The following is a 97,799-nucleotide window of genomic DNA, read 5'->3' as shown; positions in this document are numbered from 1 at the left end:
TAAGTGTGGAATTGCTCATACAGGCCACCAAGCGACAACGCTACACCGATTTTGTTTATATGGCAATCCCGAAGCCCAAATACAAATTGTTTTCGAAAAAATGGCAAGATATATGCTACTTGGTTAGACGTCTCGAGCTCGGTCTCATACTTGTGTCCTTTCCAAAAAGAGGGCCCGCAGTCATGGAAGTGAATATTTCACCTGGACCGTTTGATCGGGTAAAAAGCAAGCAATTCAATCAAAAAAAGCGAAGCCGCATCATTGAAGAGATGCGGGGAAGATACGGCGATTACAATGTTGGCGGCAGTTATCAAACCAAGCTCATGACGGCCTACAAGCAGAACTGCATTCAAATTGCAACGTTACTTCAGCAATATGGGCCGTTATCGCCGAAATTACTCAAGAGTAAAGGGGCAGGGGAGAAAACCTCGTCGATTCTTATCCAAAATCATTATGGGTGGTTTACCCGTGTGCAACGAGGGCTGTATGCGATCACGTCGACAGGAGAAAGAGAAATCGCGGAATACCCTGAGCTCATTACTTACTATCGGGAACAAGCAGAGAAACGAGATGGTACGTTTCCTGTAGATTCAAAAAAACAAAGGCAGCCTGCCGTGAAGGAATAACAGGCTGCCTTTTCCCTATTAAATGAATGAATTAGTGCGCAATCCATTCTGCAGTCATTTGCCCTACCAGTGCTCGCCCGGCCACAATGTCTGGATGAAACTGAATCGTTGCGTTTTGGCGGACGATTTTCACCTGTTGAATGGCATCCGATAATGGTTGTTCATTCTTCAGCTTTCCCCGAGCTTTTGCGATAGAAAGTCCCGCGACTGTACCTTGAGCCATTGCCACTTTGGCACTTTCAATTCCCGTGATATTGCCAGCAACATAGAGTCCGGGGACTGCTGTTTGCATGCTTTCATTGTGTAAGGGGACATGCCCACCCAAGGAGGGAACATAGGCAAAAGGGCACCCGGCAATCGCCGCTAATTCAGCGAGTGGACTTAATCCGCCTGCGATACAGGCGAAATCAGCCGGAATGAATTGTTCGGTTCCAGCTATTGGTGAACCATCGGCATCAACTCGGGCGATACGGACACCCTCAACTTGAAAGGTTCCGACGATTTCCAGTGCTGCTGCTCGCAGTTGAATCGGGATGTCCCACATAGAAAAACCGTTGGAGGGGTAGAGGGACACTGCCAGCTTTTGCATCCATGAATTTCCCATCAGTTTGCTCCCCAGCCGAATCATCAGAGAAGGGGCAAGATGGGCGACACGCAATAAAGATTGCATCACTGCTTGCGGTTGCCCCGCAGTGCCACTGACAGTCGTACGAGGTGGGAGAATCATTCGATCCACCGTAATTCCAGCCAACTGCAATTCGCGGGATATCGCCACCGATAAGATATTGATACCAATGACGACTCCGCGTTGTCCTACTCGCACGCGCTGCACGTTCGTCATGACTTGAGCAGCTCCGATGGACATCACGCCAGGTAACGTCCACCCTGGCACGGGTACAGCTGCTTCAGAAGCCCCCGTAGCGATCAGGAGCAACGGGGCTATCATTTCCCCCACTGTGGTAGAAACAATCCAGCCATTTTGAGATTGGGTCAAATGGAAGACGGAAACGCCGCAACGGATCTCTACGCCAAGCCCAATCGCTTCTTCCGTGAGCCGGGCTGCCTCATCCAGCCCATTCCACCACACGCCGTTTGGTTCTTCGTGAAGCTGTCCAAGCAAGCGGCCCCCAGGACGATAAAACTCATCAACTACACGAACAGCCAATCCCTGCTTGGCACTTGCAATTGCTGCGGATAAGCCCGCGGGTCCAGCCCCGATGATGAGAAGATCGATCATGCACCATGCCCTCCTTTTTTCAAGGGAGTAGGAAGGACAGAACCCGCATTCACTCGCATGCCTTCCTGCACAAGCGTCATACAAGCACGCACGGTAGGGACACCGTCTACATGGACGCGACATTCATAGCAATGACCGATATTGCAGTAAATTCCTCGCGGTGTTCCTTTTTCCTCATGCACCCGAAGCGTACGGACACCTGCGGCCAATAGGGCTCCCGCAATCGTCTCGCCTTCGTAAGCCGTATAGACAGAGCCGTTATAATAAAAACGAAGCTGCTTTCTATCCCCGAGTGAACCGAGAACCGGATGGTGATCAATTCGTTGACTCATGTCCGTTGTCCCCCAAGCGTTTGAAATGAGACAGGACGGATAGGCGGTTGGTACCCAAGAGGTACAGTATGAGAAGGCGCTTGGCCAGTTACTTGCTGAATGACCTGATCGATCAATGTACGGCAGGTTCTCCCACCGCAGCAGCCCATGCCGGCTCTGGTCCGTAGCTTGAGCTCGCGTGCGGTACATTGGTAGGTTTGGGCGGTCTCTTCCAATTCAGCGAGAGTTACTTCTTCACAACGGCAGATAATCAATAGATGCGATTCCATGATGAAGCCTCCTTTCATTCTTGCTTGATGAAAATGCAAGTGTCGTGCCATGGGAAAGCGAGTCAAATCGTCCAGGCTGGCACAATACTTGCTGAATATTCTCAAAGAACTAGCCCAATCATGACAAACAAAAGAGGGATGACAGAGATGGAAAAAGTAACAAGACTGCGTGAGCAATTCGATTCACTTGGGATTGACGGGATGTTGATCACCAATGGACAAAATCGCCGATACCTCACAAACTTTACAGGTACATACGGAGTTGTCCTCATTTCAAGGGACCAGGCCAAGCTCTTCACAGATTTCCGTTACACAGCCCAAGCGCAAGCACAAGCAACAGGCTTTGAGATCGTTTATTTGCCGACAAAAGAATCCATTTACAGCGAAGTAGCGCGCCAGGCGGAAGCGATGGGGATCAACTATCTCGGCTTTGAGGAGGAGAATGTCTCGTTTGCCTTGCATCGTAAATACAGTGAGGCGGTCCAAACAGCATTCATTCCGACGTCAGGTGTCATTGAAGGATTGCGGATGATAAAGACAAAGGAAGAACTGGCGATCATTCGAACGGCTGCGCAAATCGCCGATGCGGCATTCTCCCATATTACTTCTTTTCTGCGTCCTGGTATCACAGAGCTCGCGGTGTCTAACGAATTGGAAATGTTCATGCGAAAGGAAGGGGCGTCGGGCTCTGCTTTTGACATCATTATTGCTTCTGGCTATCGTTCCGCACTTCCCCATGGCGTAGCGAGTGAAAAAACGATTGAAGCGGGCGATATGGTCACGATGGATTTTGGTGCATTGTATCAAGGGTATCGCTCTGATATTACCCGTACGGTTGCTGTTGGAACTCCTGATGAACAGCTCAAAGCCATCTACGAGATCGTTTTGGAAGCACGCAATCGGGCTGTTGCAGGCATTCGTCCTGGCATTACCGGGAAAGAGGCTGACGCCTTCGCACGGGACTACATCACGGAGCACGGCTATGGCGAGCGATTTGGACATGGGATGGGGCATGGAGTGGGTCTCGATATTCATGAGGAGCCATTTATGTCCACACGTTGCACGACTGTCCTCCGAGAAGGCATGATTTTGACCGTAGAGCCGGGGATTTATATCCCAGAGCTTGGTGGGGTCCGTATCGAAGACGATCTGATTGTCACAGAGAGTGGCAATGAGGTGCTGACACATTCACCGCGCGAATTGATCATTTTGTAAATCGAGAGACAAAAGTCTTGGCCAAGTAAATGGGCTGAGGCTTTTTTTGTCTAACAGCGGTGTCTAAGATTTGAAACACGACAAGGTATACAGTGTACAAAAAAGTTTACAACAACCAAGGCTAGAACGAAGGTACAGCCGCCTTCATTTTTTGGCACACCTTTTGCATTCTGATAATTCTGAAAACAAACGCATAACGACTCAACAATGGGGGTTGATCGAATGAAAAAAAGCATGTTTGCAGTAATGAGTAGTCTAGCAGTCATGGGAGTAGCGTTGGCAGGATGTGGAGGCGGACAGCCTGCAGCGAAGCCAGCCGAGCAAGCGGCACAGAGTGGTCAGTCGAACACGCAGCCAGCACCTGCCACCACGGCGAAAGAATCAGCAAAAGCACAAGTCCTCCGCTGGAATCTTCACTCCGAACCTCCTACAGGTGATCCTGGACTTGCGGAAGACACGACTTCTGCAGCTATCGTCAAAGCAGTTTTTGATGGGCTGACACGCATCGGGCCTTCGGGCAAGCCAGAGGAAGCAGTAGCCGAGAAAATTGAAGTATCGAGTGACATGAAAACATACACCTTCAAGCTGAGAGACTCCAAATGGAGCAACGGAGAATCGGTAACAGCCCACGATTTCGAATACGCGTGGAAGCGAGCTCTCGATCCGAAGACAGCGTCCAATTACGCCTATCAACTCTATTACATCAAGAATGCGGAGAAGGCGAACAAAGGGACCGGCAGCTTGGATGATGTCGGCGTAAAAGCATTGGATGACAAGACCCTTCAAGTAGAGTTGACGAATCCAACCCCCTTTTTTCTGGAGCTAACCGCCTTCCAAACTTATTTCCCGGTAAATAAAAAAGTAGTCGAGGCCAATGAAAAATGGGCTGGAGAAGCCAAAACACACGTAGGGAATGGTCCATTTAAGATGGAGTCTTGGGAACACAAAAGCAAAATGATACTCGTGAAAAACGACAACTACTGGGACAAAGAGAGTGTCAAGCTGGACAAGATTGAGTTCTCGATGGTGGAGGATGAAAATACAGAGCTGTCCATGTTCGAAAACGGCGAGATTGACTGGGCAGGCAGTCCGTTAAGCTCGCTGCCAACAGATGCGATGCCAGCGCTTAAAGATAGCGGAAAGCTGCAAGTGAAGCCTGTCGGTGCTACCTACTGGTACAAGTTCAATACAGAGAAACCTCCGTTCAATAACGTGAAGATTCGTAAAGCTTTTGCCTACGCCATTAACCGTCAAATCTTGATTGACAACGTACTCCAAGCGAATCAGCAGCCAGCGATGGCAGCAGTTCCTCCGACAATGGGACTCAATACGGGCGGTTATTTCAAAGACAATGATCAAGATACGGCCAAAAAGCTGTTAGAAGAAGGAATGAAAGAGCTGGGCATCTCTAAACTGCCGCCGATCAAGCTTAGCTACAACACATCGGAAGGACATAAAAAGATCGCAGAAGCGATTCAGGACCAATGGCGACAAAACCTTGGTGCAGATGTGAAGCTGGAAAATCAGGAATGGAAGGTGTACCTCGAGACCATGCACGAGGGTAACTATCAGGTCGGGCGTCTCGGCTGGTCGGGTGACTTCAACGATCCGATCAACTTCCTGGAGCTGTTCAAGGAAAAGGACGGAGGAAACAATGATACGCGTTGGGAAAATCCGAGATTCAAAGAGCTGCTGAATCAGTCCGCAACCGAGAGTGATCCAGAAAAACGCAAGGCGATTTTGCGTGAAGCCGAGCAAATCATGATGGACGAAATGCCGATTATGCCGATCTACTTCTACACGCATACATGGGTGAAGAATGACAAGGTAAAAGGAATCTTCCAGGATGGTCTAGGCGCAATCGACTGGAAATGGGCATCAATCGAATAATATTCGAATGGGGGATGGGCTATGAAAAAATGGGGAAGTGTGATGGTCGCGGCGATGTTGACTCTTTCACTTGCTGTAGCGGGATGTGCCAATCAAGGAGCTTCTACTGGAGGCGCAGATGCTAGCGAAATACTCGTTGGTGTAGTTTTACCAGTAACTGGTAACAATGCAACGGATGGAAAAGACATGCAAAACGCCATTGAAATGGCTGTTAAAAAAATAAACGACAGCGGTGGAGTTCTTGGAAAAAAATTGAAGATCGAAGTAGCTGATGATGGCTGCGATCCACAAATGGCGGCGACGGCAGCCAATAAGCTGGTCTCCCAAAACGTAGTGGCTGTCATCGGTGGTTACTGCTCAGGTGCGACACTACCTTCATCGGGTGTATTCAAAAATGCCAACATTCCCATGATCGTTCCCGCAGCCAACTCAGCCAAATTGCCCGCGCAAGGCTATGATACCCTCTTTTTGATTAATGGCCTAACCCCAGATCAAGCACAAACCGCAGCAGATTACATGGCAGCGAACCAAGCGAAAAAAGTCGTACTCATCCATGATAATTCTGCCTACGCCAAAGATTTGGCCGATTTTGCCAAAGCATCCGTTGAAAAATCCGGCGGCACAGTCATCGCGTACGAAGCGATCAACCCCGAAGAAAAAGATTTCAGCGCGCTGGTCACAAAAATCAAAGGCCTCCAGCCGGACGCGACGTATTTTACTGGCTATTATGCGGCTGGTGGACTGATGGTTAAGCAATTTAAACAAAAAGGTGTATCGGGTCTGTTCCTCGCAGGCGATGGCTCATTCAGTGAGGATGTCATCAAGATTGCAGGCGCAGACAATGCGGAAGGCCTTTTGATTACTGCGACCCCTACAGCGGAATTCATCGAGGGGGCAGAGGAGTTCACTTCTGCCTACAAGCAGGCGTATAACAACTTGGCACCTGGTCCTTTCTCAGCGTTGAGCTACAATGCGGTCAATCTGCTGGCAGATGCGATCGGACGGGCGAAATCGACTGACCGTGACGCCATCAAAAAGGCAATCAAAGAAACAAAAGATTTCAAGGCACTCGGACAAACGATCTCGTTCAATGCGCAAAATACGCTGGATACCTCCAACTTCGCCGTTTTGAAAGTGACGGGTGGCAAGTTCACGTTAGCGAAGTAGGGTATATGTCAATCATTACCTCAAGTAAGGATGGTGGAGGAATGGATATTCTCGTCCAAACACTGGCGGACGGACTGGTTATTGGTGCCTTTTACAGTTTGATCGCTTTGGGCTATACGATGGTTTTTGGCATTATCAAGCTGCTCAACTTCGCGCATGGCGATCTCTACATGCTCGGTGCATTTGTTGGCTATACCTTGCTCAGCGTGCTTGGCGGAGATTCATCTGGAGCAGGTTTGATGGGAATATTGTTTGTCTTATTGCTGACGATGGTGATTGTCGGCGTCATCGGGATGGGGATCGAGAGGGTGGCATATCGGCCGCTCTTGTTGGCTCCACGACTCTCTATCCTGATTACGGCAATTGGTGTTTCTCTCTTTTTGGAAAATGGCTCGATGATTGTTTGGGGTGCGCAGTATCAAGTGTATCCTTTGCAGCTTTCTCACGACGGCATTAGTCTACTAGGGGCCAAAATCACGTATGTCCAAATCGGACTGGTCATCATCTCGGCACTTTTGATGCTGGGCTTGCATTTATTCATCAATCGCTCGCTGTACGGCAAGGCTATGCGGGCGATTGCGCTCGATCAGACGGCTTGTCAACTAATGGGTATCCATGTGAATAAAGTCATTGGCTTGACCTTTTTCATCGGTGCTTCGTTGGCAGCAGGGGCGGGCACGATGGCAGGTGCTTATTACGGAACCGTCAATTTCATGATGGGCTTTATCATTGGGCTCAAGGCGTTTACCGCAGCGGTTTTGGGCGGGATTGGCAGCATTCCGGGAGCGATGCTGGGCGGGCTGTTGCTTGGGATGATGGAGACAGCCGGAACATTTATGTTCGGCGGTTCATGGAAGGATGTCGTGGCCTTTTCCCTGTTGATTTTGATTCTCGTATTGAAGCCAACGGGCATCATGGGTGAGAAAGTGACAGAGAGGATGTAGCGGATGAATCCATCTCGAAAAAAAATCGCTGTTGTCCTGTTCCTCGCCGTCGCGTGCGTACTCCCGTTTCTGTCCAATAACTACTGGCTGGATGTTGCGACGCTTGCTTTGTTCTACGTTGTCTTGGCCCAGGGGCTAAATGTGGTAGTCGGTTTTGCTGGATTACTCGACTTGGGCTACGCCGCCTTTTTTGCCGTAGGTGCTTATACGACAGGCATTCTGATGACGGTATATCAATGGTCGTTTTGGCTGACCTTGCCTGTGTCCATGGCATTTGCGGCTATTGTGGGTGTGATCATCGGAGCGCCGACACTTCGGTTGCGCAGTGACTACCTGGCAATCGTCACCCTCGGTTTTGGGGAAATTATTCGTATTTTAGCGATCAATCTTACTATTACCGGATCAGCTTCAGGTATTTACGGAATCCCGCGTCCTTCTATTGGGAGTTATGTGCTTGGCGGCCAGACCGATTTTTACTATTTGATCTTGATCATTGCTGTTTTGGTGGTGGTGGCTGTCAAACGGTTGGGCACATCCCGCATCGGCAGGGCGTGGATGTATATTCGTGAGGACGAGGATGCTGCGGAGGCGATGGGCATTAACCGGATTAATATGAAGCTGTTGGCGTATTCGATCGGAGCTGTCATCGGGAGTCTGGCTGGTTCTGTTTTTGCTGTCAAAATGAGTGCGATTGCGCCGCTCAGCTTTAGCTTTACCCAGTCCATCATGATTCTTTTGGCAGTGGTACTGGGGGGCTTGGGCAGCATTCCCGGTGTCGTCTTGGGCGCCGTGCTGGTCATTGCCTTGCCGGAGCTGCTGCGTTCCGTGGAAGATTGGCGGTATTTGATCTTCGGTGCAGCGCTGGTCGCCATGATGCTGTTTCGCCCACAAGGACTGTGGCCAGCACGCTATGAGATGAAACAAGGAGCTAGACGTGGCGAGACCGAGGAGGCTACGGAAGGGGGCAGCAGTAATGACGTCAAGCTTGACAGTGAAAAATGTAACGCTTAAATTCGGCGGTCTGACTGCGGTAAACGATCTGTCTTTTGCTATCAGCCCAGGCTCGATCAGCAGTCTCATTGGCCCGAATGGAGCGGGGAAAACATCCGTCTTCAACATGATCACCGGATTTTACCGTCCGACAGCGGGGCAGATCATTCTTGAAGGCAACCAGCTCGTGGGAAAAAAGCCAAGCCAAATCACACGGCTCGGTATGGCGCGAACGTTTCAAAACTTGCGGCTGTTTCCGAATTTGACGGTCTTGGATAATGTCAAATCAGGCATGCACAGCCGCACGAGCCAAACCGTCTGGGGAGCACTATGGCAGACTAGGGAACAGCACCGAGAGGAACAGTTGATCGAGGATACGGCAAGGGACTGCCTTCGTTTCGTGGGGATGGAAGACAGTTGCTGGCGCATTGCGAAAAACTTGCCGTACGGCGCCCAGCGTTATTTGGAGATCGCGCGGGCCTTAGCTACCAAGCCGCGGGTGTTGCTGCTTGATGAGCCTGCTGCGGGGCTGAATTATGAGGAGAAGGAAGACCTGATTGCTTTGATCAAGCGAATCCGCACCCATTACGAGTTGACAGTGCTGATCATCGAGCACGATATGGGGTTGATCAAAAAAATCTCGGAAAAAGTAATCGTCCTCGACTACGGACAGAAGATCGCAGAGGGAACTCCCGAGGATGTGCTCAGCAATCCGCGTGTCGTAGAAGCCTACCTGGGCAAGGAGGACGAGGCGATATGACACCACTTTTGACAATCAGCGGAATTCATTCGTTTTACGGTAAAATTGAAGCGCTTAAAGGCATCGACCTGCACGTGCATGAAGGAGAGATTGTCGCACTGCTAGGCAGCAATGGTGCGGGCAAGAGCACAACACTCAAAACGATTTCCGGAATCGTTCGACCAAGCCGTGGAGACGTCTTGCTTCATGGACAGAGTCTCGTGGGCTGGGCCCCTCACCAAATTGTCGAGGCAGGCATCATCCATGTACCAGAAGGCAGGCGGATTTTTTCTGGTTTGACCGTGCGTGAAAATTTGGAGCTAGGCGGTTTTACACAGAGAAAAGAGAAGGCAGTTATGGCAGAGGGGATTGAGCAGGCTTTCACGCTGTTCCCCCGATTGAAGGAGCGGAGTGAACAAATGGGAGGAACGCTGAGCGGAGGCGAGCAGCAAATGCTCGCAATCTGTCGCGGTCTTATGGCACGTCCAAAGCTCTTGATGCTAGATGAGCCGTCGATGGGACTCGCCCCGATTATTGTGGTTGAGATCATGAATATCATCAGGGAAATAAACAGGCAAGGCACGACGATCCTTTTGATCGAACAAAATGCCAAGGCAGCGTTGAAGCTTGCTCATCGCGGCTATGTAATGGAGACAGGGCGAATCGTCATGGAAAATAAGGCAGACGTTCTCAGGGCAGACGATTCGATCGTCAAGGCGTATTTGGGTGCGTAGGCCTCGTGCACTGCTTACATACCCGACGACAAAGGAGGTATCAAGCATGGAATTGATCCGTATTTTGTCTGAGGTGTTGCCGCCTAAAGAGGGGCGAAGGTTTCCAGATTTTTGTTTGCGTTGGCGTGTGTTTTTGTGTAAAAAGCGGCTGTAGTGGAGGGAAGAAGCGTATTTCCAGTCTACGCTTCGGCCTACGCCCTGCAAAGGGGATTGACTGTCCGCTCCGGAATGAATGGCGGGAGCGCTTCAAACGTAGAAGTTTCGAAGAAGTATTCCATAAGTGAAGCTTAAATTCCCCGCCATTCATTCCTACGCTGGGATGGGCTCCAGAGGCGCTTGGACTGGAAATCCGCTTCTTCCTACGCGGCTTTTGTAAAACATGATTGCAAGTCGATCCAAGAAGGAAGTTATAATGACAAAGATAAGAAATAAAGAAAAGGGAGGAAATGTCTTGATAAATAAGTAGATTTTCCACTATCATCTGTGTAATCTGATGGTGGTGTTTTTTTGGTCATAGTATCACTTATGATTACACGTGATTCCAATGTATAATCAAGAAAAAAATCCTTATAAATAAATACAATTAAAAAAATTTAAATGTGTAACTTTGTAGTGAATGTAGTCTACCACCAGAATCGTTAGATTTTTTTATGCATTTTTAGGCGTATGTCTCCAAACAATTTATAGAAAACCGAGGGATAGCGTTGCGTGGCTATTTGGTGACGAAAAGGAGCATTCTTGCAAGGGAAAACGTGGGTATGGGAAAGCATCCTGCTCCTTTTGAACATAACGAACAAAAGCAGCACCAAGCGTACCGCATCTTGCGGGAGCTGCTAGAGCCTAGCGATCCGAAATAAAAGCAAAGGCGAACAAAACCAAACGCCGCGTTCCCTAGTAATTGGGTACGCGGCGCTCTGTATTTACTGTTGAAAAAATTTAACCGGAAATGGGATATTTTCGAATTACCGATCGTGTTGTATGTAGGAGGCGAAAACATGGAAAGCAATTCTTTAGCGCGTACGGATAAAGAATTGGCTGAACTCTATCAACGGCATGCAGATCTAGTGTATAGGTTGTGCTATATCTATTTGAAAAACCCTGTTGATGCAGAAGACGCTGTTCAATCTGTATTTATAAAACTCATCCAATCTCAAATGGTTTTTAATGATTATAAGCATGAAAAGGCGTGGTTGACGGTAACTACCCGAAATTACTGCAAGGACATTTTAAAAAGTTGGTGGAAAACCCGCCGTGTGGCTTTAGACACTTTGCCGGAAGTTCCTTCTTGGAACGGTTATGAATCATCAGGGAAGGTGCTTGCAAGATTGCTTTCACTTCCCGAAAAATACAAAACCGTGTTATATCTTTACTATTTCGAGGGGTACTCGGTAAGAGAAATATCAGAGATGTTAGGACACAAGGAAAGCACGATCCAAACGAAGCTATCCAGAGGCCGAAAACTCCTTAAACTTGACCTGGGAGGGAATTATCTTGAGTGACAAGCATATTAATCGGCTATTTGAAGCAATTACGCCAAACACGGAGCAAAAAGAAAAAATGTTTCAGAGCATTTTAGTAAAGAGCCGGAATGAAAATAAAAGACGGAGAGAGCTTACTACCGTGAAACGTTGGAGACCTGCCATTCTGTGTGCCATACTGATTGGCTGCTTAACCTCAACTGCTTTGGCAGCGGCATATATGGGATTGGATGAAGCATTTTTAAAATTTTTGAAGCCGGTAAATCAGGAGCAGGCACAATATTTGTCAAATGGCGCTTATGTAATTAACAAGCAAGTGGAAAACGAAAATGGAACGCTTACCATTAAGCAAGCGATCGGCGACAGTAATACGACCTATATCCTAATGGACTTTACTGCTCCGAAAGGCACGGTGTTAAATGCGGAAGGATACCGTTTTGAGTTTCCCGATCTTACCTATGATGGGGCGGGACGTGATAAATTCCAGAGGAGTTACGAGTTCCAAGTGCTAGACGATGGCAATCCTAATGACAATAAAATTAGCTTGGTTATGAGTATCGGGACCGACAATTCCATAACAGGCAAAGGCAAAACCTTTGATTTCTCAGTCGAAAATTTACAAGCAGTCAATCCGCTTACGAAAATCTTTGAAACAGTTATACCGGGTTCTTGGGGAACAGCGCTTAAGCTGGATTTCAAGGATACTTCTCGTCTTTATCAGATTGATCAAGACATCACCCTGTATGGGTATAAGGCCGTTTTCAAAACGATCTCGATTTCGCCCATTTCAATAACTTTAAAGATTGACAGCAATTACTTGAAAGAAATCTACAATTTCACTCTCGGCTTGAGGCAAGAAGATGGTAGAGGTGCCGAATTGGATCATTTCCCAATCACGATAAACTATAAAGACGGTACCTCAGAAACGACAAACTTTTTTAGCGGATCAACTAGAATGGATTTAATGACTGGCCAAATGATCACGACCAAATCTTTTCAAAATCTTATCAATGATAAGGAAATCGCATCTGTCGTATTTTTTGATAAAGAATTTCCGATTAAAGACTGAATCTCCATTACACTAAAGTAAGTGTCAAATGCTCTCATGCGTACCTAGCTTGGCTATGCGCGCTGGGGGCTATTTGACGCTGGGCCCTATGAACTACTGACCGAGTAAAAAATAGCTGCCCCAATCGCTCTACCCTCCGTTCCCCAGCCGCACTTCCTCGACGATCGCCCGGACCCCTTCGTCGATCTGTTCCCGCTGCGCCCGCGAAACGCTGATGCGGATAAACTTCTGCAGCTAGACCCGATCCGACGGTTGTATACCTCGGCCGCAAGGTGATACACGTCCGATTGACGGATGATCTGGCTGCTATTGAAGAAAAGATTGAAATTGACCACCAACAAACAAGGACGGTTATTAGCGAGAAGTTGGGACGGCATATGAGGGATATTATAAACGAGCTGCAGCGGCGATAAACCCAAATCCCCGAGAGACTAAGCAAGCGGGGTAAGTTTTTTTAGAAAGTTATCGAAGCCGAACTTCTTTAAAGCAACACTTCTTGTGCCCGCCAATTGTCGCAACCAAGAGTTAGTAGCATACCCAACTGACACGTAGCAGATAGTACTGTGCCCCAATTATAAATTACACACAATATTGGGTGTAATTTTATTACAAGCTTATTTTTTATGGATGAAATCCAAATTATACAGTTGACAATCCACATAAAGATCGAGGGGCAACTCATGATCATTGAGTCTTCAAAATGAACTACAAATGCTTCATGATCGTAATTCGATCACTCAAGATGATCAGCTAGTACAAGAAATCTACCTTGATCAACCCAAAAACGATTTAAAAAGCTCGATGAACATTAACAACTCGAAAAGCCCTGTCACATGTTTGGACGGAGACCGCCCGAACGAAGAGAGGATACAGGCGACTGGAAAACATGTGGCAGGGCTTCCCCATGCACAACCGTTGAAGGACTTTATCTTTTTTACTTCCCCAATTTGTTGTAAAGCGTTGCCCGCGATATGCCAAGTCTTTTCGCAGCGGCTTGCTTGTTGCCGTTTTCCAGCTCGATGGCGCGCAATATGACACGGCGCTCGTGTGCCTCGATTTCCTCTTGCAAGGAAAAGAGATCAGGCGGGAGCTCAATCGGTACCTGTTTCGTCTGACCTTGCAAGGAATACGGCAAATCTTCTTCTTTGATAATGCCGTCTGTCGCAAATACTACCAATCGTTCAATGGCATTTCGCAGCTCGCGAATGTTGCCTGGCCAGTCGTATTGAAGCAAGTTTTGCATCACATTTTGCGAGATGGCATGAATGGGTCGGTTGTAACGTAAAGAGAATTCATAGAGAAAAAAGTGGGCGAGCTCAATCGTATCTTCAATGCGTTCTCGAAGTGGAGGAATTTTTAGCGTCACGACATTGAGCCGATAGAACAAGTCTTGGCGAAACTTCCCTTCCTTCACTACCTCCTCCAAATTTTTATTCGTGGCGGCAACCACGCGGAAATCCGCCTCAATCTGCTTGGTCCCTCCGACCGAATAATACTTTTTCTCTTGAAGCACGCGAAGCAGCTTCACTTGCATATCGAGCGGCATTTCTCCTACCTCGTCGAGAAACAGCGTTCCTCCACGTGCCAGCTCAATCATTCCCTTTTTTCCTTTTTGATCCGCACCAGAAAAGGCACCTTTCTCGTATCCGAACAGCTCGCTTTCAAACAAAGTAGGCGAAATTGCGCCGCAGTTGATGGCGATAAAGGGCGCATTGGAGCCTTCCCGCACATCATGCACGGCTTTGGCGAAAAGCTCCTTGCCGACGCCGCTTTCCCCTGTGATCAGGACGGTTGCTTGTGTAGCACTGAGCTTTTGGATCATGGACTTGATATGGCGAATGGGGAGGCTCGTTCCCTTGATCTGTGCAAATGGATCGGGCGTCGGACTGAGCTTCGCCATTTCTTGTTGCAAGTGATTCACTTTTTTATTGGCGTTCAACAGCTCCTGGTTCAGTCGGACTTGGCTCGTGATGTCGGTTTCCGCCGCAACAGCACCGATGATTTTGTCATGCAAATAGATCGGATTGGTATTGATGAGCACGACGAGATCCTCACGTGGCTGATGCTGATGACGGTAGAGAGACTGTCCGCTTTGCAGAGATTTGAGTGTTTCGAGCATTTCGAGCGGGAAAAATTCGGTGATCGGGCGACCAATCGTTTCTTTTGCTTTCAAGGAAAAGATTCGTTCAGCGCCTTCTGTCCAAACCATCACACGCGCTTTTTCATCGATGACCGATATGGAGGCATCCATGGTTTTGATCATCGTCTCGAAATACGCTTCCAAGATCTCGTACGAGGAAAAAATGGCTTGCATGACTGCACCTCGATGAAGGTAGCCGACAGGGACTCCAGGCTGTTTTTCGATCAGGAGGTAGTTGTGAGTAGCTAGCAGACGGATGGCATCGGCTAATGTTGAATCCAGTATCGTCACAGCAGTTGGTTCCCAAGGGGCTTGTGTGCAATCGATCGTCAAATGGGCGGTGAAATGAGAGGAATCGGCGACATACCAGTTGGTTTGACGCTGGGCAAATACAGGAATGGTTTCGTCCAACTGAGGAGGGAGAAGCTCTTGATCGTTGAAAATCCGCATGTTTGTCTGTATCAACTCGGTTAAGGCAGGAAGTTTGTGATTCAACGTGATCATCCCTTTTAAAAGAGGTCGTTCAAGTGTATAAAATTTTGAACATTTTCTCATTTATTATACATTCGCTCTTTTCGTTGTCAAAGAATTTAGACGAAATATTTTGAGAATCTCGCTTGGAACGATTGGCATGGCTTTTGCAAAAACAAAAAAGAAGTAAGAGAGTAGCAGAATACGCATTTGAGGAGAATCAGCATGACAGTACAAACCCATGCGCAGATTGCGGTAATCGGCGGTGGCATCATCGGCGCGGCGATTGCGTATTACGCTGCGAAGGCTGGATTGGATGTCGTTGTCCTGGAAAAAGGCGAGCTGGCATCGGGGACGTCCTCGCGCTGTGACGGGAATATTTTGGCGATCGACAAGGACCCCGGCTTTGACAGTCAGATGTCCCTGAAAAGCCAGATGCTCGTTGATCAGCTAAGCCGGGAGCTGGGCCATACGTTTGAATATCGGGCACCGGGGAGCATTCTCGTCTGCGAATCAGAGGCTGAGATGGAAGCCGCTCATGAATGGGTGCGACGGCAAAAAGAAGCAGGATTGCCGTTTCGGATGCTGAATAGGGCGGATATTCGGCAGGAGTCGCCTTACTTTGCCGACGACTTGCTGGGAGGCTTGGAGTGCGCCACCGATTCCACCGTCAATCCGTACATGCTGACCTTTGCCCTATTTGAAGGAGCGAAAAAGTATGGAGCAAGGATTATGCGGCGTACAGAGGTTAAGTCGCTCAGACGTGATCAGGCGACGGGAACGTTTCACATCGGGCTTGGTACAGGCAGCATGACAGCCAAGCAGGTCGTCAACGCAGCGGGGGTGTGGGCGCCAGTCATTGGCCAAATGGTCGGGGTGGACATTCCGATTGTTCCGCGCAAAGGGCATTTGATCGTCGCCTCGAGACAGATGCCTGTCGGCGTACGAAAGGTGATGGAGTTCGGCTATCTCATCTCGAAGTTTGGCGGCGTGCGACAAGTAGACGAGGAGACAGAGAAGTACGGAGTCGCGCTTGTTTTTGAACCGACAGAAAGCCAGAACTTCTTGATTGGCTCCAGTCGTCAGTTTGCAGGCTTTGACACGCGGATTGATCTGAATGTAATCAGATGCATGGCGAGAAGAGCACTGCGCTTTTACCCGAAGATCGCAGACTTTGCCATCATCCGCACCTATTGCGGTTTGCGCCCGTGGACAGAGGATCACTTGCCAATTATTTCTCGCGTAGAGGAAGTACCCGGTTACTTTATCGCGGCTGGTCATGAAGGAGATGGAATCAGTCTGGCTGCCGTCACAGGCAAGCTGGTGTCCGAGATGCTGATCGATCAGACAGACACCATCATTCCGACAGAGCCGCTGCGCTTGGACCGGTTTACGAAAAAAGGAGTGTTGCATCCATGAAAGCAACGAGGGTGTTTACCACCATTGACACACATACCGGGGGAAACCCTACCCGCACGGTAATCAGTGGTCTGCCAAAGCTTACCGGAACCACGATGGGAGAAAAAATGCTCCAGATGAAGGACGAGTACGACTGGATTCGCACGTTTTTGATGTATGAGCCGCGCGGGCATGATGTGATGTCCGGGGCCTTGATCGTTGATCCATGCCATCCAGATGCGGATGTAGGAGTGATCTATATCGAGACAGGCGGATACTTGCCGATGTGTGGCCACGATACGATCGGTCTATGTACCGCTCTGGTAGAGACAGGCATGATCCCCGTGACGGAGCCGCTGACAAGGCTAACGCTCGATACCCCAGCAGGATTGGTCGAGGTAGATATACGGGTAGAGGGAGGGAAAGCAAAGGAAGTATCATTTGTGAACATTCCAGCCTTCCTCTATCAAAAAGATGTGACTGTTGAAGTAGAAGGGATTGGAGCGGTGACCTGCGATATTGCGTACGGTGGAAACTTTTATGCCATCACCGATGCACGCAAGCTCCATCTCGAACTGACGCCAGCCCATGCATCCACCATTGTCGATACGGCTGTTACGATTCGAAAAGCGATTAATCAAGCGATGGAGATCGTTCATCCAGCGAAGCCGTTTATTCGCGGACTGACCCATGTGGAGTTCTATACGGCTCCAGACAATCCGGGAGCGGATGTGAAAAATACCGTCGTCGTACCGCCGGGCGGAATAGACCGATCGCCATGTGGAACAGGCACTTCCGCCAAGCTGGCGACTTTGTTTGCCAAAGGGGAGATCGGGATAGACGAACCGTTTGTGCACGAGAGTATCGTCGGTTCTCTGTTTACAGGAAGAGTGCTACAGGTGACGGAGGAAGGGGGGCTACCTGCTGTCATCACCCGAATTGCAGGCTCGGCCTGGCTGATGGGCAAACATACGATTTTTTACAATCCGGAAGACGAGCTGGCGAATGGTTTTTTGCTCATCCCAGCCGCCACTGATCATTAAAACAAAACCCAAATGGGAGAGGAGAATGAAAATGGCAAGATTTGAAGGAGTGTACGTGGCGATTGTCACGCCGTTTACAAACGATTATGAGGTGGATTACAAACGTTTGGCGGAATTGTGTGACTGGTTGATTCAGGAGGGAGTAGACGGACTGGTTCCGTCGGGTTCGCTGGGGGAATACGCGACAATGACAGGAGAGGAGCGGGCAAAAGTCATTCATACCGTGATCGCTGCCGCAAAAGGTAGAGTTCCGGTAGTCGTAGGATCTGCTGCACCGTCTACCCGCCAAGCAGTGGAATGGGTGCAATTCTCCAAGGATGCGGGAGCAGCAGGCGTGATGGCCTTGCCTCCGATTAACTACAAGCCATTGGAAAATGAAGTGTTTGCTCACTACGAGGCACTGAACACTGTCGGGCTTCCGATTATTGCCTATAACAATCCTCACGACTACAAAATCGACCTGACACCGGACATTTTGGGAAGACTGGCGAAGTTCGAAAATATCGTCGCTGTGAAAGAATTCTCCGGCGACGTGCGCCGCATGCAGGACATTCTCGCCCAGACGGATCTGGAAGTTATGGTCGGTGTAGATGATCTCGTCATGGAGGGCGGCTTGATTGGGGCGACAGGTTGGATTTCGGGTGTGCCGAATGCGCTGCCGAAAGAAGGTGTGGAGCTGTTCCGTCTTGCACGGGCAGGCAAGCTCGGCGAAGCACAAGCGCTTTATCGTCGTTTGTTGCCGCTGTTCCACTATGATGCGAGTCCACAATTGGTACAGTCGATCAAATACATGATGGAGCTGGCGAATTTCCCGGTGGGACCGACTCGTCCGCCACGTCTGCCGCTGTCTGAAGAATATTATGCAGGCATTAAAAAGGCGTTTGACTACGCAGTCGGCGCTGCAAGTGGACGATAAGGGAGGTGGGCAGGATGCACAGCAAAAACTGGATTGGCGGCGAATGGATGACGCCGTCAGGGAAGGAACTAACGGTCAAAAACCCGTCGCGTATCACAGAAGAAGTCGGCGTTCTGCATCTGTCTGATCGGTCACATGTTTTTGCCGCTGAACAGGCAGCTCGTGCGGCACAGATCGGTTGGGCAAAACAAACGGGGGCGGCTCGTGGCGAAATCCTTTTTCAAATGGCTGCCACATTAGAAGCAAATGCAGATAGCTTGGCACAGCTGGCAAGCCGGGAAATGGGCAAGCAGCTTGGCGAGATGCGCGGAGAAGTGGCGCGCGGGGTCAGTCTGTTGCGCTATTATGCTGGAGAGGGGATGCGTTCCAACGGCAACCTGATTCCTTCTTCAGATACGAATGTTCTGCAATACAGCCGTCGTGTCCCACTCGGAGTCGTGGCGGTCATCACACCATGGAACTTTCCTGTTGCGATCCCCATCTGGAAAATCGCCCCTGCACTCATTTGCGGGAATACAGTCATCTGGAAGCCAGCAGAAAATGGCTCGCTCACGGGGACACGACTGGCTGAAATATTTGCGGAAACGAAGCTGCCTGCGGGTGTGCTGAATCTGGTGATTGGCAAGGGCCGAGAGATCGGAAATACACTCACGAATGAAGCCGAAGTCGATGCAGTCAGCTTTACTGGCTCATCGGAAACAGGCAGACAGATTGCTATCGCATGCGCGGGTCGCAATATGAAATATCAAACCGAAATGGGCGGAAAAAATGCGGCAGTCGTTTTGGCTGATGCTGATCTGGATAAAACTGTTCCGATTTTGCTCAGTGGCGCGTTTCGATCGGCTGGTCAAAAATGTACGGCAACTAGCAGGATCATTGTAGAGAAGGCGATCTATCAGCCACTGGTCGAGCGATTGAAATCAGCTATGGAGACATGCCGGGTAGGAGATGCCAGTGATCTGGAAGCGTATTTGGGTCCTGTTGCCTCGGCTGCACAGTTTGAGACGGTTGGGCAATACATCGCCTTGGCGAATGAGGAAGCGTCAGTCATTGCCCAAAGCCCCTCATATGCAAAAGAGGAGCAAGGCTATTACATCCGTCCCCAAATTGTCGAGGGTGTCGCTGCCGATCATCGCCTCGTTCAGGAGGAAGTGTTCGGACCATTGGCTGTGCTTTTGACAGCAGACAGTTTTGACGAGGCAGTGCAGCTGTGCAACCAGTCCGTGTACGGACTGAGCGCTTCGCTGTTCACCCGAGATTTGGCGAGTGCCCACCGCTTCTTGGATGTGGCGCAGGCGGGGATGGTTCGGGTCAATCAGGAGACGGCAGGTGTAGAATACCAGGCTCCATTTGGCGGCATGAAGCTGTCCAGCTCACATACACGGGAGCAGGGTCAGGCGGCGCTTGATTTCTACAGTACGACGAAAACATGCGCGATCAAATACGCGTGGTGATCCATCAAATAATTGCCAATCGCATAAAAAGGTGAGGATGTCATGCACATCAATCAGTTGTTTACGACGATCGAGGCCCATACCGGAGGGGAGCCGCTGCGCATCATAACAGGCGGCATCCCACCGCTCGCGGGCAAGACGATTCTGGAGAAGCGACGATACTTTCGGGAGGAGCTGGATCATATCCGGCGGGTACTCATGTATGAACCGCGCGGGCATCATGGTATGTACGGGTGTGTCATGACAGAGCCCGTCAGCCCGGATGCGGCATTTGGAGTGCTGTTCATGCATAACGAGGGCTACAGTACAATGTGCGGGCATGGAATCATTGCAGTAGTGACGGCCGCCATTGAGACTGGAATACTTCGGCGAAAAGATTCAACAGAGCGTATTGTGATTGACAGTCCGGCAGGAAGAATCATTGCACACGCCACTGTGAAAGAATCGCTGGTTCATTCCGTCTCGTTTGAAAATGTCCCCTCCTTTGTTTTGGCACAGGACGTTTCTATTGAGTGGGGAGGACGTACTTTTTCTGTGGACATTTCTTTTGGCGGAGCATTCTATGCAGTAGTACAAGCGGATGATCTCGGGGTTCAGGTGGATATTGAACAATTGGCAGAGCTGCAAGAGTGGGGCAGACGAATCAAGGAACAAATCGAGGCGAAAATGGAGGTCGTTCATCCGTTGGAGCCTGAGCTCAAAGGAATTTACGGGGTGATTATCTCGGATAAGCCGAGAGTGGAAGGATCAGACCTGCGCAACGTGACGATTTTCGCCGACAAGCAGATCGATCGCTCCCCATGCGGTACAGGTACTGCGGCTCGCGTAGCCACCTTGCATGCACGAGGCAAGCTGGCTCTTGGAGAATCGTTTGTCCATGAAGGAATTGTCGGAAGCCAGTTTATCGGCAAGGTGGTAGCAACCACGCAGGTGGGGAGTTATCCGGCTGTCATCCCGAGCATAGAAGGAAAGGCGTTTATCACAGGTCTGCATCAATTTGTCGTTGACCCTACCGACCCACTGAAAGACGGATTTTTACTGCGATAGGATCGTTTGCGAGAAAAAGGAGGTTGCCGATCACGGGCAGCCTCTTTTTCATCCCTCAAAAAGCCTGGTCACAATACTGCCACGCATTGGGACATCAGCATTTTTTCCCTTCTTCTGGTATAATGGACGAGATTGAATTTAGGAGTAAAGGGGTTGAATTTTTTGCCGTACAAAGCGTTAATTGAAGCGCATGTGGGTAGCTGGGAAGTCGCATTCGTGCTCTTGATCGTTGCCTACATCCTGTATCGCGTGGGCAAAGCAAAAGCAGGCAAGATCGTACATATGCTGCTCAGACTCATGATGGTCATCATTCTTGTATCCGGAGCTTGGATGCTTTTCGTGGGTCACGCAACAGATTTCTATTACTACGTGAAGGGCATCATCGCGGTTATCGCCTTTGGTTTGATGGAAATGTCCCTGGGCAAAGCAAAGAGACAAGAAGGCAGCATCGGCTTCTTTATCGGCTGTATTGTCGTTTTGGTGCTGGTTATTCTGCTTGGCTATCGCGTATTTATGTAAGATAGGCAATACGGGAAGGAAGAGGGTTTCCTCGCAAGAAATATCTGCGGGCGAAAGCCCTTTTTTTGTTTGGACGGGCACGGACAAGGCAATTAGCAAAGGGAGGGCTGGGGCCATATCACTCTGTGTACATATGTTAGAGGGGAGAGGTGAGGAAGAAAAATGGCCTATCCTTCTGACAGTCAATTCATCCCGTTTATGCTCGGGGGAAGTCCATTCGCAGACGTCCCAAACGATGAAAGTCCTGGCTCTGCTGACATGGTAGGAAACGCTACGTTTCCCGTTGCCTTTTTGGCGTACGATGGAACGTATCTCTACTTTCGGATGCGAGTCAATGAAGATCCAAGAAATTCGCAAAAAACAGGCTTTCAAAACTTTGCCTGGGGTTACCTGATCAATACAAACGGGGTGACAGGCACATATCAGTGGATGCTGGGCGTGCAAGGCTTGCGCAATCGCATTGCCCTGATTCAAAACACGGTCATAGAAGTCAACTCATGGAATGATCCGGCAGAGGGCACAAACGGCAGTGGAGCACCCAACTGGCAAGCGCCGATTATCAATTTTGACACGGCTCGTGTGCGCTTAACGAATGATGGCTCAAATTTTAGCGGCAATCCCGATTACTTCATCGATCTCGTCATGCCGGCAGCTACTTTTTTTTCAACGATCGGTGTTACCTCCCTTACTTCCGTTCGCTTCCTCCCTTTTACTTCTGCAAATGACAACAATTACAACAAAGATTCTCTGCGAATCAGTGAAGGCTTTAGCTTTGAAAATTCCTTGAGCAATACGACTACGGTGGCGACAGGAGACGTTCGGGCCAGCCTTGCCATCGACAAGCAAGTAACAGCAGGACCAGCCGTCGTTACCACAGGACAACTATCGCAATGGACAGGATCGATCACTGTCACCAATACCGGGAAGAGCCAGGCAACGACAGTTGTTGTCAACGATTTGATCGAGCTGGATCAGGTAACGGCTTTTACGGTAAACGCAACAAGTATCGGCTCTGTGATCTACAATTCCCTTACGAAGGTGCTCAGCTGGACGATCGGCAATTTGGCTGCTGGTTCTACTGCCAGCTTGTCATTTACGGTTAGTGGAGTTTTCGCGGTCTCTCCCGGCGGAACACGGCGGTTAAACACAGCGACAGTCACGGGTGTAGACAGCTTTTCTGGCGGGACGCTTTCCCCTGTCCAGGATAATATCGTCATCACGGTTAACTTGGCTGGTAGTGTTGCTGGGGTGGTGCTTGACCAATCCACGAACTTGCCTGTTGCAGGTGCGCAGGTCGCGCTGTATGATTCGATTCCTGTCCTAATCGGAACAACGACAACAGACACAGATGGTGCCTATTCGTTTACCGGATTGGCTCCTGGTCTGTATTCTGTGTCGGTGACCGCGCCGACTTATGATCCCAAAATCCAATTCGTGAGCGTTTTGGCAGGGCAGACCACAAGAGCGGACATTTTGCTTCCTCCGAGTCCGGGTCAGGTGAACGGGACGGTAACAGATACCGGTTTGGCCCCCATCGTAGGAGCAGTGGTAAAGCTAATAAATACGACAGGTGTGACAGTAAACCAGGCAGTGACTGGGGGCGGGGGGACCTATCAGTTTACGAATGTCGTGCCGGGTGCCTACACCCTGGCAGTCAGTGCGGATACATTCCAACCAGCAACCGTTGCAATCAATGTTATTCGAGCCCAGACGACTACACAAAATGTAGCGCTCCAAACATCCGTTGCCCAGCTCTCCGGACTTGTAACAGGTCCTGGCGGTATACCGATTGCCGGGGCATTGGTGGAAGTGCTGAACCAGACAGGAATTACGCTGACGGAAACGACTACAGATGGAGCTGGCACGTATCTGCTGACCAAGCTCGCAGGAGGTATTTATCAAATCCGTGTCAGTGCCGCGGGTTTTTCCACACAATTAGCTGGAATCAGTCTGCAAGCGGGCGATGCCAAGGTTCTTAATTTTTCTTTGACGACTGCATTTGGAACGGTAAGTGGAACCATTTCCGATGCGCAAACGGGTGAGGAAATCCCAAATGCCAGCATCAAGGTGGTAACTCGCTCGGGGATTGCTGTAGGAGAGACATTAACCGACGCGAATGGAGACTACACTTTATCCTTGCTTGGTCCAGAAAACTATGTCCTTACGGCTTCTGCAGAGGGGTATGCGGGGAAAACAGTTGGGATCGGGATCAATGTTGGAGTAACTACACCGGTTGACCTCCAATTGGAAAAACTGGCAGGGGTACTGAATGGGACTGTCTCGGACACAGGGAGTAATCCGCTGGGCAATGCCACTGTCATTGTTATGAAGGGAATTGTTCCTGTGGCGCAGACCATTACCGATAGCGCTGGTACCTTTTCCTTTCCACACTTGGCCCCAGGCACGTATACCGTAACCGCTTCTGCTTCTGGTTATTCCACTGTTGTGTTGGGGGCAACTGTACAGCCTCAGGAAATATCGTCCCTTACCTTCGTCCTGCAAGCTTCTCCGGGATCAATCGCAGGACAGGTAGTCGACAGCGGCAATCAGCCGATTCAGGGGGCCACTGTCATTATTAGGGAAAATACGGCAGCAGGTGCTGTTGTCGCTACTGTATTGACTGATGGGAACGGACAGTATGTGGTACCTAATCTGCTACCGCAGGCGTACGTCGTCATCGTATCTGCTCTGAATCAAACGACAGTGATCACAGGGGCAATCGTCGCCTCATTAACGACAACAACGGTGAATGTACGGCTGGCAGACTTGCCGGGAAGTATTTCAGGTTCTATTTTTGATGCTACCTCGGGTCTTCCGATCACAGGTGCTTCGATAGAAGTTAGTGTGTTGAACCAAGCGGGGGCAATCGTCGCCCATGCCAGCAGCGATCTTTCTGGCGGTTACGAGATCACAGGGCTTGCACCGGGCGTTTACACCATTACCGCCCGTGCTGCCAATTATGAAACGAACAGTGCTTCCGCCACTGTACTAGCGAATACGAATACGACTGTCAACTTATCATTGTTTGCGAGTCCGGGTGAGGTCCAAGGGCAGGTGCTCGCTTCAGGGACGTTACAGCCGATTGCCGGTGCCCAAGTAAATGCACTCGATTTCAATGGCTCCATCGTGCATTCGGTATACAGCGATAGTCAAGGAAGCTTTGTTATTACGGGCTTGGCTCAAGGTCAATACGTTATCCGTGCATCAGCGGATGGCTTTCAGTCCAATCATGTCGGAGCCATTGTGCACGCAAATACCACTACTCCTGTCCAGCTCCAGCTCAATCAGGATATCGGTTTTATTAATGGTACAGTAGCACCTGTCGTACCGGGAGCCACCATTCAATTGTTTGATATCAATAACCTGTTGGTCGGTACTGTCGTCGCAGATGGGAATGGGGCATTTTCATTTTTAGGAGTCGCACCAGGCTCTTATATCCTTATAGCTACGGCCCCAGGCTACGCTGTTCAATCTGTTGGGGCGATTGTACAGCCTGGGCAGACGGTTAGCGCTTCATTTACGCTTACCCCGAATCCGGCCAGTATATCTGGAACTGTGCAAGACACGGGTATGCAGCCGATTGTCAATGCCGTTGTCCGTATGCTGGATTTGAATGAGACGACAATAGGCTTTGGTTATACAGATTCAAACGGAGCCTATACAATTGGCAACCTGCCTTCCGGATCATTTGTCGTGGTGGCAAGTGCCCCTGAATATGTTACAGGCTCGGTTGGTGTTACACTTGGACCCGGTGAAAATAAGACCGGAGTAGACTTCACTCTTGAGGCAAATGCAGGCGGGGTTAGTGGACAGGTGACGGACGCGACGAATCCCGCGGTATTCATTGCAGGCGCCGTTGTACTGATACGGTCCATAAGTAACGGAAATGTAGTGGCTACAGCAAGTACCGACCAGACGGGCAGCTATTTCATTCAACATCTGCTGCCTGGTGCTTATACCGTCACGGTAAGTGCGCCTAGCTATGCTGATCAATCAGTAGGGGCCAATGTAGTCAGTGGAGAAACGACGGGGGCTAGTGTGGCGCTCTTGCCAATGCCTGGGTCCATTGTGGGAAGCGTCATAAACAGCTTGGGGGCACCTGTAACGGGTAGCGAAATCAACGTCAAGCTGTTGGACAGCAATCAAGCCGTCAAACAGAGCCTGCTCGCGAATGAATCGGGTGTATTTTTCATTGGGAGTGTCGCTCCCGGCGTTTACACCGTGATCGCGTCAGCGCCTGGCTATGCCTTAGGAAGTATCGGCGTGATCGTGACGGCCAATACCGCAACTTCAACGACCGTCACATTACCTGACTTGCCTGCGGCTATCTCGGGTGTGGTGACGAATCAGATGTCGGGATTCGGGATTCCGGGAAGCACCGTACTCATTACGGATGGCCAAGGAGTTGTGCTTGCTCAATTATTGACAGACGATCAAGGCAATTTTTTGGCAGAGAAGCTTCCGCCGGGTGTCGTAAATGTAACTGTTTCTGCGTCGAATTTTGTATCCGTTTCGCAGGCGGTTATTTTGCAAGGGGGCATTACCACCAACTATCAGCAGGCATTAGTTCCCAATCCCGGCATTTTATCCGGTGTTGTGACTGATCTGGAGACGGGCTTGCCGATCATTGGCGCAACAGTTATCGTCTACGACAGTACTCGTGCCGCTGTGGGCTCCGTACTGACAGATGCAAATGGTAACTTTTCGCTTGATAGGCTGGCTCCTGGAGGATACACCGTCAATGTCAATGCAACTGGATATGCAAGTGATGTAGCTGGCGCACTGATACAATCAGGGGTGGTGTCTGTATTAAGCTTTGCGTTAAACGAGTTGCCCGGTGGGATAGCTGGTACAGTGCGAGAGGAAGGTTCGGCCTGGCCGATTGCCGGTGCGGTCATTACTGTACGACAAGGAAGTCCGTCTGGAACGATACTGGCTATTGTCCTGACGAATGCGCAGGGTCAGTATATGGTGAGTGGACTGTCTCCTGGGAGCTATACACTGATCGCAAGTGCTACGGGATTCGCTGCTGAGGCTTCAACAGCTATGGTCGGATTGGGGGCGACTACCGGCCTTGATTTTTCTTTGCAGAATCTGCCTGCGAACGTCACAGGCGAAATTAGTGACGCCCTTCTCAGCACACCTTTGCCGAATACACTTGTCCGCTTGCTGGGCAACAATAACACGATTCTCTTTTCTACCCAGACAGACGCTCAAGGGATATACTTCATTGATGGATTTGTGGCTGGCAATTACACGATTTTGGCAAGGAACGAAAGCTATCAGAGGGAGAGTGTCTCCTTTGATGTAGCTCCCGGGGGAACAGCTACAGTCAATATCCCACTGGACCCGAATCCTGGTATTTTGCAGGGCACTGTCAGGGATGCACTTGATGGTACGCCGCTGGTAGGAGCGGAAGTATTGATCTTTTTCCCTGGTACAAACAACTTGTTATCTCGTACCGTTACGGACGGTCTCGGCCAGTTTAAAATCGACGGCTTGGCTCCGTTAACCTATACACTTGCGATAAGCGCTCAAAACTACACCACCCAGCCTGTTGGTGCGACGATCTTTTCCGGGCAGACGACTACGATTGATGTGGGGCTTCCCCCCTTCCCAGCTACTGTAACAGGTCAGGTACAGGCTGCTGGCGGAGGCGTTGTTCCCAATGCATTGGTACAGGTGAAGGATTCACATGGAACATTGTTCGGAAGTGCAATTACGGATGACTCGGGCAATTTCTCTGTTGGTAACCTTCCGCCTGGGACCTATTTGATTAGCGCAAGTGAAGATAGCTACGCAACAGCAACACAAAGCATAACAGTGCCGACTGGACAGACAATAAGCGGAGTCATTCTCACGATGTCTCCTCTTCCAGGCAACATCATGGGACAGGTGACCAATCAGTTGACGGGACTCCCGATCACGGGAGCGGCTGTTAACGTGCAACTGTTTGCCAATGGCCAATTTATTGCCAACACCGTAACAAATCAGAGCGGGCAATTCCAGGTGAATGGCTTGACAGCCGGAGTTTACAATGTCATAGCAAGTGCAGATGGCTTCGGTACACATTACAGCACAGTTACGGTCGCAGGCGGGCAGACGACCGTAACGACAGTCGAGCTATTGCCATTCGTTGGAACGATATCCGGGATTGTCCTCTTGCCAGACGGAAGTCAAGCCAGCGGAAACAATATTCAATTGTCGTTATTTCATTCAAACCAGATTCGCCTGCAAAATATCCTAGCTGAGCCGGATGGCACATTCCATTTTGTCAATGTGGCGCCGGGGACGTATACCGTTATCGGGACCATCCCGGGCATTGGTACCGGTCAGGAAGAAGCAGTCGTTTTGCCGAACCAAACAACCTTTATCATCATCCGCCTTTCTCAAACGGGTACGATACAAGGAACGGTTCGATCTGGTTTAACAGGCTTGCCAGTTGCAGGAGCGACCGTATATGTGCAAACGGTAAATCAACCAAACAGAACGACTGTGGTCGTCCAAACAGACAGCTTCGGGAGGTACAAGGTGACTGGTCTTGCCCCTGGCACCTACTTGGTTGTAGCTAATGCGTTGGGGAGTGGAGAAGCGAGAGGGACAGCGACGCTAGGTGCAGGGGAAATCGTGACGCTCGACCTAGTTCTGGTTCCAGCAGCTATGAGTGGATCTTTTCGAGTCGCAACATGTCCGACCATCTTGTTTACCCCATTTTGATGTTCTGGAGAATCGCTCCACTAAAAAATAAAAATATGGCGGATAACTCCTTTTTTGATATAATGGCTGTAGAAATACAGCTATTTTGTTTTGGGGAAAAACAACAAGGGGGAGCGAGCCATATGGTGAAACAGCAGGAGGAGCTGGCCCATCCATTGACAGCTACCATCACGAAGACAAATACGCTTTTGCATATTCAGAGTCTCCTTCCCTCCTTTACGAAATCGGAGCAAAAGGTTGCCCATATCGTCTTACAGCAGACAGACAGCGTGATTTATTCATCGGTGATTGACCTTGCCGAAAAGGCAGGAGTGGGCGAGACGACCGTTTTGCGATTTTGCAGGAAAATAGGCTTCCATGGCTATCAGGAGTTCAAGCTGGCATTGGCACAGGAATTAGTCAATCCAGTCAAAAACTTGCATGGCGAAGTAGGAGAAGACGATTCTCTGGACATCATCACGCACAAAGTAACCGCAGCCAATCAACAGGCGATCGGGGATACCTCGTCCCTGTTTCAGATCGAACAACTGGAGCGTTGTGTAGACCTTTTGCAAAAAGCAAACACGATCCATTTTTACGGGGTAGGTACGTCAGCGGTAACAGCCCAGGATGCCAAGTACACATTCTTGCGGATCGGGCTTCGCGTGGACGCTTTTAATGAATCGCATCTGCAAGCGATGGCTGCGGCTACTCTGGGACCGGGGGATGTTGCGATCGGTTTGTCTGTATCAGGCAGTACGAAAGACACGATCGATTCATTGAAAGTCGCCAAGCAGGCAGGCGCAACTTGCATTTGCCTGACGCACTATCGACGCTCGCCGATTACGAATGTAGCGGACATTACGCTATTGACCGCAGCGCAAGAAGGTCCATTGCAGGGAGGCTCTCTCGCAGCCAAAATTGCACAGTTGCATGTACTGGATGTCATTTGTACGACAATCACGATGCGCAACAAGGAAAAGGCCCTTTTATATAAAGAAAGAACAGCGAAGGCTGTCCTGGAGAGAAAATATTAAGTGGTTTACCTTATATGGAATAGGAGTGGTTGGAAATGAAGCTCGTGATCGTGAAAGATTACGCGGAGCTCAGCAGAAAAGCTGCTGAAATACTCGTGAGCGAAGTAAAAGCAAATCCGAAAACCGTCTTTGGTCTTGCAACCGGAGGCACGCCAGTAGGTATGTACCGTGAGCTCATCAAGCTGTCGCAAGCACAGAGCATCGATTTTTCGCAAGCGAGCAGCTTTAATCTGGATGAATACGTCGGACTTTCCTCGACTCATCCGCAAAGCTATCGCTCGTATATGCAAGAAAACTTGTTCAATCACATCAACATTCCTGCGGAGAATACACATGTGCCAGTTGGGAATACGCCAGATCATTTGGCAGAGTGTGCACGCTATGAGGAAGCGATTCGTTTGGCAGGTGGGATCGACATCCAGGTGCTGGGGATCGGCAACAACGGCCATATTGGCTTCAACGAGCCTGGCTCCCCTGCCGACTCATTGACACGCGTCGTCCAGCTCACTGACAGCACTATCGAAGCAAATGCCCGCTATTTTGATAGTGTGGATCAGGTGCCGACTCAGGCCGTTTCTATGGGGATCAAGACGATTCTTGGCGCTAAAAAAGTCGTACTTCTCGCAAGTGGAGAGGCAAAGGCAGAGGCAGTGCGATTGATGCTAGAAGAAGAGCCTACGGCAGATGTCCCAGCCTCCTTATTGCAATTGCATAGAGATGTAACCGTTATTGTAGATCAGGAAGCAGCGAGCAAGCTGACCACCTCCGTACTGGCAGGAACCAAACCAAGCGGCAGCTAATGCACCGCTTGGTTTTCATTTTGCTTGTTCACCAATCTGTTCCGAATACGCACTTGTCCCTTATGCTATACTGGGAATGTTGCAAGAAGGTCACCAGATTTTTCAAAGGAGCTGATTTTAATGAGCGCAAACGAAGCGTTGCTTACATTAGAAGGTTGGTATACGTATCATAATTTCCGCACCATCAATTGGGAAAAGTGGAAAGCAGCGTCCGCAGCAGAACGCCAAGAAGCGTTGGACGAGCTGAATACATTGATCCGCACATGGGAAGCGAATGAGGGCGAGAACCAAGGAAGCACGGCTATGTACTCCATCCTCGGACACAAAGCAGACCTCGTGTTCATGTTCCTGCGTCCAACTATGCAAGAACTCGATGAGATCAAAACAGCGTTCAATAAAACCCGCTTTGCTGCTTATACAGAAGCTCCTTATTCGTATGTATCCGTAGTAGAGCTGAGCAACTATGTACATAACCCAGGCGAAGATCCAAAAGCGAACCCGCATGTGCGCGACCGCCTCTATCCGATCCTGCCAAAATGGGAGCACATTTGCTTCTATCCAATGAACAAAAAGCGTGATCTGCAAGACAACTGGTACATGCTCTCCATGCAGGAGCGCCAAGAAATGATGCGCTCCCACGGCTTGATCGGTCGCTCCTACGCTGGTCGCGTGAAGCAAATCATCGGTGGCTCCGTTGGTTTCGACGATTGGGAGTGGGGCGTTACCCTGTTTGCCAACGATCCGCTGGAATTCAAGCATATCGTCTACGAAATGCGCTTTGACGAGGTGAGTGCGCGCTTCGGTGAATTCGGTAACTTCCTTGTAGGAAACGTATTGAACGTAGAAACACTGGCGAAAAAGCTGGAAGTATAAACAACATGACCAAAAATCCGCTGTGCGAGATCGTCGCATTGGCGGATTTTTTTATTTCAGCCTTTGCTATTCAAAAATGGTAAAATAAGGTTGTTTTGAATTGGAGAGGAGAGGTTGATTTGTGTTAAAACGTACTTCATCGTGGAGACTTTCACTAGGAGTGTCATCTACCCTTTTGATGACAACTGTATTTGCTCCAGTAGGGGGAGGAATTCTGACGCCAGTCGTATATGCTGCCGAGAAGACACTTTCGGAGAAAGAGGCAATCGCGCTTGCCCAGAAGCAGTTGGCGATGCTGGGTGAGTATAAGTTGAGAGATGCCGAATTTGTAGACGGCATTGAAATGTTATGGGGAAAATCAATATGGTATACCAGCTGGAATAAAGAGAATGGTGGAAGTTTAGGTGTGCAACAGGATGCAACCTCAGGGCAAATATGGAAATACGAGTATCTTGAGGAAGAACAGAACTTGGAAGCAAATCAACAGAAGCTTACGGAAGATCAAGCGTTTCAAGTGGCTACTCAATTTCTTAAGCAGGTAGCGACAGAAGAAGAACGGAGCCGTTTATCCAAGCCCAATGAATATCCTGATTCGGAGATTTTCTATACGCGTGATAAACAGGGAATAGATGTAAATTTTACTCGTATCGAAAACGGGATTCCTTTTCTGGAGAATGGGTTTCGACTGATAGTGGGCAATGATGGGGAGGTGACCTATTTTGAGCGGCGCTGGTCCGAGGGGAAACTTCCAGATGCTTCGAAAGTCATAAAGATAGTGGAAGCTGAGAGGAAATGGGATGAAGGGGCATTTCCAACATTTTTAGACAAGGATATGGCGTCCGTCTCTCATAAGGAAACTGAACGATACCAGCTCGTGTATGAATTCCAGAGTAACGACCCGCAGTATGTCGATGCCATCACAGGAAAGATGCTCGATTCATACGGACAGGTTGCCCATGAAAGGAAGATACAGCCGTTAGGGAAAACCGTTCCTCCATCCACCGCAGAAAGAAAGCTCATTACGAAAGACGAGGCGCAAAAAATAGCAGAGCAACAGCTCAAAAAGCTCCCTGGTACATACCTTTTGAATAACAGGATTATTGAATCTGGCTCAGGAGCGAATGATAAGGTTTGGTTTTTCGAGTTTACCTCCCAACCAGGGGATGGCAAAAAGTCAGATACTGTGAAAATAGGGATTAACGCCAGTGGCTATTTAGTCCAATACAACTTGAATCAAAAAAACAGGTTCAGGGAAGAGAGCAAGAAAGTAGAAAAGGGTATTACCTGGGAACAAGCACAAGAGAGTGCACGAAAACTCGTACAAACATTCTACTCCGATCAGTTAGGGATCATTTACGCAGTCGACAATGCTCCAAGTGAGGAAAAGATCAAACAAATCTGGGAAAATGATGAACCGTATGAGGTCGAATTCGGCTATCTGATAAACGGCTTACCGGTAGATGGTGCGATCTTTGAAGTCAATGTTGACGCTGAGACAGGGGAAGTAGTGGATCTGTATAACCATCTGTCTAATCATGCGGGGGATTCATCTCTTCCCCAAAAAAATGAAGATGGTAACGATCTGAGTACGGCGAAAAAAGTCGTGAAAGAGAATAAAAAGCTCATGCTCACTTACTTTCAGCCAAAAGTAAGAGGGAGTAATGGACGAATGAAAATGCTCGAACAACCCCTCCTCGTCTACCGTTATGTGGGAGAGAAAGGGCTCGTCACAGCAGATGGCAAGTGGCACAGTTTTACCAAGGAACGGAAGCAGTAGCCCAGTGGGTAACAAGCCAGACCGCATAAATACCCGCGCCGACATTCCTGCAAAAATTTATGAAACCTTGTCTTTGGTTCGCGGACACTTTTTGTTAAAGTAAACAGGAAAGCATTTTTGACAGCGGAGGGGAACAAGACTGGGCTTTCTCAAGTTTAAAATTGGTTATCGTACGTTAAAAACAGCCATTGGAACGGCTATCTCGATTCTGATCGCCCAGCAGCTAGGCTTGATGTTTGCTTCTTCAGCGGGGATCATTACGATCTTGTGTATTCAGGTAACAGTCAAGCAATCGTTTCAGACAGCGTGGAATCGGATTCTGGCCAGTTTATTGGGTCTGGGAATCGGTGTCTGCCTGTTTTCCCTTATGGGCTATACGCCGATTGCCATTCTCCTTTTCATTTTGCTTTTCTTGCCGCTCGCGGTACGTTTTGGCATTCAGGAAGGCTTCGTCAACAGCATGGTTGTGCTTATGCATCTGTATTCTTCAAAGAGAATCGACGGGATGCTATTGCTAAATGAGGTCGCTTTGCTCGTCATCGGTGTGGGTGTAGCCCTACTGGTCAATCTGTACATGCCGAGCCTGGATAAAGAGCTAAAAGGGATGCAAGTAAAGGTGGAGAAGCTGTTCAGCAAAATCTTGCGGGAGTTCTGCTACTACTTGCGTCACGGGGAAAGTGAGTGGGACGGGAAAGAATTGATCGAAACAAATGGTGTATTGGAAACGGCGATTCGTTTGGCTTCACGAGATGTTGGCAATCGATTGGGCCGTCGTAACGATTCGTACTACGAGTATTTTGTGATGCGGCAAAAGCAGTTCGAGCTACTGGAACGCATGATGCCGATCGTCTCTTCCTTGGACAATCAGGTGGCGGAGAGCCATCGGATCGCAGATTTTCTTGAGCGAATCAGCGACTCGGTACATCCGGGCAATACCGCCTACCGCTTTATCGACCAACTGCGCGTGATGCAAGAGGAGATCAAGGCAGCAGATTTGCCGCGAACGCGAGAGGAATTTGAGACACGTGCCTCGCTGTTCTACCTCCTTCGGGAAATTGAGAGCTATTTGTTCATCAAGCATGAGCTAGGCAAGAACAGGGACGAAAAGGCACAGGTGGCAAAGAGTTAGACAGAACAGTACGTAACAATGAAAGAGTTGTAGAATACAGAAGGAAGGCTGCGAATACTTTTCGCAGTCTTTTTTTGTTTTTCGGTAAAAACCCTGTGAACTTTTCATTAAAACCAAAAAATTACACAGTTGTCCTAGTACGTTTTTGAACTTACTTGTATACCGTGTACAAGCGGCGAAAAAAAAATCAAAAGAGTAGGATCAAGGAGATGAGAGTGACCAGATGAAAATAATTGTGAATGCAAAAGAGTTGAAAGAGTATTTTCAAGGGCTGCGACGTCTCGTTTGGGGAAAAGACCAAAGAGACGAAGAAGTCGAAAAAGATAAGGAAGAAGCTATTCGCTGTTCGCTTCGCAAAGAGCTGTACGCAGAAGAATTCGCCGCGTTTCTGCAAGAAAACCACAGTGATTTGCGACAAGATTCTTTTCGTAAAGTGCTGCTGCGCTATTTGCATGAAACCGTCGAGCTGGGAACAGATGCAGGAAGTGTCACAGGGGTCCTGAACGAGGTTGGCCGGGACTATGCTGAAATCATAGAGTCAAGCGGTACACGTGTGCTGATTCGTTTCACGCAAATTAATTATGTTCATGAGGTGTAAGGAGGAGAAGACAAATGAACTATGTTCAGAAATTGAGAACGTTTATAGGCGATAGTGTACAAGTCATAACCGGATTGGACGTGACTACCGGTGAGTTGCTCGGCGTGACCAATTCGACATTAACCGTGCTTGCAGCAAGTGAGCCCGGCTATGGCGGTGGCCAAACAGTGGTATTTCAACTCGATCGCATCACGTATGTGCGCGTTCTCTAATGGCAGAGCAGCAAGGGAGAAGGGGCCTAGTGCCCCTATCCATTCTAATTCCTGCCGTGCATGGGACAGCTCATTTGCCAAAGCTGATTGCGGTATGTAAACAGCTTGCACCTCTGGAGATCATCGTGATTTCGAAAAGGGCACTGGAACATGAAGCAGGTGTGCGCGTCGTTCTTGCAGAGGCAGTCGAGAATCTATTCTCATGGCGGAGAGAGGCTGCCAAGCATGCAAAAGGGAGTGTCCTGCTTTTTCTCGGCGAAGAACAAATCGAAATGCTGTCTGGATTGCAGCGCTTCTTGTTCCCGATTTTATATGGCAATGCACAGGTCGTTTTGCCCCAGCATGATCTGCGACACAGGAGGATGACAAAACCAAGGCCCATCCACAGTTTTTCCCTGCTGGTAAATAACCTCTTCGGTCGCGCTGATCTGCGCGAAGCTTCCTTGCTTGACACACCTCACGCAATAACCAGAGAGGCACTTTCCAAAATCGGAGTGGAACAGTTGGCACAGCCTGCCGAAGCGCACAAGCGGGCGGTCATGAGCGGGCTGTCCATTACCGCGCAAACCATGGGAACAGGGACGGAAGAACGGATGTTTTTGCCACAGCTTCACGGTTCGTTGCTCAAAGAGCTCTCTTTGTATGAAAAGCTGGTGATTGCCGAACAGCTTGATCTCGTCTCGCGTCTTCCTTTTCGCGGCGGACTGTCCGATGGAGGTCGGCGAAGAGATGTAGCAGAGAATGTGGGCGGTAAAAACTGGGGTATGCCTGTGATGCAGGTAGGCAAATGGCCCTTGCGACGAACAACTCTTTACGGTGGGAAGACGGTATCGGTGATCATTCCAGCCCTAAACGAGGCAGCGACGATCCAGCAAGTGATCCGTGAAGTTCTTCGGCTGGAGCCTGTTGAAATTATCGTGGTCGTCAATGGCTCGATTGATCAAACGGCACAGCTTGCCCGTGAATGCGGAGCGACGACCGTAGAGTTCCCCTATGCATTGGGTGTAGATACAGGACGGGCAATTGGAGCAAGTCTGTCGAAAGGCGACATCCTGTTGTTTGTCGATGCGGATACGATTATAACCGCCCATGATCTGTATCCATTTGTTCTCGCATGCGAGTGCGGCGTGGATGTGGCCCTAAATGACGTTTCTGTATTTCTGAATCAACCTTGCGCAGACAATGTCTTTGTGGCTTGTCGCCAAGCTCTCAACTTGGCTTTAAATCGTAAGGATTTGGGGATCGGGTCTATGGTGACCGTCCCCTTTGCCTTACGAAGGGAAGCAGTTGCTCCGCTCGGGTGGTCCATACTGCTCTGCCCGCCAAAAGCCCAAGCAGCATACGCACAAGCAGGTGTAAAGATGGAATTGGTTCATCAGGTGAACAGCTTCACCTCCAACCGACTCCGGCCAGAAAAACACTTCGCCAGCTCTGGAATGCCCCCTGCCGTCGAACAGATTGCGGGTGACCACGTGGAAGCCTTGCAGTTTCTGGCAAAAGAGCGGTGACGTGATGCGATTTGGAAACAAGAAGACTGGAAGGAGGAAATGAAAGTGGCAAGAGAGAGAATAGAAGGTCTGGTAAGTGTTGTCATTACAAATTTCAATAGGGCTGCTTATATACGTGAATGCTTGGACAGCATCCTCCAGCAAACCTATGAGAATTGGGAGATTGTCCTGATCGATGATGCATCGACAGATCATTCCGTAGAAGTGGCCAGAGAATGGCTGGAAGAGAGTAAAAGTTTTTTTCCAAGAGAGAATCAGGTGCTGATTCATGAGCTCCCTCGCAATATTGGCTTTTCGGGTGCCATCAACGTCGGGCATTACCTGAGCAGAGGCGAGTTCATCGCGATTCAGGACTCGGATGATTTCTCCCATATCCTGCGTCTTTCGCGGCAGGTTGAATACTTGAAAAATCATCCCCAGGTCGATTTGGTCGGTACGAATTACTACGCGTTTTCGTCCGATCAGCCGGAAAATAAGCAGCTTGCTGGATGGATCAAGTACGGCGATGACATTCGCAAAGTATACGGAAACGGGGGACACTGCGTCTGTCACGGAACCTGCATGTTTCGAGGGCGATTGTTTGACCAGATTGGTGGCCCGACACGCCGGATTGAGGGTGCAGAAGACTACGAATTTATCGCCAAAGCTTTGAATGCGAGAGCAGGCGTGAACAATATAGCAGAAGCATTGTATTATTACCGCACCCACGCTGAGCAGCGTTCGGCCCACTATTATCGGAAGAAGGGAGGGTAAAAAGTTGACTAGCAGTAATGATCGGATATTGATGGTGCTGGACAGTTTGAGGACAGGCGGAACGGAGACATATGTTCTTAGCATGGGTAAAGCATTGAGGAAAAAAGGCGTGCAACTGTTTTATGCAGGTGGCAATGGCCCTTTTTACCAAGAATTTGTTGATGCAGGCTTTTTGATAGAACCAATAGAATCCGCACGTGAGCCGCTCCAGGCACGCAGACAGCATCTGATCGAGTGTTACCGTGCATGTATGAAGAAGCATCGTATTACCATCGTCCATGTGCACCAGACGCCATCAGGTTTTCTTGCTGCTACGGCAGCCAATGAGCTTGGCATTCCTGTCGTGTTCACCTTGCATGGAACGTACTATCCAAAGGATGAGGCGATAAAAGTAGCCCAGCTCTGCTCCGCTGTTATCAGTGTGAGTAAGCCTGTCCAACTATTCTGGCAAAGGCGAGGGGTAAAAACCACACTCATTTCCAATGGGGTTGATGTGGAAGAGTTTCAGTCTGGCTCTGCAAGTAAGGCTGATGTGCCGTCATTGCCGCCTAATGCCATGGTGGTTACGTACGTGAGCCGGTTGGCTTGGCAAAAAGCGACGGTGTGCAACATGGTGTTGCGGGCAACCAAAACACTGCGGAGTGAAATCCCCAACCTGCATATCGTGGTGGTGGGTTCAGGTGCCCAGGCCATTCATGTTCATGAGTTGGCCAAAGCTCTGAATAAAGCCGCAGGGGAGCCCTATATTCACATTGTGGGGGAGCAAACAGATGTCCGGCCGTATTACGAAATCAGTGATTTGGTGATTGGAACAGGGAGGGTCGCACTCGAAGCGATGGCGTGTGGAAAGCCTGTGCTTGCAATCGGTAATCATGGCTACGTCGGTTTGGTCGAACCTTCGTCTTACGAGTTGGCTTGGGACTGTTACTTCGGTGACCATTCCTCCGTGCAGAAGCCGTCTCCTTCGTTGATTGATAGTGCTTTGCGTCAAGCATGTAGCGACCGGAGTCAATTGAAGGAAATAGGAGGTAAAGGAAGAGCGTGGATTCAAAACCATTTTCATATCACGCAAAAATGTGCCTCCTTGCTTACCGTTTATGCACAAATAAAGAATGGAGGGGGGGCGGCAAGCATGAAAAAAATTTTGTACGTTGGCTGGTTAGGTTTCAACAATTTGGGCGATGAGCTGATGTGGCATGCCTTTTACGATTTGTCATGCAAATACCTCGACCCTACACAATACAAGGTAATACCTTCCCTGCCCGGGGTTGATCTGAAGGATTTAAGCCCATATGACACCGTCGTTTTGGGGGGAGGATCGCTTCTCATCCCGGGGTATGTGGATGTAGCTTATCGTGCTGTTGAACAGAAAAAAAATCTATGGGTCTGGGGAAGCGGATTTGATTCGCAAGATCAAGTCGAGCTGGATTCTTCCGGCAGATTGACGAACAAGCTGATTACTGGCCAAGATAAAATGAGCCACATGCTGCAAAAAATCGCTGAGCACGCCACGTTTTTTGGTGTACGCGGACCACTTACACTCCAATACCTCCAGCAAGCGGGAGTGGGAGAAAGGGCAGCGATTAGCGGAGACCCGGGGATGCTGCTTCTCCCCGCATCATTGCCAACAGTGGTAGATAAAAGCAAGCGATCCACGATTGGCATCAACTGGGGTACGTCCTATAACCGGATTTATGGGAAAAACGAGACCGCAGTAGAGGATGGGCTTGTACATGCAGCCAAGAAGCTGATCAAGGCAGGCTACGATATCCACTTGCTCACCATGTGGGGACCGGATCGGGAAGCCATTAAAAGACTGTACAAAAAAATCGACGATCCAGCTCATACAATCCTCGACCTGGAGCTGCACGATCATAAACGAATGCTGCAACTGATGAAAGGCTTTCAGGCGACGATCAACTTTAAGTTGCATGCGAATGTGTTGAGTGCCGCTGCGGGTGTTCCGTTCGTTTGTTTGGCGTACCGCATTAAGGGCATTGACTTCGCTTATTCACTGGATCTCCCAGAGCTCATCGTGTCAACAGGCGAGCCGCAATTAGGTGAACGAATTCTTTCCTGCACCTGGGAGGCAATCGCACGCAAGGAGCAGATCGCAGCAAAATTGGCGGCGAGTCAGAAAAAAATGATCGAGAATTTGGAGCTGCCGTTCATCCAAGGCTTGCTGTAAGGCCATTTGTACAATGAAAAAGAAAAAGACGAGGGGACCTGCATATTCGCTACAGGTCCCCTCCATCGTTGTCGTGACAAAAATCAGTACTCACTATGCTCCCGCAAGCTGGCTACAGGAACACTCATCTCCTGATCCGGCTGGTTGAGCGGGTAAATCCTCGCCATGTCGTTGTCATCATCGATATGCTGGATGTATACAGGTATTCCGTCGCAGGTAACATTCGCCATAACGGGCGAAGCGGCGATTTCTTTCGCGCGCTGTATATTCATTTTGATTCCTCCTGTCATTTGTAACAGTTTTAATATGTACGTCAGCCCAGCATGGTATACTTTTTACGCCTGTTGACATTCCCTAAAATATGTAATAAATTGAAGATAGAAATTACTACGAAATCGTACTAAAAGGAGTCGCCGGTATGCATCAACTATACGACCTCTTTCTGAAAACCGGTTTACGTCCGTTCGCCTTTATGTCCGATACGATGCAGCTGGAAGAAAAACTGACTCGCTCTGATTTGTCGACCCTCCTCATCCTGCTTTTCCGCGGAGACTTGACGATGTCAGAGCTGGCTGCGGAGATGGGGGCGCCGCTTAGTTCGATGACTAGCATCGCGAAACGGCTTGAACGCAAGGGATACATCGCGAGGGCTACCTCTGTAGAGGATCAACGGGTGAAGCTCGTCACGCTAACACAACCAGGCAAACAGCTCGCCAAAGAATCGGAGCAAATGATGCTGACGATGCTGGGAAGGCTTCAAGAGGCATTTACGCCGGAAGAAATGGAGCAATTCACTACCCTTTTACTCAAAGCCGCCAAGGTATTTCAGGACGGAGGACCTGTCAAGCCTCGTGAAACAAAGGTTCGTTCCATCAAGATCAACATTGAGGAATAGTCTGATCGAGCCTGCTTCTTTTTTTGTCTAATTACTACGAAATCGTATTAAATGGATCGTGAAGGAGAGAGTCGAGATGAGAATCGTCATTTACACCGGTAAAGGTGGGGTTGGGAAGACGAGTGTTGCAGCAGCAACGGCTGTGAAGCTGGCAAAGCAGGGAAAGAGGACACTCGTACTCAGTACGGATGCCGCACACAGTTTGGCAGATTCATTGGGGACTGTGATCGGTCCAGATCCCGTACCAATCAGTGAAAATTTATGGGGCCAGGAAGTAAACAGCTTGCGGGAAACCGAGCGCAACTGGGGAGCCGTTCAGGGATGGCTGACAACACTGCTCGACAAAGCACAGCTGACTGATATTACAACGGAAGAGATGCTCGTTTTTCCTGGCATGGAGGAAATGTTCAGTTTACTACAGATCAAGGAACACGCTATGAGCGGGAAGTTCGACGTCCTGGTAGTGGATTGTGCCCCAACCGGGGAAACACTGCGCCTGCTTAGTTATCCGAATGTATTGAATTGGTGGCTGGAGAAAATTTTTCCGACCGAGCGCAAGCTAATCAAACTGGTTCGCCCAGTGGCCAAGATCGTCAACAAAGTAGAGCTTCCTTCTGATGATGTACTAGACAGTGTCGAGCAGCTCGCTCGAGGGCTGGAGGAAATGCAACACATTGTTTTGGACCCGGAGATTACATCAGTGAGGATCGTAGTAAACCCGGAGAAAATGGTGCTTGCGGAAGCAAAGCGATCGTTCACGTACTTGAATCTGTTCGGGTTCAATACGGATGCCATCATCGTGAATCGGGTGCTTCCGGACGAAGCAGGAGAAGGCTTTTTTGCCCACTGGCGAGAGCTGCAACGAAAGTATGAGAACGAAATCGTGGAAAACTTTCAGCCGCTGCCGATTTTGAAAGCACCGATGATGCCAAAAGAAGTGATTGGGCTTCCTGTTTTAGAAGAATTGGCAGATATCGTTTTTGGAACAGAAGACCCATCGGCCAGGCTTTATCAGGGCAGAACGGAACTGATTCGAGAAGTGGACGGCGAGCTGCATTTGGAGCTGATGATTCCTTTTGTGGATAAAGCAGCCTTGGATTTAACGCAAACAGGGGATGAATTGACCGTAAATGCAGGTGCCTACAAACGAAAAGTCATCTTGCCACGCGTATTAATGGGACGACGGGTTACAGGAGCGAAATATGCGGAAGATCGGCTGATCATTCGTTTTAGCGCAAGGGAAGGGGCTGCTCAGCATTGAGAGGTAAAGGATTGAATCGGGTGCTGACGATTCTTACGAACATGGAACAGTACGGAACAGAGCGCCATGTGAAAAATGCCTGGCAAGAATGGCTACTCGCATCGCGATCAGTGATCGACAGCATGATTGATGTGTTACAGGATGAACAAGACCGTCCGAGAGCTCATAAAATCAACATTTCTAAGGAATAGGCCAACTTGAGAGGAGAGAATTGACATGGTAAGTGGGATCAAGCGCCAAATGGGTTTCACTCTAATCATTACAGGACTGCTGCATACGGTTGTTGGTTTCTTTTTATACGCGGAGCCGCTTCAGCAGATCGTCGTAAACGGCTTTTGGAATGCGGTAGGGAAAGAAGAGGGTGCTGCTTTCTGGTTTCTGATGTTTGGCTTTTTGTTGATGTTGCTCGGATATATGGCGGATTGGCTGATGAAAAAGAAGGGAATGGAGACGCCAGCTGCCTTTGGGTGGACGTTACTCGGGATATGTGTGGTCGGGGTAATTGCCATGCCTACCTCTGGCTTCTGGCTTGGTATACCACAGGCTGGCATCCTGCTGCGCAAGTGATGTAAGAAATTTGCGGATAGGTAGATGGTTCAGATAAAATGAATGTAACCATTTTCCATATGGTTCAATATCCGAGGTGATCTTCCTTGAACTTCTTAGATGCAAATAACCCCCCTTTACACCAGAGGATCCTGATGTGTACAGTCCGGTACTAGGTGGGCCATACAAGCTGACAGGAAAACTAGAGTCGCAGTACGTCCCTCATCGAGATCCACAGGCGGTGAATTTTCAGCTTCCTACCGACGAGGATGAAGTGGCCTACTCAAAATATTGGGACCTCGCCGATGCAAGCGGGTCACGGATCGGAGGATATCCCTACTTTACCCAGGAGTATGTGAATCAGGATGGATGGGAGCTGCTCCTTCAACTGGATATGGAAGGCGACAACTACGACTACTATGTCTCGTGGGGAGATAGCGGAGTGGGCAACTTCTTCGTTCGCAGGGAGGATCTGCTTCGTCTGGATTTTTCAAAGGCTTCGTATACATGGGATTGTTTATAAAAGAAAGATGGGGATACAACGATGGCGCACATACATGACGTCCAAACCTTAATCAAAGAATCGCAAAAGACCAGAGTGAAATACTTGTTCTTTTGGGGACATACACAGAAGGAGTCTGGCACGATCGATAAATCTTGCTTCAGCCAATGGTATCCGGCCGCATTTGTAGAGGACGGTATCACGTACCTGACCGCTGAGCATTACATGATGGCGAAAAAGGCTGAGCTGTTCGGCGATCTTGCCATCCGTGATGAAATACTCAAGAAAAGCCATCCAAAACAAGCGAAGGATTTGGGACGAAAGGTTCATTCCTTTGACGAGGCTGTGTGGAATGCGAACAAGACGGCGATTGTACGTCAGGCAAACCTGTTAAAATTCAGCCAGCATGCCGATTTGAAAGCATACCTCTTGGACACAGGTGACCGCATTATTGTCGAAGCGAGTCCTTATGATCGGATATGGGGAATCGGGATGGCCCAAGATCATCCGCATGCGGAACAGCCCGAGAAATGGCGGGGAGAAAATTTGCTCGGTTTTGCATTGATGGCAGTCAGGGAGCAGTTGCGTTCGTGATTCGGATTACCAAAATCGGAGAAGAACCCGTCGAGCAGGTTCCCTATCTAGCAGCAGGCGCGAATGGCAAAGGTGTTGTTCCGAGCATGTTGCCTATCTTTTTTGGGGAAATGGCGAATATTCCTGAAGCTTATGAGGCGATCATCATTACTTCCGATCTGCAAGGGGTGATAGAGTCTTGGCACGGGCAGCAGCAGGTACTGCTTGGCGAAGCGTTGCCAGAGATAGTATCACTGTTACTCCAGATCGAAAAGTCATCCATTTCAAGGGAACGCGTTCTGGTCTTGCTATGCGGAGACTTGTATGCCGATCCTTGGAAACGGGGAAGTAGCGGGGACCCTTCCTCCGTATGGCAGGCCTTTCAACGCGAGTTTGGAGAGGTGGTCGGGGTTGTTGGCAATCACGATTGGTTTGACTCGGGTTCCTTCGCACAGCTTCAACGCATGGCAGACATCACCGTAATCAATGATCCTGAAATGGTGCAAATCAGCCAGCTCCGTATTGCGGGCCTGGGTGGAATCGTAGGTCGTGCGGATAAACCGAATCGGAGGGAAAGGAAGGAGTTCCTGAATGGAATGCGGGAACTGCTTCGGAAGCAGCCTGACATTTTGTTACTTCATCAAGGTCCGGATGAGCCTTCATTCGATCTGCAAGGCTTGCCTGAAATTCGTGAGTGCTTGCAGCAGTATCCTCCAGTACTCGTCTGCTGTGGGCATGTTCACTGGGAGCGGTCTTGGATCGAGCTTGCCCAAGGGACACAAGTGTTAAACGCGGATGGGAAGCTATTTGTCTTTACGAAAAAAAGTGGTTGAGCAGACGTTGTGCTGTCGACCACTTTTTTCTATCTACTGAACGGAAAATGCATTTTTTACCTGATCAAGCGACATGACCATCTGCCCATACAGCTTCCCGTCTGGAGTTGCGGGATCATACGGATTGGACTGGGGCAAGGAAACAGCGTAGACAAGCCCATGTGTTTGTTCCAGTACATCCCCCAGCGGAGGTCCTTCCATTTGGGACAGGTGATTCCAATGGGGTACCGTCATGACAAAAATGGTAAGGAGTGAGGATTGTTCCTCCTTTCGCTGGTTGGGAGCGAACATAAAATGCACTTCGTATTTCGTCGGCACATCCAGCTTGCCCTCCAGTGGCTGTTGGCGAGGCGGACGTTTTGGTGTTGATGAAAACTCCTTCACGATGTAATTTCCTGTCCAAGAGGGCGGAATGGTAAAAGTAAATGTCTCGGTGATCGGGATCGGCACCGTGAACTGATTGTTTATGGTTCGACCTTTGATCTCATCGGTTGCAGGTCTTTTCACTTCTCGTTCAGGGTCAGATGGAGCCGTTTGCTGTGGCGGTGGTGCTGCTTGTGGACCTGGCAGTGAACAGGCGGAGAACAGAAAAATGATGATGAGTCCTACAGAGAAATACGTTGCTGCTTTCATCACGGTCCTCCTTGATGTATAAAACACTCCCGTTTATTCATTCCACGCAAGGAGGAAAACTATTCCATATTCCTATCATGAATATTTATTCAATAAAACATATTTTTCTTGAATATCAGAAAATATATAATTATAATTTAAATCAGAAATCATTTCCGGTATTCGGAAAAACTAATACGCAATTCATCCGGGAGATAAATGGGGGATAGCAGGATGATTGAGGTTAAGCAGCTTGTCAAATCTTTTGGCCCGTTAACCGTGTTGAAGGGCGTTACGCTCACGGTGGAAGAAAAGGAAGTTGTCGTCTTGCTTGGGGCCAGTGGTTCAGGCAAAAGTACTTTACTCCGATGTTTGAATTTTCTGGAATTTTATGACAGCGGAGAGATTCGAATCGGTGGTCAGCAGATTGATCCACACAAGACGAATCTGAATCAGTTCCGAGCCGAGGTCGGCATGGTTTTTCAGCACTTCAATCTGTTTCCGCACAAGACCGTGTTAGAAAACGTGATCGAGGCACCTGTTCACGTCAAAGGGATGAATCCAACAGAGGCCAAACAATTAGCGTATGAGCTCCTGAAAAAAGTAAATATGCAGGACAAAGCCGATGTCTACCCGGACATGCTCTCCGGTGGACAAAAGCAGCGGGTTGCCATCGCACGGGCACTAGCGATGAAGCCGAAGATCATGCTGTTTGATGAGCCTACCTCTGCACTCGATCCCGAGCTCGTCGGTGAAGTGTTACAGGTCATGAAGCAGCTCGCCAAAGAAGGAATGACGATGATCGTCGTGACGCATGAAATGGGCTTCGCTCGTGAAGTAGCAGATCGGGCGGTGTTCATGCACGATGGGCAAATCCTCGAGCAAGGACCGCCGAGAGAATTCTTTGAAAATCCGCAGCATGATCGTACCAAGCAATTTTTAGGCAGCATCCGTTAAAATCCACGAAAAAGCTAGTTCAAAAAGGCGTCTTTTGATCACGAATAATAGAGATGAATACAGGGGGAATCACCAATGAAAAAACGTGCAAAATGGTCTGGAATTTTGTTGTCCACTGTTCTGGTAGGCTCGTTGTTGCTCTCGGCTTGTGGATCACAGGAAAGTGCGCCAGCAGCAGGTGGACAAGCTTCTGGAGACGGGGGAAAGAAAGATTTTACGTACGCCATGAGTGGCGTATACAAGCCGTTTAGTTTCAAGGAAAACGGGCAATTGACCGGCTTTGACGTAGAGATCGGACAAGCGCTGGCAGAAAAAATGGGCATGAATGCAGTGCCGATCACCAATCCATTCGAAACGATCATCCCCGGTCTGGACGCGAAAAAATACGACGCTGTCATCGGGAGCTTGACCGTCACACCTGAACGCCAAAAAGCTGTTCTGTTCACGAATCCATACTACCGTTCCGGTTCGCAAATTTTCGTGCAAGAAGGCAATACAGCGATCAAGAGCAAAGAGGATTTGAAAGGCAAAAAGATCGGCGTCGTGAAAGCATCCAACTACTTGGATTGGGCGAAAAAGCTGACCGATGAAGACAAAATTACTCAGTATGATAGCGATATCACCGCTTTGCTGGACTTGCCGACAGGACGTCTCGATGCTGTGATTACCGACCAGGTAGTAGGCTTGCGTTTCATTAAAGAAGGCGGCGGAAAAGTGATTGATGTAGGTGAACCACTCAGCTTTGACGAGCAAGCGATTGCTGTGCGCTTGGGTGACCAGGAGGCAGTGGAGCGGATCAACAAGGCATTGGATGAGATCGTCAAAGACGGTACCTATGAAAAGATCAGCCAAAAATGGTTTGGTCGCAATATCTTGCAAAAACAGTGAGTGGGCAACGGGGTGTCCGTGATGGACGCCCCCTTTTTTAACGCTTCATGTGAGGAGGATTGAACGTGATTATTGATATTTTTCTATCCAGTTATCCCCTTTTTCTAAAAGCGACATGGCTCACGGTTCAGTTGACGGCAGTTGCCCTGATCCTCGGTTGTGGGGTAGGTCTTGTCATTGCCTTTTTCCGAATATCCGATTCCAAAGTGTTGAACTACATCGCACACACCTACATTACCGTCATTCGTGGAACGCCTTTGATTGTGCAAATCTGTATTCTGTACTTCGGCTTGGCGAATATGGTGACATTGTCCCAGTTTTGGGCAGGGGCCATCGCGCTTGCGGTTCATAATGGTGCGTATATTGCAGAAATCTTCCGAGGCTCCATCCAGTCAATCGATCGCGGGCAGATGGAGGCTTCCCGATCACTCGGAATGTCGTATCCGTTGGCGATGCGCAGAATCATTTTGCCACAGGCGTTCCGTCGGGCGATCCCATCGCTTGGCAACCAGTTCATTATCGGGTTGAAGGATTCGTCGTTGGTCGCCTACGTAGGGATGCAGGATTTATGGGGAACGGGCCTCGGTGAAGCAGCTTCCAACTACAAGCAGTTGGAGACGTATATGGTCGTCGGGTTGTACTATCTCGTGCTGATCATGATCTTCTCGTATTTCGTGAACAAGCTGGAAGCAAGACTTGCCAAAGGAAAAGCCCCCACTAAACAAACGAAAGATAACACGAGTGTTGCAGCGTAACTTTATGTCATGGAGGACGAAAGAAGGATGGTTCAATCAGTCGAACGGGCGATGAAAATTATTCGGGTACTGATTTCAGACGAAAAACATGCTTGGCCGATTTCGGAGCTGGCGAGCGCAACAGGTCTTCCAATCAGTACGCTCCACCGTTTTCTCGAATCCATGATCCAGTTCGGATTGGTTGAGCAGGATCCAGTCACCAAGCATTACAAACCGGGATATACGTGGATGGAAATCGGTTTTATCCTGCATGAAAAGCTGAACCTGCGGGCTGTGGCGAAACCTTTCATGGAGGAGCTGGCGAATGAAGTCGAGGAGAGTATCTTCCTCAACGTATTGGCGGGGACGGATTCGATGCCGATCGAAAAAGTAGAAAGTCCACTGAAGATACGCATCGACGAGAACCTGGGGGAGCGGATACCTCTCACAATCGGCGCCCCCAGTAAAATCATTCTCGCGTATTTGAAACAGGATGCGATTACAAAAGTCGTTTCCGCCCAGCTTGCCCGAGACAAGCAGCCGTCATTTTTGGAGCAGCTGAGTGAAGCCAAGAAAAGTGGCTATGCGATCAGCTACGAGGAGAAGACGGAAGGCACCATGGCAGTTGCCGCACCGATCATCGGCTACGGAAATCAACTCGTCGGAGCGCTCTCGATCAATGCTCCGTGCTTTCGGGTGACAGAAGATCGATTGCCCCAACTCATCGAAAAAGTGAAGCGTCAGGCTGCGACGATTTCGGCAAGAATCGGCGGAGCATAAGCAAACCCTCCATTCCAGCATCTGTTGGTGGAGGGTTTGCTTTTTTTAATAGGAACCATTGGATCTTTCAATTTTTTCGCCCTGAAAAACTGTGTTAGTGTGAAAGAAACAGTGGGGAGGGAAGATAGACATGTTTCCATTTCGCGTCATCAATCAGGAAACCACGGAAGATGTGCTGGATATGGCCAGCGTGATTGAAGTGGTCGAGCAAGCCTATCAAATGAAATCGAGTCAGCAGGCGACGTTGTTTCCGCTCATTTTTCATGAGTTCGTAGAGGGGAAAGCCGACATGGATATCAAATCCGGTCATTTGCCCCAAGCCGATATATTTGGACTCAAGCTCGTCTCGTGGTTCGGTGACAATGACAAGAAAGGCCTGCCACAATTAGTGGGTACGGTGATGGTATTGGATAGCCAAACTGGCGTACCGCAGGGGATTTTGAGTGGAGAGCACATCACTTGTATGCGTACAGGAGCTGCCGGTGGAATCGGGGCAAAGTATTTGGCACGTCCCGAATCAGAGAACCTGCTGATTGTCGGGACGGGACATCAGGCTCCTTTTCAAATCATGGCGACACTGATGACGATGACAGAGATCAAGCGGGTGTACATCTGCAATCCGCGATCACCAGAAAAGGCGCAAAGCTTTGCCGCCAACATCAAAGAAAGCTTATTGACCAGATTCGTCTCCAAATATGCAGGAGAAGAGTACGAGCGGTTTGCCAGCCGTTGTGACGTGCAGTTTATTGCAGTGGAGAACCTCGAAGAAGCGACTAGACAAGCAGATATTATCATCACCGCAACCTCTTCACGTGAACCGATGATCCAAGCGGAGTGGGTAAAGCCGGGGACGCATATTACTTGCATAGGGGCAGACATGGAAGGAAAACAGGAAATCGATGAACGGCTTTTTGCAAAAGCGCGCGTCTTCGTTGATGATGTTGGACAGGCTGTACGCCTGGGAGAGACGAAGGTAGCTGTAAAAAAGGGTCTGTTAACAGAAGGCGATATCGCAGCAGAGATCGGCAATGTCATCTCCGGTAATGCCCAAGGACGACAACATGTAGAAGAAATCACGATTTTTGATAGCACCGGGATCGCGTTCCAAGATTTACTTACAGCTGCACACATTTTGAAAGTGGCGGATAAACGCGGTGTAGGTACGATAGTTGATCTGTAAGAGTGAAAGGATAAGGAGAGGAACGACGATGAGAATTGCACCTTTTAAAGTAGAAGAATGGATGAACGCCTACGAGATGGAGGCAGTTTACAATATTGCCGAAACATGCGTTGATTCACTGACGGTAGAAGAGTTGATTCGCCTTTCCGATGAGCCGGAGGATTTTTTCCGCGAGATGGCCCAGAAGAAGCTGACGTACGGACATATCGAGGGTTCACCGGAATTCCGCAGCCTCGTCGCGAGTATGTATCAAACGATGAAGCCCGAGAACATTTTGGCGATGAACGGGGCGATTGGAGCGAATTTTCTTACCTTGTTCTCGCTCGTTGCGCCTGGTGACGAAGTCATTACCGTTCATCCCACCTATCAGCAAATTTATTCGGTACCGGAGTCGTTCGGAGCGCAGGTCAAGCTGCTCAGACTCTTGCCGGAAAATGATTTTCTGCCTGATCTGGATGAATTGCGCTCGCTCGTTACAGACAAGACCAAGCTGATCTGTATCAACAATCCGAACAATCCATCCGGAGCTTTGATGGGTGAAGGGTTGCTGCGAGAAATCGTAGAGATTGCCCGCTCCGTTGATGCCTACCTGTTGTGTGACGAGGTATATCGAAATTTGCACCAAGACCCGAAGGTTGTGGTACCATCCATCGTCGACCTGTACGAAAAAGGGATTGCGACAAGCAGCATGTCCAAAGTGTTTTCGTTGGCGGGCTTGCGTCTGGGATGGATTGCAGCACCTCAGGATGTGATCAAAAGCTGCTTTACGCACCGCGATTATACGACCATCAGCTGCGGGATGCTGGATGACATGCTGGCTGTCCATGCACTGAAAAACCGTGACAAGATTATGGAGCGCAGCCTGAAGATCGTGCGCGACAACCTGCAGATTCTCGATGAGTGGGTGGCGAAGGAGCCGTTGGTCTCTTACGTAAAGCCGCAGGCAGGAACAACCGCAATGCTCAAGTACGAGCTGGATATCCCTTCGGAAACGTTTTGCATTGACCTGTTTAAAACGACAGGGGCGTTTTTGACACCAGGCAGTTGCTTTGACATGGAAGGGTGGGTACGAATCGGGTACGCCTGCTCGACGGAAGTGCTTCAAGTAGGTCTGGCAAAAGTATCGGAGTTTTTGGAGTCACGGAAATAAGGGATAAAGTGGGTTGGCAAAAAGGTACTGACGATCGTGAGCGGCAGTAACGTAGATGCTAGCAAGCTGGCGGAGATTATAGAGAAGCACGCATAGGGTATATCGGTTGAACATAGAGCCACTCTCGGCTACACTTTTTCTAACAGAGGTTGTTCAAAAAGCCGACTTTTTGAACACGCACTTACAGGAAGAATGGGTGTCGTTCGGTGAGGGAGTGGATAATCAATTATGGAGTTACGAAATCTGAAGACATTTCAGGTCGTTGCCGAGCATTTGAACTTGACGAAGGCTGCAGAGCAACTCGGATACAGCCAGCCTACGATTACTCTCCAGATTCAAGCATTGGAGCGGGAATTGGGACATCCTTTGCTCAATCGGGTAGGCAAGCGCACGTTTTTGACACCGGCCGGAAAAATAGTGAAACAGCATACGGATCAGCTTTTCTACGTTCTCCAGCACATGGCGGAGGGACTTAATTACTTAGACATGCCTGTAGGGCCGCTGGTCGTGGCGGCCCCGGAGTTTTATTGCATCCAATACATGCCTCAAATTCTGAAAGCATATGTGGAGACACACCCACAGGTCAATCTGCAGGTGATTTCATGCACCAGTCAGGAGACCTTGAAAAAAATCCAAGCCCACGAGGCGGATATTGGGATCATTGCGGGCACCACCTCGCACCCAGGTATTCATTCCAGTGTCGTGGACTTAGAACAATTCACTTTGATTGCTTCTCCTGATTTGATGAAGGACAAAACTCTGGCAGATGCACTCGTGACCTTTCCTTTTTTGTCCTATCAGGAGGGGTGCAATCTCGATGAATTTATTACCCAATGCCTGTTGGAGTTAAACTACATCCCACCTTCTGTCATTAAATGTAGCAGCGAAGAAACGATCAAACGGTCAGTCCTGAATCAAACAGGCATAGCCCTGCTCAGTACGGTTTTAGTGGAAAAAGAGCTTCGTACAGGAGAACTAATTGAGCTGTACCGCTTTTCCAAGAAAGCAGAAACATCACTGGTCTGTCTGGGGCGCCGAAGAGAAGAACCTGCAATCCAGACCTTCATGGAGCTCGTCAAAGACATCTGGTTATCCGTAAGAGAAGAGTAGGCAGCCTAAGAAGTCCTTCAAAAGTAAAGAAGTTGGGAAAAACAGTTTCGTTTTTCCCAACTTCTTTTTCGATTTTATTGGTTCACAGAAAGTGATTACCCGAATACCCAACTCGACATAAGGGCAAATTGTCTCTTGGAAACAATATTTTCTTCCGCAATGATAGTGTAAAATGACAGAAGGTAAGAGAAATAGGAGATGACAACAAATGAGTAAGCAAGTAAACGAAACCGAACTCGTTTCGCATGTAGCTTCGAAAACAAAAGTAGACCCGGAAAAAATCAGGATCGTACTCAAGCATGAGCAAGCGTACATGAACAGTGCGAAGGCAGATGCAAAAGGTGATGTCGACGTTGATTTTGATGATCTCGTAGATTATGTCATGGGTAAGTCAGATGTGAAGCTGGATGAGATCACCGTCGAGAAGATCCTGGATGTAGAGATGGAATACTTGATTAAAAAAGGAGTCGCTGGATACATAGACGAATAGAGGACGTTCCAAGCACATTCCCCCGTAGAGGGTGATGTGCTTTTTTATATTTCTGAATGCAGTGGCTGCGGTGGGGAGAAGAATATTTCCAGTCTAGGCTCCAGGCTCCGTCCCGCTGGGGGTTGAGACTGCCCGCTTCGAAGCGACTAGCGGGGAAACGCAAAAGTGGTAGCCGCTACGTCGCGCGGGCACGTTGCGTTTCTTTTACCCGCTAATCGCTTCTCCGCTCGGTAGGACTCCACAAGTCGCTACGTCTGGAAATATTCTTCTCTGTCGTAACTGAACACATTCTTCCATCTTTTAAGGCTTCTAAAACCCGGTTAACACTGGAGGCTCGTAGAGGAAACAGGAGAAATAAGCGAAGATCTTTGGTACACCGACCGAGATGGAATGCAAAAAGCGAAACACGCCCTTAAGCGTCCACCTCTGAAATACATCCTGAATGGACCACTTTGGACGCGGTTTCGCTTTTTGCATGGAGGCGGGCAGTGAATCCCACAGCGGGTGGGACAAGAATTTGAGTGTTTTCTCCTGTTTCCTACCCACCACAACAGCAACAACTCAAGGTCCCTAAATATGCAGCTGCGGTGGGGAGAAGAATATTTCCAGTCTAGGCTCCAGGCTCCGTCCCTCTGGGGGTTGAGACTGTCCGCTCCGAAGGGATTCGCGGGGAAACGCAAAAGTGGTAGCCGCTACGTCGCAGGGGCACGGTTGCGTTTCTTTTGCCCGCGAATCCCTTCTCCGCTCGGTAGGACTCCACAAGTCGCTACGTCTGGAAATATTCTTCTCTGTCGTGACTGAGTACATTCTTCCATCTTTTAAGGCTTCTAAAATCCGTCTAACACGGAAAGCTCGTAGAGGAAACAGGAGAAATAAGCGAAGATCTTTGGTACACCGACCGAGATGGAATGCAAAAAGCGAAACACGCCCTTAAGCGTCCACCTCTGAAAAAACATCCTGAAAGAACCACTTTGGACGCGGTTTCGCTTTTTGCATGGAGGCGGGCAGTGAATCCCACAGCGGGTGGGACAAGAATTTGAGCGTTTTCTTCTGTTTCCTCGCCAACACTACAGTAACAACTCAAGGTCCCTAAATATGCAGCTGCGGTGGGGAGAAGAATATTTCCAGACTAGGCTCAGTGCTCCGTCCCGCTGAGGGTTGATACTGTCCGCTCCGAAGGGATTCGCGGGGAAACGCAAAAGTGGTAGCTGCTACGTAGCCCAGGCACGTTGCGTTTCTTTTGCCCGCGAATCCCTTCTCCGCTCGGTAGGACTCCACAAGCCGCTACGTCTGGAAATATTCTTCTCTGTCGTGACGGAGTACAATCTTCAATCTTTTAATGCTTTTAAACCCTGTTTAAACACGGAAAGCTCGTAGAGGAAACAGGAGAAATAAGCGAAGATCTTTGGTACACCGACCGAGACGGAATGCAAAAAGCGAAACACGTTCTTAAGCGTCCACCTCTGAAACACATCCTGAATGGACCACTTTGGACGCGGTTTCGCTTTTTACATGGAGGCGGGCAGTGAATCCCACAGCGGGTGGGACAAGAATCTGAGTGTTTTCTCCTGTTTCCTCCCCACCACAACAGCGTGACGACTCTGTTTTTTTAGTATTTTTTAACAAGGGATATATACACTAAAAAACCAAAAAATATATGAAAGACAAATGTAAATTGTTTGACTATTGGGTGCTGCCGTGTCTATAATTTGGTTATCTTTGTTAGTAATGTTAACTAACTGTGTGGCGGTGATCGATGAAGCGTGCAAGCTCCCAAAAAAACAGGTAATAGCAAACTCGTGAAAAAACTGAATAAAGAAGAAGTATTACAGCAGGTCGTCTTGCACGGGCAGATTTCCCGTGCGGATATCTCCAAACAGACCCAGCTGAGCCGTCCATGTGTTTCCGCCCTTGTAGATGAAATGATCCAGGAAGGACTCCTGCAAGAAGTAGGAATGGGCGATTCCAAAGGCGGCCGCAAGCCGATTTTGTTGGAGTACAACTACCAGGCGTACGCCATTGCCGGCGCGATTTTTGAAGGCTCTACCCTGGACATGGCTATCGCAGATATGAAAGGCGAGTTCTTGGCTCGCTATCGCAAACGGCTGGCACAACCAGCGAATGGCGAAACTGTCATTGAAGATTTGGCAGCCGGACTGGATCGCTTGTTGTGTGAAAGCGGCATCCCGCGAGAGCGCCTGCTCGGAATGGGCGTCGGTTTGCAAGGCGTCACACAGCGTGGCAGTGGAACCGTTAGCTTTTCACCCAGCACGGGGTGGATGGGTTCACCGATTCAACAGACCATCGAAGCGCGACTCGGACTGCCCGTCATTATCGACAATGACGTGAATATGATGACACTGGGCGAGTACGTCCGTGGAGCAGGGGTCGGCCATACCAACGTCGTCTACATGTACGTAGGAACTGGAATTGGGGCCGGGATTATTTTGGATGGACAGTTTTATCGGGGGAGTCGTGAGGCAGCAGGAGAAATCGGCTTCATGATGATCGGCCCGGTACATAATCGCCCGAATGGCGCGTCAGGCGTGTTTGAGACGCATTATTCGATTCCGGGCATCCAAGAGCAGGCAAAGGGATTTCTCTCTGACCTTCAGGAAGGGTCGAGTGTCATAGAAGAGCTGATCCGGCACGCCAAACAAAATGCACAAGCAAAGGAGCTTCTTGCGGATGTGTATCGACATTGGGCGTACGGAATGGCGAACATCATCAGTATTTTGAACCCGGAAATATTGATCCTGAGCGGGGAGATGGTCCACGTCGATGGTGAAGGGGTGAAGCAAATTCACGAATGGCTGAGAGAATGGGTGCCTGAGGTGCCTAATCTTGAAAAAGCAAGTCTGGGGGAGCGAGCTGGTTTGATTGGTGCTGTCCACAGCGTTTTGGAAGCGTTTCCTTTCACACGACTGCTTGACAAAGAGTGAGAAGAACAAGAGGGGGAGTTCATTTTGAAGAAGACAACTAGCAAGCTGAAAACATGGATGAAGGGCGTTTTTGTCAGCTCCTTGGCTCTGACTGTAGCTGCGTGCGGCAGTGGAGGACAGGAAGCAAAGCCTGCCGACAACAGCGCAGGCGGCCAATCTGGCACGGCTGCTCAACCTGCTGATTCATCGGGTGACCCACAAAGACTGGTGATTTACACCGGACGGGACAAAAACATTTTTGAAATCGTGTTGCCAAAATTCAAAGAAAAGTACCCGAACATTGAAGTAGAAACACTTGAGATGGGTGCCCAACAAATTTTGGAGCGCGTCCGTGCAGAGAAGGCGAACCCGCAGGCTGACTTCTGGTGGGGCGGTACCCAATCTGCTCTAGCGACAGCAGCCAATGAAGATCTGCTGGAGCCTTACAAGCCGACTTTTGCAGACAAGGTTCCAGATTTGTACAAAGATCCGCAAGATCGCTGGTACGGCGAAATGCTTTTGCCAGAGGTCATCATGTACAACTCGCAGGTAATGAAGCCAGAAGAAGCGCCACAAGATTGGGACGAATTGATCGACCCGAAATTCAAAGACAAAATCGTGATCCGAAACGTACTGCCGTCCGGCACCATGCGTACTATTTATTCCGCAATGATCTTCCGTCAAGGGGCGGATACTCCTGAAAAAGGTTTTGAATGGCTGACCAAGCTCGATGCCAATACAAAAGAGTACACACAAGACCCGACAAACCTGTATCTGAAGCTGGATCGTCAAGAGGGCGTCATCTCCTTGTGGAACCTCCAAGACGTTCTGATCCAAAGCAAAAAGAACAATCATCCGTATGACTTCATTTATCCGAAGAGCGGGGCACCGATTCTCGTAGACGGCGTGGCTCTCGTAAAAGGCGCGAAAAACCTGGATGCGGCGAAAAAGTTTATGGAATTCTTGATGAGTCCTGAAATGGCTGCCCAATTGGCGAAGGAACGCTTCCAGTTCCCATCTCGTACAGACATCAGCAAGGACCAATTGCCAGACTTCATGAAAAATCTCGAGCTAAAGCCAATGGAACTCGATTGGGCTGTCATGGCTGAAAAAGAAAAAGAGTGGATGCAGCATTGGGATGAAAACATCAAGGGAAAAGGCAAGAAGTAAGGAAGATTTTTTCAAGCAGCTAGGCGGGAAGGCGTTGTCCTTTCCGTCTAGTCACTTATAGCAGTTGTTTGAAAACGGCCGTCAGCTTGAAATGACTCGCGATGAAGGAGGAAACACAACCCGATGAGCAGCGTAACACTTGATCACGTTTACAAAAGGTTTGGCCAAGCAAAAGGGGTCGAAGATGTGCACATTCATATCGAATCAGGAGAGTTTTTTACTTTTCTCGGTCCGAGTGGCTGCGGCAAAACGACTACCCTGCGCATGATTGCCGGCTTTTATTATCCTACAGAAGGCCATATCCGCTTTGGATCACAGGAAGTTACATCTCTTCCTCCCCACAAGCGCAATACTGGGATGGTATTCCAAAACTACGCGTTGTTCCCGCACATGACTGTTTTTGAAAATATCGCGTTTGGCTTGCAGGTTCGGAAGGTGAACAAAACAGATGCAAAGGAGCGCGTAGAACGGATCATGAAGCTGGTACGTCTGGAGGGCTATGGCGAACGCCGCATTGATCAGCTTTCCGGGGGACAACAGCAACGGGTAGCACTGGCACGGGCGCTGGTCATCGAGCCGCAGATTCTGCTGTTGGATGAGCCGCTGTCCAATCTGGATGCGAAGCTTCGGGAAGAGACGCGTTTCGAGATCAAGAGACTCCAGCTGGAGCTGGGAATTACGACGATTTACGTCACGCACGATCAAGCAGAAGCGATGTCGATGTCAGACCGGATTATGGTCATGCAGAGCGGAGAAGTGCAGCAGATCGGAACACCGCATGAGATTTACCATCGTCCTGTAAACCGTTTTGTCGCTTCTTTTATCGGCGAGACGAATCTGTGGGAAGGGACAGTTACAGGATTTGACGGCGATGAAGTGCTGGTTCGCACAGCTTCTGGACAAATGCTTAGCGGATTGAAGGAAAATGCCTCTCCACGTGCACAGCTGTCTGTCGGGGAGAAAGTAACGATGTCCATTCGTCCTGAATCCGTTCTGGAGAGTACAGGCAATGAGGGACAAAATGTAGTGACAGGCTCTGTTGTCATGTCTGAATTTACAGGGGCGTGTGTCAATTATGTCACGGAAGTAGGAAGTGAGAGCCTGCGCAGCATGTCCATCAACCTGGGACGACCGATTAAACAGCGCGGCGATGCCATCGGCCTACATATACCGAAAGAGAGCATTTATTTTGCCGGATAAGGGGGAAGAAGCTTTTGAGAGCAGAGTTGCAGCAAGCGCCGACAGCAGCCAGACGAAAGTCCATCACCGCTTCACCCGCCTTCGTCTACGTGCTGGTATCGCCACTCTTTTTAATATTGTTGGCGTATGTCGTTTATCCATTGTTCGAAACGTTCGTTGCGAGTATCAAAATCGATGAGGAAATTACGTGGAAAAACTACATTCGCTTCTTCAGTCTGGAGCATACTGCCAACCTGGAAGCGTTGTGGAACAGTATCTACATATCGGTTCTGAGTGTCATTACGTGCGGAATTGTCGGGGTTACGATGGCGTTTTTATTGGAGCGCTATGAGTTTCCGGGACGAAAAATTCTTTCTGTGCTGGCTTTGGTTCCGATGGCGTTGCCTCCACTGATTGGTGTTCTCTCGTTTACTTTTTTGTACGGAGAGAGCGGAATCATCCCACGGGCGATCAAAGAGCTGTTCGGGCTTGCCCAGGTTCCTTTCTCGTTAAAAGGAATGTGGGGTGTGGTCGTCGTTCATACGTTTACGATGTACACCTACTTCTTCATGACAGCTACAGCAGCAATCAAGGGACTCGACCCGTCCTTGGAAGAGGCGGCAGCCAGTCTTGGAGCGAATCGCTTTACGGTTTGGCGGCGTATTATTTTGCCGATGCTCACGCCAGCCATGGTCGCGTCTTCTCTGTTGGTTTTCATGATTTCGATGGCTTCTTATACGGCACCGCTCATTTTCGGCATTGACCGGACGATGACGATGCAGATCTATCTGTCTCGCACCAATGGAGATTTGGACATGGCTGCGACACAGTCTACGATTCTTTCGATTGTTTCTGTGGCTTTTCTTTTGATCATGCGTTGGTACCAAGGCGCGCGCAACTACCAGAACTTGAGCAAAGGGGTCAGCGTGCATCGTACCGAGATCAAGAGCAAAGCGGGACGCTACACCACGATTGTGCTGTCTTTTATCGGTACAATCATTCTGATGCTGCCAATTCTCGTATTGGTACTCATCTCCTTCTCGGTAGATGGTACCTGGACGGTGCAAATATTACCTCCTGAGTATACCTTGTCGCATTACATGGATTTGTTCACGGATAGCAAGACATGGCGTCCGATTCTCAACAGCTTGCAGTTGTCTGCGATCGCGGTAATCGGGATCGTCATTTTCGGTGTAGCTGCGGCATATGCCATGGTTCGCCTCAAGTTTCGCGGGAAAACGCTTCTGGATGTGTTGATCATGCTGCCATGGGCATTGCCAGGGACAGTCGTGGCGATCAACCTGATTGCAGCGTTCAGTGAGCCGAATGCATTCAGCTTTGGACAGGTTTTGATCGGAACATTCTGGATTATCCCGTTGGCGTATTTTGTCCGACATCTGCCACTTGTGTTTCGCTCTACCAATGCGACTTTGATGCAGATGGACCCATCTGTTGAGGAGGCTGCGCGAAATCTGGGTGCTTCCTGGTGGTACAGTTTCAGGCGTGTCGTGTTCCCGATGGCTTGGGGTGGAATTCTTGCAGGTACGCTCTTGGCATTCGTCCAGTGTATCGGGGAATTCGTGGCTTCGATTCTGATCTTCACACCGAAGACAACGCCATTGTCTGTCGCTGTATTCCAACGCATGTACAGTAATGAATTTGGCACCGCTTGCGCCTATGGTGTCTTGCAAATCGTGGTCATCATCATCGTGTTGTTCATCTCCAGAAAACTGACCGGAGATAAGGCGGGAACTGCCGTGTAAAGCTGGATGCCTTCGTGAAAAAGGAGGGCTTCACGTGGATGTCAGTGAATCGATGGACAAGAAATCACCGAAAGTGCAGCCGACCAAACTACCCTGCCCGACTATTCCCGCATCTGTTCGCACCATGCAGGGGGAACATGGACTGCTCGATCTGTGGAAAGCGATCAAGCCACTCGCTACCATTGCCAGTGCCATGAATACAGGTGCCCATCCGGACGATGAGCACAGTGCCATGCTCGCTTACTTGGCCCTGGGGAGAGGCGTGTATACCACCAGTGTGATCGCGACGAGAGGGGAAGGCGGACAAAATGAAATCGGCTGCGAGCAAGGTACCGCGCTGGGGATTATCCGCACGCGTGAGCTGGAAGAAGCCTCATCTCTTAGCAATGTGACGCTTGGCATCTTAAGCGAAGAGCTGGATGATCCCATCCATGATTTCGGGTTCTCCAAATGCGCCGAAGAAACTTTCCGCAAATGGGGCGAAGAGGTCGTGTACGAGCGATTGGTTCGAAAAATCAGGGAGCTGCGCCCCGATGTCGTTATCGCTTGCTTTGAAAATGAACCGACGACACACGGACATCACCGGGCGATTACGTTACTGACACAGCGAGCTTTCCACGAAGCAGCCGATCCACAGATCTTTCCTGAACATAGACAGGCTGGACTTTTGCCGTGGCAAATGAAAAAGCTGTATCTGCCTATCATGGACAACGATGATTATCACGTCGCCGTACCCGTGGGGGAATACGACCAAATCTACGGCTCATCCTATGTGCAGCTTGGTGAGCGATCGAGGTTTATGCATAAGACACAGGGCATGGGAGTTCACTACGATGAAGGCCCGACCTACAATTACTATCGCCTGGATGCCTCGGTTTTTCCGGCACCGGAAAAAGAGCGCGACTTTTTTTCCGGACTGCCCGTCAGTTTTGCTGATCTGGCGCAGAGCATCGCTGCAAAAGGCGGACAAGAACTTGCGGAAGTGCTTCACCGTATGCATGATGCGGCTACAGATGTATTGAATGCCTACCCGCGTTTTGCTGAGGTGGCACAAAGGGTTCATCACATGAAGGCTTTGCTTGCGGCTGCACAACAAGAAGTAAGCAAGGCTTCACTCGATGAAGAAACAAAGGTCGATTTGATGTATCGGCTAGGACTCAAGGAAGCGCAGCTAAACCGTGCCAGTGCGGAGGCTCTGTCTCTGGTTGTGAAAATCAAGCCGGAGACGGGCGAGTGGGTGGCGGGCCAGACAACAACGGTTACCGTAACGGCTTACAACGGCGGCTCGCTGGAGGTTGAGCATGTGCAGCTGCGTATGCGTGTCCCCGCTGGATGGACTGCGAAACCGCTCACGCCAACGGCTTTTCCACGACTTGCTTACAATCAGACGGTGTGCACCGTATTTGAGGTATCGATTCCTGCAAAGACGGAGCTGTTCCATCCTTACAAGCCGACTGTACTCGATGTCGAGGTGCTCTATTTCGCCTTCGAGACAGCCAGTACGATTCGCGTGGAGCCGGATAGCCGTGTAGCTGTGCTTCCGCCGTATGCCGTGACGCTGACCCCGTCCGATGTGGTGCGGAATACGCTGCATACGGATGAGACGATCCCGGTTAAGGTAACACTGAAACAGTACCGTCCGGGAAGCTCTACAGCCAAGGTCGCTCTCGTTGTCCCGGCAGGCTGGACAGCGGAGCCAGCCTTTGTCGATGTTCCGTTTTCTTTCCGTAGCGAGACGAAAACGATCGCTTTTACTGTTCATACCACACCGCAGGTGACGAACGGCAAATATCAGATCAGCGCTACGGTCGCGGGGACAGACGGTGTGGCAGAGATTGCGCAAGATGTGCAGGTCATTGAATACCCGCATGTTGGCCGAACGTATTTCATCCGGCCGGCTACGCTGACTGTTCAAGCCTTTGATCTGGCCATCCCGAAAAACCAACGGATCGGCTACGTATCCAGCGGCTTTGACAATATGGATAAATACTTGCGCGCGGTCGGGGTGAATTGTCTCAATCTCGACGCAAACGAAATCCAATCGGGCGATTTGTCCCGCTACGACACGATTATACTCGGTATTCGTGCATACGGATTCCGGCGCGAATTAATCGAGAGCAATCAGCGTCTTTTGCACTATGTAGAAAACGGCGGAAACCTCGTCGTTCAATATCATAAGCCGGAGGACAAATGGAAGCCGCACTTGGCACCTTACCCCATTTTTATCGGTGAATCGCTGATCGATTGGCGGGTGACCAATGAGCAATCAGACGTCCGTATGCTGGCCCCTGACCATCCGATGTTCCAGGAGCCAAACGTCATTACCCAAGCAGACTGGGATGGATGGGTGCAAGAGCGCTCCATCTACAATCCTTCTCGCTGGGGAAGCGAGTATACCGAGCTGATTGCGACAAGTGATCCGGGAGAACCGGAGTTCCGCGGCATTTTCCTCACGGCGCACTATGGAAAAGGGACGTACACCTACAGCTCGCTTGCCTGGTTCCGCGAGATTCCACAGCTAGTCCCTGGCGCTTTTCGCTTGTTTGTCAACATGATCAGTCAGAAGCAGTAATGCCCCATCCACTCCGGGCCAACCGTGGGTCGATCCATGGCTACATCAATGAAATGCATACGTACAGACCGCCATGATTGATATAGACATCAATCTGAATGGAATGGAGGAGTTGTTCATTGAGTAAGGGGAAACTTGCCAAGCTGTACACGATTACGACTGCAGCGGTGCTAGCCACGAGTCTGATTATGCCGGTAGCACCCGAGACCGCCCATGCGGACCGCGGGGTTGTCGACCTGTGGAAAGCCATCAAGCCGCTCACCACGATTGCCAGTGCGATGAACACCGGAGCACATCCGGACGATGAGCACAGTTCGATGCTCGCGTACTTGTCGCTTGGCAAAGGGGTGGACACATCCAGTGTCATTGCGAACCGAGGCGAGGGAGGACAGAACGAGATAGGCAGCGAGCTGGGTAATGCGCTGGGGATCATTCGTACCCGCGAATTGCAGGAAGCTTCCAAAATCACGAACATCCATCTGGAGAACCTCAGTGAAAAAATCGACGACCCTATTTTTGACTTCGGCTTTTCCAAAAGCCCGGATGAAACCTTGCAAAAATGGGGCGAGGATGTCGCGTACGAAAAGCTCATCCGCCGTATCCGGACACTGAGACCTGATGTCGTGATTCCCGCATTTTTGAACGAACCTTCGACTCACGGTCATCATCGCGCGATTAATGTCATTACAGTACGGGCATTCAAGGATGCCGCAGATCCAAACATTTTTCCACAGCATACAAAAGAAGGCTTGGCTCCTTGGCAGGTGAAGAAGCTGTATCTGCCTGCAAAGGAACAGGATTACTCGGTCAAAGTGCCTGTTGGCGACTATGACGAAATTTATGGGGCCTCTTACGTCCAACTCGGCGAAGAATCCCGGTTTATGCACAAGAGTCAGGGGATGGGACGTCACTATGACGAGGGACCCAGCTTCAATTATTACAAGCTCGATCAATCCATCGTAGAGACAAAAGACAAGGAAGCAGACTTTTTTGAGGGAATCGCCTATTCGTTTGACGATTTAGCGAAGGAAGTGGCCAGCCAGTCTGGCGGGGAAAAAGTCGAGGGTGAACTGAAAAAGCTGCAAAAGGATGCCGCAGAGGTCATTGCTGCGTACCCAAGCTTTGCCTCCGTAGCCAAGGAAGCGCATGAGATGTTGGCGGATGTGGAAAAAGCGACGGCAGCAGTCGAAGCCTCCACCTTGCCAACTGACACGAAAACAGACTTGCGCCATCGTTTGGGAGTGAAGAAATCCCAGCTGAACAAAGCTAGTGCCGAAGCGCTCTCGCTCGTAACCAAAGTAAAGCCTGAGACAACCGAACTGGTAGCAGGGCAAACGACAAAAGTAACGGTCACGGCTTACAACGGCGGCCAAGCAAAAGTCGGGAAGATCAATCTCGCGCTGAATGTACCAAAAGGCTGGCAAGCCAAGCCGCAATCGACCACCAGTTTCTCATCGCTCGGCTACAATCAGACGGTGAAAACGACTTTTGATGTCTCAGTTCCTTCTAATGCTGCTCTGTTCCAACCGTATGCCGCTCCTGCCATTACAGCAGATGTCAGCTACAGCTTTGCAGGCTCGACGGCGAATAGCCATGTGACACCAGCAGATGCCATTGCAGTTCTTCCATCTTTTTCTATGGTGCTGAGTCCAAATGCGACGGTTTTGAATACGCAGAAGCCAGAGGAGCCAATTCCGGTCAAGGTTACGGTGAAAAACTACAATCCAGGTGCAGCGAAAACAACCATCTCTCTCGATGTACCAAAAGGCTGGAGCGTAGAACCACAAGCAGCACCGCTCGCCTTTGAAGCCAAGGGAGAAACGAAGTCGGTTGCCTTTACAGTCAAAGCAGATGCTTCCGTCCAACCGGATAAGTACACGGTGACAGCAGTAGCGTCTGGCAGTGGAAAAGAGAGCCGACACGGAGCCCAGGTCATCCGTTACCCGCATATCGGCACGACGTACTTTGTCCAACCAGCGACGCTTGCCATCCAGGCATTTGACTTGAAGGTGCCGGAAGGATTGAAGGTCGGTTACGTATCCAGTGGCTTTGACAATATCGATCAGTATTTGTCCCAATTGGGAGTCGATGTGACCAATTTGTCGGCAAAAGATATCGAGTCTGGTGATCTGGATCAATACGATACGATCGTGCTGGGCATTCGCGCTTATGGTTTCCGGCCTGAGCTGATTCCTTCGAATGCACGCTTGCTGAAATACGTGGAAAACGGCGGAAATCTGGTCGTGCAATACCACAAGCCAGAGGATAAATGGAAGCCGGAGCTGGCTCCTTATCCGATTAAAATCGGTGCTCCGCTGATTCAATGGCGTGTCACAGATGAAAACTCCAAAGTGACAGTATTGGCGCCTGATCATGCTTTGTTCCATTCGCCAAACAAAATCACGGAGAAAGATTGGGACAACTGGATTCAGGATCGTTCCGCTTACAACCCATCCGAGTGGGGCAAGGAATACACAGAGCTTATCTCCAATGGAGACGAAGGCGAGAAGGAATTTACGGGTACGTACCTCACTGCCAAGTATGGTAAAGGAACGTATACCTACAGCTCACTCGTGTGGTATCGCGAAATTCCGTCACTCGTACCGGGTGCGATCCGATTGTTTGTCAACATGATCAGCCCACAGCAGTAATCATAGTAGAAGGGAAGGCGATCGTTCAGGCGGTCGCCCCCCTCCCTAAAAGAAGAACAGACGCAAAAATAGAAGCAGCTTACGAATGGGTAGGGAAGGAGATGCAAGAAAGATGAATTACAGAGAGCGAATTTTTCAACAGGAGGGAGCCAGCTTCCCTGGCAAGACATACGTGGAGGCGGTTTTGGAGCCTGCATTTAATGAAGCGAAGCACCATCTGCTGCATCCGATGATGGCGATCAACAAGGCACATTTGATCATGCTTCGTGAACAAGAATTGCTCACAGACGACGAGGCTAAAAGAATTGCTGGTGCACTGTGTGGGATCGAAATGGAAGAGCTGCGCCAATCGCATTACACCGGACAGTTTGAAGATTTGTTCTTTCAGGTAGAGAGCCGTTTGCTGGAACTGGCTCCTGATGTGGCAGGAAATCTGCATCTGGCTCGCAGCCGCAACGACATGGGGATTACGATTTACCGCATGGTGCTGCGTGAAAAATTGTTGGTGACCTTGGCTTCTGCCCTCTATCTGAAAGAGCATTTGCTCCTCTTTGCAAATGAGCATGTGGATACGATCATGATTGGCTACACACATACACAGCAGGCACAGCCGACGACAATGGCGCATTACATCATGGCGGCTACTGACATGCTCAGCCGTGATATCAAGCGACTGATCCAGGCCTATCACACAGTCAATCGCTCACCGATGGGGGCAGCGGCCTTGACGACTTCTGGCTTTGCGATCAGCCGGGAGCGGATGCGCGAATTGCTCGGATTTGATGAGTTGGTGGAAAATTCCTATGATGCAGTCTGCGGAGCGGATTATTTAGGGGAAGTAGCGACAGCCGTACAATTGGCAGCTATCAATTTGGGGCGTACGGTTCAAGATATGCTGCTGTGGTGCACACAAGAATTTGCGGGGTTAAAAGTCGCGAGTCCATACGTGCAGATCAGCTCTATCATGCCGCAAAAGCGAAATCCGGTTTCCTTTGAGCATATGCGCTCTCTGTTGTCCAGTGCGGCAGGCAATGCGACGACAGTGCTTACGATGATGCACAATACGCCTTTTGGCGATATCGTGGACACCGAGGATGACATGCAGCCATACGCGTGGCGGAGCATGGGAGTACTCGAGCAGATGTATCGCTTGATGGCGAGCGTTGTGGGTACGATGGAAGTGAACAAGGACGTTCTCTTGGAGCGGGCGAAGGGCAGCTTTGCGACTGTCACTGAGCTGGCGGATACATTGGTGCGCACAGATCAGCTTTCGTTCCGCAAATCTCATCACATCGTGAGTCGTGTGGTAAAAGAAGCGATGAGCGAGCAACTCGCTGCAAACCAAATCAGCTTGGAGCTGGTAAACCGTGCAGCCTTGGAAGTAATCGGGCGGGAGCTGTCGCTCACAGCAGAAGAGCTCAGACTGGCACTTGACCCGGTCCATTTCGTAATGATCCGCAAGCTTCCTGGTGGACCAAACCCAGAGGAAATGAAGCGCATGATCGCTGTTCGCCAAGGGGTTCTCCAGCAGGAAACAGAATGGCTGGCACAGAAAAAACAGGCGATTGCGAATGTGATGAAAGGGTTAGATCAGATGACAGCTGAATGGAGTGTGGGGTAATGGCAGTGGTGCGAATACCTCTTCTGGCAGTGGACGGAGGGGGCACCAAGTGTCTGGCGGTACTGGTGGACCGCTCCAGAAATGAAATCGGTGCAGGCCGCTCCGGTTCATGCAATTATCAAGGGATCGGGGAGGAAGCGGCAGCTCGTGAGTTGGTTGCAGCGATCAGCCAAGCTTTGGACGATGCGGTCGCTCGTCAAACAGTTGCCCCTTTTATGAGCGGCACGCCGACCCCGGATGGACGAATCGAATGGGAAATCGAGTGCGCGGTGTTCGGGATCGCTGGCCTGGATACGGAGTATGATCGACAGGTGATCTCGCGAATGGTGAGCAAGGTGCTGCACCAGCTCGGTATTCGCGTCCAGCAGCTAATTGTGGAAAACGACGGGTTTGCGGCATTGCTCGGTGCGACCGGAGGCAAACCAGGCATTCTGGTCATCGCAGGCACAGGCTCGATTGCCTTTGGTGTAAATGATGATCAGGAAACGGCGAGAGCAGGAGGCTGGGGGCATCGGGTCGGTGACGAGGGCAGCGGCTACTGGATCGGCAAGCAAGCGATTATGGCAGTATTAAAAGCAGCGGATGGCCGCGGCGAGCCGACCGTATTGAAGGAGCTGCTCCTCCCGCACGTTGGACTGGGACGCGTAGATGAATTGTTTAATTGGACGTACAGTGAGCATTATTCCGTCGAGAAGGTAGGAGAGCTGTCGCCGTTGGTCAGTCAAGCGGCACTTGCCGGAGATGAGGTGGCAGCAGCTATTTTGCAGGTCGCAGGCGAAGAGCTTTTCGATGCTGCTCGGGCGGTCATTGATACGTTGCAAATGAAAGCCAAGCCGTTTCAGATGATCATGCAGGGAGGCGTTTTGCAAAACGATGATCGCGTGCGAGAGATCGTCGTAGAGCGCGTCCGAGAGTACGCTTCGCAGGTCGTCATCGAAAAAGCGCAAAACGATCCGATTTACGGTGTCATAGCAAAGGGATTGGCTTATTTAGAACGCCAATCGGGCGGCAAGTGAGGTGCAGATATGAAAAAAGTAATGGTTGTCTTTCCCCATCCGGACGATGAGTCTTTTGCCTGCGGGGGAACGTTGGCAAAGTGCAAGGATGCTGGACACGAAACATGTTATTTGTGCATTACCTCCGGTTGTAAAGGTCGCAGCGGTCCATTCGATATCGATTGCAGAGAAAAGCTGGCAAAGCATCGAGAGCTAGAGCTGAAAACAGCGGCGGAAGTGCTGGGAATCAGTCGTCTCGACTTGTTCCGGTACCCGGATGGTTCTTTGCAAAATGCCGACCTGAACGAGCTGGTGGGCAAGATTCGGGAAGCGATAGAGGAATGGAAGCCCAATGTCGTTGTTACGTTTCCGCCGGACGGGGTAACGGGTCATCCCGATCATATCGTCACGTGTGAGGCGACGACGAGAGCGGTGGAACAAGCGGAAGCGAGCTTGGCTCCGGCAGAATATCCTGATCTGTACTATGTTTCGATCCCGCACTACTACGATCATTGCCCGGATCATGGTCCAAAGCCAGCGGTTCCGATCACAGGCAAGGTCGATATTTCAGGCTATCGGACACAAAAAGGAGAGGCGCTGAAAGCTCACCTCAGTCAGGAGTATTCCGTCAACCGCGCTTATCCGGGTGTGATCGATGGGGACTTTGGCGTCATTGGCTGCTATGAGTATTTTACTTTGGTGCGCTCAGCGGGCAAGGCGATCGAGCCGGTTAGTGTGGGTGGGAGTATTCCTGTCATTGAGCTATAGTCTAAAAAGTAGAAAGGGCTGACCAGCATGATTTTCGCTTGTCAGCCTTTTTCATTGGATAGACCATCAGTCGGATTGTTTTACCGTGCTAGAATTGCTTACAATGTGGTCAAGAAGCAATTGGAAATCAAAGGGAGAGAAGACATGTCACATAGAGTCTATGTATATAACGTCAGTGAACCTTCTCAAGCACAAGGCAACGACACGATGATGGTGGAATGGGGCTATGAGGTCCCACTACTCTTGCAGCCGCTCTTCATAGAAGGTGGTGTAATCGCCGGAAACAATTACAACAATCATACCGAACCGGACAATTCCGGACTCTATTACGATGCGCAGGCAGGTATCGAAAACGTGAAGCGATTCTACGATTTCCTGGAGAGACAGGAAGGACTAATCCGTAACGAAGAAGCATTTTTGGAAGCGAGGAATCAGCTTCTGAGCTATCTGGAAAAACGAACGCTTCCGTATTTTCACATTGATGCCTGGGACGTATTCAATATGGATGACATCCCTCATGACGAGCAGGCGGAAACTTTGCGGGCAAATATTGCCCATAACAACGAGATCATGACAAAGGCAATGGACAACGATGACATCTCGCTATTGAACTACTCCGAATTGGTGGATGTGAACCCGGGCTTTCGTTCTTTTGCCGAGCTGCTCAATTATGAGGACTACCAATACGGCTGGGGACACATCTGGCAGCCTTATGAAGAACATCCTGATGTAGAGATTTTTGAGGAAGCTGGCTTGTTTGGTCTCAAAGACGCAGAGGGAAACGTATTGCTCGCCCCTCAGTTCGATGCCTTTTACGATTTCGCTTCCGAAGATCTCGCCGTAGTCGCTAGAGATGGCAAATACGGCTATGTACATAAATCCGGGAGAATCGTCATTCCGTTGGAGTGGGAGGACGCCTACGATTTTGAATATGGCTCTGCTGGTGCGATTGTCAAACGAAACAGTCGATATGGTCTGATCAATCTGGAAGGCCAAACGCTTGTCCCTACCCACTACGAAGAGTTAGAACTGCTTGATTACCAAGGATTTTACACGGCAAAGAAAGACGGAAAATGGGGCGTTCTGGACGAATCTGGTTCTGTAACGATAGATTTTGAGCACGAAGAGGCTTTCAAGTGTGGGGTCGGCTTTTACCATACGGCGGTCAAAGGCAGGAAAAATCGGAAAATCTTTAACGAATATTGGAAATACGTCGGAGAATTCCCTCTGGCGGCTGTGGAACAGATCGACGAAGGGCTAATCCTTGTCAAACCACACAAGGGTACAAATCATAGCACCTTGTACAAAAAAGACGGCACTGTCGGGGCATCCGGCTTCGATAAACTGAATCGGCAAACCCATTTTCCGAATCTGCTCGTTCTGCGCAAGGGGAAGAAGTACGCCGCTTATGGCAAGCAGCAGGAGAGCCTTTTGTTGTCGTATGAATACGATGAACTGATTGATTTGCAGGTGTATACGGAGGCAGGGCAGGGCAATCAGGTGCTGGCGAAAAAAGATGGGAAGCTAGGCGTTTTTCATGGAGATGCCGATGAACCAGCGTGGTTATTCCCCCTAGACGATTATGAGAACATTTTTTGGCTGCATCAGGATGCGTATGCTTTGAAGAAAAATGGATTATGGAGCATTGCCTTATCGCCGGAAAAGCGATGGAGTGATTTCGAATTCGATCTGGTGGTGAAAAAGGCACTGGTCGAGGGTTTTGCTTATGCCTTCAAGGATCACGACGTTTATTTAGTAAGCGAGTACGGGCTGTCGAGGGCAGATAAAACGCTCGTTCTGGAGGATGCCTGCGATCGTTATTACAGCTATTATTTTGATGCCGAGGTTCGCAAGCGACTGCTGGCCTATGCCAAAGGAGAGCAATCCGATATTGACAGCGTAGATCAGTACACGCCAGTAGAAACGTTGTACAACCTGGGCATGGAAGCGTATGAAGCAGGTGATTATGAGAAAGCCATTCTGTACGATACGCTTGCTGCTGAAAAGGGCTTTGCCCCATCCATGAACAATCTTGCCCATATGTATTACAATCTGGAAGGCTTCGAGGATGCTGATAAAGCTTTTTACTGGTATGAGTTAGGGGCTGCGGCAGGCAACCACCATGCTATGAACGGATTAGGCTGCTGCTATCGACATGGGATAGGCACGGAGCCTGATGCCGATCAGGCTATGTACTGGATGGGCAAGGCGGCAGAACACGGTCATGCGCTGGCTCACAACAATCTTGGTGCCACCTATTATGACGGGGAGCTGGTGCCGCAAGATTTGGACAAAGCTCTCTGGCATTATGAACAGGGAGAGTTATTAGGCTCTCCGGTTTTTGATTGGCTTGGCTATTTGCATGATTCAAAAGGGAATTACGAAAAGGCGCTGCATTATTATCAGCAGGATTACGAAGCAGGCAGCGATTTCAGTGCCTATAATTTGGGGATTTTCTACAGTAATGGGTATGGTACAGCCAAAAATATCGACGCCGCCATCACTTATTTTCATGCTGCTTTGGAAAGAGATTACCCGCATGCACATATCGAACTGGCAAGAATTTACCTGAATGAAGCGCAACATGTGGACGAGCTTCTGGCGAAACATCACCTCGAAGAAGCAGAGAAGGCAGGTCTTGATATCCCTGAGGAGCTCACACAATCGTAGAAAAAGCAAAAAGCGGATCGACAGAAAAAGTCGTCGGTCCGCTCCAACTAATAAGCATGCTTAAACAATAGCTTCCACTTCAATTTCAACGAGCAGACGCGGGTCGATCAATGCCTTGACCTCGACCATCGTAGCGACAGGCTGAATCTCGCGGAAAAACTCCCCATGTGCTTTTCCGATCTCTTCCCACTTGCTGATATCCGTAACAAACATCCGCGTTCTGACCACATGAGACAAATCAGCATCTAATTCTTGCAATGCTTTTTCAATCGTTTCCAGAATAAATCTTGTTTGTTCATAGGCATTGCCCACGCCAACGACTTCTCCGTCCTTCATGGCGGTGGTGCCGGCTACTTCAATTCGGTCCCCTATTCGGATTGCGCGGCAATAGCCCACGACAGGCTCCCAAGGTGAACCCGTGAATACTTTCTTTCGATTCATAGTAGAATGTCCCCTCTCATTTCCGCAATAATTGGAATATACTACAAAAAGGAAAGGGAGTGGAGCGGTTTATGGACTTTTTTCTCACCCTTTTTTCCAAGTACAAGTGCTTGATCCACTCTCTGTTCACTAGCCACTTGATCCAATTTCTCTTCTAACTCTTTTTGATGATCACTTTTCACATCATACAAATAATCTTCGTCCCATTCTCCGCAGTTGTCATAATATGTTCAGCATTAATGTGGGAAACATACTATAAGATTTGACCCACTTGGAAATGTGTTCCACCAATTTTATACTCGTAGTTCTCTGAATCTTCTCCTCACCACATTTTTCATAAATCCATTTATCATACTGTTTCATGACATGTCCACCTTTCGCTTTCAATAAAAGTAGTTATTTATCCAATGAAGCAACCGTACATTCAAAATATAACAAATATTTACAAAATTCAACATCTCCTATATACTGGAAATGTTGTTAAATATTTTGATCGGGAGGATATTTTATGTCGCGCAAAAGGACAAAAGTTGCTGCTGGTTTATTTACTGTTGTCGCTTCACTTTCTTTCTTTACAACAAGTGCATTTGCTGATTATCTCGGTGGTGAATGGGATATTTACGATGTCATTTATGAAGATATTAATCTAGATTCAAAGTATTCTGATGTGCTTTGGTCTGCGGCTGATGAGTGGAATGCTATTAGTAACATAAACCTTTCCCCAGCAGACAATGAAACTGGTTACATTGCAGTAAAACATCTAAGCTCAAGAGATGACTATGATCTCGGTAGAAGTGGTACATATGGACTTGGTATCCCATATGATGACAGGGGAAGACCGAATCGCTCTCCTTATGCATCTGCCGATATTATCATTGTGAAGTATTTATGTGATGATCTTGATACTGATGACACGATTAAAACAATTACTCATGAATTTGGACATACTCTGGGTCTCGCTCATCCCGAAGATACTAGTGTAGATTCTATTATGGATGGTAAAGATGTCTTTGATTGGGATATCCACGGCCCTACAAAATATGATAAGAAAGAACTCAGGGGTCTATACGACGACAACAACTAATTTAGAAAGGATGAGTTATCGTGAAAAAACTGATTGCAATTGTAACTGTTTCAGCTTTAGCTCTTGGTGTTGGATCTGCCTTAGCATTCAAAGAGTTTGGTGAAACAAACACTCACAGTAATGCTCTAGCCAAAACGTTCAAATCAACCGAAGAGATTACTAACGATTCTAATGTTATCATTAAAGGGACAGTTCCTTCTGAGTTCAAACAAGAAAAAGTTGGTGCCCTTGTCTATAATGTGTATGAAGTGAAAGTTAATAAACTGTACAACAACCTTACAGATGCTAACATAACTGAAGGTGAAAGCATCGAGGTTTATCGTCTAATTGGCGTTGATTTAGGCGACAATAAAGACGTTGCTAACATCGTTGACTCGAACTATCATGAATTGGAAAAAGGCGAATACCTTTTATTCTTAAACGGTGCATTTGACAATGAACTTAACAAATATACATTTATTCCAAATACACCTAACCAGCTTTTTAAAATGACCAGCTCGAAGGGCTTAATATCCGATCAATCAAATGCTGAATTCGAAAATATAACTGATGCGCATGAGTTGCCTTCCATCAATGAAGCAGATTTGATTGAAGCAATTGAGTCATTGAAGTAATTATTATATAGACACTTCGTTAAAGAAGTGTCTTTCTTATTTAGACAAAAACATCATTTGATTTGGTTTTTGGTCTCTAATCCGTTTAACAACTCCAATAAGTAACACTTAATGTCCTGAATATCTAATGATGTGAATGGCATCAAGCGTTGGCACTTATAATTGCCCAGTTCCCAACATATCAAATAATTCATTACCTCTTTTTTGCGAAACAGTCCCATTTTTGGATAGTTTGATATGAATCAATATAGAGTTTTTCTTCACCTATAATTCCATTAATTCTTTGAAGGAATTCATAAGCCTCTGTATTTGGAGCTGTAGAGTATTGGGTTCTACAATAACAACACATGCCACTTTACATGCCTCTCCTCAATTATTCATGAAGAATACGTGCGTGTGGCATATAAACTGGAGGCTCACGGCATTCGTTTTCGGACACGCAGTCACTCTCATACGCTGCGTTATTTAGGGGCTGCCCCAAGAAGAAGACCGTAGGCAATATGATATCTACGTGGCAAAAGAAGATGAACACCAAGCACATTTGGCGATTCATTCCCGTTGATGGATACCTATACGATATAATGATTGGGATCAGTAAGAAAATGGTACAACCGAGGAGGAACCAGTATGTCCGTACTAGAGGCACTCAAAAGCAGAAGAGCTGTGCGTAACTATATTCCAAAAGAAGTAGAAACCGAAAAAATCCAAGCGTTGCTAGATTGTGCAGTGTTAGCCCCGAACGACCGCTTGCGTCAGCCGTGGCATTTTTACGTAATCAGAGGAGAAGCGAAGCTGCGGTTCGAGGCAATCGCGAAGGAATTTTTGCTGGAGCGGTTTCCGACCAAGCCGAATCTCGTGCAGGATTCCTTGGCCGTCCTGGAAAAAACACCGCTCGTCATTGTTGCGACTGCTGATGTGATCCCAGGAGATGAAGCATCCTCAGAGGATAACGAATATGCGGTTTGCTGCGCGATTCACTCGATGTGGCTGGCAGCAAAGGAACTGGGACTGGGCATGGTATGGCGCACGAGAGGAGTCGGCTTGGTTCGCGACGAGCGCTTGCTGCAATTCCTTGGATCGCCTGAAAATAAAAAGGTCGTGGGCACGCTGTTTGTTGGCTATCCTGAGGCAGATGCTCCTGAAACTAGTAGGGTGGCAGCGGAAGAAAAGACGACCTGGCTGTAATGCTCCAGCTGGCTTCTTTGAAAAATACGGAACGGAAAAGAAACCCTAGTTGTTTGCAACTAAGTCCCCTCGCGCACGTATATAGGGGTAAGGTTAGACCGTACATATTGAGAGGAGCTGTTTCAAATGTTTGGAAAGCTTGCGGCAGACGCTCTTGGCTTGAGCAATGTGGGAATCGTGGTAAAACCAGCGGATTACGACAAGGTAGACGCGGATGATTACATCTTGCACGAGGACCATGAGAAAATCTATTTTTTGATCAAATCAAAGTCCGATGAGTACTGCTTCACCAATCTGGGGCTGGTTCATCTGGATGGAACGAGTGCTACCAGCAAAAAACGCATGCTGCGCCGCTATTCCTACCATACACATCCGATCTCTAACGTGTATCTGGAAACAGCCGGAACCGTCGATTTGGATGTAGAAATCAAGTTCACGATGGGCAATGAGCACTACTCGATCGATGTTAACAAAAAGCATTTGGAGGAGCTAAAAGACCTCTACAAAGCCCTTGTGAAGATCGCTTCGATTATGCACGATAACGAAATTGCGCTTCAGCATGCAAAAGAAAGCCTCCACGTCGCCCAAAGCACACTGGGTCGCGTAACTGGCCAGCAAGCGGACGTAGCTTCACAATTCAAGTCGATCAACCAATACACCTTCGATTGGCTGGAGGACATCCGATACAAGTATGTCGTCAAAGATTTTGGGAAAGTCTTTGAAAAATACATTCATAACTAAAAAAGAAGAGCCTCTTTCAAAAGAGGCTCTTTTATATTCAAGCGAAATCTTCGTCAAGCCCCCTACTCTAATGAGTAGTTCAAAACGAGCAATCCAAACACCTTCCTCCCGACCACTACAGCCCGATGACCAAGCTCTTTCAATCTTTTACTCCTTATGCAAAAGCTTGCCGATCTTGAGCGCCAGCTGGATTTGGAGCAACTCCTCCGAGTTTTTCAAATCCATGTTCAAAATCTCCTTGATCTTCTCGATCCGGTAAATAAACGTGTTGCGGTGAATGAACATCGCTTTCGCCGCTTCACTGACGTTTTGATTGTACAGAAAGTAATTGTCCAAGGTCACCATAAGGCTGGTGCCTAACTCTTGATCATGCTCGTACAGTTTCCCGAGACGCTTCAAAAAGAAGTCTTCCAGTTCGATGTCCTTAATGTTGGAACCCAGGAAATGATAGACGGAGTAATCATCAAAATGAGAGACGTCGCCCTTGCTGTTGAACTTTTGCATCAGGCGGATCGCTTCATGTGCTTCGGTAAAGCTCTTATGCAGCGAAGCGATGTTTTTATACTGACGTCCGACCCCAATAAAGAACAAGGTTTTCTTGATTTTATCCACGAGAGCGCTGTACAGCTCATTGGCGAATTGCTTGGCTTCACTTGCAGACACCACAGGACGATGTTCATTTTGTCCGATGAGAATGATGATTCGATTGTTTCGATAAAAGCAGGTCACCTCTCCCGGTGCTTTGCTCGCGTAATCATACACAAGATCCACGCATTTTTTTGCGATCCGGTCCAGCTCGTACTTGCGATCGATTATATCCTCCAAATTTTCCAACTCAACTGGCTCAATATTAATAACCGTACAAAAATACATGTAGCTCGATTGCAGTCCGTGCAAATCACATAAGGTTTGCAGTGAGTCAGCCGAAGTGATTTTACCTGTGAGCAAGTCATCGAAAAAGTCTTGTCTGATCTTTAGCTTCACTTCCTCGATTTCCCTCGCCTTGATCCGCTCCAGCGCCACGATGGTGGATGCCTGTTCCAGCACGATGTAGTCAAATTCAGTCAGCTCCCACACGGTTTGCCAGACGACGATGTATCCGTAGATGTGGTTGGCAACGGCAACGGGTAAAATCCTGCATTTAACCTCATAATCCTTCGCCTGGTAGATACGCTTGATAGACTTTTTGATTTGGCTAATATTTTTCGGGACGGATTCCGTGAAGTCACGGGTAAAAACAGGTCTGTTTTTGATCAAGGTCAGGCAGGAGTCAAGCGGAATCGGATTGTGCCAGATTTCCGTGTAATGAAGCAAATGCCAGTCCTGATCCAGAATAAGGATAGGGTTGTTGATCGTCTCAGACAGCTCGGATGCGATGCGATCCAGTCCGCCACCTTCCAGCGCAATGCGAAACAGGGCGTTATGCATGTCCAATGTTTTGCGGTTCAACAAATCATAGCGCCCGGAGGCTTTCTCATTAATAATGGCAATCACTTTCGACAGCGTGTATTCAAAAGGCAGGGCCAAGAGCGGCAGTCCATATTTGTTGGCATGATCAATCATGTTTTGCGGGATTTGATCGAAATAGCGGTGCATCTTGATGCAGAGCCCGGAGCAGTTGATCTCCGCCAGTTCCTTGATGATTTTATTTTGCAGCTCGGGATTGTCCTTGAAAATATATCCGGTGGAGAGCAGTAATTCATTGGAAGACAGCCAGTCAAAAGCATCCGGGTTCTCCATGATATTGACGATGGAGATGACGTTATTGATGCCTTGCTCTCCCGCGATGATTTTGATGCCGTCTATGGATTGAATGGTAAGCAAATCTTTGATGGTCAGCACCCTGTTCACTCCTTTGCCACAAAGGGATTCCTGTAATTGTGCAATGTGCACAAGTGAACCTCGATTTTTTTAGTTTCCATACACAATGACGATTCCATTCACCCTGTCTAAAATAATGATGTAAGTACGGGGGCTTGTCTAATTGTTTTTTAAAAAGCAAGCACTCAGCCAATCTTGGCAGGTTGTTCCATCACGAGATCATGGAGGGCTTACTATGACAGACAAAAGCGTAGTACAAGCATTTCTCGAGGCAGCGGCTGAGGGGAATATCGAGGCACTGAAAAAGCATCTGGAGCAGGGCGTAGATATTAACGCAAGAAACAGACAAAAGCGTACAGCGATTTTGACTGCTGCCATGAACGACAAATTGGAAGCGGTATCGTTTTTGGTAGAAGCGGGTGCAGATGTAGATTTGCAGGATGAGACATGCTTCAACCCGTTCTTGTTCGGTTGCATCAACGGCAAGCTGGAGCTCGTCAAAATGATGATCAAGGCAGGAACAAACCTGGAGCTCTTGACTCGTTTTGGTGGCGTAGGGATTACACCAGCGTGCGAAAAAGGTCATGTGGACATCGTACGTGAGCTCGTAACGACGACGGACATCAACGTAAACCATACGAACTTTGTAGGTTGGACGCCACTCATCGAAGCGATCATTTTAGGCGATGGCGGTGAAAAGCAACAAACGATCATCAAACTGTTGATTGAGCATGGCTGCAATGTTCACATGGTAGATAAATACGGAGTAACACCGCTTGAGCTTGCGAGAAGAAAAGGCTACACCGAGATCGAGAAAATCTTGCTGGAAGCAGGAGCAAAGTAAAGCGTCCCATGTACATCCAGGCGTTGTCGGGCGATGCTGGTTTCCTTGAGCGTTTGGCACGAGCAAACTTTAGCGGGACCGTACACAGTATTTTTGAGCGCACGATCAATCTGAAATGCAGCGAAAACGGGGAATTGTACACCATTGGCAACCATCAGCTAGACAATGCACCGAACACGCTCATCATTAATGTAAAGGGCTTTTCAGAGCTGGGGCTGTCCGTTAACGCTCCGGTCATTACAAAAGAAGATAGCTCGCTCGTTATGGGAGCGAATATACGAATATGGACTCAGCAAGCAACAAAGTGGGAAGGAGAGCTTCCTTCCTATCCTTGTGACATAGAAGGCGTAGACATATTGCGCAGAAATGTGGCGTTCACGAAGAACTACGTGGACGTATACGGCAAGACGGGGGGCATGAAAATGTCCTCCCAACCTGCCAATCCGTTTGAGAAAGAGATGTCCCGTATGCTGATCCAGCGTGCAGGCAAGCTTTCCGACGATCTGGCAAACAAACGCATAGAGTCAGCCACTCAGCATGCGATCAGTCTAATCGGGCTGGGGCCGGGCTTAACGCCATCGGGTGACGATTTTTTAGTGGGATTGTGCAGTGTATACAAAATGCAGAACATTTCCTCTTGTTTGTCATGCCCATTTTTCGATGAAATCGTCCGTTCGTCCCAGGCATTAACGAACGAAATCAGTGCGATCACGCTGAAAAAAGCAGCACATGGACAAGTAAGAGAGTCGTTAAATGACTTACTTTCATGTATGGTGTCTGGCTCCACGGAAGAGCTTGTCCCTGTTTTAGACAAAATCATCGGGATCGGCTCGTCGTCGGGTACGGATATCCTACTTGGCATCCTATGTGGTTTGGAACGAAATCTTGAAGCTGGAGGTAATGTATGTCTACCAAAGTCGTAATCAAGCAAAGCACGTATTTTGACTCGGTATCCCTGATGTCTCTATCTACAAAAGCGAATCAAATTGAAGGTGTCGAACAAGCGGTTATCGCAATGGGCACCGACATGAACAAAGAAGTATTGAAAAACGTTGGTTTGCTCACACCTGAGCTGGAAGCAGCGAAAACGAGCGACTTGATGATCGTGGTGAAGGCAGCGACAGACGAGCTGTGCGAGAGTGCTCTTATCGCCATCGAAGAACTGTTCAAGAAAAAGGGCGGCAGCAAATCCGCAACAGAGATCAAATATTCCACGATTGATTCTGCGGCAGCCAGTATTCCAGAGGCAAACCTCGCTGTCATCTCGGTAAACGGCGCATTTGCGGCGAGAGAAGCAAGAAAAGCACTGGAAAACGATCTGCACGTCATGCTGTTCAGCGACAACGTGAGTATCGAGGAAGAGATCGCCCTCAAGCAATTTGCGCATGAAAAAGGCCTCTTGATGATGGGACCTGACTGCGGTACGGCGATTATCGGCAATGTGGCACTGTGCTTCGGAAACGCTGTGAGAAAAGGCAACATCGGGATCGTAGGTGCATCTGGTACAGGAAGCCAAGAGGTGAGCGTGCGTATTCACGACTTCGGCGGCGGTATCACGCAGCTGATCGGAACAGGCGGTCGCGACCTCTCCGAGCAAGTCGGCGGCATCATGATGCTCGACGGAATCAAAGCACTTGAAGAGGATGAGGCGACAAAGGTCATCGTGCTCATTTCCAAACCGCCAGCACCAAGTGTTCAAGAAAAAGTGTTGGCCCAAGTGAAAAGCTGCAAAAAGCCTGTCGTTGTGTACTTCATTGGTGGAGAAGAAACCGCAGTTCTGGAAGCAGGCGGACATTTTGCCAAGACGAGCAAGGAGGCTGCCATCAAAGCAGTTGTGCTGGCTGGTGCCAACGAAGACGAGCTCAACAAGCGCGCTCTTAACTGGCCGCTGATTGAAGAAGTCCGGGCAAAGCTGTCACCTGAACAAAAATACATTCGGGGGCTGTTCTGCGGCGGTACACTGTGCGACGAAGCCATGTACCTCGCAATGGACAAGTATGAAGACGTATACAGCAACATCCAAAAGAAAGCGGACTACAAGCTGAAAAACATCCATGAGAGCAAGGCTCATACTTTCCTCGACATGGGTGATGACGACTTTACAAATGGCAAGCCGCATCCAATGATCGATCCTTCCACGCGCATCGCGAGATTTTTGGAAGAAGCGAAAGATCCTTCCGTCGGCGTCATTCTGATGGACTTCATCTTGGGCTTCGGTTCCCACGAAGATCCTGTCGGCGTGATGCTGCCAGCGATCATTGAAGCAAAAGCGCAGGCTGCCAAGGAAGGCAGACATCTGGAAATCCTGGGCTATGTGTTGGGTACTGACCTCGATACTCCGAACTTCGATGAGCAAGTGAAAAAGCTGATGGATGCGGGTGTAACGATTGCGAGCAGCAGCACGAACGCAGGTCTTCTGGCTAGAGAATTTGTTGCGAAAGGGGAATAATCATGAGCAAAATCAACGAGCTGTTTAACGGGAAAATTCATGCGATCAACGTAGGGATCGAGTTTTTCAAAGACGATATCATCAAGCAAAATGCGAATGCGTCTCATCTGGATTGGAAGCCACCAGGCGGCGGAAAGCCTGAGCTGATTAAAGCTCTCGACAGACTGGAAAATGCAGCTGTTGCGGAGAAAATCGCGGCGGCAAACAAGCTGGCGGTAGAGCGAATCATCAACTCCCAGCCAATGCTTGTTGGCTTCGACCAAGCGATCAATGTGGTACCAGGCATGACGAAAACCACGATTCTGCACGCAGGTCCGCCTATTACTTGGGACAAAATGTGCGGAGCAATGAAAGGTGCCGTAACCGGAGCAATCGTATTCGAGGGCTTGGCAAAAGACATCGAGGAAGCTGAACAGGTAGCTGCTTCCGGCGCAATCACGTTCTCTCCATGCCACGAACACAACTGCGTAGGCTCCATGGCAGGTGTGACATCCGCTTCAATGTTCATGCATGTGGTGAAAAACAAGACGTATGGCAACATCGCTTACACCAACCTGAGTGAGCAAATGGCTAAAATTTTGCGCATGGGTGCCAACGATGAAAGTGTCATCGCTCGTCTGAACTGGATGCGCGATGTATTGGGACCAATGCTGCGTGATGCGATGAAAATTGCAGGTGAAATCGATCTGCGTCTCATGCTGGCGCAAGCACTGCACATGGGTGATGAATGCCACAACCGCAACAACGCAGGTACGAGCTTGTTGATTCAAGCGCTGACTCCGTACATTTTGGAGACAGATTTCACAAAAGAGCAAAAGCGCGAAGTGTTCGAATTCGTAGCGAGCAGCGATTACTTCTCTGGCCCGACATGGATGGCGATGTGCAAATGCGCGCTGGATGCAGCACATGGAATCGAAAACAGCACGATTGTCACCACAATGGCGCGCAATGGGGTAGAGTTCGGTATTCGTGTAAGCGGCATGGCTGGCAACACATGGTTTACTGGACCAGCACAAAAGGTAATTGGTCCGATGTTTGCAGGCTACAAGCCAGAGGATTCCGGCTTGGATATCGGGGACAGTGCGATCACCGAAACATATGGGATCGGTGGCTTCGCGATGGCGGCAGCTCCAGCGATTGTTGCGCTCGTAGGCGGAACGGTTGAAGAAGCGATCGGCTTCTCCACCACGATGAAAGAAATCACCACAGCCGAAAATCCAAACGTCACGATTCCGCTCTTGGACTTTAGCGGAGTACCGACAGGAATCGATATTCGCCAGGTGATCCAGACAGGCATTCTGCCGATTATCAACACCGCCATTGCGCATAAAGACGCAGGTATCGGCATGATCGGTGCGGGTATTACATATCCGCCGATGGAAGCTTTTGAAAAGGCATTGCTCGCAGTGACGGAAACGATTAGCCAATAGCTTTTCATCCTAGGTGACTCAGCTTTCGCAGCAAAAGAAGGTTGCGAAAGCTGAGTTGAAAGAGGAAGGTGAATGAACATGGGACAGGCAAATGTAAAGGAATCATATGAAGAATTCAAGTCCTATGGATACGCGGACGATATTTTGCCAAAGACTTCCGAAAATCGAGATTGGGGCACCTTTAACTACGTGACCGTATGGATGGGCGCTGTGCACAATCTCATGTCGTACATGACGGTAGCCGGATTCTTTGTCCTCGGATTATCCGTTCCGCAAGTCTTGTGGGCAGTCATGATTGCTGCCTTGATTGTTTCGGCTGGCTATGTGTTGAATGGCTATGCGGGAACGAAGTACGGGATTGGCTATTCGATGCTGTTGCGCAGCTCCTTTGGGGTAAAAGGCTCGGTCATTCCTGCTATATGTCGCGGGCTTATCGCTGGTGTTGTGTTTTTTGGGACAAAAACAATTATTGGCGCACAATCCTTTAATGTCATTTTTGAGAAAATATTCCCTGGCTATATGAATATGGTTCCAGGCTTTGATTTTCTCGGATTAGATTTCCCGACGATGCTTTCTTATGTGATCCTCTGGGTCATTACAGTTGGATTGTTTTTAGGTGGAATGAAAATTCTCAGTCTGTTTAGTAAATGGTCTTCACCGATCATCTATATTTTCATCGTAGGTGCAGCAATTTGGGCGATCAGCGTTGCTGGCGGATTTGGTCCAATCTTTGCTTATGCTCCTGCCAAACCGATGGAGAATTGGCTTGTATTTATCGCGTGTGTAAGTGCTTTGGTATCGAACTGGGGTGGCCCGATTGTCAATATCGCAGACCTTACGCAAAGGGCAAAACACCCGAAAGCTCCGATGATTGGTCTGCCGCTTGGAATGATTGCATCCTACATCTTGTTTGGAATTACGTGTGTAGGATTGTTGGTTGGGACGCAAATCGCGTTTGGCATCAAAGACTTTAATGTAGTCGTTGCCATTGATCAAATTGGGAATCCGGTTGCCGTCATTATTTTGTTGCTGGCACTGAATATAGGTTCGACGAGCTATGTTGTGTTTGGGAATTTGCTTCCATCTGGACTGCAAATGACAGCGCTTCTTCCGAAAATGTTTACAGTGAAATCAGCGGCTATCTTGACAGCTGTATTGGGGACTGTCATTTTACCTTGGAAGCTGGTAAATGGTACGGCTGCACTGTATATGTTCTATAGCTTTATCGGCTCCATGTACGGTCCAATTACGGGGATCATGCTGGTCAGTTTCTTCATTGAAAGAAAAAGAAAGCTAGATTTATCTGCGATCTACGTAAAACCGGGTGAAAATGGAGAATTCAAGAACGGCTTTAATATGGTGGCATGCGGCGTACTGATCGTCAGCTTCTTGATTACGTTATCCGGCTCTTTCTTGCCAAATGTGCCACTATTGGCAAACATCAGCAAGTCAGCATTCCTTAGCGGGTCGATCATATCCGGCGTTTTATACGCGCTGTGCTATAAATGGAATAAACCAAGCACGATCACGCAGAGTGAAACAACTGCAAAAGTATCTTAACAAAGGGAGAAGTGCCCAGTGGAAAAACTCGTTATTGTTGCAATCGGCGGCAACTCATTGGTTAAGGATAATGGTCGAAACACGATTCAAGACCAGTATGAAGCCGTATGTGAAACCGCAGCAAATATAGCAGATATGGTGCAAGAAGGGTACAACGTAGTCGTTACTCATGGCAACGGACCGCAGGTTGGATTTGCTTTGCAACGATGCGAAATCGCCAATGAAGTGTCCGGGATGCCTACGATCCCGCTGGTCAATTGCGTGGCGGATACACAGGGCGGAATCGGCTACCAAATCCAGCAGGCACTCACCAACGAATTCGCCAAAAGAGGAATCAACAAAAAGGTTGCGAGCGTCATCACACAGGTAGAGGTCAGCAAGGATGATCCGAACTTCCAAAATCCAACGAAGCCAGTCGGCTCCTTCTTCACGCTGGAGCAGGCGGAAGAGATGCGCAAAGAGCATCCGGACTGGGTATTTATCGAGGATTCCGGTCGCGGCTACAGAAGAGTGGTTCCTTCTCCAAAGCCAATCGACATCGTGGAAAAAGACGCAATTAAATCGTTGATCGAAGCGGGATATGTGGTAGTCGCTGTTGGCGGAGGCGGTATTCCGGTTGTGAAATCGGGCGAAAATACGTACGATGGGATTGATGCTGTCATCGACAAGGATTTTGCCACCAGCTTGCTGGCAGAGCAAATCGATGCACAGACACTGATCATTACGACAGGTGTTCCGCAGGTATGCATTAACTTCGGCAAGCCGGATCAAAAGGCGCTGGAGCGCATCACGGTAGAGGAAACGAAGCAATACGTTCGTGAAGAGCATTTCGCAAAAGGCAGCATGCTGCCAAAAATTGAGGCAAGCCTGAGCTTTTTGGAGAAAAACGGGTCAAGCGTGATCATTACGAACCCGGAGAGCTTAAAGGATGCGATTACGAACAAAGCAGGGACACACATCGTAAAATAAAGGCCTCTTGAGGGAGGAAGCAAGTCTATGGATTACATGAAGCTGGCAGTGGAAAAAACGCTGGAAGGCATGAACAACAAGCTCGGCGGACCTTTTGGAGCGGCTGTCGTGAAAGGGAACGAAATCATCGCCGTATGCAGCAACCGCATGATGGCAGATATGGACCCGTCCCAGCACGCAGAGATGGTAGCCATTCGCGAAGCGTGCAAGACGCTGGGCACGATGGACCTGACAGGCTGCGAAATTTATGCGACATGCGAGCCTTGCCCGATGTGCGTGGGGGCTATCATTTGGTCCGGGATCAAGGTTGTTCATTACTGCTCAACTGCGGAGGATGCGCATGAGAACGGTTTTTCGGATAAGCATCTTCGCGACTATTTTTCCGGTAAGGATAAGAGCGTTTTGAACATGATCAAGGTGGAGAAGCGTGAGGATTGCGATCAGTTGTTTACGTACTATCACAAGCTGAACCAAGCATAGAAAGTAACTGAATAGCAGATAAGAAACACGGATGTAAGGGCCTTAAAAGGGCCTCAGACTGTAGAGAAACCCCCATCCTAAATTTCGCGGATTGGCAGAAAGAATTTGACCTTCTAGAATCGCTCCTAACTCGTTTTACGAGGGTGAGGAGGCATATTTGTACCCTCTAAAATCAAGCTAAAAGTATCCTTTTTTCGGAAGGGGACTTTCTCTACACTCTGAACCTCTATCTATTTTGGATAGGGGTTTTTTTGCGTGTTCAAGAACATGACGAATTGGTAAAGATTCCAATGATAGTAATTTGCAAATAATTTGTATTAATGGTAATATTTTACTTATGTAAACCATTAAAATTAGGAGGTTACTTAGGTATGAAATTCTTGAAATCTGTTGTAGCAACCCTGATTTTATGCACTACACTTTCTACAGTAGCGTATGATGCTTCTGCAAGTACGATTAATCAAACTGGAACTTCGAGTGGGCAAAATGAATTTGCAGCACAAGCTCTTGTGGCCTTTCAATTCGAGGATGTAAACCGAGAGTTTGATACTAACAAATGGTTTAAAGTACCATCAAAGAAAGAACTAAAACTTACTGTTGTTCAATGGTCAGAAGCTAGTGATTGGATAAATAAGCCAGTTTTAAATTATGTACTTGTAGATGCTAATAATGAAACAGTAGGGTCGCAAGAAGTTGAGGGGACTTACAAAAACCAGAACCATACTGTATCATTTGGTACTGTAAAGGAAGGCTACTACAAATTTGTACTAAGAAATCCTGATTCATCAGTTCCAGTTTCAGGCAATGCATATGCTGAGTAAAAGTCTAATTACTGTGAAAATGGCTTCCATTAGCTCGGTAGGGCCATAACAGGTACGCAATTCATTAGAACGTCAACCGTGTTAGACTACAAAGTGGCCTCTGAAAAGGGGCTATATTTATTTTGCTAGGTGAAAAGCTAAATTTTGGGCTTCTGTAGATGTACTTTCGGGGTACCGTAGTCAACTAAACTGTGGGACACACAGGGATAGCTTGGTGATTTTCACTCCGTTAGGAGTGACTACCAGTATTAATAACGGTATTTCTTGCATCTACTACATCAGCCTTGATTGCATCGTACTTTTCTTTCTTTTCCTCTGTCGTCATATTCCCATTTAGCAATAAATCGAGTGCCTGGTCACTATTTGCCTCATATGTGAAAACCGCACCTTTTACTATACGAGAAAAGTCCTTCGTAGAAGTCTCCTGTTGTTGAACAGGAGAATTAGTTTTGTCTTGTTGGACTGAAACTAGTTGAGAATTATTGGTCACCTGTTGCTCCTCTTCAGGTTGAAGCCTGAGCCCCCAAAAAATAACTCCGATGCCCAATATTATGGCGGTTATACTTACTTTTTTCAATTTTAAACCTCCCGCGATAACGATCAAATGGATATGATACTTGTATTCCCTTACTTTACGACGTACTAATGTAACCGCTTAGTAAGTGGCTCTAAACTATTACTATAGCAGAAAAAACTGGAAATAGGCATGTCAAGTGGAATCGCGTTTGTTAATGCCTAACAATTTTAGTCTTGGTAGGATCAAATTGAACAAACGAAAGAATAAGGGGATTGGGCCTAGTGAAGATTACAGTGGAGATGAGTAAAGGTGTTCTGTGAAAATATAGTTTTCTTAGTTTTCTTAGTTCTTAAGTCTAAAAGCTAAAGACTACATGCTGAATACGTATGAGCTTTATTTCGTAGCTGGATATTCATTTTTTGTTGAGTGAGTGGACTTACTGTGGTTAAATAACCATGAGCCAGTTTTACCCCTGTCTATAACGTGAAGACCGCTTAGGTACTTCTGAATATAGTTTGCGGAAAACTGGTTCCTCATTGTCTATTTGCAGGAACTTAAGCTGAATATGTTGAAATGATATTTGTGCAGTGACCTCTAGGGAAGCCAACTGTTATGGGCATGAAGCCAGCTTATTCCTTGGACTTCTATTATAGAATTGGGGCACTCCAGCTTTAACGGCACTGCACAATATCTTCGTATTGAGAACTTGCCAAGGTGCAAGTTTTTTTATTTTTCAAAATTAAAGAACCTTATAGAAGGAAAATTTATCCAACATATCGAAAGAACCTTATAGAAGACTATTGCAGTAACCTCTTGAAATATTTGGGGCATTAATGACCTCTTTGTACAATGTGGGGACGCTGCACTATCGTTAATCCTGACATGCTACATTGGGCCCTTTGGAGCTCTAAAGAAAACTTGGATTGATAGTGCTTTTACTGCTACCTATGGAGGATTTATGGATAACCAATTAATTGCTGAGGAGAAACATTCAAGACAGAGATTTGAATCAAACAAATGGTACGAATTTTATGTAGGCTTAGATATTGGTGCTGACTTTCATGTTGCGGCTTGCATTCCTTTTGGGAAGTTTCGTAACGAAAAGGAATGGAAGCGACAAAAAACAATGAAGTTCCATTCAGATAGTAAAGGGATTATTGATTTTCTTAGTGAACTAAGAAAAATCCGGGAAACATTTGGATTAACTCCTTCGGACTTTTTTATTTTACTTGAGCCTACAGGCGGTCATTATTCTTACTTGGTTATGAAGGTCCTTCTAGATGAAGGTTATCACTTGTTTCAAGTTGAGAATAAATCCGTTAAGGATTTCCGTGAACGCCAACTGGGCCTTAATGAAAAATCAGACGAAATCGATGCTAGAATTATGGCCTATATGGGTTGGCATAAAACGCTACATCCAGATATGAAAGGTGTACGGCTCGTAAAACCTGCTACCCCTACTCAGATTCTTTTTCGAACTCTTACAAGGGATAGATGGCTCCTTTCAACACAGCTGACGAAGCGAAAAAATCAGGTACAGCAACTCTTTTCTGTTACAAATCCGGAACTGAAAAGAGCTTTTAAGAGGCCCGGCTCTACAACTGTAATGAAATTTGTACTACAATACCCAACTGCCAAGGAAATGTCTCAGGTTACCCAAGAGGAGCTAAGGAAAGCTCTAATTGCAGTGGGAGCCAAGACAATAGCTACAAAGGCCTCAGTGACGCTCTCTGAGTATTTACCACATACGTTAGCAGTTGAAGTTCCACATTTAATTGAGAGACAAACATGGCTTATTCAAGAAGCATTACGCATTGAGGAAGCCATTGATAGTATAGATCGTCAGATCTCAGTCTTATTACACGGTGATGAAAGCAAAGGTATCGAACCTCACCCTTACACAACAATTTTAAAATCATTCCCAATTATGAGTGATGTAATGGCATGTACCCTAATTGGTGCAATAGGTGATGTAGACAGATTTTCGAACTACTTGGAATTCAAAAAGTACCTTGGAGTAGCTGCTGAAAACAAAACGTCAGGAACTTCTGTTGCTAAAACAAGGCAGACGTATGAAGGAGTACGAGATACCAGACGCATACTGTTCTTAATGGTCTTAGTTTTAATTTCGCCGAATACTAAGCCAAATTTATTTAAACAGTATTACGATCGACTTGTAAATGGTAGAGGAATGAGCAAGCGTAAAGCAATTGGACATGTATGTGGGAAGATAGCTCAAGTTATGTATTCTTGTTTAAAAAACAACTCCTCGTACGATCCATTTGTTCATGCTAAACAGTTAGGGGTTTCCTGGGAGCATAACATGGTTAACGTAATTAAATTGCCCGATAATGTTGATGAATTTGAAAACAATGCAGATGAAATGGCTGAGAAAATAGAAATTTAAAGCCAAACGTTATTTTGATATTCAGTATTAAAAAAGAGAAATGTAAACATTTAAACTGTAATTAGGGGTGGTCAAATGGAGTCAATATTGACAGAGGAATTGATATTGGAAGACTTAATTAGAGCTTCACATCATTTTTTCGGATTGGAAGTAATTGAATCCAGTCCAATAAAACGTGGTTGGTTAAACCTGAAATGGAGAGTCACGACTAAATCAGGGCAATTCTTACTTAAACAATACAATAAAGAACGATTTAAGCTGTATAATCCTGAGGATCTAAAGTTTGCATTCTCTCAACAGGTTAGATTAAATAACCAAGGCCTTGAATGTCCTAATCTTTTATCACACGATGAAAGTATACTGCTTGAATCAGATGAAGGAGAACTCTTTATTGTCATGGAATATTGCCAGGGCAAACTAATCTCGCCAGGTAAAGCTAATGCACATCAAGTATACAATCTAGGTCGGGCAACAGGAAAAATGCATCGATTGTTAAACGACGGGACACTTGGTTCTAAAGATACTCCCCAGTTTGTTCCTCCAAGCCGTGAAGAGCGTTTAGCACATTGGAAATCAGTTTTGAAAAAGGCGAAGGAAGCTGGGAAGATCGAATTGCTTGATGATATAGAGACACAACTTAAAGCAACTGAAGAAATAAATATTGAAAACCTCGAAATACTTTCTACTGGGTGGGCACATCGTGACCTTTGGGTCGATAATATTTTATTTGATAATAATCGATTAACTGCAATACTAGATTTTGATCGACTGAAATATGATTATCCTCAACTTGATGTTGCACGGGCAGTTATGTCATGTGCCTTAGATGATTATTTTGACGTTTCCCTGGCTTCAGCGTTTATTGAGGGATACAGTGAGGAACGCACCGTGATGGATGGTTACTTAACAAATTCATTGCAGTTGTTGTGGTATATGGAAAGCCCATGGTGGATTAATTCTAACATGGACCAGCATAGTGTACCTCCGGCTCGTTTTGCAAAGGAAATGATTTGGCTAGCTAACAATCATAAAAATATGTCCACACTTTTAGGGAATATCTAGCTAAAGAAAGTGATCATGAAAAACGAACCCACTTTTTGCCGTTTTTAGCAGATTAGCCGGGTAAATGGTTCAATAAACACAACAGTTAGCATTAATAATCTGTTGTGTTTATTTATTATCAAATACCCTACAAGTCTTTAATTAGTCAATAATGACCGCATATTATTAAGTTTTTGGATTTATTCAACGTGGAAATTAGTTGTCCGTAACCCCTAAAGCACTACACTACATAATAGACTAGAAAATAAAGTCTTAGACTGAAAAATAATGTAATAAACTGATTAAGACTGATTAGCTAACTATACTGATCAAGGTAGTCATCTGGGGGGCTGCTCTGGTTGTCATTCCGGATCGATGCGCCGCCGGCGCGCGGAGCTCGACGGGACCCTCTGCAACCATGATCTTGGAGATCTCCGCCAAGTGAGTGCAAAAAAGCCCAGTGAAACTTGGCGCACGCGGTATATAAGAACATTTCTTATAGAAATGTTTAACTTGCTCACCACCCTATGTACCCAGTGTCATACAATACACCAGAAATTGCATAATGTTTTGACAGACAGAGATGGGGGGTTGCCACTCACTGGCTGGCTGCGTTACTGTATACAAAAAGCCGATTGCATAAGCAATCGGCTGAGAGAAACTTTGCGCGTGTCGTGAAGACTAAAAACTCATAGGTGGTGGATTGTACCATGACACAAGTGATTGTAGTTCTGATTATATTTACTTTTGTTGCCCTGATTGCCCGAATTGTTTTCCGATCAATCAAGGAGAAAAGACTTCCAAAGCCGCCTAACTATACCCCTTACGATGATGTAATGTCTGGAAAAGTACGCTCAGATGAAACCCGTGAAACAAATAAGGAAAACTAGACGGGTTTCCACTTTCATTTATTCAATCGATTTTAGATCGATTGAAGATGACTTTGTTAATGTTTTTACAAATTCTTCCCAAGTTTCGTTTCTCTTAGCCTGATCCTCAATACCTTCTAAAACCTCACTACGGAGCTTACTGATCGTGTTTTGCTTCATGTATCCTTTAACGACATAGTCAGTCCAATACTCCTCTTCAGAGATTCCCAGACCTTGAATCAGACCATCAATTGCCTTTTGGATTTCTTCGGCATTTGAGCTTTTGTCTAATTCCTCTCGTTGCTTTTTAGCAAATTCCCTAGCTTCATCCTCTGAGACAGTCAAATTTCGTTTCTCTGCTTCCTGTAATAAAATGGTATCCTCTACAACCTGCTTAATGGCTTCTTTTCTGGCAGCTTGACTATCTTTGTTCTCGATGTGCTCATAAAACATCTGTAAAGCATGAACCTCTTTAGCGTTAATGACTTCATCATTTGCTAAACCGGGTGACTTTTGAACTTCTTTATCATAGGCCGAGTTGCTTTGCCCAAATTTGTAAAAGGAATTGTCTTCACTGGCGAAGCCTACTATTGCACTAGACAAAATTGCAATGGTCATTAACCCCAAGCCGACTAACTTCTTCATAGTCTAAGCCTCCTTTGTATTAATCCAGTCTTTCCTTGGCCTTTAGAGTCAGTGAATTTGGGTAGCAATTTTTCAGCAAGAACGTGGCTGTATGTTCAACCTTTTTATTATCATATGACAGATTCAAATACTTGGTTGAATCATTTCTAAGAGCTTTATACGTAACTCCGCTAGGAATCATGATATCATCATCATCGCGATCCCAATCGCGATTGGATACTTCTCCACGTTCCTTACCGTCACCATAGTACACGGTCGTGTTGAAGGTCTTAAATTCTCCAAAAGGGAGATCCTCGCCATCTTCCATGTGCATATAGATCTTTCGGTTATCGAATCTCAATTTTGATCCAGTGTCCTCGTAATCTTCTGAATATCGAATATAAGTCTCCGTATGGTATGGGTACTGGCCAGAGTATAAAACAGACTGACGGTTTGTATCTGTGTCCTTTAGTGTGTCTGCCAAAACAACTGTCGCTCCAGACATTCCAATTAATGAGCAGATACTCAATCCCAAGATTGATTTCTTTAGCATTAAAAGAATCCTCCTATCTTTTTCATAGTTTTACAAAATCCAGTCTCCATCACTTCTCGTAAAGGAAGTTGACAAAAGCCTCCATTCTTTTCGAAATTTTAAAACATCAGTAACCATAGCAGTTCTGATTAAACCTAGTTATAACAACATTTCAAATAACTTATTTCCTTTTTTTGAAAAATATCTCAATCAAGAAAAAAGATAAATAATCAAGACCACTAAATCAGCATGCTATCATATCCATAAAAGGGAAATAAAGGGATTTTATCGTTTTGTAGTAGAAACAAAATCATTTGGAAGTGAGTTAAAAAAACATAGAGAACGAGCTGATTTAACGTTAGCGGAGTTATCACGAATGACGGATATGTACGTAACGATATTAGCGGACCACAATAAAAAACGGTGAGGCTAGCGTACCTCACCGGACCAACAAGTATAGATAGGCCGCACACTTTAATAACCAGGGTCTGGAACTCTTTGGGGAGAGTTAGACTTTTCCTTGCTAATTCCATAAGGAACATCAATTGCTAGAAGAGAACCAAGCGTCATTGATAATGCTACAAGCAGGAAAGATGCCTTCTTTTTCATGTAATCACCATACCTCTCATTTTTTTCTAATAATTACATTGTATAGGCTGTCAAGCTCCTGTAACACCTCTAAATTCAACATTTTTCCGTGAACTACATGAGAACGAATAATTAGTGATGAATTTTCGATAATCTCGCTATAAGCACCGATTTCACCGTAATATTGAATACTCTTCTGTAAACACTCTATTCCCGCATCAAACATGCCTTGCTCGATCAAGAATTTCCCTTTTAAGCTGTAGTAAAGTCCTACTTGATCGAACATATATGGTGTTTCGATCTTAGCGGGTAAAATAGCGACCTCTTGATGAAAAATATTTCGTGCCGCGTTAGCATCCTCCATTTTAAGAAAAATGTTCAGTAAGTCGTTTGCAATGGGGATTCGTGCATTTGTTTTTGATCGTTCCAAGCACTTCTCTAATAATGGAATTGCCTTTCTATAGTCTTCGGTTTTGGAATAAATAATGGCCCGTAGATACTCGGCATTTTCTTGTACATATGTATAATTGAATTTTTCATATTCCTTTAGATAGACGCTAGCAAGTATGAAATCTTCTAAAAATAAATAGGAATTGCAAGTTGCCAAAGTTGCTGACGCTTGTAACTCACTCACTTCCTGGTTTTTGGACAATCCCTTTCGACAAAATTCAATACATTCACTGTAAAGTTTCAAACTAAACGCTTGTAATCCCAGCCGGTAGAGAGCAATTACCTGATCATTTTCATGGAGGTAAAGCAAGTAGTGCAATAGCTCTTTTCCTTCGTTGTAGGACTGTTCCCGTCGAGCTAAGTCTTTACGCTTAATCAAATATTTTTGGAAAAGCGCGCGGGCAAGATAAACAGGAGTTCCATGCTCACGAGCGTATTTCAAAATTGCATCGTAAAGCAACACTTGAATTTTTACATCTTTCACTAGACCCGCATATTGGTAAAGGCCGTCTAACGTCTGAAATGTATCCATTCTGGTACACTCTAATATTTTTTCGGATATTTTCTGAATTAATCTATGATGCTTATGAGTGATAGCCTTATCCAGCAAGAAGTTCAGCATTTCAGGGTTTCTTACATAGTTAATACAACCGCCTATTATTTGGTCGAAGGGTATCCCCAGAACCTCAGCTAGTGTAAGGAGATGGCGTGGATTTGGCCTCTGAACGCAGTTATTTTCGATCTTACTGATGGTAGCATGAGAGAGATTAGTCTTCTCCGATAATTCGGTTAAAGTCAAATTTGCACGACCCCTGTATTCCTTTACAAGATCACCAATCAACCGGAACACCTTCCTGTTTTTATCCATTTATGGTGAATTATAACTTAATTTTACATTTTTACACTAAATTTTATAAAAAGGAAAAATTTTTTCGAGAAATATCGATATATAAAAATGCGAAAAATGAGTTTATTTGGAATGAATCACTACAAAGTAGAGTTTTAGAGTGTAGAGAAAGTCCCCACCCTCGTAAAACGCGTTAGGAGCGATTCGAGAAGGTACGCGAAATTTAGGATGGGGGTTTCTCGACAGCCTGAGAGCCTTATAAGGGCCCTTTTTCTCTTTGTTATTTTCCCTGTATCTTACGCCATGATTTCTTCTCTATAAAGGTGCGTAGGCTTGTCTCGCGTAAGTTGAGGTGACAATTTTTTCCTAACATCGTCTTATTGTGTGAGCTTCAACGTCAAGAGAAAATGGAGGATACACGTATGACCTCTCAAAGGCGTTATCCTGTACTGGCAAGGAGCGCACTCCTAACAGCCACACTGCTACTGTCACCAGCCACGGGCACAGTCACGGCAAATCAGACAGGCAACCAACAAGCTGTAGTTCACCTTCAGGAAAATCAGCTTAGCGAAAAGGCAAAACGAACGGAGCAAAAGCTGCAAATGCTCTTCCCAGCGCTCGATGACACATCAAGATATGTTACCTTAGTCACGAAAGACCAGCCTGTGTACGAGATCCGTTATGAAAAAAATAATGAATTCTTTGCCATAGCCAATATCCATGCAGAAACAGGGAAACTGCTTACGTTTTATTGGGATGACAAGGATCTTGAAAATCCTGATGACAAGCTGGCCTATAAGAGCGCCGATACCTTCATGGAGGGGTGGATCGGTGAAATGCGTAGCCTGTACAAGGTAACGCGGGCTCCTGCAGGGGATGTCATCTATAGCCGCTATGTAAATGGCATCGAGGTAGTTGGCGATGAGTTTCGGTTGTCAGTAAACAGTGCGGGAGAGGTAACCAACGTTTCGGCAGGAGAAAACGCGCTGACAAGCATCGATCCAGCTGATTTCCTCCCCCCAGCCCAAGCGATGAAGAAAGATCAGCTCAGTCGCTTTATCCCACCTCAACTGCAACTCATGTACATCCTTGATGAAAATAAAACCGATCTCGTCTACAACACTGTAGGCTCCCATTATTTGGACGCAGTAACCGGAGCTGAGTTGATCCCTAATCAGCAATACATAACCTGGAGGTGGAAACCAATCTCCCTCACACCTGGTGGAAAGGTAGTAAAGGTGAAGAATGAGCAGGAGGCAACCCGGATTTATGAAAGCGAGTTTGGTATCAGGTTGAAGGGAAGTACCTTCAACGGCGTCAGAGACGAGAAGGAAAGAGTCTATGTTTCCCCTGATGAAAATGAGGTTTTGTTTACGAAGGATGGCGTTGTCATCGGTTTTATAAGCAATTCGAACGCCGAACCCCAAAAAGGGAAGCCAACATTGTCGGAAAAGCAGGCTCTTGAGAAAGCTGTTCAGTTCCTGCAACCATATCTCAAACAAGAAGAAAAGGAGTTCTACTACATGGTGAATCCTGATACGCAGAATCCACATGAGTATGTAGTAGAGTTTGTGCCATCTGTTCAGGGACTTCCGCTGATATACGGACGAAGCATTGGTATTGGTGTGAATGGAGTCACGGGGAAAATCACCGACTACTATCAAAAGCTCGACCAAAAGCCCGCCAAGCTCCCGGATAAGAGGAAGGCTGTCTCGATAGATGCAGCAGCCAAGGCCTTGTTAGAGAAACCCACTGAACTGCTATATATCTACCCATTTCTTAATGGAAAGAGATTGGCCAAACCGGTTCTGGCCTATTCCATTGATGGTAACAATATCAATGCCCTGACAGGTAAGGTCGAAGAGTAGGACTCACGGATGTTGTCATGCAGAAACTGGTATGTTAAAATCGTTCTGACAATTAACGATAGGAGTTGAAGAGGATAATGTAATCATTCTTGCCACTTTTTTAAAGAATAAAGCAGCATTTGTCTTATTCTTTATTGGCAAGATCGTTACCTTATTCTTTTCACTCAGAAAATATATCCTGTTTATACCCTGCAACGGGTTGGATGTGCCGTATTTTTTGAGCTGCAAGAAAGGTAACTTTCTTGTAGCTCTTTTTTTATTCTGACAGAGATAAGCCATTTCTAGGAGGATGAAAGCGATGGAGATTGAGGTTGTAGATGATTATGTGAACCGGTTCTTACTGTGTGAAGCGGTTCACAAAAAAACTAATCGGTTGCCGGAGATTTACCAATTTATCGACAGATGCACGTAGTCATCTGTCTGCAAACGTATGCGCTTTTTCTATATAGATGAATAACGTGTTATAGCGCCAATTGACGGTTGCTTTATATGGTTTCTCCGGCAGTAAGGAGAAGACATGAAACTAACCTCTAAATATGAAACGATTCGGCGAATATTGTCTGAATGCAAGCAGCCCGAGTATCGGTATGCTCAGATTATGGACGCCATTTTCAGGCAAAACATCGGCGAATACGAACGGATGACCATACTACCCAAATTTTTGCGCGACGAGTTGAACCGGGTACTTGGACCGAACGTTTGCAATATCGCTCCGGTAAAGGAACTCACGTCGAAACAGGTTAGCAAGGTGCTGTTTGCGATTCCCGGCGACGAACAGGTCGAGGCCGTACGACTTACTTATGAGCGGGGGTGGAAATCGTATTGTATTTCCACACAGTGCGGTTGCGGATTCAGGTGCAAGTTTTGTGCAACCGGTACCATTGGTCTGAAACGAAATTTGACCGCAGATGAGATTACCGACCAATTGCTGTATTTTCGCTTGAACGGCCACTCTTTGGACAGCATCTCATTTATGGGCATGGGGGAGGCGCTAGCAAACCCGCATATTTTTGATGCGATGGCGATATTGACCGATCCTTCTCTCTTCGGTTTAGGACATCGACGAATTACGATTTCCACGATCGGCCTGTTGCCGGGGATTGACAAGCTGACGCGGGAGTTTCCCCAGGTCAATCTAACCTTCTCGCTGCATTCGCCGTTTGACGATCAGCGAAGCGAGCTGATGCCGATCAACGACCGATTCCCAGTCCGCGACGTACTGATGGCATTGGATCGTCACATCCGGGAAACAGGGAGAAAGGTATATATTGCGTATATTCTTCTTCGTGGAGTAAACGACTCGACGGCGCATGCGGAAGCAGTTGCCGAGTTGCTACGGGGAAGGGGATCTTGGGAACATCTCTACCACGTTAACCTGATTCCATTCAATTCGACCGAAGTTACGCCAGACAGCTATCGGCAATCTGATCCTTCTGGGATTAAAGCATTTGTTCGTGTCCTGAAGTCAAAGGGGATAAGCGTCACGGTCCGAACTCAATTCGGTTCGGACATTAACGCGGCATGCGGCCAGCTATACCGGTCTGAATAATCAGGTGATAGGGCTATTTATGCGTCGCTCTAAATGAGAGATAGTGGTATATTGGATCATAATGAAAACGATAACGACAAAGGAGAGTAGAGAACAATGAAAACAATCGGATTAATTGGCGGCATGAGTTGGGAGTCCTCCTTGGTCTACTATCGTTTGATCAATGAAACCGTCAAGGAGCGGCTGGGCGGTTTGCATTCGGCAAAAAGCATTATGTATTCTGTTGATTTTGCCGAGATCGAAGAAATGCAACGAGAAGGACGATGGGAAGAAGCCGGCGAGCGGATGGCGCTTGCGGCGAAAAGTCTGGAAGCGGCAGGAGCCGACCTGATTGTTCTCTGCACAAATACGATGCACAAGTTGGCGTATGCCATCGAAGAAGCGACGAGCCTGCCTTTTCTTCATATCGCGGATGCGACAGCGCAAGCGATCGCGAGCCACGGACATAAACGAGTGGCACTGCTTGCGACGCGGTTTACGATGGAGCAGGATTTCTATACAGGGCGTCTGCGTGATGTTCATGGATTAGAGGTATTGCTGCCGGATGAACAAGAACGAAAACTCGTCCATGAGATTATTTACAATGAGCTGTGTGTCGGGATCATTCGCGAAGAATCCAAACGTACCTACCAGGCAATTATTGAGCGATTGGTCAAGGAAGGCGCTGAGGCAGTCATCCTCGGTTGCACGGAAATCGGCCTAATGATCACAGCGCAGGATTGCACGGTCCCGGTATTTGATACGACTGCGATTCATACAGAGGCGGCTGTAGAGGCTGCTTTGCAGTAGTTGATACGCTAAAAACAAAAGACTGAGTTCATCCCATTTGCTATTGGAATGGATGACTCAGTCTTTTGTTTTGTGCAAACGTACATGTTTATAAAACCAATAAAACACAACTAAACGCACATAAAAACAATCAATTTACGTTGCGTTCATATTCGCTTAATATTTCCCCCGTAAGATTGGTGTCGTAGGAACCAAGAAATGAACATTCCGCAAAGAGGAGAGGTTCTCATGAAGAAGTGGCATTATCCTTTACTTGCATCCGTTCTATCAATTGCGTTTTTAGCAGGATGTGGACAAGCACCAGGGTCACAACCAAACACACAAACTTCCACAAAGGAAAGTACAAACGCCTCCGGAGAGATTACCGTTTATACAGCGTTGGAGGATGACCAGATCAAAACGTATTTGGAATCCTTCAAAGCGAAATATCCAGATGTAAAGGTCAATATCGTCCGCGATTCCACAGGGATCATCACAGCAAAGCTGCTGGCGGAAAAAGACAATCCACAAGCAGACGTCGTATGGGGAACGGCAGCAACAAGCCTGCTTGTACTCGAACAGCAAGGCATGCTCGAAGGCTATTCACCGAAAGGAATCGAGAAGGTATCCCCGGAGTTCAAGGATTCCAAGGAACCTGCAAGCTGGGTAGGAATCGATGCGTGGGAGACTGCAATCGCGGTCAATACCAAGGAGCTGGAAAAACGCAATTTGCCCATCCCGCGCTCATACGAAGACCTGATCAAACCGGAGTACAAAGGGCTGATCGTGATGCCGAATCCAGCGTCTTCTGGAACCGGGCTTCTCACCGTCAACGGAATCATGCAATTAAAAGGGGAGAAAGAAGGCTGGGCGTACCTCGACAAGCTGCATGAAAACATGGCGATCTACACGCATTCCGGCTCGAAGCCAGCGAAAATGGCCGCATCTGGCGAATATCCAATCGGCATTTCCTTTGGCTACCGTTCGATTACTGAGAAGAAAAAAGGCGCGCCCGTGGAAGTCGTCTTTCCAACAGAAGGCTCGGGTTGGGATGTAGAGGCGAATGCCTTGATCAAAAAGAGTCAGATCAAGCCAGAATCCAAGCTGTTCTTGGACTGGGCTATCTCGGATGAAGTCATGAAAGCCTACAACCAGAACTTCGCCATCGTCAGTGTCAAGCAAGAAGGCGCGACGCTCCCGGAAGGCTACGCAGTAGATCCGATCAAGCAA

The 97,799-nt window shown here is 48.0% G+C and carries 84 protein-coding genes (2 of these 84 running past the window's edge); 71 read left to right on the top strand and 13 right to left on the bottom strand.

Annotation, left to right across the window (positions count from 1 at the left end; genetic code table 11):
* Window positions 1–626, top strand: the 3' portion of a protein-coding gene (locus tag HP567_RS25500; RefSeq protein ID WP_173612065.1) for a DUF2161 domain-containing phosphodiesterase. It extends 160 nt beyond the left edge of the window; only the last 626 of its 786 coding nucleotides appear in the window; the start codon falls outside the window, past its left edge; its stop codon occupies window positions 624–626.
* A 31-nt stretch (window positions 627–657) separates the two neighbouring features.
* On the opposite strand, the gene HP567_RS25495 is transcribed toward HP567_RS25500, so the two are convergent.
* From HP567_RS25495 to HP567_RS25485, 3 genes are read right to left on the bottom strand one after another with little or no spacing between them, the layout of a single operon-like run.
* On the bottom strand, window positions 658–1,863 hold the full coding sequence (locus tag HP567_RS25495; RefSeq protein WP_173612064.1) for an NAD(P)/FAD-dependent oxidoreductase: 1,206 nt from the start codon (window positions 1,861–1,863) through the stop codon (window positions 658–660).
* Window positions 1,860–2,195 carry a (2Fe-2S)-binding protein gene (locus HP567_RS25490; protein ID WP_173612063.1) on the bottom strand — a complete coding sequence of 112 codons (336 nt, stop codon included), beginning with the start codon at window positions 2,193–2,195 and terminating at the stop codon, window positions 1,860–1,862. Before HP567_RS25490 ends, HP567_RS25495 begins: the two co-directional genes overlap by 4 nt.
* Window positions 2,192–2,464 (bottom strand): (2Fe-2S)-binding protein, encoded by a 273-nt coding sequence (locus HP567_RS25485; RefSeq protein ID WP_173612062.1) that lies wholly within the window; start codon window positions 2,462–2,464, stop codon window positions 2,192–2,194. The genes HP567_RS25490 and HP567_RS25485 overlap by 4 nt, the downstream gene beginning before the upstream one ends.
* Window positions 2,465–2,611: 147 nt before the next feature.
* Here HP567_RS25485 and HP567_RS25480 point away from each other — a divergent pair, with 147 nt between their 5' ends.
* The 9 genes from HP567_RS25480 to HP567_RS25440 all read left to right on the top strand — a co-directional run bounded on the left by HP567_RS25480 (window position 2,612) and on the right by HP567_RS25440 (window position 12,690).
* A complete protein-coding gene (locus HP567_RS25480; RefSeq protein WP_173612061.1) occupies window positions 2,612–3,679 on the top strand; it encodes a M24 family metallopeptidase in 1,068 nt (355 codons plus the stop codon).
* Window positions 3,680–3,901: 222 nt separating this feature from the next.
* Window positions 3,902–5,569 carry a peptide ABC transporter substrate-binding protein gene (locus HP567_RS25475; RefSeq protein WP_173612060.1) on the top strand — a complete coding sequence of 556 codons (1,668 nt, stop codon included), beginning with the start codon at window positions 3,902–3,904 and terminating at the stop codon, window positions 5,567–5,569.
* A gap of 21 nt (window positions 5,570–5,590) precedes the next feature.
* On the top strand, window positions 5,591–6,736 hold the full coding sequence (locus HP567_RS25470) for a branched-chain amino acid ABC transporter substrate-binding protein (RefSeq protein ID WP_173612059.1): 1,146 nt from the start codon (window positions 5,591–5,593) through the stop codon (window positions 6,734–6,736).
* Window positions 6,737–6,777: 41 nt separating this feature from the next.
* The gene (locus HP567_RS25465) at window positions 6,778–7,680 is read left to right on the top strand and encodes a branched-chain amino acid ABC transporter permease (protein WP_173612058.1); all 903 of its coding nucleotides are present in this window, start codon (window positions 6,778–6,780) and stop codon (window positions 7,678–7,680) included.
* Window positions 7,681–7,683: 3 nt separating this feature from the next.
* Entirely contained in the window at window positions 7,684–8,691 is a 1,008-nt protein-coding gene (locus HP567_RS25460; protein WP_173612057.1) for a branched-chain amino acid ABC transporter permease, read from the top strand.
* Complete coding sequence (locus tag HP567_RS25455; protein ID WP_173612056.1) at window positions 8,654–9,430, top strand: ABC transporter ATP-binding protein; 777 nt, start codon at window positions 8,654–8,656, stop codon at window positions 9,428–9,430. Before HP567_RS25460 ends, HP567_RS25455 begins: the two co-directional genes overlap by 38 nt.
* Complete coding sequence (locus HP567_RS25450) at window positions 9,427–10,143, top strand: ABC transporter ATP-binding protein (protein ID WP_173612055.1); 717 nt, start codon at window positions 9,427–9,429, stop codon at window positions 10,141–10,143. The genes HP567_RS25455 and HP567_RS25450 overlap by 4 nt, the downstream gene beginning before the upstream one ends.
* Window positions 10,144–11,138: 995 nt before the next feature.
* A complete protein-coding gene (locus HP567_RS25445) occupies window positions 11,139–11,642 on the top strand; it encodes an RNA polymerase sigma factor (RefSeq protein WP_173612054.1) in 504 nt (167 codons plus the stop codon).
* Entirely contained in the window at window positions 11,635–12,690 is a 1,056-nt protein-coding gene (locus HP567_RS25440) for a DUF4179 domain-containing protein (protein ID WP_173612053.1), read from the top strand. The genes HP567_RS25445 and HP567_RS25440 overlap by 8 nt, the downstream gene beginning before the upstream one ends.
* Before the next feature lie 934 nt (window positions 12,691–13,624).
* Here the strand turns inward: HP567_RS25440 and HP567_RS25435 are convergent.
* Complete coding sequence (locus HP567_RS25435; RefSeq protein ID WP_370648073.1) at window positions 13,625–15,280, bottom strand: sigma-54 interaction domain-containing protein; 1,656 nt, start codon at window positions 15,278–15,280, stop codon at window positions 13,625–13,627.
* 246 nt (window positions 15,281–15,526) lie between these two features.
* Between HP567_RS25435 and HP567_RS25430 the strand changes: the two genes are divergently transcribed.
* The 17 genes from HP567_RS25430 to HP567_RS25350 all read left to right on the top strand — a co-directional run bounded on the left by HP567_RS25430 (window position 15,527) and on the right by HP567_RS25350 (window position 39,249).
* Window positions 15,527–16,720 carry an NAD(P)/FAD-dependent oxidoreductase gene (locus HP567_RS25430; protein ID WP_173612051.1) on the top strand — a complete coding sequence of 398 codons (1,194 nt, stop codon included), beginning with the start codon at window positions 15,527–15,529 and terminating at the stop codon, window positions 16,718–16,720.
* Window positions 16,717–17,742: a 4-hydroxyproline epimerase gene (locus tag HP567_RS25425; protein WP_173612050.1), complete on the top strand. Its 1,026-nt coding sequence runs from the start codon at window positions 16,717–16,719 to the stop codon at window positions 17,740–17,742. Before HP567_RS25430 ends, HP567_RS25425 begins: the two co-directional genes overlap by 4 nt.
* Window positions 17,743–17,773: 31 nt before the next feature.
* Window positions 17,774–18,658 (top strand): dihydrodipicolinate synthase family protein, encoded by an 885-nt coding sequence (locus HP567_RS25420; RefSeq protein ID WP_173612049.1) that lies wholly within the window; start codon window positions 17,774–17,776, stop codon window positions 18,656–18,658.
* Between the two features lie 14 nt (window positions 18,659–18,672).
* Window positions 18,673–20,112: an aldehyde dehydrogenase family protein gene (locus tag HP567_RS25415; protein WP_173612048.1), complete on the top strand. Its 1,440-nt coding sequence runs from the start codon at window positions 18,673–18,675 to the stop codon at window positions 20,110–20,112.
* Window positions 20,113–20,154: 42 nt separating this feature from the next.
* Entirely contained in the window at window positions 20,155–21,159 is a 1,005-nt protein-coding gene (locus HP567_RS25410; RefSeq protein ID WP_173612047.1) for a proline racemase family protein, read from the top strand.
* A gap of 153 nt (window positions 21,160–21,312) precedes the next feature.
* Window positions 21,313–21,678 (top strand): YisL family protein, encoded by a 366-nt coding sequence (locus HP567_RS25405; RefSeq protein ID WP_007715853.1) that lies wholly within the window; start codon window positions 21,313–21,315, stop codon window positions 21,676–21,678.
* A 162-nt stretch (window positions 21,679–21,840) separates the two neighbouring features.
* Entirely contained in the window at window positions 21,841–28,395 is a 6,555-nt protein-coding gene (locus HP567_RS25400; RefSeq protein ID WP_173612046.1) for a carboxypeptidase regulatory-like domain-containing protein, read from the top strand.
* A gap of 122 nt (window positions 28,396–28,517) precedes the next feature.
* The gene (locus HP567_RS25395; RefSeq protein ID WP_173612045.1) at window positions 28,518–29,411 is read left to right on the top strand and encodes a MurR/RpiR family transcriptional regulator; all 894 of its coding nucleotides are present in this window, start codon (window positions 28,518–28,520) and stop codon (window positions 29,409–29,411) included.
* 35 nt (window positions 29,412–29,446) lie between these two features.
* On the top strand, window positions 29,447–30,211 hold the full coding sequence (nagB, locus tag HP567_RS25390) for a glucosamine-6-phosphate deaminase (RefSeq protein WP_173612044.1): 765 nt from the start codon (window positions 29,447–29,449) through the stop codon (window positions 30,209–30,211).
* Window positions 30,212–30,331: 120 nt separating this feature from the next.
* Window positions 30,332–31,084, top strand: a complete 753-nt coding sequence (hemQ, locus tag HP567_RS25385; protein WP_173612043.1) for a hydrogen peroxide-dependent heme synthase — start codon at window positions 30,332–30,334, stop codon at window positions 31,082–31,084.
* Window positions 31,085–31,262: 178 nt separating this feature from the next.
* A complete protein-coding gene (locus HP567_RS25380) occupies window positions 31,263–32,861 on the top strand; it encodes a YcdB/YcdC domain-containing protein (protein WP_173612072.1) in 1,599 nt (532 codons plus the stop codon).
* 139 nt (window positions 32,862–33,000) lie between these two features.
* Entirely contained in the window at window positions 33,001–33,990 is a 990-nt protein-coding gene (locus tag HP567_RS25375) for an aromatic acid exporter family protein (RefSeq protein ID WP_173612071.1), read from the top strand.
* A 223-nt stretch (window positions 33,991–34,213) separates the two neighbouring features.
* A complete protein-coding gene (locus HP567_RS25370; protein WP_173612042.1) occupies window positions 34,214–34,588 on the top strand; it encodes a DUF2642 domain-containing protein in 375 nt (124 codons plus the stop codon).
* 14 nt (window positions 34,589–34,602) lie between these two features.
* Window positions 34,603–34,800 carry a hypothetical protein gene (locus HP567_RS25365; RefSeq protein WP_173612041.1) on the top strand — a complete coding sequence of 66 codons (198 nt, stop codon included), beginning with the start codon at window positions 34,603–34,605 and terminating at the stop codon, window positions 34,798–34,800.
* A 29-nt stretch (window positions 34,801–34,829) separates the two neighbouring features.
* On the top strand, window positions 34,830–36,308 hold the full coding sequence (locus HP567_RS25360) for a glycosyltransferase family 2 protein (protein ID WP_229088144.1): 1,479 nt from the start codon (window positions 34,830–34,832) through the stop codon (window positions 36,306–36,308).
* Between the two features lie 45 nt (window positions 36,309–36,353).
* The gene (locus tag HP567_RS25355; RefSeq protein ID WP_173612040.1) at window positions 36,354–37,061 is read left to right on the top strand and encodes a glycosyltransferase family 2 protein; all 708 of its coding nucleotides are present in this window, start codon (window positions 36,354–36,356) and stop codon (window positions 37,059–37,061) included.
* Between the two features lie 4 nt (window positions 37,062–37,065).
* Entirely contained in the window at window positions 37,066–39,249 is a 2,184-nt protein-coding gene (locus tag HP567_RS25350; RefSeq protein WP_173612039.1) for a glycosyltransferase, read from the top strand.
* A gap of 83 nt (window positions 39,250–39,332) precedes the next feature.
* Here HP567_RS25350 and HP567_RS25345 read toward each other — a convergent pair whose 3' ends face one another.
* Entirely contained in the window at window positions 39,333–39,521 is a 189-nt protein-coding gene (locus tag HP567_RS25345; RefSeq protein WP_173612038.1) for a small acid-soluble spore protein H, read from the bottom strand.
* Between the two features lie 146 nt (window positions 39,522–39,667).
* Between HP567_RS25345 and HP567_RS25340 the strand changes: the two genes are divergently transcribed.
* The 7 genes from HP567_RS25340 to HP567_RS25310 all read left to right on the top strand — a co-directional run bounded on the left by HP567_RS25340 (window position 39,668) and on the right by HP567_RS25310 (window position 43,859).
* Window positions 39,668–40,144 (top strand): MarR family winged helix-turn-helix transcriptional regulator, encoded by a 477-nt coding sequence (locus tag HP567_RS25340; protein WP_173612037.1) that lies wholly within the window; start codon window positions 39,668–39,670, stop codon window positions 40,142–40,144.
* A gap of 76 nt (window positions 40,145–40,220) precedes the next feature.
* Window positions 40,221–41,405: an ArsA family ATPase gene (locus tag HP567_RS25335; protein ID WP_173612036.1), complete on the top strand. Its 1,185-nt coding sequence runs from the start codon at window positions 40,221–40,223 to the stop codon at window positions 41,403–41,405.
* A complete protein-coding gene (locus HP567_RS25330) occupies window positions 41,402–41,596 on the top strand; it encodes a hypothetical protein (RefSeq protein WP_173612035.1) in 195 nt (64 codons plus the stop codon). The genes HP567_RS25335 and HP567_RS25330 overlap by 4 nt, the downstream gene beginning before the upstream one ends.
* Before the next feature lie 25 nt (window positions 41,597–41,621).
* Window positions 41,622–41,972, top strand: a complete 351-nt coding sequence (locus HP567_RS25325; RefSeq protein ID WP_173612034.1) for a DUF6463 family protein — start codon at window positions 41,622–41,624, stop codon at window positions 41,970–41,972.
* A 136-nt stretch (window positions 41,973–42,108) separates the two neighbouring features.
* On the top strand, window positions 42,109–42,474 hold the full coding sequence (locus HP567_RS25320) for a DUF1963 domain-containing protein (protein WP_173612033.1): 366 nt from the start codon (window positions 42,109–42,111) through the stop codon (window positions 42,472–42,474).
* 21 nt (window positions 42,475–42,495) lie between these two features.
* A complete protein-coding gene (locus tag HP567_RS25315) occupies window positions 42,496–43,047 on the top strand; it encodes an NADAR family protein (RefSeq protein WP_173612032.1) in 552 nt (183 codons plus the stop codon).
* Window positions 43,044–43,859 (top strand): metallophosphoesterase, encoded by an 816-nt coding sequence (locus tag HP567_RS25310; RefSeq protein ID WP_173612031.1) that lies wholly within the window; start codon window positions 43,044–43,046, stop codon window positions 43,857–43,859. Before HP567_RS25315 ends, HP567_RS25310 begins: the two co-directional genes overlap by 4 nt.
* Window positions 43,860–43,892: 33 nt before the next feature.
* Here HP567_RS25310 and HP567_RS25305 read toward each other — a convergent pair whose 3' ends face one another.
* On the bottom strand, window positions 43,893–44,492 hold the full coding sequence (locus HP567_RS25305) for a hypothetical protein (protein WP_173612030.1): 600 nt from the start codon (window positions 44,490–44,492) through the stop codon (window positions 43,893–43,895).
* Between the two features lie 213 nt (window positions 44,493–44,705).
* Between HP567_RS25305 and HP567_RS25300 the strand changes: the two genes are divergently transcribed.
* From HP567_RS25300 to HP567_RS25215, 18 genes are all read left to right on the top strand, one after another.
* Entirely contained in the window at window positions 44,706–45,428 is a 723-nt protein-coding gene (locus HP567_RS25300) for an amino acid ABC transporter ATP-binding protein (RefSeq protein ID WP_173612029.1), read from the top strand.
* Window positions 45,429–45,503: 75 nt separating this feature from the next.
* Window positions 45,504–46,316, top strand: coding sequence for an ABC transporter substrate-binding protein (locus HP567_RS25295; RefSeq protein ID WP_173612028.1), 813 nt, complete (start codon window positions 45,504–45,506; stop codon window positions 46,314–46,316).
* Window positions 46,317–46,381: 65 nt separating this feature from the next.
* Window positions 46,382–47,071, top strand: coding sequence for an amino acid ABC transporter permease (locus HP567_RS25290; RefSeq protein WP_056491238.1), 690 nt, complete (start codon window positions 46,382–46,384; stop codon window positions 47,069–47,071).
* A 27-nt stretch (window positions 47,072–47,098) separates the two neighbouring features.
* Window positions 47,099–47,830: an IclR family transcriptional regulator gene (locus HP567_RS25285; RefSeq protein ID WP_173612027.1), complete on the top strand. Its 732-nt coding sequence runs from the start codon at window positions 47,099–47,101 to the stop codon at window positions 47,828–47,830.
* Window positions 47,831–47,960: 130 nt separating this feature from the next.
* The gene (locus HP567_RS25280; protein WP_173612026.1) at window positions 47,961–49,010 is read left to right on the top strand and encodes an ornithine cyclodeaminase family protein; all 1,050 of its coding nucleotides are present in this window, start codon (window positions 47,961–47,963) and stop codon (window positions 49,008–49,010) included.
* Window positions 49,011–49,038: 28 nt separating this feature from the next.
* On the top strand, window positions 49,039–50,160 hold the full coding sequence (locus HP567_RS25275; RefSeq protein ID WP_173612025.1) for an aminotransferase: 1,122 nt from the start codon (window positions 49,039–49,041) through the stop codon (window positions 50,158–50,160).
* 228 nt (window positions 50,161–50,388) lie between these two features.
* Complete coding sequence (locus tag HP567_RS25270; protein WP_173612024.1) at window positions 50,389–51,270, top strand: LysR family transcriptional regulator; 882 nt, start codon at window positions 50,389–50,391, stop codon at window positions 51,268–51,270.
* A gap of 208 nt (window positions 51,271–51,478) precedes the next feature.
* The gene (locus HP567_RS25265; protein WP_173612023.1) at window positions 51,479–51,760 is read left to right on the top strand and encodes a hypothetical protein; all 282 of its coding nucleotides are present in this window, start codon (window positions 51,479–51,481) and stop codon (window positions 51,758–51,760) included.
* Between the two features lie 1,763 nt (window positions 51,761–53,523).
* Window positions 53,524–54,702 carry an ROK family protein gene (locus HP567_RS25260; RefSeq protein ID WP_173612022.1) on the top strand — a complete coding sequence of 393 codons (1,179 nt, stop codon included), beginning with the start codon at window positions 53,524–53,526 and terminating at the stop codon, window positions 54,700–54,702.
* A gap of 24 nt (window positions 54,703–54,726) precedes the next feature.
* Complete coding sequence (locus tag HP567_RS25255; protein WP_173612021.1) at window positions 54,727–55,851, top strand: extracellular solute-binding protein; 1,125 nt, start codon at window positions 54,727–54,729, stop codon at window positions 55,849–55,851.
* A gap of 123 nt (window positions 55,852–55,974) precedes the next feature.
* Window positions 55,975–57,051 carry an ABC transporter ATP-binding protein gene (locus HP567_RS25250; protein WP_173612020.1) on the top strand — a complete coding sequence of 359 codons (1,077 nt, stop codon included), beginning with the start codon at window positions 55,975–55,977 and terminating at the stop codon, window positions 57,049–57,051.
* 14 nt (window positions 57,052–57,065) lie between these two features.
* A complete protein-coding gene (locus tag HP567_RS25245) occupies window positions 57,066–58,793 on the top strand; it encodes an ABC transporter permease (RefSeq protein ID WP_173612019.1) in 1,728 nt (575 codons plus the stop codon).
* A gap of 52 nt (window positions 58,794–58,845) precedes the next feature.
* Window positions 58,846–61,365, top strand: a complete 2,520-nt coding sequence (locus HP567_RS25240; protein WP_217367318.1) for a PIG-L family deacetylase — start codon at window positions 58,846–58,848, stop codon at window positions 61,363–61,365.
* A gap of 119 nt (window positions 61,366–61,484) precedes the next feature.
* The gene (locus tag HP567_RS25235) at window positions 61,485–64,016 is read left to right on the top strand and encodes an NEW3 domain-containing protein (RefSeq protein WP_173612017.1); all 2,532 of its coding nucleotides are present in this window, start codon (window positions 61,485–61,487) and stop codon (window positions 64,014–64,016) included.
* A 112-nt stretch (window positions 64,017–64,128) separates the two neighbouring features.
* Window positions 64,129–65,637, top strand: a complete 1,509-nt coding sequence (gene argH, locus HP567_RS25230) for an argininosuccinate lyase (RefSeq protein ID WP_173612016.1) — start codon at window positions 64,129–64,131, stop codon at window positions 65,635–65,637.
* Window positions 65,637–66,653, top strand: coding sequence for an N-acetylglucosamine kinase (locus tag HP567_RS25225; RefSeq protein WP_173612015.1), 1,017 nt, complete (start codon window positions 65,637–65,639; stop codon window positions 66,651–66,653). Before argH ends, HP567_RS25225 begins: the two co-directional genes overlap by 1 nt.
* Window positions 66,654–66,662: 9 nt before the next feature.
* The gene (locus HP567_RS25220; protein ID WP_173612014.1) at window positions 66,663–67,400 is read left to right on the top strand and encodes a PIG-L deacetylase family protein; all 738 of its coding nucleotides are present in this window, start codon (window positions 66,663–66,665) and stop codon (window positions 67,398–67,400) included.
* A 144-nt stretch (window positions 67,401–67,544) separates the two neighbouring features.
* Window positions 67,545–70,070 (top strand): SEL1-like repeat protein, encoded by a 2,526-nt coding sequence (locus HP567_RS25215; protein ID WP_173612013.1) that lies wholly within the window; start codon window positions 67,545–67,547, stop codon window positions 70,068–70,070.
* A gap of 60 nt (window positions 70,071–70,130) precedes the next feature.
* Here HP567_RS25215 and HP567_RS25210 read toward each other — a convergent pair whose 3' ends face one another.
* Window positions 70,131–70,511 (bottom strand): RidA family protein, encoded by a 381-nt coding sequence (locus HP567_RS25210; protein WP_173612012.1) that lies wholly within the window; start codon window positions 70,509–70,511, stop codon window positions 70,131–70,133.
* Between the two features lie 508 nt (window positions 70,512–71,019).
* On the opposite strand from HP567_RS25210, the gene HP567_RS25205 reads away from it, so the two are divergent.
* From HP567_RS25205 to HP567_RS25190, 4 genes are all read left to right on the top strand, one after another.
* Window positions 71,020–71,595, top strand: a complete 576-nt coding sequence (locus HP567_RS25205; RefSeq protein ID WP_173612011.1) for a hypothetical protein — start codon at window positions 71,020–71,022, stop codon at window positions 71,593–71,595.
* 20 nt (window positions 71,596–71,615) lie between these two features.
* Window positions 71,616–72,209 (top strand): hypothetical protein, encoded by a 594-nt coding sequence (locus HP567_RS25200; RefSeq protein WP_173612010.1) that lies wholly within the window; start codon window positions 71,616–71,618, stop codon window positions 72,207–72,209.
* Window positions 72,210–72,836: 627 nt separating this feature from the next.
* Window positions 72,837–73,394: a nitroreductase family protein gene (locus HP567_RS25195; RefSeq protein WP_173612009.1), complete on the top strand. Its 558-nt coding sequence runs from the start codon at window positions 72,837–72,839 to the stop codon at window positions 73,392–73,394.
* Between the two features lie 126 nt (window positions 73,395–73,520).
* Window positions 73,521–74,135 (top strand): PH domain-containing protein, encoded by a 615-nt coding sequence (locus tag HP567_RS25190; protein WP_173612008.1) that lies wholly within the window; start codon window positions 73,521–73,523, stop codon window positions 74,133–74,135.
* A 147-nt stretch (window positions 74,136–74,282) separates the two neighbouring features.
* Here HP567_RS25190 and HP567_RS25185 read toward each other — a convergent pair whose 3' ends face one another.
* Window positions 74,283–75,977, bottom strand: a complete 1,695-nt coding sequence (locus HP567_RS25185) for a PucR family transcriptional regulator (RefSeq protein ID WP_173612007.1) — start codon at window positions 75,975–75,977, stop codon at window positions 74,283–74,285.
* Between the two features lie 214 nt (window positions 75,978–76,191).
* Here HP567_RS25185 and HP567_RS25180 point away from each other — a divergent pair, with 214 nt between their 5' ends.
* The 8 genes from HP567_RS25180 (at window position 76,192) to HP567_RS25145 (ending at window position 84,509) form a co-directional block, all read left to right on the top strand.
* Window positions 76,192–76,800, top strand: coding sequence for an ankyrin repeat domain-containing protein (locus HP567_RS25180; protein ID WP_047071401.1), 609 nt, complete (start codon window positions 76,192–76,194; stop codon window positions 76,798–76,800).
* 8 nt (window positions 76,801–76,808) lie between these two features.
* Window positions 76,809–77,723 carry a DUF2877 domain-containing protein gene (locus tag HP567_RS25175; RefSeq protein ID WP_173612006.1) on the top strand — a complete coding sequence of 305 codons (915 nt, stop codon included), beginning with the start codon at window positions 76,809–76,811 and terminating at the stop codon, window positions 77,721–77,723.
* A complete protein-coding gene (gene fdrA, locus HP567_RS25170; RefSeq protein WP_173612005.1) occupies window positions 77,705–79,249 on the top strand; it encodes an acyl-CoA synthetase FdrA in 1,545 nt (514 codons plus the stop codon). Before HP567_RS25175 ends, fdrA begins: the two co-directional genes overlap by 19 nt.
* A gap of 2 nt (window positions 79,250–79,251) precedes the next feature.
* Window positions 79,252–80,679 carry a DUF1116 domain-containing protein gene (locus HP567_RS25165; protein WP_173612004.1) on the top strand — a complete coding sequence of 476 codons (1,428 nt, stop codon included), beginning with the start codon at window positions 79,252–79,254 and terminating at the stop codon, window positions 80,677–80,679.
* A gap of 78 nt (window positions 80,680–80,757) precedes the next feature.
* Window positions 80,758–82,239 carry a cytosine permease gene (locus HP567_RS25160; RefSeq protein WP_173612069.1) on the top strand — a complete coding sequence of 494 codons (1,482 nt, stop codon included), beginning with the start codon at window positions 80,758–80,760 and terminating at the stop codon, window positions 82,237–82,239.
* A gap of 18 nt (window positions 82,240–82,257) precedes the next feature.
* Window positions 82,258–83,208 (top strand): carbamate kinase, encoded by a 951-nt coding sequence (gene arcC, locus HP567_RS25155; protein ID WP_173612003.1) that lies wholly within the window; start codon window positions 82,258–82,260, stop codon window positions 83,206–83,208.
* 27 nt (window positions 83,209–83,235) lie between these two features.
* The gene (locus tag HP567_RS25150; protein WP_173612002.1) at window positions 83,236–83,688 is read left to right on the top strand and encodes a nucleoside deaminase; all 453 of its coding nucleotides are present in this window, start codon (window positions 83,236–83,238) and stop codon (window positions 83,686–83,688) included.
* A gap of 371 nt (window positions 83,689–84,059) precedes the next feature.
* Entirely contained in the window at window positions 84,060–84,509 is a 450-nt protein-coding gene (locus HP567_RS25145; protein WP_173612001.1) for a hypothetical protein, read from the top strand.
* 229 nt (window positions 84,510–84,738) lie between these two features.
* Here the strand turns inward: HP567_RS25145 and HP567_RS25140 are convergent, their stop codons facing one another.
* The gene (locus tag HP567_RS25140; protein ID WP_173612000.1) at window positions 84,739–85,086 is read right to left on the bottom strand and encodes a hypothetical protein; all 348 of its coding nucleotides are present in this window, start codon (window positions 85,084–85,086) and stop codon (window positions 84,739–84,741) included.
* Between the two features lie 898 nt (window positions 85,087–85,984).
* Between HP567_RS25140 and HP567_RS25135 the strand changes: the two genes are divergently transcribed.
* From HP567_RS25135 to HP567_RS25125, 3 genes are all read left to right on the top strand, one after another.
* The gene (locus HP567_RS25135) at window positions 85,985–87,433 is read left to right on the top strand and encodes an IS110 family transposase (protein WP_217367309.1); all 1,449 of its coding nucleotides are present in this window, start codon (window positions 85,985–85,987) and stop codon (window positions 87,431–87,433) included.
* A 75-nt stretch (window positions 87,434–87,508) separates the two neighbouring features.
* Window positions 87,509–88,495, top strand: a complete 987-nt coding sequence (locus HP567_RS25130) for a phosphotransferase (RefSeq protein ID WP_173611999.1) — start codon at window positions 87,509–87,511, stop codon at window positions 88,493–88,495.
* A gap of 689 nt (window positions 88,496–89,184) precedes the next feature.
* On the top strand, window positions 89,185–89,364 hold the full coding sequence (locus HP567_RS25125; RefSeq protein WP_173611998.1) for a hypothetical protein: 180 nt from the start codon (window positions 89,185–89,187) through the stop codon (window positions 89,362–89,364).
* Between the two features lie 18 nt (window positions 89,365–89,382).
* On the opposite strand, the gene HP567_RS25120 is transcribed toward HP567_RS25125, so the two are convergent.
* The 4 genes from HP567_RS25120 to HP567_RS25110 all read right to left on the bottom strand — a co-directional run bounded on the left by HP567_RS25120 (window position 89,383) and on the right by HP567_RS25110 (window position 92,378).
* Window positions 89,383–89,988, bottom strand: coding sequence for a hypothetical protein (locus HP567_RS25120; protein WP_173611997.1), 606 nt, complete (start codon window positions 89,986–89,988; stop codon window positions 89,383–89,385).
* A 19-nt stretch (window positions 89,989–90,007) separates the two neighbouring features.
* Window positions 90,008–90,520 carry a hypothetical protein gene (locus tag HP567_RS25115; RefSeq protein ID WP_173611996.1) on the bottom strand — a complete coding sequence of 171 codons (513 nt, stop codon included), beginning with the start codon at window positions 90,518–90,520 and terminating at the stop codon, window positions 90,008–90,010.
* A 453-nt stretch (window positions 90,521–90,973) separates the two neighbouring features.
* On the bottom strand, window positions 90,974–91,108 hold the full coding sequence (locus HP567_RS29870) for a hypothetical protein (protein WP_255675916.1): 135 nt from the start codon (window positions 91,106–91,108) through the stop codon (window positions 90,974–90,976).
* A 16-nt stretch (window positions 91,109–91,124) separates the two neighbouring features.
* Window positions 91,125–92,378: a helix-turn-helix domain-containing protein gene (locus HP567_RS25110; RefSeq protein WP_173611995.1), complete on the bottom strand. Its 1,254-nt coding sequence runs from the start codon at window positions 92,376–92,378 to the stop codon at window positions 91,125–91,127.
* A gap of 428 nt (window positions 92,379–92,806) precedes the next feature.
* Here HP567_RS25110 and HP567_RS25105 point away from each other — a divergent pair, with 428 nt between their 5' ends.
* The 4 genes from HP567_RS25105 to HP567_RS25090 form a co-directional block, all read left to right on the top strand.
* A complete protein-coding gene (locus HP567_RS25105) occupies window positions 92,807–94,252 on the top strand; it encodes a YcdB/YcdC domain-containing protein (RefSeq protein WP_173611994.1) in 1,446 nt (481 codons plus the stop codon).
* A 517-nt stretch (window positions 94,253–94,769) separates the two neighbouring features.
* Complete coding sequence (locus tag HP567_RS25100) at window positions 94,770–95,801, top strand: Cfr family 23S rRNA (adenine(2503)-C(8))-methyltransferase (protein ID WP_173611993.1); 1,032 nt, start codon at window positions 94,770–94,772, stop codon at window positions 95,799–95,801.
* Between the two features lie 96 nt (window positions 95,802–95,897).
* Complete coding sequence (locus HP567_RS25095) at window positions 95,898–96,590, top strand: aspartate/glutamate racemase family protein (RefSeq protein WP_173611992.1); 693 nt, start codon at window positions 95,898–95,900, stop codon at window positions 96,588–96,590.
* Window positions 96,591–96,818: 228 nt separating this feature from the next.
* A protein-coding gene (locus HP567_RS25090; RefSeq protein WP_173611991.1) for a putative 2-aminoethylphosphonate ABC transporter substrate-binding protein crosses the window boundary here: on the top strand, window positions 96,819–97,799 show its 5' portion. 96 nt of this gene lie beyond the right edge of the window; only the first 981 of its 1,077 coding nucleotides appear in the window; the start codon lies at window positions 96,819–96,821; its stop codon lies beyond the right edge, outside the window.

The organism is Brevibacillus sp. M2.1A (assembly GCF_013284355.2).
GTDB lineage: Bacteria > Bacillota > Bacilli > Brevibacillales > Brevibacillaceae > Brevibacillus.
This window is presented reverse-complemented; position numbering and strand designations above follow the sequence as displayed.

Excerpts from the sequence above, each read along its gene's own strand:
- HP567_RS25160 (WP_173612069.1), top strand. The coding sequence starts at position 80,758 with ATGGGACAGGCAAATGTAAAGGAATCATATGAAGAATTCAAGTCCTAT.
- HP567_RS25450 (WP_173612055.1), top strand. The coding sequence starts at position 9,427 with ATGACACCACTTTTGACAATCAGCGGAATTCATTCGTTTTACGGTAAA.
- HP567_RS25190 (WP_173612008.1), top strand. The coding sequence starts at position 73,521 with ATGTTTGGAAAGCTTGCGGCAGACGCTCTTGGCTTGAGCAATGTGGGA.
- HP567_RS25415 (WP_173612048.1), top strand. The coding sequence starts at position 18,673 with ATGCACAGCAAAAACTGGATTGGCGGCGAATGGATGACGCCGTCAGGG.
- HP567_RS25370 (WP_173612042.1), top strand. The coding sequence starts at position 34,214 with ATGAAAATAATTGTGAATGCAAAAGAGTTGAAAGAGTATTTTCAAGGG.
- HP567_RS25480 (WP_173612061.1), top strand. The coding sequence starts at position 2,612 with ATGGAAAAAGTAACAAGACTGCGTGAGCAATTCGATTCACTTGGGATT.
- HP567_RS25095 (WP_173611992.1), top strand. The coding sequence starts at position 95,898 with ATGAAAACAATCGGATTAATTGGCGGCATGAGTTGGGAGTCCTCCTTG.
- HP567_RS29870 (WP_255675916.1), bottom strand. The coding sequence starts at position 91,108 with ATGAAAAAGAAGGCATCTTTCCTGCTTGTAGCATTATCAATGACGCTT.
- HP567_RS25425 (WP_173612050.1), top strand. The coding sequence starts at position 16,717 with ATGAAAGCAACGAGGGTGTTTACCACCATTGACACACATACCGGGGGA.
- HP567_RS25280 (WP_173612026.1), top strand. The coding sequence starts at position 47,961 with ATGTTTCCATTTCGCGTCATCAATCAGGAAACCACGGAAGATGTGCTG.
- argH (WP_173612016.1), top strand. The coding sequence starts at position 64,129 with ATGAATTACAGAGAGCGAATTTTTCAACAGGAGGGAGCCAGCTTCCCT.
- HP567_RS25335 (WP_173612036.1), top strand. The coding sequence starts at position 40,221 with ATGAGAATCGTCATTTACACCGGTAAAGGTGGGGTTGGGAAGACGAGT.
- HP567_RS25495 (WP_173612064.1), bottom strand. The coding sequence starts at position 1,863 with ATGATCGATCTTCTCATCATCGGGGCTGGACCCGCGGGCTTATCCGCA.
- HP567_RS25460 (WP_173612057.1), top strand. The coding sequence starts at position 7,684 with ATGAATCCATCTCGAAAAAAAATCGCTGTTGTCCTGTTCCTCGCCGTC.
- HP567_RS25135 (WP_217367309.1), top strand. The coding sequence starts at position 85,985 with ATGGATAACCAATTAATTGCTGAGGAGAAACATTCAAGACAGAGATTT.
- HP567_RS25205 (WP_173612011.1), top strand. The coding sequence starts at position 71,020 with ATGTCGCGCAAAAGGACAAAAGTTGCTGCTGGTTTATTTACTGTTGTC.
- HP567_RS25295 (WP_173612028.1), top strand. The coding sequence starts at position 45,504 with ATGAAAAAACGTGCAAAATGGTCTGGAATTTTGTTGTCCACTGTTCTG.
- HP567_RS25420 (WP_173612049.1), top strand. The coding sequence starts at position 17,774 with ATGGCAAGATTTGAAGGAGTGTACGTGGCGATTGTCACGCCGTTTACA.
- fdrA (WP_173612005.1), top strand. The coding sequence starts at position 77,705 with ATGTCTACCAAAGTCGTAATCAAGCAAAGCACGTATTTTGACTCGGTA.
- HP567_RS25115 (WP_173611996.1), bottom strand. The coding sequence starts at position 90,520 with ATGCTAAAGAAATCAATCTTGGGATTGAGTATCTGCTCATTAATTGGA.
- HP567_RS25225 (WP_173612015.1), top strand. The coding sequence starts at position 65,637 with ATGGCAGTGGTGCGAATACCTCTTCTGGCAGTGGACGGAGGGGGCACC.
- HP567_RS25395 (WP_173612045.1), top strand. The coding sequence starts at position 28,518 with ATGGTGAAACAGCAGGAGGAGCTGGCCCATCCATTGACAGCTACCATC.
- HP567_RS25365 (WP_173612041.1), top strand. The coding sequence starts at position 34,603 with ATGAACTATGTTCAGAAATTGAGAACGTTTATAGGCGATAGTGTACAA.
- HP567_RS25455 (WP_173612056.1), top strand. The coding sequence starts at position 8,654 with ATGACGTCAAGCTTGACAGTGAAAAATGTAACGCTTAAATTCGGCGGT.
- HP567_RS25305 (WP_173612030.1), bottom strand. The coding sequence starts at position 44,492 with ATGAAAGCAGCAACGTATTTCTCTGTAGGACTCATCATCATTTTTCTG.
- HP567_RS25475 (WP_173612060.1), top strand. The coding sequence starts at position 3,902 with ATGAAAAAAAGCATGTTTGCAGTAATGAGTAGTCTAGCAGTCATGGGA.
- HP567_RS25490 (WP_173612063.1), bottom strand. The coding sequence starts at position 2,195 with ATGAGTCAACGAATTGATCACCATCCGGTTCTCGGTTCACTCGGGGAT.
- HP567_RS25195 (WP_173612009.1), top strand. The coding sequence starts at position 72,837 with ATGTCCGTACTAGAGGCACTCAAAAGCAGAAGAGCTGTGCGTAACTAT.
- HP567_RS25150 (WP_173612002.1), top strand. The coding sequence starts at position 83,236 with ATGGATTACATGAAGCTGGCAGTGGAAAAAACGCTGGAAGGCATGAAC.
- HP567_RS25435 (WP_370648073.1), bottom strand. The coding sequence starts at position 15,280 with ATGCGGATTTTCAACGATCAAGAGCTTCTCCCTCCTCAGTTGGACGAA.
- HP567_RS25220 (WP_173612014.1), top strand. The coding sequence starts at position 66,663 with ATGAAAAAAGTAATGGTTGTCTTTCCCCATCCGGACGATGAGTCTTTT.
- HP567_RS25120 (WP_173611997.1), bottom strand. The coding sequence starts at position 89,988 with ATGAAGAAGTTAGTCGGCTTGGGGTTAATGACCATTGCAATTTTGTCT.
- HP567_RS25430 (WP_173612051.1), top strand. The coding sequence starts at position 15,527 with ATGACAGTACAAACCCATGCGCAGATTGCGGTAATCGGCGGTGGCATC.
- HP567_RS25240 (WP_217367318.1), top strand. The coding sequence starts at position 58,846 with ATGGACAAGAAATCACCGAAAGTGCAGCCGACCAAACTACCCTGCCCG.
- HP567_RS25340 (WP_173612037.1), top strand. The coding sequence starts at position 39,668 with ATGCATCAACTATACGACCTCTTTCTGAAAACCGGTTTACGTCCGTTC.
- nagB (WP_173612044.1), top strand. The coding sequence starts at position 29,447 with ATGAAGCTCGTGATCGTGAAAGATTACGCGGAGCTCAGCAGAAAAGCT.
- HP567_RS25275 (WP_173612025.1), top strand. The coding sequence starts at position 49,039 with ATGAGAATTGCACCTTTTAAAGTAGAAGAATGGATGAACGCCTACGAG.
- HP567_RS25145 (WP_173612001.1), top strand. The coding sequence starts at position 84,060 with ATGAAATTCTTGAAATCTGTTGTAGCAACCCTGATTTTATGCACTACA.
- HP567_RS25400 (WP_173612046.1), top strand. The coding sequence starts at position 21,841 with ATGGCCTATCCTTCTGACAGTCAATTCATCCCGTTTATGCTCGGGGGA.
- HP567_RS25125 (WP_173611998.1), top strand. The coding sequence starts at position 89,185 with ATGACACAAGTGATTGTAGTTCTGATTATATTTACTTTTGTTGCCCTG.
- HP567_RS25380 (WP_173612072.1), top strand. The coding sequence starts at position 31,263 with ATGACAACTGTATTTGCTCCAGTAGGGGGAGGAATTCTGACGCCAGTC.
- HP567_RS25165 (WP_173612004.1), top strand. The coding sequence starts at position 79,252 with ATGAGCAAAATCAACGAGCTGTTTAACGGGAAAATTCATGCGATCAAC.
- HP567_RS25100 (WP_173611993.1), top strand. The coding sequence starts at position 94,770 with ATGAAACTAACCTCTAAATATGAAACGATTCGGCGAATATTGTCTGAA.
- HP567_RS25470 (WP_173612059.1), top strand. The coding sequence starts at position 5,591 with ATGAAAAAATGGGGAAGTGTGATGGTCGCGGCGATGTTGACTCTTTCA.
- HP567_RS25180 (WP_047071401.1), top strand. The coding sequence starts at position 76,192 with ATGACAGACAAAAGCGTAGTACAAGCATTTCTCGAGGCAGCGGCTGAG.
- HP567_RS25265 (WP_173612023.1), top strand. The coding sequence starts at position 51,479 with ATGAGTAAGCAAGTAAACGAAACCGAACTCGTTTCGCATGTAGCTTCG.
- HP567_RS25270 (WP_173612024.1), top strand. The coding sequence starts at position 50,389 with ATGGAGTTACGAAATCTGAAGACATTTCAGGTCGTTGCCGAGCATTTG.
- HP567_RS25130 (WP_173611999.1), top strand. The coding sequence starts at position 87,509 with ATGGAGTCAATATTGACAGAGGAATTGATATTGGAAGACTTAATTAGA.
- HP567_RS25485 (WP_173612062.1), bottom strand. The coding sequence starts at position 2,464 with ATGGAATCGCATCTATTGATTATCTGCCGTTGTGAAGAAGTAACTCTC.
- hemQ (WP_173612043.1), top strand. The coding sequence starts at position 30,332 with ATGAGCGCAAACGAAGCGTTGCTTACATTAGAAGGTTGGTATACGTAT.
- HP567_RS25345 (WP_173612038.1), bottom strand. The coding sequence starts at position 39,521 with ATGAATATACAGCGCGCGAAAGAAATCGCCGCTTCGCCCGTTATGGCG.
- HP567_RS25325 (WP_173612034.1), top strand. The coding sequence starts at position 41,622 with ATGGTAAGTGGGATCAAGCGCCAAATGGGTTTCACTCTAATCATTACA.
- HP567_RS25410 (WP_173612047.1), top strand. The coding sequence starts at position 20,155 with ATGCACATCAATCAGTTGTTTACGACGATCGAGGCCCATACCGGAGGG.
- HP567_RS25315 (WP_173612032.1), top strand. The coding sequence starts at position 42,496 with ATGGCGCACATACATGACGTCCAAACCTTAATCAAAGAATCGCAAAAG.
- HP567_RS25105 (WP_173611994.1), top strand. The coding sequence starts at position 92,807 with ATGACCTCTCAAAGGCGTTATCCTGTACTGGCAAGGAGCGCACTCCTA.
- HP567_RS25215 (WP_173612013.1), top strand. The coding sequence starts at position 67,545 with ATGTCACATAGAGTCTATGTATATAACGTCAGTGAACCTTCTCAAGCA.
- HP567_RS25210 (WP_173612012.1), bottom strand. The coding sequence starts at position 70,511 with ATGAATCGAAAGAAAGTATTCACGGGTTCACCTTGGGAGCCTGTCGTG.
- HP567_RS25285 (WP_173612027.1), top strand. The coding sequence starts at position 47,099 with ATGGTTCAATCAGTCGAACGGGCGATGAAAATTATTCGGGTACTGATT.
- HP567_RS25175 (WP_173612006.1), top strand. The coding sequence starts at position 76,809 with ATGTACATCCAGGCGTTGTCGGGCGATGCTGGTTTCCTTGAGCGTTTG.
- HP567_RS25250 (WP_173612020.1), top strand. The coding sequence starts at position 55,975 with ATGAGCAGCGTAACACTTGATCACGTTTACAAAAGGTTTGGCCAAGCA.
- HP567_RS25445 (WP_173612054.1), top strand. The coding sequence starts at position 11,139 with ATGGAAAGCAATTCTTTAGCGCGTACGGATAAAGAATTGGCTGAACTC.
- HP567_RS25465 (WP_173612058.1), top strand. The coding sequence starts at position 6,778 with ATGGATATTCTCGTCCAAACACTGGCGGACGGACTGGTTATTGGTGCC.
- HP567_RS25300 (WP_173612029.1), top strand. The coding sequence starts at position 44,706 with ATGATTGAGGTTAAGCAGCTTGTCAAATCTTTTGGCCCGTTAACCGTG.